This is a genomic window from Arthrobacter sp. ISL-65, from assembly GCF_018613795.1.
GTDB lineage: Bacteria > Actinomycetota > Actinomycetes > Actinomycetales > Micrococcaceae > Arthrobacter.
In genome coordinates this window covers 1-114,324 of record NZ_JAGGPN010000009.1, presented here as the reverse complement: position 1 = coordinate 114,324, position 114,324 = coordinate 1, and the positions used below count along the sequence as shown (strand labels likewise).

Annotated in this window: 103 protein-coding genes, 2 tRNA genes and 3 riboswitches (1 of these 108 only partly in view); of the genes, 38 read left to right on the top strand and 67 right to left on the bottom strand. The window is 66.4% G+C overall.

Annotated elements, in window-relative coordinates; translation table 11 throughout:
- The 5 genes from J7I85_RS04655 to J7I85_RS04635 form a co-directional block, all read right to left on the bottom strand.
- Positions 1-485: the start of an LOG family protein gene (locus J7I85_RS04655; RefSeq protein ID WP_214847250.1), read on the bottom strand. Its footprint begins 649 nt before the window's first position; only the first 485 of its 1,134 coding nucleotides appear in the window; the start codon lies at positions 483-485; the stop codon falls past the left edge of the window.
- Between the two features lie 171 nt (positions 486-656).
- A complete protein-coding gene (locus J7I85_RS04650) occupies positions 657-1,433 on the bottom strand; it encodes an SDR family NAD(P)-dependent oxidoreductase (protein WP_214847248.1) in 777 nt (258 codons plus the stop codon).
- A gap of 36 nt (positions 1,434-1,469) precedes the next feature.
- Positions 1,470-2,837, bottom strand: coding sequence for an MFS transporter (locus J7I85_RS04645; protein WP_214847245.1), 1,368 nt, complete (start codon positions 2,835-2,837; stop codon positions 1,470-1,472).
- Positions 2,838-3,140: 303 nt separating this feature from the next.
- Entirely contained in the window at positions 3,141-3,848 is a 708-nt protein-coding gene (locus J7I85_RS04640) for a FadR/GntR family transcriptional regulator (RefSeq protein WP_214847339.1), read from the bottom strand.
- An 83-nt stretch (positions 3,849-3,931) separates the two neighbouring features.
- A complete protein-coding gene (locus J7I85_RS04635) occupies positions 3,932-4,399 on the bottom strand; it encodes an SRPBCC family protein (RefSeq protein WP_214847243.1) in 468 nt (155 codons plus the stop codon).
- A 71-nt stretch (positions 4,400-4,470) separates the two neighbouring features.
- Here J7I85_RS04635 and J7I85_RS04630 point away from each other — a divergent pair, with 71 nt between their 5' ends.
- From J7I85_RS04630 to iolB, 3 genes are all read left to right on the top strand, one after another.
- A complete protein-coding gene (locus J7I85_RS04630) occupies positions 4,471-5,430 on the top strand; it encodes a gamma-glutamyl-gamma-aminobutyrate hydrolase family protein (RefSeq protein WP_308159389.1) in 960 nt (319 codons plus the stop codon).
- 128 nt (positions 5,431-5,558) lie between these two features.
- Positions 5,559-6,299 carry a GntR family transcriptional regulator gene (locus J7I85_RS04625; protein ID WP_214847239.1) on the top strand — a complete coding sequence of 247 codons (741 nt, stop codon included), beginning with the start codon at positions 5,559-5,561 and terminating at the stop codon, positions 6,297-6,299.
- Positions 6,300-6,420: 121 nt separating this feature from the next.
- The gene (gene iolB, locus J7I85_RS04620) at positions 6,421-7,323 is read left to right on the top strand and encodes a 5-deoxy-glucuronate isomerase (protein WP_214847232.1); all 903 of its coding nucleotides are present in this window, start codon (positions 6,421-6,423) and stop codon (positions 7,321-7,323) included.
- Positions 7,324-7,376: 53 nt separating this feature from the next.
- Here iolB and J7I85_RS04615 read toward each other — a convergent pair whose 3' ends face one another.
- Entirely contained in the window at positions 7,377-8,654 is a 1,278-nt protein-coding gene (locus tag J7I85_RS04615) for an MFS transporter (RefSeq protein ID WP_214847230.1), read from the bottom strand.
- Positions 8,655-8,827: 173 nt separating this feature from the next.
- Here J7I85_RS04615 and J7I85_RS04610 point away from each other — a divergent pair, with 173 nt between their 5' ends.
- Complete coding sequence (locus J7I85_RS04610; RefSeq protein ID WP_214847228.1) at positions 8,828-9,277, top strand: MarR family winged helix-turn-helix transcriptional regulator; 450 nt, start codon at positions 8,828-8,830, stop codon at positions 9,275-9,277.
- 209 nt (positions 9,278-9,486) lie between these two features.
- On the opposite strand, the gene J7I85_RS04605 is transcribed toward J7I85_RS04610, so the two are convergent.
- From J7I85_RS04605 to J7I85_RS04535, 15 genes are all read right to left on the bottom strand, one after another.
- Complete coding sequence (locus J7I85_RS04605) at positions 9,487-10,929, bottom strand: sugar porter family MFS transporter (protein ID WP_214847226.1); 1,443 nt, start codon at positions 10,927-10,929, stop codon at positions 9,487-9,489.
- Positions 10,926-11,801, bottom strand: a complete 876-nt coding sequence (locus J7I85_RS04600; RefSeq protein WP_214847224.1) for a sugar phosphate isomerase/epimerase — start codon at positions 11,799-11,801, stop codon at positions 10,926-10,928. The genes J7I85_RS04605 and J7I85_RS04600 overlap by 4 nt, the downstream gene beginning before the upstream one ends.
- Before the next feature lie 114 nt (positions 11,802-11,915).
- Positions 11,916-12,929: a Gfo/Idh/MocA family protein gene (locus J7I85_RS04595; RefSeq protein ID WP_214847222.1), complete on the bottom strand. Its 1,014-nt coding sequence runs from the start codon at positions 12,927-12,929 to the stop codon at positions 11,916-11,918.
- Between the two features lie 36 nt (positions 12,930-12,965).
- Entirely contained in the window at positions 12,966-13,877 is a 912-nt protein-coding gene (locus J7I85_RS04590) for a sugar phosphate isomerase/epimerase (RefSeq protein ID WP_214847220.1), read from the bottom strand.
- Between the two features lie 145 nt (positions 13,878-14,022).
- Positions 14,023-15,534: a CoA-acylating methylmalonate-semialdehyde dehydrogenase gene (locus tag J7I85_RS04585; protein ID WP_214847218.1), complete on the bottom strand. Its 1,512-nt coding sequence runs from the start codon at positions 15,532-15,534 to the stop codon at positions 14,023-14,025.
- 53 nt (positions 15,535-15,587) lie between these two features.
- Entirely contained in the window at positions 15,588-17,537 is a 1,950-nt protein-coding gene (gene iolD / locus J7I85_RS04580; RefSeq protein WP_214847216.1) for a 3D-(3,5/4)-trihydroxycyclohexane-1,2-dione acylhydrolase (decyclizing), read from the bottom strand.
- A 3-nt stretch (positions 17,538-17,540) separates the two neighbouring features.
- Complete coding sequence (locus J7I85_RS04575; RefSeq protein ID WP_308159388.1) at positions 17,541-18,479, bottom strand: deoxyribose-phosphate aldolase; 939 nt, start codon at positions 18,477-18,479, stop codon at positions 17,541-17,543.
- Positions 18,476-19,516 (bottom strand): 5-dehydro-2-deoxygluconokinase, encoded by a 1,041-nt coding sequence (gene iolC, locus J7I85_RS04570; RefSeq protein ID WP_214847213.1) that lies wholly within the window; start codon positions 19,514-19,516, stop codon positions 18,476-18,478. The genes J7I85_RS04575 and iolC overlap by 4 nt, the downstream gene beginning before the upstream one ends.
- Positions 19,517-19,739: 223 nt before the next feature.
- Entirely contained in the window at positions 19,740-20,144 is a 405-nt protein-coding gene (locus tag J7I85_RS04565; protein WP_214847211.1) for a tautomerase family protein, read from the bottom strand.
- Between the two features lie 220 nt (positions 20,145-20,364).
- Positions 20,365-20,838: an SRPBCC family protein gene (locus J7I85_RS04560; protein WP_214847209.1), complete on the bottom strand. Its 474-nt coding sequence runs from the start codon at positions 20,836-20,838 to the stop codon at positions 20,365-20,367.
- A gap of 174 nt (positions 20,839-21,012) precedes the next feature.
- Positions 21,013-21,915: a succinate--CoA ligase subunit alpha gene (gene sucD / locus J7I85_RS04555; RefSeq protein ID WP_190607620.1), complete on the bottom strand. Its 903-nt coding sequence runs from the start codon at positions 21,913-21,915 to the stop codon at positions 21,013-21,015.
- Between the two features lie 30 nt (positions 21,916-21,945).
- Complete coding sequence (gene sucC / locus J7I85_RS04550; protein WP_102973202.1) at positions 21,946-23,112, bottom strand: ADP-forming succinate--CoA ligase subunit beta; 1,167 nt, start codon at positions 23,110-23,112, stop codon at positions 21,946-21,948.
- Between the two features lie 223 nt (positions 23,113-23,335).
- Positions 23,336-24,061 (bottom strand): hypothetical protein, encoded by a 726-nt coding sequence (locus tag J7I85_RS04545; protein ID WP_374102433.1) that lies wholly within the window; start codon positions 24,059-24,061, stop codon positions 23,336-23,338.
- A gap of 2 nt (positions 24,062-24,063) precedes the next feature.
- On the bottom strand, positions 24,064-26,610 hold the full coding sequence (gene pcrA / locus J7I85_RS04540; RefSeq protein ID WP_374102436.1) for a DNA helicase PcrA: 2,547 nt from the start codon (positions 26,608-26,610) through the stop codon (positions 24,064-24,066).
- Between the two features lie 92 nt (positions 26,611-26,702).
- Positions 26,703-27,578: an inositol monophosphatase family protein gene (locus J7I85_RS04535; RefSeq protein ID WP_214847204.1), complete on the bottom strand. Its 876-nt coding sequence runs from the start codon at positions 27,576-27,578 to the stop codon at positions 26,703-26,705.
- Between the two features lie 43 nt (positions 27,579-27,621).
- On the opposite strand from J7I85_RS04535, the gene J7I85_RS04530 reads away from it, so the two are divergent.
- Positions 27,622-28,266 carry a hypothetical protein gene (locus tag J7I85_RS04530; protein ID WP_214847202.1) on the top strand — a complete coding sequence of 215 codons (645 nt, stop codon included), beginning with the start codon at positions 27,622-27,624 and terminating at the stop codon, positions 28,264-28,266.
- Between the two features lie 19 nt (positions 28,267-28,285).
- Here the strand turns inward: J7I85_RS04530 and J7I85_RS04525 are convergent, their stop codons facing one another.
- Positions 28,286-29,068: a DUF998 domain-containing protein gene (locus J7I85_RS04525; protein WP_214847200.1), complete on the bottom strand. Its 783-nt coding sequence runs from the start codon at positions 29,066-29,068 to the stop codon at positions 28,286-28,288.
- Positions 29,069-29,155: 87 nt separating this feature from the next.
- On the opposite strand from J7I85_RS04525, the gene J7I85_RS04520 reads away from it, so the two are divergent.
- The 3 genes from J7I85_RS04520 (at position 29,156) to J7I85_RS04510 (ending at position 30,176) form a co-directional block, all read left to right on the top strand.
- Positions 29,156-29,228 (top strand) — tRNA-Arg (locus J7I85_RS04520).
- Position 29,229: 1 nt separating this feature from the next.
- On the top strand, positions 29,230-29,769 hold the full coding sequence (locus J7I85_RS04515) for a DUF6314 family protein (RefSeq protein WP_251023930.1): 540 nt from the start codon (positions 29,230-29,232) through the stop codon (positions 29,767-29,769).
- Positions 29,766-30,176 (top strand): NUDIX domain-containing protein, encoded by a 411-nt coding sequence (locus J7I85_RS04510; protein ID WP_214847198.1) that lies wholly within the window; start codon positions 29,766-29,768, stop codon positions 30,174-30,176. Before J7I85_RS04515 ends, J7I85_RS04510 begins: the two co-directional genes overlap by 4 nt.
- A 5-nt stretch (positions 30,177-30,181) precedes the next feature.
- Here the strand turns inward: J7I85_RS04510 and J7I85_RS04505 are convergent, their stop codons facing one another.
- On the bottom strand, positions 30,182-32,095 hold the full coding sequence (locus J7I85_RS04505; protein WP_214847196.1) for an ABC transporter ATP-binding protein: 1,914 nt from the start codon (positions 32,093-32,095) through the stop codon (positions 30,182-30,184).
- Positions 32,092-33,759 carry an ABC-F family ATP-binding cassette domain-containing protein gene (locus J7I85_RS04500; protein ID WP_214847188.1) on the bottom strand — a complete coding sequence of 556 codons (1,668 nt, stop codon included), beginning with the start codon at positions 33,757-33,759 and terminating at the stop codon, positions 32,092-32,094. The genes J7I85_RS04505 and J7I85_RS04500 overlap by 4 nt, the downstream gene beginning before the upstream one ends.
- A 195-nt stretch (positions 33,760-33,954) precedes the next feature.
- Here J7I85_RS04500 and J7I85_RS04495 point away from each other — a divergent pair, with 195 nt between their 5' ends.
- From J7I85_RS04495 to J7I85_RS04465, 7 genes are all read left to right on the top strand, one after another.
- A complete protein-coding gene (locus tag J7I85_RS04495) occupies positions 33,955-34,692 on the top strand; it encodes a hypothetical protein (RefSeq protein ID WP_214847187.1) in 738 nt (245 codons plus the stop codon).
- On the top strand, positions 34,689-35,423 hold the full coding sequence (locus J7I85_RS04490) for a hypothetical protein (RefSeq protein WP_214847185.1): 735 nt from the start codon (positions 34,689-34,691) through the stop codon (positions 35,421-35,423). Before J7I85_RS04495 ends, J7I85_RS04490 begins: the two co-directional genes overlap by 4 nt.
- A gap of 35 nt (positions 35,424-35,458) precedes the next feature.
- A complete protein-coding gene (locus J7I85_RS04485) occupies positions 35,459-36,211 on the top strand; it encodes a hypothetical protein (protein WP_214847183.1) in 753 nt (250 codons plus the stop codon).
- Positions 36,208-36,945: a hypothetical protein gene (locus tag J7I85_RS04480; RefSeq protein WP_214847181.1), complete on the top strand. Its 738-nt coding sequence runs from the start codon at positions 36,208-36,210 to the stop codon at positions 36,943-36,945. The genes J7I85_RS04485 and J7I85_RS04480 overlap by 4 nt, the downstream gene beginning before the upstream one ends.
- 299 nt (positions 36,946-37,244) lie before the next feature.
- Positions 37,245-38,066: an amino acid ABC transporter substrate-binding protein gene (locus J7I85_RS04475; protein WP_214847179.1), complete on the top strand. Its 822-nt coding sequence runs from the start codon at positions 37,245-37,247 to the stop codon at positions 38,064-38,066.
- On the top strand, positions 38,067-38,732 hold the full coding sequence (locus tag J7I85_RS04470; RefSeq protein WP_190243027.1) for an amino acid ABC transporter permease: 666 nt from the start codon (positions 38,067-38,069) through the stop codon (positions 38,730-38,732).
- The gene (locus J7I85_RS04465) at positions 38,719-39,537 is read left to right on the top strand and encodes an amino acid ABC transporter ATP-binding protein (RefSeq protein WP_251023929.1); all 819 of its coding nucleotides are present in this window, start codon (positions 38,719-38,721) and stop codon (positions 39,535-39,537) included. Before J7I85_RS04470 ends, J7I85_RS04465 begins: the two co-directional genes overlap by 14 nt.
- Before the next feature lie 106 nt (positions 39,538-39,643).
- Here the strand turns inward: J7I85_RS04465 and J7I85_RS04460 are convergent, their stop codons facing one another.
- From J7I85_RS04460 to J7I85_RS04415, 10 genes are all read right to left on the bottom strand, one after another.
- Positions 39,644-42,706, bottom strand: a complete 3,063-nt coding sequence (locus tag J7I85_RS04460; RefSeq protein WP_214847177.1) for a glycoside hydrolase family 38 C-terminal domain-containing protein — start codon at positions 42,704-42,706, stop codon at positions 39,644-39,646.
- Between the two features lie 176 nt (positions 42,707-42,882).
- The gene (fdhD, locus tag J7I85_RS04455) at positions 42,883-43,755 is read right to left on the bottom strand and encodes a formate dehydrogenase accessory sulfurtransferase FdhD (RefSeq protein WP_214847175.1); all 873 of its coding nucleotides are present in this window, start codon (positions 43,753-43,755) and stop codon (positions 42,883-42,885) included.
- A gap of 46 nt (positions 43,756-43,801) precedes the next feature.
- On the bottom strand, positions 43,802-45,343 hold the full coding sequence (locus tag J7I85_RS04450) for a molybdopterin molybdotransferase MoeA (RefSeq protein ID WP_251023928.1): 1,542 nt from the start codon (positions 45,341-45,343) through the stop codon (positions 43,802-43,804).
- The gene (locus tag J7I85_RS04445; RefSeq protein ID WP_214847173.1) at positions 45,340-45,687 is read right to left on the bottom strand and encodes a DUF6457 domain-containing protein; all 348 of its coding nucleotides are present in this window, start codon (positions 45,685-45,687) and stop codon (positions 45,340-45,342) included. The genes J7I85_RS04450 and J7I85_RS04445 overlap by 4 nt, the downstream gene beginning before the upstream one ends.
- Before the next feature lie 36 nt (positions 45,688-45,723).
- Positions 45,724-46,317, bottom strand: coding sequence for a molybdenum cofactor guanylyltransferase (locus J7I85_RS04440; RefSeq protein WP_214847171.1), 594 nt, complete (start codon positions 46,315-46,317; stop codon positions 45,724-45,726).
- Positions 46,318-46,352: 35 nt separating this feature from the next.
- Positions 46,353-46,853 carry an HNH endonuclease gene (locus J7I85_RS04435; protein WP_003804664.1) on the bottom strand — a complete coding sequence of 167 codons (501 nt, stop codon included), beginning with the start codon at positions 46,851-46,853 and terminating at the stop codon, positions 46,353-46,355.
- 224 nt (positions 46,854-47,077) lie between these two features.
- On the bottom strand, positions 47,078-47,866 hold the full coding sequence (locus J7I85_RS04430) for an NlpC/P60 family protein (RefSeq protein WP_214847169.1): 789 nt from the start codon (positions 47,864-47,866) through the stop codon (positions 47,078-47,080).
- A gap of 99 nt (positions 47,867-47,965) precedes the next feature.
- On the bottom strand, positions 47,966-48,568 hold the full coding sequence (locus J7I85_RS04425; protein WP_251023927.1) for a C40 family peptidase: 603 nt from the start codon (positions 48,566-48,568) through the stop codon (positions 47,966-47,968).
- A gap of 160 nt (positions 48,569-48,728) precedes the next feature.
- Positions 48,729-48,913: riboswitch (cyclic di-AMP (ydaO/yuaA leader) on the bottom strand.
- A 122-nt stretch (positions 48,914-49,035) separates the two neighbouring features.
- Entirely contained in the window at positions 49,036-49,857 is an 822-nt protein-coding gene (locus J7I85_RS04420) for a M23 family metallopeptidase (RefSeq protein ID WP_214847325.1), read from the bottom strand.
- Positions 49,858-49,868: 11 nt separating this feature from the next.
- Positions 49,869-50,110: riboswitch (cyclic di-AMP (ydaO/yuaA leader) on the bottom strand.
- Between the two features lie 150 nt (positions 50,111-50,260).
- The gene (locus tag J7I85_RS04415) at positions 50,261-50,956 is read right to left on the bottom strand and encodes a metal-dependent transcriptional regulator (protein ID WP_214847167.1); all 696 of its coding nucleotides are present in this window, start codon (positions 50,954-50,956) and stop codon (positions 50,261-50,263) included.
- A gap of 347 nt (positions 50,957-51,303) precedes the next feature.
- Here J7I85_RS04415 and serC point away from each other — a divergent pair, with 347 nt between their 5' ends.
- Positions 51,304-52,434 (top strand): phosphoserine transaminase, encoded by a 1,131-nt coding sequence (gene serC, locus J7I85_RS04410; protein WP_214847165.1) that lies wholly within the window; start codon positions 51,304-51,306, stop codon positions 52,432-52,434.
- A gap of 142 nt (positions 52,435-52,576) precedes the next feature.
- On the opposite strand, the gene J7I85_RS04405 is transcribed toward serC, so the two are convergent.
- Positions 52,577-53,125, bottom strand: coding sequence for a DUF3027 domain-containing protein (locus J7I85_RS04405; protein WP_214847163.1), 549 nt, complete (start codon positions 53,123-53,125; stop codon positions 52,577-52,579).
- Between the two features lie 7 nt (positions 53,126-53,132).
- Positions 53,133-53,516, bottom strand: a complete 384-nt coding sequence (locus J7I85_RS04400) for a cold-shock protein (protein WP_214847161.1) — start codon at positions 53,514-53,516, stop codon at positions 53,133-53,135.
- Positions 53,517-53,699: 183 nt separating this feature from the next.
- On the opposite strand from J7I85_RS04400, the gene J7I85_RS04395 reads away from it, so the two are divergent.
- From J7I85_RS04395 to J7I85_RS04370, 6 genes are all read left to right on the top strand, one after another.
- Positions 53,700-53,933 carry a hypothetical protein gene (locus J7I85_RS04395; protein ID WP_214847159.1) on the top strand — a complete coding sequence of 78 codons (234 nt, stop codon included), beginning with the start codon at positions 53,700-53,702 and terminating at the stop codon, positions 53,931-53,933.
- Between the two features lie 10 nt (positions 53,934-53,943).
- Positions 53,944-56,436 carry a helicase-associated domain-containing protein gene (locus J7I85_RS04390; RefSeq protein WP_214847157.1) on the top strand — a complete coding sequence of 831 codons (2,493 nt, stop codon included), beginning with the start codon at positions 53,944-53,946 and terminating at the stop codon, positions 56,434-56,436.
- A 13-nt stretch (positions 56,437-56,449) separates the two neighbouring features.
- Positions 56,450-58,093 (top strand): DNA repair helicase XPB, encoded by a 1,644-nt coding sequence (locus tag J7I85_RS04385; protein ID WP_214847155.1) that lies wholly within the window; start codon positions 56,450-56,452, stop codon positions 58,091-58,093.
- Between the two features lie 60 nt (positions 58,094-58,153).
- Positions 58,154-58,867 carry a response regulator transcription factor gene (locus tag J7I85_RS04380; RefSeq protein WP_214847153.1) on the top strand — a complete coding sequence of 238 codons (714 nt, stop codon included), beginning with the start codon at positions 58,154-58,156 and terminating at the stop codon, positions 58,865-58,867.
- 74 nt (positions 58,868-58,941) lie between these two features.
- Entirely contained in the window at positions 58,942-60,429 is a 1,488-nt protein-coding gene (locus tag J7I85_RS04375; protein WP_251023936.1) for a HAMP domain-containing sensor histidine kinase, read from the top strand.
- Between the two features lie 127 nt (positions 60,430-60,556).
- Positions 60,557-60,844, top strand: coding sequence for a WXG100 family type VII secretion target (locus J7I85_RS04370; RefSeq protein ID WP_214847149.1), 288 nt, complete (start codon positions 60,557-60,559; stop codon positions 60,842-60,844).
- Between the two features lie 65 nt (positions 60,845-60,909).
- Here J7I85_RS04370 and J7I85_RS04365 read toward each other — a convergent pair whose 3' ends face one another.
- The 6 genes from J7I85_RS04365 to J7I85_RS04340 all read right to left on the bottom strand — a co-directional run bounded on the left by J7I85_RS04365 (position 60,910) and on the right by J7I85_RS04340 (position 66,671).
- Positions 60,910-61,950 (bottom strand): ribonuclease HI family protein, encoded by a 1,041-nt coding sequence (locus J7I85_RS04365; RefSeq protein ID WP_214847146.1) that lies wholly within the window; start codon positions 61,948-61,950, stop codon positions 60,910-60,912.
- A 105-nt stretch (positions 61,951-62,055) separates the two neighbouring features.
- A complete protein-coding gene (gene groL / locus J7I85_RS04360; protein ID WP_214847144.1) occupies positions 62,056-63,684 on the bottom strand; it encodes a chaperonin GroEL in 1,629 nt (542 codons plus the stop codon).
- A 300-nt stretch (positions 63,685-63,984) separates the two neighbouring features.
- Positions 63,985-65,259 (bottom strand): ABC transporter substrate-binding protein, encoded by a 1,275-nt coding sequence (locus J7I85_RS04355; protein WP_214847131.1) that lies wholly within the window; start codon positions 65,257-65,259, stop codon positions 63,985-63,987.
- Positions 65,259-65,462: a cold-shock protein gene (locus tag J7I85_RS04350; RefSeq protein ID WP_214847129.1), complete on the bottom strand. Its 204-nt coding sequence runs from the start codon at positions 65,460-65,462 to the stop codon at positions 65,259-65,261. Before J7I85_RS04350 ends, J7I85_RS04355 begins: the two co-directional genes overlap by 1 nt.
- A gap of 158 nt (positions 65,463-65,620) precedes the next feature.
- The gene (locus J7I85_RS04345; protein WP_214847127.1) at positions 65,621-66,259 is read right to left on the bottom strand and encodes a LytR C-terminal domain-containing protein; all 639 of its coding nucleotides are present in this window, start codon (positions 66,257-66,259) and stop codon (positions 65,621-65,623) included.
- Between the two features lie 49 nt (positions 66,260-66,308).
- Positions 66,309-66,671: a DUF3263 domain-containing protein gene (locus J7I85_RS04340; protein WP_374102432.1), complete on the bottom strand. Its 363-nt coding sequence runs from the start codon at positions 66,669-66,671 to the stop codon at positions 66,309-66,311.
- A gap of 140 nt (positions 66,672-66,811) precedes the next feature.
- Here J7I85_RS04340 and J7I85_RS04335 point away from each other — a divergent pair, with 140 nt between their 5' ends.
- Positions 66,812-67,606: a uracil-DNA glycosylase gene (locus tag J7I85_RS04335; protein WP_214847125.1), complete on the top strand. Its 795-nt coding sequence runs from the start codon at positions 66,812-66,814 to the stop codon at positions 67,604-67,606.
- 10 nt (positions 67,607-67,616) lie between these two features.
- Positions 67,617-68,456, top strand: coding sequence for a siderophore-interacting protein (locus J7I85_RS04330; protein ID WP_214847123.1), 840 nt, complete (start codon positions 67,617-67,619; stop codon positions 68,454-68,456).
- 7 nt (positions 68,457-68,463) lie between these two features.
- On the opposite strand, the gene J7I85_RS04325 is transcribed toward J7I85_RS04330, so the two are convergent.
- Together J7I85_RS04325 and J7I85_RS04320 are read right to left on the bottom strand one after the other, a co-directional pair.
- Positions 68,464-69,960, bottom strand: coding sequence for a threonine/serine exporter ThrE family protein (locus tag J7I85_RS04325; protein ID WP_214847121.1), 1,497 nt, complete (start codon positions 69,958-69,960; stop codon positions 68,464-68,466).
- A 37-nt stretch (positions 69,961-69,997) separates the two neighbouring features.
- A complete protein-coding gene (locus J7I85_RS04320; protein ID WP_214847120.1) occupies positions 69,998-71,071 on the bottom strand; it encodes a peptidoglycan bridge formation glycyltransferase FemA/FemB family protein in 1,074 nt (357 codons plus the stop codon).
- A gap of 120 nt (positions 71,072-71,191) precedes the next feature.
- Between J7I85_RS04320 and J7I85_RS04315 the strand changes: the two genes are divergently transcribed.
- Positions 71,192-71,764, top strand: coding sequence for a TspO/MBR family protein (locus tag J7I85_RS04315; RefSeq protein ID WP_214847118.1), 573 nt, complete (start codon positions 71,192-71,194; stop codon positions 71,762-71,764).
- Between the two features lie 15 nt (positions 71,765-71,779).
- Here J7I85_RS04315 and J7I85_RS04310 read toward each other — a convergent pair whose 3' ends face one another.
- The 6 genes from J7I85_RS04310 to J7I85_RS04285 form a co-directional block, all read right to left on the bottom strand.
- Entirely contained in the window at positions 71,780-73,192 is a 1,413-nt protein-coding gene (locus J7I85_RS04310; protein WP_214847116.1) for an L-serine ammonia-lyase, read from the bottom strand.
- A 291-nt stretch (positions 73,193-73,483) separates the two neighbouring features.
- Positions 73,484-74,809: a serine hydroxymethyltransferase gene (glyA, locus tag J7I85_RS04305; protein WP_308159387.1), complete on the bottom strand. Its 1,326-nt coding sequence runs from the start codon at positions 74,807-74,809 to the stop codon at positions 73,484-73,486.
- Entirely contained in the window at positions 74,806-75,189 is a 384-nt protein-coding gene (gene gcvH / locus J7I85_RS04300) for a glycine cleavage system protein GcvH (protein WP_214847113.1), read from the bottom strand. Before gcvH ends, glyA begins: the two co-directional genes overlap by 4 nt.
- 418 nt (positions 75,190-75,607) lie before the next feature.
- Entirely contained in the window at positions 75,608-76,756 is a 1,149-nt protein-coding gene (gcvT, locus tag J7I85_RS04295) for a glycine cleavage system aminomethyltransferase GcvT (protein ID WP_214847111.1), read from the bottom strand.
- A 12-nt stretch (positions 76,757-76,768) separates the two neighbouring features.
- A complete protein-coding gene (gene gcvP, locus J7I85_RS04290; RefSeq protein WP_374102431.1) occupies positions 76,769-79,627 on the bottom strand; it encodes an aminomethyl-transferring glycine dehydrogenase in 2,859 nt (952 codons plus the stop codon).
- Between the two features lie 189 nt (positions 79,628-79,816).
- Positions 79,817-79,915: riboswitch (glycine riboswitch) on the bottom strand.
- Between the two features lie 135 nt (positions 79,916-80,050).
- Positions 80,051-80,590, bottom strand: a complete 540-nt coding sequence (locus J7I85_RS04285; protein WP_214847107.1) for a TetR/AcrR family transcriptional regulator — start codon at positions 80,588-80,590, stop codon at positions 80,051-80,053.
- 68 nt (positions 80,591-80,658) lie between these two features.
- Between J7I85_RS04285 and J7I85_RS04280 the strand changes: the two genes are divergently transcribed.
- Positions 80,659-82,221 carry an MFS transporter gene (locus tag J7I85_RS04280; protein ID WP_214847105.1) on the top strand — a complete coding sequence of 521 codons (1,563 nt, stop codon included), beginning with the start codon at positions 80,659-80,661 and terminating at the stop codon, positions 82,219-82,221.
- A gap of 114 nt (positions 82,222-82,335) precedes the next feature.
- Here J7I85_RS04280 and J7I85_RS04275 read toward each other — a convergent pair whose 3' ends face one another.
- Positions 82,336-82,815 (bottom strand): Dps family protein, encoded by a 480-nt coding sequence (locus J7I85_RS04275; RefSeq protein ID WP_214847103.1) that lies wholly within the window; start codon positions 82,813-82,815, stop codon positions 82,336-82,338.
- 232 nt (positions 82,816-83,047) lie between these two features.
- Between J7I85_RS04275 and J7I85_RS04270 the strand changes: the two genes are divergently transcribed.
- From J7I85_RS04270 to J7I85_RS04260, 3 genes are read left to right on the top strand one after another with little or no spacing between them, the layout of a single operon-like run.
- Positions 83,048-84,172 (top strand): nitrilase-related carbon-nitrogen hydrolase, encoded by a 1,125-nt coding sequence (locus tag J7I85_RS04270; protein ID WP_251023926.1) that lies wholly within the window; start codon positions 83,048-83,050, stop codon positions 84,170-84,172.
- Positions 84,169-85,194: an agmatine/peptidylarginine deiminase gene (locus J7I85_RS04265; RefSeq protein ID WP_214847101.1), complete on the top strand. Its 1,026-nt coding sequence runs from the start codon at positions 84,169-84,171 to the stop codon at positions 85,192-85,194. Before J7I85_RS04270 ends, J7I85_RS04265 begins: the two co-directional genes overlap by 4 nt.
- A gap of 12 nt (positions 85,195-85,206) precedes the next feature.
- Positions 85,207-86,769 (top strand): APC family permease, encoded by a 1,563-nt coding sequence (locus J7I85_RS04260; protein ID WP_214847099.1) that lies wholly within the window; start codon positions 85,207-85,209, stop codon positions 86,767-86,769.
- Positions 86,770-86,908: 139 nt separating this feature from the next.
- Here J7I85_RS04260 and J7I85_RS04255 read toward each other — a convergent pair whose 3' ends face one another.
- The 3 genes from J7I85_RS04255 to J7I85_RS04245 all read right to left on the bottom strand — a co-directional run bounded on the left by J7I85_RS04255 (position 86,909) and on the right by J7I85_RS04245 (position 88,422).
- Complete coding sequence (locus tag J7I85_RS04255) at positions 86,909-87,457, bottom strand: hypothetical protein (RefSeq protein ID WP_214847090.1); 549 nt, start codon at positions 87,455-87,457, stop codon at positions 86,909-86,911.
- Between the two features lie 331 nt (positions 87,458-87,788).
- Positions 87,789-88,091 (bottom strand): DUF4193 domain-containing protein, encoded by a 303-nt coding sequence (locus J7I85_RS04250; RefSeq protein ID WP_102973153.1) that lies wholly within the window; start codon positions 88,089-88,091, stop codon positions 87,789-87,791.
- Positions 88,092-88,194: 103 nt separating this feature from the next.
- Positions 88,195-88,422: a hypothetical protein gene (locus J7I85_RS04245; protein WP_251023925.1), complete on the bottom strand. Its 228-nt coding sequence runs from the start codon at positions 88,420-88,422 to the stop codon at positions 88,195-88,197.
- Between the two features lie 167 nt (positions 88,423-88,589).
- Between J7I85_RS04245 and J7I85_RS04240 the strand changes: the two genes are divergently transcribed.
- Entirely contained in the window at positions 88,590-88,937 is a 348-nt protein-coding gene (locus J7I85_RS04240) for a hypothetical protein (protein ID WP_214847088.1), read from the top strand.
- A 338-nt stretch (positions 88,938-89,275) separates the two neighbouring features.
- On the opposite strand, the gene J7I85_RS04235 is transcribed toward J7I85_RS04240, so the two are convergent.
- From J7I85_RS04235 to J7I85_RS04215, 5 genes are all read right to left on the bottom strand, one after another.
- A complete protein-coding gene (locus J7I85_RS04235) occupies positions 89,276-90,538 on the bottom strand; it encodes an MFS transporter (protein WP_251023924.1) in 1,263 nt (420 codons plus the stop codon).
- Between the two features lie 320 nt (positions 90,539-90,858).
- Positions 90,859-92,352, bottom strand: coding sequence for an aldehyde dehydrogenase family protein (locus J7I85_RS04230; protein ID WP_214847081.1), 1,494 nt, complete (start codon positions 92,350-92,352; stop codon positions 90,859-90,861).
- A 2-nt stretch (positions 92,353-92,354) separates the two neighbouring features.
- Positions 92,355-93,248: a 4-hydroxy-tetrahydrodipicolinate synthase gene (dapA, locus tag J7I85_RS04225; protein ID WP_214847079.1), complete on the bottom strand. Its 894-nt coding sequence runs from the start codon at positions 93,246-93,248 to the stop codon at positions 92,355-92,357.
- 67 nt (positions 93,249-93,315) lie between these two features.
- Positions 93,316-94,701 carry an NAD(P)/FAD-dependent oxidoreductase gene (locus tag J7I85_RS04220; RefSeq protein ID WP_214847076.1) on the bottom strand — a complete coding sequence of 462 codons (1,386 nt, stop codon included), beginning with the start codon at positions 94,699-94,701 and terminating at the stop codon, positions 93,316-93,318.
- Between the two features lie 14 nt (positions 94,702-94,715).
- Positions 94,716-94,889: a hypothetical protein gene (locus tag J7I85_RS04215; protein ID WP_214847074.1), complete on the bottom strand. Its 174-nt coding sequence runs from the start codon at positions 94,887-94,889 to the stop codon at positions 94,716-94,718.
- 291 nt (positions 94,890-95,180) lie between these two features.
- Between J7I85_RS04215 and J7I85_RS04210 the strand changes: the two genes are divergently transcribed.
- Positions 95,181-96,365, top strand: coding sequence for an aminotransferase class V-fold PLP-dependent enzyme (locus tag J7I85_RS04210; protein WP_214847071.1), 1,185 nt, complete (start codon positions 95,181-95,183; stop codon positions 96,363-96,365).
- 42 nt (positions 96,366-96,407) lie between these two features.
- Here the strand turns inward: J7I85_RS04210 and egtD are convergent, their stop codons facing one another.
- From egtD to J7I85_RS04180, 6 genes are all read right to left on the bottom strand, one after another.
- Positions 96,408-97,394, bottom strand: a complete 987-nt coding sequence (egtD, locus tag J7I85_RS04205) for an L-histidine N(alpha)-methyltransferase (RefSeq protein ID WP_214847069.1) — start codon at positions 97,392-97,394, stop codon at positions 96,408-96,410.
- Positions 97,391-98,155, bottom strand: a complete 765-nt coding sequence (gene egtC, locus J7I85_RS04200) for an ergothioneine biosynthesis protein EgtC (protein WP_214847067.1) — start codon at positions 98,153-98,155, stop codon at positions 97,391-97,393. The genes egtD and egtC overlap by 4 nt, the downstream gene beginning before the upstream one ends.
- A 3-nt stretch (positions 98,156-98,158) precedes the next feature.
- A complete protein-coding gene (gene egtB, locus J7I85_RS04195) occupies positions 98,159-99,508 on the bottom strand; it encodes an ergothioneine biosynthesis protein EgtB (protein WP_214847065.1) in 1,350 nt (449 codons plus the stop codon).
- On the bottom strand, positions 99,498-100,790 hold the full coding sequence (locus J7I85_RS04190) for a glutamate-cysteine ligase family protein (RefSeq protein ID WP_214847062.1): 1,293 nt from the start codon (positions 100,788-100,790) through the stop codon (positions 99,498-99,500). Before J7I85_RS04190 ends, egtB begins: the two co-directional genes overlap by 11 nt.
- Positions 100,791-101,364: 574 nt before the next feature.
- Positions 101,365-101,438 (bottom strand) — tRNA-Thr (locus J7I85_RS04185).
- A 153-nt stretch (positions 101,439-101,591) separates the two neighbouring features.
- The gene (locus tag J7I85_RS04180; protein ID WP_214847060.1) at positions 101,592-102,482 is read right to left on the bottom strand and encodes a DsbA family protein; all 891 of its coding nucleotides are present in this window, start codon (positions 102,480-102,482) and stop codon (positions 101,592-101,594) included.
- Between the two features lie 178 nt (positions 102,483-102,660).
- On the opposite strand from J7I85_RS04180, the gene J7I85_RS04175 reads away from it, so the two are divergent.
- The 5 genes from J7I85_RS04175 to J7I85_RS04155 all read left to right on the top strand — a co-directional run bounded on the left by J7I85_RS04175 (position 102,661) and on the right by J7I85_RS04155 (position 109,165).
- Positions 102,661-104,187 (top strand): trehalose-6-phosphate synthase, encoded by a 1,527-nt coding sequence (locus tag J7I85_RS04175; protein ID WP_374102430.1) that lies wholly within the window; start codon positions 102,661-102,663, stop codon positions 104,185-104,187.
- On the top strand, positions 104,177-105,004 hold the full coding sequence (gene otsB, locus J7I85_RS04170; RefSeq protein WP_214847057.1) for a trehalose-phosphatase: 828 nt from the start codon (positions 104,177-104,179) through the stop codon (positions 105,002-105,004). Before J7I85_RS04175 ends, otsB begins: the two co-directional genes overlap by 11 nt.
- A gap of 230 nt (positions 105,005-105,234) precedes the next feature.
- The gene (locus J7I85_RS04165) at positions 105,235-106,317 is read left to right on the top strand and encodes an ABC transporter ATP-binding protein (RefSeq protein WP_214847045.1); all 1,083 of its coding nucleotides are present in this window, start codon (positions 105,235-105,237) and stop codon (positions 106,315-106,317) included.
- 157 nt (positions 106,318-106,474) lie between these two features.
- Entirely contained in the window at positions 106,475-107,893 is a 1,419-nt protein-coding gene (locus J7I85_RS04160; RefSeq protein WP_214847043.1) for a DUF4032 domain-containing protein, read from the top strand.
- A 9-nt stretch (positions 107,894-107,902) separates the two neighbouring features.
- A complete protein-coding gene (locus J7I85_RS04155) occupies positions 107,903-109,165 on the top strand; it encodes an amidohydrolase family protein (protein WP_214847041.1) in 1,263 nt (420 codons plus the stop codon).
- Positions 109,166-109,193: 28 nt separating this feature from the next.
- Here the strand turns inward: J7I85_RS04155 and J7I85_RS04150 are convergent, their stop codons facing one another.
- The gene (locus J7I85_RS04150; RefSeq protein ID WP_214847039.1) at positions 109,194-110,564 is read right to left on the bottom strand and encodes an FAD-binding oxidoreductase; all 1,371 of its coding nucleotides are present in this window, start codon (positions 110,562-110,564) and stop codon (positions 109,194-109,196) included.
- Positions 110,565-110,786: 222 nt separating this feature from the next.
- On the opposite strand from J7I85_RS04150, the gene J7I85_RS04145 reads away from it, so the two are divergent.
- Together J7I85_RS04145 and J7I85_RS04140 are read left to right on the top strand one after the other, a co-directional pair.
- Positions 110,787-112,538, top strand: coding sequence for a glycoside hydrolase family 13 protein (locus tag J7I85_RS04145; protein WP_214847029.1), 1,752 nt, complete (start codon positions 110,787-110,789; stop codon positions 112,536-112,538).
- Between the two features lie 3 nt (positions 112,539-112,541).
- Complete coding sequence (locus J7I85_RS04140; protein ID WP_214847028.1) at positions 112,542-113,555, top strand: LacI family DNA-binding transcriptional regulator; 1,014 nt, start codon at positions 112,542-112,544, stop codon at positions 113,553-113,555.
- 25 nt (positions 113,556-113,580) lie between these two features.
- Here the strand turns inward: J7I85_RS04140 and J7I85_RS04135 are convergent, their stop codons facing one another.
- Complete coding sequence (locus J7I85_RS04135) at positions 113,581-114,069, bottom strand: SRPBCC domain-containing protein (protein ID WP_214847026.1); 489 nt, start codon at positions 114,067-114,069, stop codon at positions 113,581-113,583.
- Between the last annotated feature and the right edge of the window lie 255 nt (positions 114,070-114,324).

The following is a 114,324-nucleotide window of genomic DNA, read 5'->3' as shown; positions in this document are numbered from 1 at the left end:
GAACGGCCCCCGCTGTTGAGGCTACGGACGAACTCCTCCAGGGCATCGCCGACGGCGTGATCGTGCAGGGCTGCCGCGAGGGTGGAATCGAGGCGGTTCCGCTGGCCCGGCCGCATGCTCCATTGGTAGACCAAAGCGTCAGGGGTTTTCTCGTACGGCTCATCGACGATGCCGGCGTACAGCTCCTGCGGGGTGTAGAGCCCCGCCCGGTACGGATTGAAAGGAACGCCGGTAAGCCGCGGAAAAATCAGTGCGCCCCGGCTGCGAAGTGTTGCCTCCACGCCCGGGTCGAAGGTGCAGCCCAGGAAAATCGCACCCTCGGCATCCATGCCTGCCAGGGCGGTGCCCCGTCCGCGGAGGTCAAGCGACTGAGCGTGCCAGCCGTGCATCGCCCGGGCCCCTGCACTCACCAGCCGGTCGAAGCTGGCGACGCTGTTCACCTCAAGGGTCCGCGGGCTGGGGTTCAGGCTGCCGGAGGGGTTCATGGTGCCCAGCCTAGTGCCGTGTTCAGCCGGGACGCCGGAGCCGAACGAACCCAACTGGGTAGCAGTTGTGGGCGTTGCCAGCGCTGGGAACGCCCTGAGCTGCTACCCAGTCGAATGTAGAAGTGCCCCGCCGGAATCCCGGCGGGGCACTTCGGATAATTCTGGAACGGGTCAGGAAACCTGCAGACCGCCATTGATGTCGTAAGTCGCGGCCGTGATGTAGCCCGAGTCCGCACCCAGCAGGAAGGAGATCAGCGCAGCCACTTCCTCGCGGGTACCCACGCGGCCCATCATGATGCCCTCGGACATCTGTGCCTTGCGCTCCTCGCTCAACGTGCCGCCCATGATGTCGGTGTCGATCGGGCCCGGGGCGATGGCGTTCACGGTCACACCGAACTCGCCGACCTCGCGGGCCAGGGCACGGGTGAAGCCGACAATGCCGGCCTTGGAGGCGCTGTAGGCAACCTTGGAGTAGGTCCCTCCGCCGCGCTGGGCGGAGATGGAGGAAATGCTCACGATGCGGCCGAGCTTGCGTTCGATCATTCCCTTGAGGACCCGCTGTGACACCACGAAGGTGCCGCGCATGTTGATGGCAAAGACCTTGTCCCACTCGGCAACCGTGGTTTCCATGAAGGGGGTCGGCGAGCTGATGCCCGCCAGGTTGGCAAGGGCCACGATCGGCGGCAACGACTCTTCGATCTCCGTGATAGCCCGGTCCACGGACGCCTCGTCGGAGACGTCGGCGCCGACGCCGATCGCCTTCACTGCACGGTTGGATCCGATCTCCGCGGCCGCGGCCTTCGCGTCCTCGGCATTGATGTCTAGGATCGCGATGGACCAGCCTTCGCTGGCCATGCGGTCAGCTGCTGCGCGGCCGATGCCGCGGGCAGAAGCCGCGCCGGTCAGCACAACGGTGCGTTCTGCGGGGAAAGGGGTGATTGAGCTCATTGCGGGTATTCCTTCGGGTGGTTCTCGGATGGGTCTTTAGCGGCTGGCCGGAAGGTCTGCGGCGGCCTTGACTGCCGGATCCAGCGCCGCATCGCCTTCGGGGCGCTTGCGGGCATAGAGGTAGGTGGCCACGGCCGTGACGCACAGGCAGAAGGCGAGGAAGAGCAGGCCGCTCTGGTTGTTGCCGGTGGCGTCCTTCAGGATGCCCACTGCGTAGGGGGCGACGAATCCGCCCAAGTTGCCCAGCGAGTTGACCATGGCCAGGCCGGAGGCGGCGGCTGCTCCGGTGAGCGCTGCGGACGGCATCGACAGGAACGGGGCAATGGCCCCGTAGATCCCCATGGCCGAGGCGGTCAGGGCAATGAGTGCCAGGACAGGGTTGACCGGAAGCAGGAAACCGGCGGCGAGCAAGCCCAAGCCGGCGAGGACCATGCTGACAGCGCTGTGCCAGGCACGCTTGCCGGTCTTGTCAGCGCGCTTGCTCCAGAAGTAGACGAAGACCGCGGCGATGGCGTACGGGATGAGGACGATGAATCCGACCTCGGCGGTGGAGAACTTGCCCAGGGCGGCGACGATGGTGGGCATCCAGAGGCCCAGGCCGTAGATGCCGCAGACCAGGCCGAAGTAGAGCGCCGAGTAGACGATGGTGCGCTTGTCCTTGAGACCGGCCAGGAAGTTGTGGCTGCTGCCCTTGGACTTGGCTGCCAGTTCGGCGTCCATGGTGGTGGCGAGCCATTCGCGCTCGTCGGCGTTGAGCCACTTGGCGTCCCGCGGGCGGTCCGTCATCAGGAAGGGGGTCAGCACGCCCAGCAGGATGGCGGGGATGCCTTCAATAATGTAGAGCCACTGCCAGCCTTGCAGGCCCATGACGCCGTCCATCTGGAGGAGCAGGCCGGACACCGGGGCACCCAGTGCGTTGGAGACGGGCTGGGCCAGGATGAAGATGCCCAGTACGGTGACCCGCTGTGCGGCCGGGAACCACAGCGTCAGGTAGAAGAGGATGGCGGGGAAGAAGCCGGCCTCGGCCGCGCCCAGCAGGAAGCGGATGACGTAGTACGTGGATTCGCCGTTCACCAGGGCCATGGCCGCTGCGAAGATGCCCCAGGTGATGAGGATGCGGGCCAGCCACTTGCGGGCGCCGAACTTGTACATGCCGGCGTTGCTGGGGATTTCGAGCACGGCGTAGCCGAGGAAGAAGATACCGGCGCCCAGACCGTAGGCTGCGGCGCTCAGGCCGATGTCCTCGCTCATGGTCAGCTTGGCGAAGCCGACGTTGTTCCGGTCCAGATACGCGATGAAGTAGAGCAGCACAATCAGGGGCATTACGCGGCGGCGGACCTTGCGGAGCGTGCGGTCTCCAAGCTCGCCAAGTCCGGAGGACTTTGTAGTGAATGAAGTCATCATCGACCTTCTGTCTGTCGGTTTCCGGTCCGGCGGCTTCGCCCGGGGAACCCGATGCTTTTTCTGATGGGGGTTCTGTCCGCTTCAGAGGGGAATGTCTGCACTCAATCTGATGTCAGACATCTGACGGAAGAACATGACCAAAAGCATAGGAGAGTGACGAGCATTACGTCAAGATGAAAGGGGTGGCCCCTGCAAAAAGGTTGGCCCAGAAAGACGTGGGGCCCGTAAGAAAGCAGGAGACGAGAAAAACCAGGGCCCAGGAACGCCCGCGCCTAGGAACATCAGCGCCTAGGGACACAGAGCCTAAGCGCGGTTGCCGTGAACGTAGCGCTCGTAGTCCTCGAAGGTCTGGTCCATGTGCTCGTCCATGGCCTTGCGGGCCAACTCGGAGTCGCCGGTGAGGATGCTCTCGAGCACGCGCTGATGGAAGGCGATGGCGTGGCGCTGGATCTCCTCAATGGCCGAGGTCTCGCGGCGGGCGCGGTAGAGTGACTGGCCCAGCTGGGCCAGGAGGGCCCGGACAAACGGGTTGCCGGAGGCCTTCAGGACGGTGTCGTGGAAGGCGATGTCCGCCGCCACGAACCCGTCAAGGTCTCCGGCCTGGTGAAACCGCTTCATGTCCGCGATGGACGCCCGCATCTCCTCGGCGTGCTCCGGAGTGTGGCGCCTGGCGGCGAGCGCGGCGGCGCCGGTCTCCACCATGCGTCGCACCTCGATCAGGCCGCGGGAAACCTGATCGTCCGCGTTCCCGTGCGACGCCGCCTTGATGATCGCGTCGAGGCCGGTCCAGCTGTCTGCAGGATTCACAAATGTTCCGCGGCCGGCTTTGACGTAAAGGATGTTCTGCGCCCGGAGTGCCTTCAGCGCCTCGCGGGCGGTCAGCCGGCTGACGTCGTAGGCCTTGGCAATGTCGGCTTCCGGCGGTAGCGCATCATGCGGCTTGAGCCTGCCGTCAAGAATGTCGTTCAGCAGACCATCAACCAGGTCGTCAACAAGTGTCCTGCGCCCCATCGACTGCCCTACTTTCGCCTTGCCTGTTGCTCCCAACACTACCGAAACCCGCGCAGTCCCAATAAAAAACGGCACGAAGTGCGTCAGCTCGCGGCTTGCGCGCCCGTAACGTATGCGTCCAGCCTGGCAAGCGTCCTGTCAATATTCGCCGGATGGCGGCCCAGATAACCGGCAAGCCGGAGCAGGAACTTGCCGCGGACATGGCGCGCATCCCACTGTTCTGTCACGAGCGTTCCGGACACGCCGCTGCTGTCCGTGGCCGGTTCCAGCAGGTAACGCCACACATGCCCGTAGAAGTGGCGCCAGCCGATCCGCCGGCCCTCCTCGAACTCAGTGACGGTGTTGAGGATCCGGTAATCAACCCTGATCTTCATTTCCATGCCGAATTTGGCCCCCGGTCCAAGGCGCAACGGACCCCGCGGCTGGGCACCCTTGACGGTGCCTGATCCGTCGATTTCGCTGTGCAGCGCGGGAGTGGCCAGGACCTCGAAGACCACGTCCGGCGCCGCGGCGATGAAACGGTCCCGGGACACCAGATAGCGGTTGTTCATTCGGCCAGCCTAACCGGCCGGATATGGGGCAGAATTTGAGGATGCAGAATTCAATGCGGAATTCAGGAACAGTGCAGACCCCAGACGCAGCGCAGAACCCTGACGCAGCGCCGGATGCAGACGCGGCACAGAGCGCGGCGCCGCGCGATGAGCGCCGGCCGCGGATCGGCATCCCGGTCCGGCTGAGCAGCTCGGCGGATCCGGACCCGCGGGTGGCAAAGGCCAACAACCTTTTCGGCTGTATCGTCAGCCTCATCCGCGATGTCGGCGGGGAGCCGGTGCTGCTCACCGCCGAGTCACTGGAGGGCGGACTAAGCGGCGCACCCAACAGTGGAACGGCCGACGGCGGAACTTCCGACGGCGATAAGGCGCCGAACGCGCCCGAGGCGCTTGACGGCGTCGTACTTCCCGGCGGCGGCGACGTTGACCCGCGCCTCTACGGCGAGGAGCCGGGGCCCGCGCTCTATGACGTCAATGCGGAGCAGGACCGGTTGGACATCGCGGTGGCGCGGCGCGCGCTCGATGCCGGCACGCCGGTTCTGGGAATCTGCCGCGGGCACCAGCTGCTCAATGTCCTCTACGGCGGAACGCTGGTCCAGGACATGACACCGGGTACCGTGCCGCACCGCCAGATCCCGGCAGCGGCCAACAGGCCATGGGTCTGGCACGAGGTGACGATCACCCCGGGATCCAAGGTGGCGAAGATGTACGCCGCCGCCGAAAATCCTGAGGCCGGCGGGACGGCCTCTGCCGACGCTGGTGCAGCCGCCGGTGACACAGCCGGTGAAACAGACGGGGACGCCGTACGCGCAATGGAGGTCAAGATCGCTTCCGGCCACCATCAGGCTGTCGACCGGGTGGCGCCGGGGCTGCTGGTGACCGCCGTGGCGGATGACGGCACGGTGGAGGCGCTGGAGGATCCCGAGCGGTGGGTCGCGTCGGTGCAGTGGCATCCGGAGGCCCTGGAACTGACCGAAGAGCAGAGGCTTGCCCCGTTCCGCGTGTTCGTGGAGGCCTGCCGCACTCCCTGACTGCCGGGCTCCTTGACTGCCGACGGCTCCCTGCTATGATCAAAATCGGAGTATGTCCTAACAAACGGACATGCACTGACATACAGGCTTCCTGGACGCGGGGACCTGCAGCACAAAGGGAGCACTCAATGGCGAACCAACTACGCCTCAGCATCGACCGCTCGTCGCCGGTGCCGCTGTACCACCAGGTTGTCCAGGGCATTGAAGCTGCCATCCATACCGGCCTGCTGGAACCCGGCAGCCGGTTGGAGAACGAGATCGATCTCGCCGCCCAGCTGAATCTCTCGCGGCCCACCATGCGCAAGGCGATGGACGAACTGGTCCGCTCGGGGCTGCTCGTCCGCAAGCGGGGTGTCGGCACGCAGGTGGTGTCCAGCCAGGTCCGCCGCCCGCTTGAGCTGTCCAGCCTGTACGACGACCTGACGAACAACGGCAGCAAGCCCACCACCGAAGTACTCACCTTTGCGCACATCGAGGCCGACCCCGCCACCCGGGAGGCCCTGCACCTCGCCGCCGGGGCCAAGGTCTATCACTTCACCCGGCTCCGGAAAGTGGGCGGCAAACCGCTGGCCCTCATGGAGAACTGGGTGCGCGACGACATTACGCACATCGATGAGGACCTGCTGAAGACGCAGGGCCTCTACGGCATCCTGCGCAGCGGCGGCGTCAACTTCCGGCTGGCCACGCAACGCATCGGCGCCATGGTGGCCAACGACTACCAGGCTCCCCTGCTGGAGACCGAACCGGGCTCAGCCCTGGTAACCATGGAACGCACCGCCGTCGACGACACGGGGCGGAACGTGGAGACCGGACACCACGTCTACCGCGGTGACTCCTACAGCTTCGAAATGACACTGGTTCAGCGCTAGGCCACTACAACCGCGGGCCAGTACATGGCGCCTGCAGCGTAGGGGCAGTCGTTGGCCTGCCCTGGCCCCGGGCCACCGCGCGCCGGACCTACCACGACACATCCGAAAGGGACACGAACTTATGGCCGACTGGGTATACCCCCTGGGCAGCGCAGCCGAAGGCTGCTGGGACATTTCGCTGGGTACGTCCGACTCGAAACTTGCCGTGGAAGGCTGGAAACACACGGGACTCAAGGTGGCCACGCTGGCGCCGGGCGCCGTCGTCGAACTTTCCCCTGCGGCGGAGGAACGGATTGTCATCCCGCTGAGCGGGGCGTTTACGGCGACAGTTGACGGGCTGGACTACCCCCTTGCCGGGCGGGCCAGCGTCTTCAGCGGCCCCACCGATGTGCTGTACTCCGGGACGGACAAGGCGGTGACGGTTACGTCGTCCGACGGCGGCCGGGTGGCCATCGCGACGGCGCCCGCCAAGGTCGAGTACCCGACGCGCCTGATCACCGCGGCGGAGACGCCGGTGGAACTGCGCGGGGCCGGAAACTGCTCCCGGCAGGTCCACAACTTCGGAACCCCCGCCGCACTGGAAGCCGACCGCTTCATCGTGTGCGAAGTCCTCACGCCGGCCGGCAACTGGTCCTCCTACCCTCCCCACAAGCATGACGAGGAGAAGGAGGGCGAGACCCGGCTCGAGGAGATCTACTACTTCGAAACGCGGGTGGCCGACGTCCCGGGTTCAAACGGCCCGGGCGAGAATGCGGACGCCATCGGCTACCAGCGGGTCTACGCCTCCGACCACCGGCCCATCGACGTCGCGGCCGAGGTCCGCACCGGCGACGTAGTGCTGGTCCCCTACGGCTGGCACGGTCCCGCCATGGCCGCACCCGGCTACGACATGTACTACCTCAACGTCATGGCCGGCCCCGGCCGCGTCCGCGACTGGCTCATCAGCGATGACCCGCACCACGGCTGGGTGCGCCAGACCTGGGACAGCCAGAACCTGGACCCCCGGCTGCCGTTCGGGGCATAACGCGGGGCTGCCGCGCCTTGCCTCCGCGGAGCGCAGGGGCGCGGAGCGCGGGGCTAACGGACGGAAACGTGTCCGACGTCGGCCGGTTCAGCCTGGACTGAACCGGCCGCTTCCGTCTCCACGCGAGTTTGGGACTCGACAGCTGCCTCCGATGTTTCGGCCGGAACGGGAACGCGCCGGGCGCTTGCCTTTGCCCGGGCGGCGGCGCCGGCCATCACCAGAAGGCCCAGCAGGGTAATCCCGGCCCCTGCCCAAATGGGCGAGGTGTAGCCCAGGCCGGCGGTGATGGTCACGCCGCCGAGCCAGGCGCCGAGGGCGTTGCCCACATTGAACGCGCCGATGTTGGCTCCGGACGCCAGCGTGGGCGCGTTGGCCGCGTACTTCATGACGCGCATCTGCAGGCCGGGCACCGTGGCGAACCCGAAACCACCCAGGAGCAGCAACGAGGCGATGGTGAGCACCTGGTTGCCCGCGCTCAGGGCGAAAACCACCAGCACGGCGACGAGGACCGAGAGTACGGCCAGCAGGGTGCGGTCGACGTCGCGGTCGGCCGCCCTGCCTCCGAGGGTGTTGCCGATAAACAGGCCGACGCCGAAGACAATCAGCAGCCATGGCACCGTGGAGGCGGCGAATCCGGAAACCTCGGTGAGGGTGAAGGCGATGTAGGTGAAGGCGCCGAACATTCCGCCATAGCCAAGGATGGTCACCAGGATCGACAGCCACACCTGGCCGGAGCGGAAGGCGCGCAGCTCACTGCGCAGTCCGCCGCTTGCGGCGTCACCGTTCCCGGCCTTGGGCACCAGGGTCAAAATGCCGGCCAGTGCCAGCACGCCGATGCCCGTGATCGCCCAAAAGGTGGAACGCCAGCCTGCCGCCTGCCCCAGCAGGGTCCCGAACGGAACTCCGAGGACATTGGCGGCCGTGAGCCCGGTGAACATGATGGCAATGGCGGCGGCCTTCTTGGTCGGTGCGACCATGCCGGCTGCCACCACCGCCCCGATGCCGAAGAAGGCGCCGTGTGCGAGGGCGGCGACCACCCGGCCCGCCATCATCGCCCAGTAGTCAGGGGCGATGGCGGACAGCAGGTTGCCGGCGACGAAAAGCACCAGCAGAACGGCCAGCACGGGCTTGCGCTGGAAGCGGGACACCGCGGCGGTGAGTCCCAGCGCTCCCACCACGACGGCGAGGGCATAGCCGGAGATGAACCAGCCGGCCGAGGCTTCGCTCACCTGGAAGTCCGCGGCCACTTCGGGGAGTAGGCCCATGATGACGAATTCGGTGAGTCCGATGCCGAACCCGCCGAGGGCTAGGGCTATCAGGCCAACAGGCATGGATGCGCTCCTTCGGAACTGTTCTGATTGGGGAGTGCGACGTAAGCTAATAGTTGCAGGCGCGCTATTTATTGCTACGCAAGCAATTGTTGCACAAGCAAATATGCCGCGCAAGCAACTATTTCACTGCCGTGCTCTTTCCGTAGAGCCGGAGAACCGAAGGAGGAGGGCCCATGGGCATCAAGGACGACGCCGTGGAGGTGCGTGCCCAGGGTTGGCGCACCCTGGCGGCCCTGCACGGGCTGATCGAGGCGGAGCTGGAACGGTCGTTGCAGGAGCAGGCGCAGCTTTCTGTCGTCGAATACACGGTGCTGGACGCGCTCAGCCGGCAGGATGGGTGGCACATGCGCATGCAGCAGTTGGCCCGGGCCACCGCCCTTAGTGCCAGCGCGACCACCCGCCTGGTGAATCGGCTAGAGGACCGCGGCCTGCTGACCCGCATTCTGTGCGCGGACGACCGCCGCGGCATCTACACCGAACTCACGGACAGCGGGAGCAAGCTGCTGGCAGAAGCACGGCCGGTCCACGACGCAACACTGGAGCGGACCCTGGCCGAAGCGCAGCAGATTCCGGAACTGGCACCGCTGGTAGACGCCCTCCCCCGCCTCCACGCCGGCGTCTAGGTTCGTCCGGAAGCCGACAGCGTGTAACCGCCCTCCGGAGCCGCCGGACGGAGCCGCCCCGGCAACTGGCCGGCCGTCGTCGAACGCCTCCCGCCGTCAAACGCCTGGGTGAAAAACTGCCTCCGGCGCTGGAGTTTTTGTACAGATANNTTATCTGTACAAAAACTCGGGAGCGGTTATGGTCCGGGACGGTTTTGGACCCGGACTGTTTAGTGGACCGGGGTGTTCGCTCCGACGGCGGTTTCAGCTGCGGCGGAGACGCCTGCCTGGTGCTTGAAGTAGTGTTCCACGTCCTCAAGGCTCTTGTCCTTGGTCTCGGGAATGTACTTCGCGGCAAAGAGAATCGCCCCGACGCCCAGGAGGGCGAACACGAAGAACGTGTTGGAGATGCCGACGGCGGCGAGCAGTTGGGGGAAGCCGAAGCCGATCATGAAGTTCACGGTCCAAAGCACGAAGGCCGACGCGCCCATGCCCAGGCCGCGCAGCTTCAACGGGAAGATCTCCGAGAGCATAAGCCAGGTGACCGGTGAAATGGCCCCCTGCTGGAATGCGAGGAACGTGACGGTCAGCGCCAGGATCACGTAGCCGCGACCGGTGCCCTCGGGCAGGATCAGCGAGAACAAGCCGATCAGCAGCAATGCCGAGGTGGTTCCGACCTGGCCGGTGATGAGCATTCGGCGGCGCCCCACCTTGCCGAGGAGCCAGATGCCCGCGAAGGTGGCCAGCACGGAGACGACACCGTTGGCGATGTTGGCGCTCAGTGCCGCTTCGCGGCCGAAGCCGGCATCCGCCAGGATCTGCGTGCCGTAGTACATGATGGAGTTCACGCCGGTGATCTGCTGGATCACAGCAAGGCCGACGCCGACGAAGAAGATCCGCCGCAGCCAGGGAACCTGCAGGTCCTTCCAGGAGCCCATCTTGGACTTGTAGTCCTCCACGGCCATGGCCTTGACCTCGTCGAACTCCGCCGTGGCCTCGGCCTTGGAGCGGATGCGCTGGAGCACGCCGAGCGCCTCGCCGAAGCTGCCCATGGAGGCTAGCCAGCGGGGGCTTTCGGGCATGAAGGCCATGCCGATCCACAGGGCGATGGCCGGCAGCGTGGCGATCACCAGCATCCAGCGCCAGATGCCCCCGGCCTCGCCGAAGGTGTTGCCGAGGTAGGCGTTGAAGATGAAGGCGAGCAGTTGCCCGGTGACGATCATGAGCTCGTTCTGCGTCACGATCCGCCCGCGCCGGGCCGACGGCGACACCTCCGCGAGGTACACCGGCACCGTCACGGACGCGCCGCCTACGGCCAGGCCCAGGATGAACCGGGCCGCCACCATGAACTCAGTGCTCGGAGCCAGGGTGCAGGAGAGCGTGCCGATCAGGAAGACGACGGCAAGGACCATGATCATCTTGCGGCGGCCGTTCCGGTCCGCCAGCCGCCCGCCGAAGAGGGCACCGAAGGCGGCGCCGAACAGCAGTGACGACGTCACCATGCCCTCGGCCAGCGGGGTCAGGCCCAGGTCCTCCTGCATGTAGGGCAGGGCACCGTTGATGACGCCTGTGTCGTAGCCGAAGAGCAGGCCGCCGAAGGTGGAAATGATGGTGACCGTGCGGAGCGCCCGCTGGTGTTTTAAGTCGGCCTTGCCAGAAGGCGCGGCTGTCATACGCTGACCTTCTGCACGTACTGCTTCATGGTGTCCAACTGGTAGCGGGAAACGTCCTGGGCATTGTCGTCTTCGGCGAAGACGCTGGACACCATCACGGTGTCATCGCGGTCCAAGAACCCGATTTCCTTCAGGCCGCCGAAGAACTCGTCCCAGTTCACGTCGCCGTCGCCGATCTTCAGGTGCTGGTGCACCCGGACGGCGTTGCCCGGCGGGTTGGTGATGTAGCGCAGTCCGTGCGAGGCGTGGTGGTCCATGGTGTCGGCAACGTGGACCAGGCGGAGTCTGTCCCCCGCCGCGCGCATGATGTCCAGCGGCGAGTTCTTCATGTGGAAGCTGTGGGACGCCACGTAGACCATGCCGACGTTCTTGGAGTTCAGGCCGCGGATGACGCGGATCGCGGCCAGGCCCTCCTCCACGAAGTCGTCCGGGTGCGGGTCGATGAGCAGGTCGATGCCTTCGCGCTCGATGATGGGGAGCAGTTCCTCCATGGAGCGGTAGAACGCACGCTCGGATTCCTCGGCCAGCTCCGGCCGGCCGCTGAACTCGGTGTTCATGGTGCTCACGCCCAGGTCCACGGCGATCTGGATGGCGCGCTTCCAGTAGCGCACTGCTGCTTCACGTGCGTCCTCGTCCGGGCCGGACCAGCGCAGCACAGGCAGGATGGACGCGATTTCAATTCCGGCGTCGGCGCACGCCTTCTTCAACTGGCCCACCAGTTCATCGTCGGCCTTCGGGTGGTTGTAGAAGGGGATGAAATCCGGGTGCGGCGTCATCTGCATGTACTTGTAGCCGAGGTCGGCCACCACCTTGGGAAACTCCAGCAGGCTGTGGCTGTGGTGGAAGGGGGTGGGATCAAGGGCGATTTTCACGAAGAGCACTCCATGGTGGAAAGAGTCGGGTAAACGAACGGGGTTTTTGTCCAGATAATGCAACCTTGAGGGCCTCCAAGGCGCATTATCTGGACAAAAACTTTAAGGGTGGGCCTAGCTGTACAGCGCAGGCTTGGCGTTCAGCTTCACGGCCACCTTCTCGCCGTTCTTTTGGGCTTCCACGCCAGCTTCGCAGCATGCGGCCGTGGCGTAGCCGTCCCAGGCGCTGGGTCCGCCGATTTCGCCGCGGAGTGCGGCGTCAACCCAGGCCTGGATTTCGACGTCGTACGCGGCGCCGAAGCGCTCTTCGAAGCCGGGCGTGACCTTGCCACCCCAGCGGCCGTTGCTGCGGAGGTACGGGCCGCTGTCGCCGCCGATGCTAACGATGCCGTCCTCGAAGGAGGCCTGGGTGGCAACTTCGTAGCCGAACTTGGCGTTCACGTAGATTTCGACGTCGGCCAGGACACCGGACTCGGTTTCGATCAGGACGTGCTGGGGGTCGTGCTGGCCGGCCGGGGCGTTCTTCGTGGCCTTGCCGAGGCGGACCTGGACGGACGTGATCTCTTCGCCCGTGAAGAAGCGGATGGCATCGAACTCGTGGACCACGGAGTCGTTGATGAGCATTTCGTTGGTGAAGCCCGCGGGCGTGGTGGGATTGCGGTGCTGGTGGTGCAGCATGAGCAGTTCGCCGAGTTCGCGGTCGCGGATGACCGAGCCGAGGGCTGCGTATTCGGCGTCGAAGCGGCGCATGAAGCCCACCTGGATGCGCTTGCGGCCCAGCTTCTCCTCGGCCTGGACGATCTTCCAGGACGACCCTGCATCCGGGGTGAGCGGCTTCTCGCACAGGATGGGGATGTCCTTGGCGATGGCCTTCAGCAGGATCTCCTCGTGCAGGAAGCCGGGCGTGGCGATGAGGACGGCGTTGACGTCGCCGTTGTTCAGCGCCTCCTCGGCGTCGGTCAGGGCAACGGCGCCGGGGATACCTTCGATGGCGGCCTGGGCGCGGGCAAGGTCGACGTCGACGACGGCGGCAACCTCAGCGCCGTGGATGCGCTTGCTGAGGCGCTGGATGTGGTCCGCGCCCATGCGGCCGGCGCCGATAACGGCGACGCGAAGGGTTTCAGTCATTGTTCTTTCCTTACGTTTGGGATGCCGGGGCGGAGGCTAGTTGACCGCGGTGCGGGAGCCGCAGGACAGCAGGTAGTTGCGGGTGCGCTTGGCGATGGGCATGGGAACGTCGAAGGCCACCGGGTACATGTCCTGCTCGACGATGCCGAAGATCGGCCGGTCCAGGGCCTCGACGGCCTCGATGACCGCGCGCAGGTCCGGCAGGCCGTTCGGCGGTTCCGTCATGACGCCGGCCAGGTTTGCCGCGGCCCAGGTCATGTTTTCCTCATTGACCTTCTTCAGAACGTCCGGGTTGATCTGCTTCAGGTGCAGGTAGCCGATCCGGTCCGGGTAGTTCTTGATGAGCTCCAGGCTGGAGGCGCCGCAGTATTCCGCGTGGCCGGTGTCCAGGCACAGGTTGAGGTACTGCGGGTCCGTCGCGCCCAGCAGCGTTTCGATGTCCTCCTGGGCTCCCACATGCGAGTCAGCGTGGGAGTGGAACTGCTGCTTGAGTCCGAAGTCCTCGAGCAGCGTCTTTCCGAGCCGGTTGTGGCCGGCGAACAGGTCGCTCCAGGCCTTGTCGCTGAGCGTGCCGCTCTCCACGGCCTCGCCGGTGACGTCGTCGCGCCACATGGCCGGGATGACCACGATGTGCTCGCCGCCCATGGCTGCGGTGAGTTCGGCGACCTTGCGGGCCGGCTCCCAGGCCGACTCCCACTGGTCCAGGCCGCGGTGGAACGCGGTGAAGACCGTTCCGGCGCAGACCTTCAGGTCGCGCTGCTTGAGCTCTTCTGCGAGCCGGACGGGGTCGTTGGGCAGGTAGCCGTAGGGGCCCAGCTCGATCCACTTGTAACCGGACTCGGCCACCTCGTCCAGGAAACGCTCCCACGGGGTCTGCTTGGGGTCATCCGCAAACCACACGCCCCAGGAGTCGGGCGCGGTGCCGATGATCAGCTTGTTCTCTGTCATGACTGCATTGTCTTTCTTGGTTGGCGCCCGGTGGTTGAGCTTGGGCCCACGACCGCCGGGTTCCCTAGCCGAGCTTGCGGGGCTAGGGGGCGGGTGGGGAGCGAAACCAGCCTGCGGGGTTTCGACAAGCTCAACCAGCGGAGGGTTAGTTGGAGGGGAAGTTGTAGGAGGCGCCGGAGGCGTGGGTGGGCTCGGGCCAGCGTGAGGTGACCACCTTGCCGCGGGTGTAGAAGGAGACGCCTTCGGGGCCGTAGATGTGCTTGTCGCCGAAGAGGGATGCCTTCCAGCCGCCGAAGGAGTGGTAGGCCACCGGGACCGGGAGGGGCACGTTGATGCCGATCATGCCGACGGTCACGGAGCGCTGGAACTTGCGGGCCGCGGCGCCGGAGGAGGTGAAGATCGCGGTGCCGTTGCCGTAGGGGTTGGAGTTGATCAGCTTGATGCCGTCTTCCAGGGTATCTACGCGGACGACGACGAGGACGGGTCCGAAGATCTCCTCGGTGTAGGCGGTCATCTCGGCCTTGACGTGGTCGATCACGGTGGGGCCCACCCAGAAGCCGCCTTCGTGGCCGGGGACGACGAGGTCGCGGCCATCGACCACCATCGCGGCGCCGGCTGCTTCGGCCTCGGTGACGATCTTCACGATCCGTTCCTTGGAGGCGGGGGTGATGACCGGGCCCATTTCGGCGCCGGGCACGGTGCCGTTGTTGACCTTGACGGCGGTGGCGCGTTCTTCGACCTTCTTGACCAGCAGGTCCGCGGCGTCGCCGACGGCGACGGCGACGGAGATGGCCATGCAGCGCTCACCGGCGGAGCCGAAGGCGGCGGCGGCGAGGTGGTCTGCGGCGTTGTCCAGGTCGGCGTCGGGCAGGATGATGGCGTGGTTCTTCGCGCCGCCGAGGGCCTGGACGCGCTTGCCGTGCTTGGTGGCCGTCTCGTGGACGTACTGGGCAATCGGGGTGGAGCCGACGAAGGAGATGCCGTCCACGTCCGGGTGGGTCAGGAGGCCGTCGACGGTTTCCTTGTCGCCGTGCAGGACCTGGAACACGCCGTCGGGCAGCCCGGCGTCCTTCCAGAGCCTGGCCAGCAGCATCGAGGCGGAGGGGTCGCGTTCGGAGGGCTTGAGGATGAAGGCGTTACCGGTGGCGATCGCCATCGGGGCCATCCACAGCGGCACCATGACGGGGAAGTTGAACGGGGTGATACCGGCGACGACGCCGAGCGGCTCGCGGAAGGAGAAGACGTCGATGCCGGTGGAGACCTGATCCGAGTAGTCGCCCTTGAGCAGCGACGGGATGCCGCAGGCGAACTCGATGACTTCCAGGCCGCGGCCGATCTCACCCTTGGCGTCGGAGATGACCTTGCCGTGCTCGGCGGTGATCAGCTCGGCGAGTTCGTTCACGTGCTCGGCAACGAGTTCACGGAACTTGAACAGCACGGCGGTGCGCTTGGCCAGGGAAATATCGCCCCAGGAATCGGCAGCCTTGCGGGCGGCGGCGACGGTGTTGTCCAGGTCGGCACGGTTGGCCAGGCGCAGCTCAGCGGACACCTGGCCGGTGGCCGGGTTGTAGACGGGCTGGGTGCGGGTACCTTCGCCGGCGGTTTCGGCGCCGTTGATGAAGTGGTTGATGGTGGTGGTGACGGTCGTCGTTGACATAGAGATGACTTCCTTGGTCTGTGGCTGGTCGTGAACTGCGGCTGTCGCTGGGGTCAGCCGAGCAGTTTGCGCTGGCGGTTCTTGTGGTCGGTGTAGGTCTGGTAGGCCTGCTGGGTGGAGTCGAGGTCGGACACCTGGGAGACGGGCACGTCCCACCAGGATTCGGAGCTCGGAGCGTCCAGCAGCGGGTCGGACTCGACGTGGATCACGATCGGGCCGCCGCGCTCCGGGGCGGCCTTGGCATCGAGGATGGCCTGCTCGAGTTCGGCGATGGCCTTCTCCCCCGGCTCGATCCGGATCACCTTCACGCCGAGGCTTTCGGCGTTCAGTGCCAGATCCACCGGGAGGGTCTCGCCCTCGTCGAAGCTGTGCTGTTCCTCGTCCAGAACGCGGTACTGGGTGCCGAAACGCTGCGAGCCGAGCGATTCGGACAGCGAGCCGATGGAGGCGTAGCCGTGGTTCTGGATCAGGACCACGATCAACTTGATCCGTTCGGCGACGGCGGTGACCAGTTCGGTGTGCATCATCAGGTAGGAGCCGTCCCCCACCATCACGACGACGTCGCGCTGGGCGCCGCCGTTCGCGGCCTCTGCAAGCGCTGCGCGCTTGACGCCGAGCCCGCCGGGGATCTCGTAGCCCATGCAGGAGTATGCGTATTCGACGTGGTAACCGAACGGGTCGCGGACCCGCCACATCTTGTGCAGGTCCCCCGGCAGCGAACCGGCGGCGCAGATGACCACGTCCGCCGCGTCCATGGCCCGGTTGGTGGCACCGATGATCTCGTTCTGCGCCGGCAGCGGGCTGAACCTCGTGTCGAAGGCTTCGTCCACGGTGGTGTTCCAGCGCTGCTTCTCGGCGGCGATCTGCTGCTCGAGGTCGGCGCCCACGCGGTAGCCGCCCAGGGCCCGGTTGAGCTTGACCAGCGCCTTGCGCGCATCGGCCACGATCGGCAGCGAGGTCCCGTGCTTGTACGCGTCGATCGGTGCGACGTTGATGTTGATGAACTTCAGGTCCGGGTGCTGGAACGCGGTCCGGGACGCGGTGGTGAAGTCCTCGTAGCGGGTGCCGATGCCGATGATCAGGTCCGCTTCGGCGGCCAGGGCGTTGGCCGCCGTCGTGCCCGTGGAGCCGATGGCGCCGAGGGAGTACTTGTGGTCCCAGGGCAGGACGCCGACGCCGGCCTGCGTGTTGCCCACCGGGATGCCGGTCAGTTCGGCGAACCTGGCCAGTTCCTCGTTGGCGTACGCGTAAAGGACGCCGCCGCCGGCGATGATCAGCGGCCGCTTCGCGCCCCGGATGGCTTCGGCGGCGCGGGCGATGTCGTCGTCGTCCGCTTCGGGGCGGCGGATCCGCCACTCACGCTCCGCGAGGAATTCTTCGGGAACGTCGAAGGCCTCGGCCTGGACGTCCTGGGGCAGCGAGATGGTCACCGCGCCGGTCTCGGCCGGGTCGGTGAGGACGCGCAGGCCGTGGTGGAACGCGGAGAACAGCTGCTCCGGGCGGGTGACCCGGTCGAAGAACTTGGACAGCGGGCGGAACGCGTCGTTCACCGTGAGGTCGTAGGCGTAGGGCTGTTCCAGCTGCTGCAGCACAGGGTCCGCAGCACGCGTCGCGAACGTGTCGGACGGCAGCAGCAGGACCGGCAGCCGGTTGGTGGTGGCCAGCGCAGCACCGGTCAGCAGGTTGGACGAGCCCGGGCCGATGGAGGTGCTGATCGCGAAGGTCTGCCGGCGGCGGGTGTGGCGGGCGTAGCCCACGGCCTGGTGGGACTGGGCCTGCTCGTTGCGGCCCTGGTAGTACGGCATGATCGTCGGATCGAGCTGCTGGTACTGCCTGAGGGCCTGGCCCACACCGGCCACGTTGCCGTGCCCGAAAATGCCGAACGTGCCCGGAATCAGGCGTCCGCGGAAATCGACCCCACCCACGGAATCAACGGTGTACTGCTTGGAAAGGTATTCGACCACGGCCTGCGCCACGGTCATCCGGCGGGTTCCAGTTCCCATCGTTTACTCCGATACTTCTTCTGTGGTGTGGTGAAGCAGTGATGCGGCCGCGGCGACAGCTCCGGCAACATCGCCGTCCTGCGGGTACAGCAGGGTCCGTCCAACGGTGAGTCCCTGCACGCCGGGGAGGGCGAGGGCGGCTCCCCAGGTGGCAAACACCTCGTCCTGGGTGCCTGCCGGGTCCCCGCCCAGCAGCACGGTGGGCATGGTGGTGGCGGCCATGACGCGTTCCATCTCGGCAACGACCGGCAGCTTCATCCAGGTGTAGGCGCTGGTGGACCCGAGGCCCTCCGCGATGGCGATGGACTTGATCACGGCATCCGGGCTCAGGTCGTTGCGGACCCGGCCGTTCTCCCGGACGGACAGGAAGGGCTCCACCATGGCGATCAGCTTGCGCTCGGCGAGCGAGTCAATCGCCTTCGCCGTGGCTTCGAGCAGCGCGACGGTGTCCGGGTCACCCAGGCAGATGCGGGTCAGCATCTTGCCGCCGTCTGCACCCAGTTCCTCCAGCGCCGCGGCCGTGTGGCCAGTGAAGCGGTCGTCGAATTCGTTGACCAGGCCGGCGAGGCCGCCGCGGTTCATCGAACCGAAGACGAGCTTGCCCTCCAGCGCCCCCAGGAGCAGCAGGTCATCCATGATGTCCGGGGAAGCCAGAATGCCGTCCACCGCCGGGTTGGCCAGCGCAATCTGCAGCCGGTCCAGGAGCTGGCGGCGGTCCGCCATGGCCAGCGGGTCGTTGCCGACGGAGAGGGCGCCGCGGGCCGGGTGGTCGGCGGCGACGATGAAGTTCTGCCGGCCGTGCTTCAGGCCGGGGTGGCGGCGGCGGGCCTTGGCGGCCCGGGCCACAGCGTCCGGGTCTTCGAGGCGGATGGTGCTCAGGTGCTCGTAGCGGCGGGGGTTGTCATCCACCGCCAGGGTCGCAGTGCCGGGGTTGAGGCTCACAGGGCCGCTCCTTCGGGGGTGAGTTGGCTGCCATCCCGACCGGGAACAGCAGCATCAGGAACAGCATCGGGAACGAGGCGTCCGCGCTCGGCGAGCAGGGAGGTGACCTCAGCCGGGGTAGGCATGGCATCCGCGCAGGACAGCCGGGAGGCAACAATGGCACCGGCAGCGTTCGCGTAGTCCAGGACCTGTGCCAGCGGCCAGCCGGAGAGCAATCCGTGCACAAACGCGCCGCCGAAGGAGTCGCCGGCACCCAGGCCGTTGACGGTCTCAACCGGAACCGGGGCGGAAACCACGCGCTCGGTGCGGGTCTTGGCCATCACGCCTTCCGGGCCGAGCTTCACTACGGCGATTTCCACGCCGGCGTCCAGCAGGCGGTCCGCCTGCTCATCCGGAGTGCCCGGGCCCACGGCCACGGAGCATTCCTGGTCGTTGCCGATCGCGACGGTGACCTGCGGCAGGATGCGGGCCACCTGCTCCCGGGCTTCCTCCTCGGAGGCCCAGAACATGGGGCGGTAGTCAAGGTCCAGGATGGTGTACTGGCCGTCCTTCAAGGCGGTGCGGGGCCGCGCCTCGTGGGCCCTGATGTGCGCCTCACGGCTCGGCTCCTGGCACAGGCCGGTCACGGTGGACCAGAAGATCTGCGCATCGCGGATGGCGTCCGTATCGATCTCGTCGGCCTTGATCTGCAGGTCCGGTGCCGTGGGGAACCGGCCGTAGAAGTACAGCGGGAAATCATGCGGCGGCTGGATGGCGCAGAACGTGGCCGGCGTCTGCAGCCCCTGGACCGGGCTGACGAAGGAATCGTCAACGCCGAACTTTGCCAGTTCGCGGTGCAGGTACGTACCGAAAGGGTCATCGCCGGTGCGGGTGATGACGCCGGTCCGGCGGCCATGGCGGGCAGCGGCAACAGCGACATTGGACGGCGAGCCGCCGAGGTACTTGCCGAAGGACGTAACATCCTCCAGCCCCACCCCGATGTCGTTCGGGTAGATATCAACGCTGATTCGCCCGATCGTGAGCAGTTCGTGGGTCACGGTAATCGTGGACCTTTCTTTTGGATCTCAACCTCTAAGCAGCCGAACGGCCAAGGCTCCGGCGTTCCGCGGCCCCGTGAGCGGGACCACAAGAACTACTGTGCCCTAGAATTTATGTCCTGTCAAAGGTTTGTACTGACATACTTACAACAAGCAGAACTGCATCAAAAAGCAGCAGCGCGGAGCTGCTGACGGGGACTGGCCGGGGCCAGTATTTCCGTCTCTATTTCTTAGGTACGGCAAGCTCTCCGGTGACGTACTGCGCGCGGCCAAACCCGAAGGACCAGTCCCCCGCCGCGTTCTCGACGTAGCCGATGAAAACGTCCTCGCCAGCGACCCCTAAGGCCCCCAGCTTGTCTGCCACTGCGGCAAACAGGCTCTGCTTTGCCTCTTGGCTACGCCCGCCCTGAGTGAAGATCTGGATCATAACGACGTCCCGTGTGCGTTCGAAGCCGAGGCCTGCGTCCTGCGCAACGATCTGGCCTGGGGCATGCTCCGTGACGATGTGGAAGTAGTCGCGTTCCGGGATGCCATACTCGGCCAGGATGGCATCATGGATACCCCGGCTGAGGCGGCTGAGTTCATCCTGGCTGCGCCCCGAGTTGACGTCGATTCGTACGAGCGGCATGGCTCTCCTTTGATAGTTTGTCCTGACATACTATCAAACTGTTGACATCGTGCAAGATGCTGCCCCGCGCCCCCAAGTAGGTAGCAGCAGATGGCCTTCTCAGCGCTGGGAACGCCATCTGCTGCTACCTACTTGGGTCTTTAAACCGCGGACGGCGGCCGGTGGCCTTCGAGGTAAAGGTCACCGGCCGCCGTCGGACGATTATCTTGTGGTGCGGGCCCTACTTGGCGAGCAGCTCCTCGAGCCGCTCGTAGCCGTCGGACACGCCGCTTTCCATGCCTGATTGGGCCATCCCGTCGCGGGCTTCCATGCTGGGATAGACGGAATGGGCCCGCAGCCGGCACCTGCCGCCGCCCAGGTCCTCGAAGCTCATGAATTCGATGCTGACGATGTCCGGGTAACCGCTGAATTCGAAGGTCTGGATGGCGAAGTCGTTTTCACGGACGGTATGGAAGATGCCGCTGAAGGCGTACGTCACCCCGTCCGGGCCGGTGTGGTTGTACAGGTAGGTGCCTCCGGAACGGAAGTCGTAGTGGTCGATATCGACGTTGGTGCCGCGCGGCCCCAGCCACTGCGTGATCAGCTCAGGCTCCTTGTGCGCGCGGAACACGTCCGCGACCGGAAAATCGAACTCCCGCTCAAAGTCGATGAACGGGACGCCGTCGGGGATGGTGAGTTTAAGTGCATTGCTCATGATCGGTCCTTGTCACTGCTGCAGTGCTTAGAGACCGCCAACATAGACCTCACTGCGGGGCAGAGGCAAGGGTCAGTCCGCCTGCCCTTAAACAAAGAAACGCGGGGTCACTCTGCGCCCAATCCGGGGGGGTGGATTGGGCTGGGAGTGACCCCGCGTTACCTGGGATGAAGCTTAGAGCGTTGCGAAGACTTCGCGCAGCAGCTTGGCGGTCTCGGACGGCGTCTTGCCGACCTTCACGCCTGCAGCCTCGAGGGCTTCCTTCTTGGCCTGGGCGGTACCGGCGGAACCGGAAACGATGGCGCCCGCGTGGCCCATGGTCTTGCCTTCCGGCGCGGTGAAGCCGGCCACGTAGCCGACGACCGGCTTGGTGACGTTGGCCTTGATAAAGTCGGCGGCACGCTCTTCGGCGTCGCCGCCGATTTCGCCGATCATCACGATGGCCTTGGTCTCCGGGTCAGCCTCGAACGCGGCCAGGGCGTCGATGTGGGTGGTGCCGATGACGGGGTCACCGCCGATGCCGATGGCCGTGGAGAAACCGAGGTCGCGCAGTTCGTACATCATCTGGTAAGTCAGCGTGCCGGACTTGGAGACCAGGCCGATGGGGCCCTTGCCGGTGATGTTCGCCGGGGTGATGCCCACGAGGGCCTCGCCCGGGGTGATGATGCCGGGGCAGTTCGGTCCGATGATGCGGGTGACCTGGTTGCCGTCGGCGTCGACCTTGGACTGTGCCAGTGCCCAGAACTCGGCGGAGTCCTGAACCGGGACGCCTTCGGTGATGACGACGACGAGGCCGATGCCGGCCTCGATGGCTTCAACAACGGCGTTCTTGGTGAATGCCGGCGGAACGAAGACGATGGAGACGTCGGCGCCGGTCTCTGCGATGGCTTCCTTGACGGTGCCGAAAACGTTGATCTCGTTTTCGCCGTGCAGGACGGTGGTGCCGGCCTTGCGGGCGTTGACGCCGCCCACGATGTTGGTGCCGGCCTTGAGCATGAGGGCGGTGTGCTTGGTGCCTTCGCCGCCCGTGATGCCCTGGACGATGACCTTGGAGTCCTTGTTCAGATAAATAGACATGTTTTCTTTCCTAGATCTCGACAGGCTCGATCAGCGGGCGTTGGCGAGCTCGGCGGCCTTGTCGGCGCCCTCGTCCATGGTGGCGGCGAGGGTAACCAGCGGGTGGTTGGCCTCTTCGAGGATGCGGCGGCCTTCTTCGACGTTGTTGCCGTCGAGGCGGACGACCAGCGGCTTGTTGGCGGAGTGGCCCAGCTCGGCCAGGGCGCCCACGATGCCCTTGGCGACAGCGTCACAGGCGGTGATGCCGCCGAAGACGTTGACGAATACGGACTTGACCTGCTCGTCGCCCAGGATGACGTCGAGGCCTGCGGCCATGACCTCGGCGGAGGCTCCGCCGCCGATGTCCAGGAAGTTGGCGGGCTTGACGTTGCCGTGGTTCTCGCCAGCGTAAGCGACGACGTCCAGGGTGGACATGACGAGGCCTGCACCGTTACCGATGATGCCGACTTCGCCGTCCAACTTGACGTAGTTCAGGTCCTGCGCCTTGGCCTTGGCCTCGAGCGGGTCGGCGGATTCCTTGTCCTCAAGCTGGGCGTGCTTGGGGTGGCGGAATTCGGCGTTCTCGTCGAGCGTGACCTTGCCGTCGAGGGCGACGATCTCGCCCGCGCCGGTCTTGACCAGCGGGTTGACCTCCACGAGGGTGGCGTCTTCCTTCTTGAAGACGTCCCAGAGCTTCAGAATGACGCCGGCGACTTTGCCGCGCAGTTCTTCAGCGAAGCCGGCAGCAGCGACGATCTCGTCGGCCTTGGCCTGGTCGATGCCCACGGCGGGGTCAATGGCTACCTTTGCCAGGGCCTCGGGCCGCTCAACGGCGAGCTGCTCGATCTCCATGCCGCCTTCCACCGAGCACATGGCCAGGTAGTTGCGGTTGGCCCGGTCCAGAAGGACGGAGAAGTAGTATTCCTCGGCGATGTCCGCACCCTGGGCGATCATCACCTTGTTGACGGTGTGGCCCTTGATGTCCATGCCCAGGATGTTAGTGGAGTGCTCAAGTGCCTCGTCGGCGGACTTGGCAACCTTGACGCCGCCGGCCTTGCCGCGGCCACCGACCTTAACCTGTGCCTTGACGACAGTTACGCCGCCGATCTTCTCGGCAGCTGCCTTTGCTTCTTCAGGAGTGTGCGCCACGATGCCGGCGAGCACGGGTACACCGTGCGCTTCGAACATATCGCGCGCCTGATATTCAAACAGGTCCACGGTTTAGTGTCCTTCTACGTCGAAGTAGTTTCTGTACAGCCGGACTGCACCCAAGGTGCGGACCGGGCTGCGGAATTCACGCGCCCTGCGGCAGGTCCGGAAACGAGCCACGCGGCGCAATGCTCCTTTGGGAACTCTAGTCCTTTGGAGGGACCGGCCCGTTCCAGACTACCTGTTCTGTGAGTAAGGACACTATTCTATGGACCGTAGAAAAACCCCGTGATTACGCGGTTTTTGGGGCGTTGGCGGGCGCCGTCTGGACGTTTTTGCCCTTCGCGGAGATGAGTTCGTAATGATCCCGGCTGATAAAGAAACCGACGCCGCCAGAGACGCTTCCGCAGGCCACCCCCGAGCGGTAGGCGGAGCACCGCAAACCGTTCCGTTCGAGGTTGCCGCCGTCGGGCAGGACGGGAAGCTTGGAGACGGGCCCGTTGGCCGTGCCCTTGGGCCCGTACTCGGCCTCCATCTGCGTGACGCCGGACCGGCATTCACCGTACCGGGCCCGGCTGGGCGTCAGGAGTGCCGCGCCGCCCAGATAGCCCAGTCCGGTCCCCGAGCAGTCGTCACCGACGTCCGGTGCTGCCGGCGCGGGATACACCGCGAGCTCGCAGTGCGCCACGGGCACGGTTGCCAGTTTTTGGTTGTCGGAATCGCTGAAGTTGTTGGTTTCGTACGGCAGGTCCAGGTGCGGCCCGCGGGCTGAGGTCAGCGCGCACACCACGTTCCGGTCCGCAGTGACGAACGCCAGCACGTCCTCCCCTGCCGCAAACCCCGCGGGGTCAGTGAGCGGAGCCTCTTTCAGCTGTTCGAGGGCCGGCAGCGGTGGCGGCGGGGTGTACTCCGGATCCGCGACGGTTACGGAACAGCCGGCCAGGGTAGTTGAAAACAGGGCCGCCGAGAACAGCAGCGCGAGGCCTGCAGCAACGCGATCCAGGCGCCGCACCGGCACGCTCAGGCGTCGATCTTGGTCAGCGGCGCGTACCGCAGAAGCAGCCGCTTCTCGCCGACGTCGAACTTCACCTTCGCCACGGTCTTGTCCCCGGCGCCTTCGACGGCGAGCACAGTGCCGTTGCCAAAGCTCGTGTGGTTGACCTTGTCCCCCACGCTGACCGCGATGACTTCCTTCTGCGGCTGCACGCGGTTTTTCGCGACGGCGGCCGGGACGTCGGCGTTGAAGCCGGCCGAGGAGTCGGCACGGGTGCCGCGGGCCGTTCCGGCGCCCCAGAAGGATCCGCCGTACCGGCTCGACCCGATGTCGGCGCCGCTCCCCCACCCGCCGGACTGCCGGCTGGTCCCCTCGCGCTTCCATTCGACGAGCTCGGAAGGGATTTCCTCCAGGAACTGGCTGGCCGGGTTGTACTGGCTTTGACCCCACATGCTGCGGACCTCGGAACGCGTGACGTAGAGGCGCTTCCGGGCACGCGTCAGCCCCACGTAGGCGAGCCGGCGTTCCTCCGCCAGTTCCTTCGGGTCAGTGGCGGAACGCTGGTGCGGGAAGAGCCCGTGCTCCATGCCGGTCAGGAACACCACGGGGAATTCGAGACCCTTGGCCGTGTGTAGCGTCATGAGCGTGACCACGCCCAGCCGCTTGGCTTCCGCCACGGCGCCGTCGATGTCCGCCCCCGGGGCGTCCGGGATCTGGTCGGCGTCGGCCACCAGCGACACCTGCTCCAGGAAGGCGCCCAGGGATCCTTCGGGATTGTCCCGCTCGTATTCACGGACGACGGCGACAAGCTCGGCGAGGTTCTCCACCCGGGACTCGTCCTGCGGATCGTTGCTGGAGCGCAGCGTGGCGAGGTAGCCGGTCTGTTCCAGCACGGCCTCGAGTGCGGCCGCGGCGCCAGAGCCTGCGGCGACCTCGGCGAGGTCGTCCAGGAGCTTCACGAAGCCAAGCACCGCGTTGACCGAGCGGGTGGCCATGCCCGGCGCCTGGTCGGCGCGGCGGGCGGCGGCGATGAAGGACGTGCGGTCCCGCTCGGCGAGGGCCGCGACGGCCCCCTCGGCCCGGTCCCCGATCCCGCGCTTGGGCTCGTTGAGGACGCGGCGGAGGTTGACGTCGTCGTCCGGGTTGACCAGGACCCGGAGGTAGGCCAGCGCGTCCTTGATTTCCTTGCGCTCGTAGAACCTGGTGCCGCCCACCACTTTGTACGGCAGGCCCACGCGCACCAGGACGTCCTCGATGGAACGGGACTGGGCGTTGGTGCGGTAGAAGATGGCGACGTCACCGGGGCGGAGGTTGTCCTCGTCCTGCAGCCGGTCGATCTCCTTGGCGATGAACTGGGCTTCGTCGTGCTCGTTCTCGCCCACGTAGCCGATGATCTTGTGGCCTTCGCCCTCCGCGGTCCAGAGCCGCTTCTCTGGGCGGTTGGGGTTGCGGGAGATGACGGAGTTGGCCGCGCTCAGGATGTTCTGGGTGGAGCGGTAGTTCTGTTCCAGCTTGATGGTGCGCGCGTTGGGGTAGTCCTTCTCGAACTCCACAATGTTCCGGATGTCTGCGCCGCGGAACGCGTAGATGGACTGGTCCGAGTCGCCGACGACGGTCAGTTCGGCCGCTCCCGCGCCCTCGCCGACGATTTCCCGGACCAGGGCGTACTGCGCGTGGTTGGTGTCCTGGTATTCGTCCACCAGGACGTGCCGGAACCGCCGCCGGTAGGAATCCGCCAGCGCCGGGAAGGCCCGGAACATGTAGACGGTCTCAGCGATGAGGTCGTCGAAGTCCATGGCGTTGGCCTGGCGCAGCCGCTGGGTGTAGCCCTTGAAGACGTCTGCCACGGCGCTCTCGAACGCGTCACTGTGGTTCGCGGCGGACGCGAAGGAGTCGGCGTCGATCAGTTCGTTCTTGAGCGCGGAGATCTTGTGCTGGATAGCCTTGGGCGCGAACTTTTTGGGGTCCAGGTCCAGGTTCTTGGCCACCAGCGTGATCAGCCGCAGGGAGTCGGCGGAGTCGTAGATGGAGAAGTTGGAGTTCAGGCCGACGTTGGCGGCCTCGCGCCGCAGGATCCGGACACAGGACGAGTGGAACGTGGAGATCCACATGGCCTTGGCCCTGTTGCCCACGAGGGCCTCGATGCGTTCACGCATTTCCGCGGCGGCCTTGTTGGTGAACGTGATGGCCAGGATCTCGCCGTGGTGGGCACGCTTGGTGGCAATCAGGTACGCGATCCGGTTACTGAGGACGCGGGTTTTTCCCGAGCCGGCTCCGGCCACGATCAGCAGTGCGCTGCCGGAGTGCTTGACCGCTTCCTCCTGCTGCGGATTCAGGCCCGCCAGCAGCGCCCCGGCGTCCGGGAGATGGTGCCGGGCGTGATCCTCTGCCGGGCCACCCTGCATGCCGCCTTGGCCACCTGCCCCCGGGCCAGCTGCGGGGCGGCCGGCGGATTCGCCCGGACCGCCGCCGAACGCGGGCGTCATCAGCCCCGTTTCGGGGCGCGACTTGGTGATGGCACCGGCGTGGGAACCAGCCTTGAACGGACCGTCAGCGTAGGGGTCAAACAACATATCCATGGTGACTACAAGTCTAGGCGGTGGGACTGACACTGGATTCCGCCCTGTGGATAACCCCGGCGGCGGAAATCCAGCCGGCCGGAAATCTAGTCGACAGAGCCTGACTCAAGCGCGGCGCGCAACTGGTGCACCGCCGTCGTTCCTCCCGCCATGAACCATTCCAGGCCGTTGACGTGAACGCTGCCGGCGACGCCGCCGGCGGCCGTCACGATCGCCTTTCCGGGCAGCCAGTCCCATTCGGGGCAGCTGTGCTGGAACCAGCAGCCAAGCTGCCCGTCAGCGACGCGCCCGAGGTCGCACGAGCCGGACCCGAGCATCCGCAGCGTCGCGGCCGACGTTGCGGCGGCGTGCCACGGCATGGCGCACATCGGGTCGGAGAGCCAGCGCGGGTGGATGTAGGTGGCGGCGCCGAGGTGGGAGAGGTCGGCGGCGTTGCGGTTGGTTCCGTCCTCCTTGAAGGTGGTGACGGGATCGCCGTTGAGGGTGGTGGCGCGCTGCCTGCCGCCGATCCAGAGTTTGTCCTCCTCGGGCTGGAAAATGGCTCCGAGCAGCACATCCGATTCGTCCTTGAGCGCGATGGCTGAGCACCAGTAGGTGGAGCCCTGCAGGAAGTTGTAGGTGCCGTCCACCGGGTCGATGACCCAGGTCCGCCCGCTGCTGCCGCGCACCGCGGCGCCTTCCTCGCCCAGGACGCCGTCGTCCGGGCGGCAGCGCTGAAGCTGCTCCAGCACATAGGCTTCGGCCGCGTGGTCCGCCGCTGTGACGACGTCGGAGATGGAGGTCTTGCGCTGGGCGTCGAGGCCGCCCTGCCGCATCAGCAGCGCCAGCTGCCCGGCCTCGCGGACCAGCTCGGCCGCCAGCTCATAGTCGTCGAGCTCGGGGCTCAGGTTGGTAGCGCTGTGTTTGCCCAGTTTGTGTCTGCCCAGTTCCGTCACGGTTCCCACCCTATCGGCGCCGGGCATGCCTGCACAGCAGAGGCGGAGGACGGCGGGCGATAATGGACGCATGGCCAAGACACCTGCACAGCGGATCAAGAAGCACGGCGCGAAGGCCGCAGTACCCCAGCACCACCTGCCGCCGGTGATCAATCCCGGCACGGACCGCTCTCCGGCGAAGGCCCAGAACAACGCCAACCTGATTGTGATCGCCGGCGTCGTGGCCAGCCTGTTCCTGTTCTGGTACGTTCACCTGCTCACGCTGAACCAGCTCACCCAGCTGTCCGGCGGGCTGGCCATGCCCGATTCCCTGAGCGGCGGCTTCGACACCGGCTACGCCGAGCAGCTGCGCCGTGCCCTGGACGCCGACGCCCGGGGCCAGCTCAACTACGTCCACAAGACGGCGGGCACCCTGTTTCCGCTGATCTTCGCCTTCACCTGGCTGCTTCTGATCGGCACCAACGTGGCCAAAAAGGCGCTGCGCTGGGCGCTCTGGGCGCTGCCGTTGCTGTTTGTGGTGGTACGGCTGTGGGGCAACGTCACCATTGATTCCATGGTCGCGGCGGTTAATCTCGACGCCGGCCAGGTCGCCTTGGCGTCGGGCCTCACCGTGGCCGGCTGGGTACTGTTCGTGGCCAGCCTTCTCGCCGGCGGCGCCGCCGTGTTCCTGGGGCGCCGGTCCTCGAAAAAAGACGCCGGGCCTCCGGCCGTCTAGCCGCCCCGCAGCAGGAAGCCTAGGCGCTCCGGGCGGCCCGGGCCCGGGCGAAGGCCCTGCGCACCTGCCGTTCCTGCCGGACACGCTGGGCGATGACCAGGCCGGCGGCCGCGAGGCCAATCGTGATGGGGTAGCCCATCAGCCGTTCCAGGGTTCCGGGCTCGGGAACGTCCAGGCCGGTGACGGCGGCCGTGAGGAGTGCGGCCGCGGACACTCCGCCGGCGGCCAGGATAAACCAGCCCAGCGGCGTTTGCCGGAGCCACAGGGCGCCCAGCAGCAGCAGCGCCAGGGAACCGGCGATGAAGTACATGACGGCGCCCGCGTAATGCCAGCCGGAGTCCAAGTCTTCAGGGACCAGCCCCACGACGACCGTGCCGGCGCCTGCGGTCCCGGTCAGGATCCGCGCCGCCACGGCTGAGTACCACGGCACTTCCCCGGAATGGCTGGCCGTGACCCGCACGCCGGCCCGGGCGGCCACCCGCAGCAGCGCCGAGCTCAGCAGCAGCGCGCCCAGCAGCATCCCCAGCCCCTGAACCACGAAGGAGACGTTCATCAGCAAGTGCAGCGGCGAACAGATGCTGCGGCCGCCGTAGAGCCCACAGGTGACGGCACCCAGGTCGCTGATGAGGCCGGTCCGCCGGCTGTAGGGGTCGGGCCCGGCCCAGGCCCCGATGACGGCGGCCTCCGCCATGAAATACTGGACGACGCTGAGCACCGCCCACGCCCCGATGTACTGCCGTGTGGAGGCGGTGTCCGGCAGGAACGTTGCGCGGGCGGTGGGGACTTCAGCTGCGGCGGCCATGCCAAGAGCGTAGTACGCGCGCTCACCTTGTATGCTTGTAAGCGTGCCCGAACGGGCCGGTCCAAAACCCGGCTGCGGCGGGCACCCGCCCTCGTAGCTCAGTGGATAGAGCACGGCTCTCCTAAAGCCGGTGTCGTTGGTTCGATTCCAATCGAGGGCACTTGAATCTGCAGCACCCGTCCGGGCTCCGCGACTATCTGCTGGGCACAACGCCGGCGGACCCTTCATCCTCCGACCTTCCGGCCGCAGGCCGGTGGTCCGTGGAGCGGACCATGCTGGACCGGGCCGCGGGCACCCGCGGAACCTTTACCGGCGTCGTGATCTTTTCCCCGGACGGCGACGGCGGGCTCCGCTTCCACGAGGAAGGGACCGTGGTCTGGCCTGCTGCCGACGCCGACACCTTCTCCGGCCCGGCCACCCGCGATTACCTGCTCAGGCCCGCGGACACCCCGGATGCCATGGACATGCTGTTTCCCGACGGCCGGCCGTTCCACCGGATGAGCTTCTCCCCGGAGGCTAGCCAGGACCGGCACTGGTGCGATCCGGACACCTACCGCGTCACCTACCTGGTCCACGGCGAGGACGAGTTCAGTTACGTCTGGGATGTCACTGGCCCCCGCAAGGACCTCCTGCTGGAGTCAGTGCTGCGGCGGCTGCCCGGAACGGTGGCGGCAGTGGACGGGCTAGGCTCGAAGCCGTGAATCCGCGCATCATCGTTTCCGCAGTATGTGTCTATGACGCCGCGGGCCGGCTCCTGACCGTCCGCAAGCGCGGCACGGACAAGTTCATGCATCCAGGCGGCAAGCCCGAGCCCGGCGAGACCGCGGTGCAGGCCGCCGCCCGGGAGCTGCAGGAGGAAGTCGGGATCATTGTCGATCCGCGGGAACTGACCCTCATGGGCGTGTGGCTGGCCGATGCCGCCAACGAGGCAGCCACGGAAATCGAAGCCACCGTCTTCACCGCGCCGGGCACCTGGGTGGCCCACCCCTCCGCTGAGATCGCCGAGATCCGGTGGCTGGACCTCGCGGCGGAATGGCCCCGTGACCTCGCACCGCTGCTCACAGACCACATACTGCCGGCGCTGGCGGAATCCGGCCCCGAGGCCTGAAAAGGTCAGTACTCCGGGACCGCTTCCTCCACCACGGCCGTGGCCTCGGCGAACTGGGTCCGGTACAGCTCTGCGTAGCGGCCGTCCGCGGCCAGCAGCTCGGTGTGGGTTCCGCGTTCCACAATCTGTCCGTCCTCCACCACCAGGATGGCGTCAGCAGCGCGGATCGTGGAGAGCCGGTGGGCAATGACGACGGCGGTGCGCCCCTCGAGCGCCGCACCCAGCGCCGCCTGCACGGCAGCTTCGTTCGTGGAGTCCAGCGCGGCGGTGGCTTCATCGAGGATGACCACCCGGGGCTGGGCGATCAGCAGCCGGGCGATGGTGAGCCGCTGGCGTTCCCCGCCGGAGAGCCGGTAGCCGCGCTCCCCCACCACAGTGTCCAGGCCATCGGGCAGGGACCTGATCATTTCCTCCAGCCGGGCGCGGCGCAGCACATCCCACATCTGCTCGTCGGTGGCCTCCGGGCGGGCCAGGCGCAGGTTGGAGGCGATGCTCTCATGGAACAGATGGCCGTCCTGCGTCACCATGCCGAGGGTCTGGCGCATCGAATCGAAGGTGAGGTCGCGGACGTCCACGCCGGTGCCGGGCGTCGTACCGCCGAAGCGGACGGCGCCCGAGTCGACGTCGTACAGGCGCGAAAGGAGTTGCGCGATGGTGGATTTCCCGGCTCCGGATGAGCCGACGAGGGCCACCGTCTGCCCAGGTTCCACCCGGAAGCTGATGCCGTGCAGCACGTCTTCGCCGCCGCGGGTGTCCAGGGTCCGCACGTCCTCCAAGGAGGCCAGCGAGACCTTGTCCGCCGAGGGGTAGGCGAAGCGGACATTGTCGAACTCCACCGAGAGCGGACCGCGCGGGGAGGCGACGGCGTCGGGCTTCTGCTGGATGAGCGGTTTGAGGTCCAGGATTTCGAAAACGCGCTCGAAGCTAACCAGGGCGCTCATGATTTCTACGCGGGCGTTCGAGAGCGCCGTGAGCGGCGCGTAGAGGCGGGTGAGCAGCAGTGCGAGCACAACGACGTCGCCCGCGGCCAACTGCCCTGCGAGCGCGAGCCAGCCGCCCAGGCCGTAGACCAGGGCGAGGGCCAGGGCCGAGACGAGGGTCAGCGCCGTGACGAAGGTGAACTGCAGCATGGCGGTGCGGACGCCGATGTCCCGGACCCGGCCGGCACGGAGTGCGAACTCGTGGGACTCCTCATCGGGGCGGCCGAAGAGCTTGACCAGGGTGGCGCCGGGCGCGGAGAAGCGCTCGGTCATCTGGGTGCCCATGGTGGCGTTGTGTTCTGCCGCCTCGCGCCGCAGGTCGGCCAGCCTGGAGCCCATCCGTCGGGCAGGGATCAGGAAGATCGGCAGCAGGACCATGGCGAGCACTGTCACGAGCCACGACTTGTTGAGCATGACCGCCAGGGTCAGCGCGAGGGCCACGGCATTGCTGACCACGCCGGAGAGCGTGCCTGCGAAGGCTGACTGCGCTCCGATGACATCGTTGTTCAGCCGGCTCACGAGGGCTCCCGTGCGGGTCCTGGTGAAGAAGGCAATCGGCATCTTCTGGACGTGGTCGAAGACTTTGGTCCGCAGATCCAGGATCACGCCTTCACCGATCGTGGACGACAACCAGCGTGTCAGCAGGCCTAGCCCGGCCTCCGCCACGGCCACGATGGCGATCAGGACGGCGAGCCCGATCACGGTTCCGGCATCCGCGTGGGCGATGATCTCGTCGACCACCTGCCCGGCGAGGACCGGGGTGGCCACCGCCAGGACGGCCATCACGATGGACAGCAGCACGAAGGCGATCAGCTTGCCGCGGTGGGGGCGGGCAAAGCTGAAGACCCTTTTCAGCGTCGCCTTCGAGAACGGTTTGGACCCGCTCGAGGCGCGGGTGATGTTGTAGAGGGAACTCCAGGCGACCCGGTCCATGCTCATGTGGTGCTGCCTTTCGTGGCATCGGCGTGCAGCTCGGTGACGACGCCGTTCTCGACGTTCCAGCGTGCGTCAAGACGGACGTTTTCCAGCAGCCGCCGGTCGTGGGTGACGAGCAGCAGGGCGCCGTCGTAGCTTTCCAGTGCTTCTTCAAGCTGCTCGATCGCCGGGAGGTCCAGGTGGTTGGTGGGCTCGTCCAGGACCAGCAGGTTCACGCCGCGGGCCTGCAGCAGGGCCAGGGCGGCGCGGGTCCGCTCCCCCGGCGACAGCGAGTCCACGGTGCGCGGGGTGTGGTCCGCCTTGAGGCCGAATTTGGCCAGCAGTGTGCGGACTTCGGCGGGTGTGTAGTCGGTCAGGACGGCTTCGACGGCGTCCGCCAGTTTCAAGTGACCGGCCAGCAGCCCGCGGGCCTGGTCGATCTCGCCGACAGCCACGGACACCCCGCGGGAAGCGTCGCCGGAGTCCGGTTCCTGGGTTCCCAGCAGCAGCCGGAGCAGCGTCGACTTTCCCGCGCCGTTGGGCCCGGTGATGCCTATCCGCTCACCGGCGTTGAGCTGCAGGTTGACCGGCCCCAGGGTGAAGCTGCCCTGCCGGGCGACGGCGTCGCGCAGCGTGGCCACCACAGAGCTGGAGCGGGGCGCCTGGCCGATGCTGAACTGCAGCTGCCACTCCTTGCGCGGTTCTTCCACCACGTCCAGGCGGGCGATGCGCGATTCCATCTGCCGGACCTTCTGCGCCTGCTTCTCCGACGATTCGGAGCTGGCAGCCCGGCGGATCTTGTCGTTGTCCGGGTTTTTCTTCATCGCGTTCCGGACGCCCTGGGAGCTCCACTCACGCTGGGTCCTCGCCCGGGACACCAGGTCCGCCTTGGTCGTGGCAAATTCCTCGAACCGTTCCCGGGCGTGCCGACGGGCCACGGCGCGTTCCTCCAGGAAGGCCTCATAGCCGCCGTCGTACACGGCCACCGAGTTCTGGGCGAGGTCCAGCTCCACGATGGAGGTCACGCAGCGTGCCAGGAACTCGCGGTCGTGGGAGACCAGCACCGCGCCGCCGCGAAGCCCCTGCACGAAGGCTTCCAGCTTGGCCAGGCCGTCCAGGTCAAGATCGTTGGTGGGCTCGTCCAGGAGCACGACGTCGAAGCGGCTCAGCAGCAGGGCGGCGAGCGCCACGCGCGCAGCCTGGCCACCGGACAGCCCGGTCATTTCGGCGCCGGGGCCGACGTCCAGGCCCAGGTCCGCCAGGACGGGGGCTATCCGTTCGTCCAAGTCCGCGGCGCCGGAGGCCATCCACCGGTCAAAGGCCATCGAGTAGGCATCGTCCGCTCCGGGCGCTCCCGAGCCGAGGGCCTCGGCCGTGGATTCCATTTCGGCGGTGGCTTTGGCGCAGCCGGTGCGGCGGGCGATGTAGGCGGCGACGGTTTCGCCTGCGAGCCGTTCATGTTCCTGCGGCAGCCAGCCCACAAAGGCGTCGGCCGGTGCGAGGCTCACTGTGCCATCCTGCGCCTGGTCCACGCCGGCAAGGAGCCGCAGCAGTGTGGACTTGCCTGCGCCATTGGCGCCGACCACGCCAATAACGTCCCCGGGAGCCACTGTGAGGGACAGCCCGGAGAAGAGGGTGCGGTGATTATGACCGCCCGAAAGGTCCTTCGCAACTAGGGTTGCAGTCATCAATCCATCCTCTCACCGCTGCCCGTTTTCACCCGAACAATCAGGCGGGCATGAAAGAACCCGCTGGTCCGGACTTGGGGGGTGTACGGACCAGCGGGTTCGACCACCTAGCATAGTTGAAGCGGCGCGCTACGTAAAATCCAAGCCGGCGGGCCGCCACTTCGCACCACCCCGCCCGTCAGCAGAGAGCGTTCCATGCCCCTACCCGCCAAGGTCTTCCAGCGCTGGCTGCACGGCGTCGCGCCGGATGCCAGCGTTGCTGATGTGGCCAGGGCGTCAGGGGTCAAGCGCACCACTCTGGCCCAGCAGTTGGTCCGCGGCAAGGTGGCCGAGATAACCGTGGTGGGGATCAGCCGGGCCTTCAATATTAATCCGGTGGCAGCGCTGGGCTCCTTTGAGCCTTACCGGGATTTGGGAAAACCGCCGATCCCGCCCACGCTGCAGGAACTGGTCAGCCAGATCGCCACCGCGGACCTCCTGCACGCCATCATCGCCCGCACCGAGCTAGACGCCGGCACAGGAAAAGGCACAGGGCCGCCCGGACTCAGCCCGCCGCCGCATGCCACCTCAGTGAAAAACTGGGTGGACGCAATCGACGACGGCGAACTCCGCCACCGCGTCTCCGCCGCTACCGGCGTCGCCCCTCAGAACTACTCCGCTCAACTGACCGCCAACCGGCTGGCCCCGGAACTGGCCGTCGCCACCTCCCGGGCTGCCGGCGTCGGACTGACCGGCGGACTGGTGGCAACGGGGCTGGTGACCGAAGCCGAAGCCGGCTGGCCGCCCGGTGCCCGGCAAGCTGCCCTGGATAGCATGACCTACGGCGACCTGGCCGTTCTGGCCGGCGAACGCCTCCAGGCGCTCGGCAAGACCTTGCGGCGGCAAGAACACGACCAACTACAAACCGAAACGATCTGGGAGAACCTCGGATGATTGAAATCCTGCAGTGGACCACCCTGATCGCGTCCGGCGCGGCCACGCTGAGCAGAATCCCGAACCTGGTCCGCCGGAAGAACAGGTCCATCTTCTACGCTCTGGCGCTACTGACACTGGCCACCCTGCTCAGCATCAACGGTCCCTATCTGGCGATCGATGCCCTGCTCGGCAGTGCCAACGTGGCCAACCTGCTGCTGCGCTTCATCATCTTCGGGGCCATCTTCTTCCTTGCCCTTCGGATTGCTGCCGGGTTCGGGGACAACCGCGGAATCCAGCTGATACGGGGCCGCACCGGCATGCTTGCCCTGGGACTGATTTCTGCCGTGCTGGTGGTCTGCTTTGTCCTGATGGACACGTCGGGATCGTCGGCGGGGCTCGTAGACGTGGCGGCCAAGAATCAGCAGAACGCCCTCCTCGTGGAGTACTACGGCGCCGCCGGGCGTGCCTACCCGGCGTATGTGTGTCTCGCGATCCTGCCGGGGATGCTGCGGGCCATCCGGAGCCCGCTGCCCGCGCTGCTCAGGATGAGCGCGGCGCTTCTGGCCGTGGGCAGCATCGCGATCCCCCTTTCGTTGTTGTTCCCCGTCGTCCCGCCGGGGCTGGGGTTCCTGCGCTTCGTCGTCAACTACACAGCCATCCTGTGCTTCGTCGTCGGCCTGGCACTCATCTGGGTGGCCAGCGGCCGGGCCGGCCGGAAGCACCGGCCGCTGTCCGCCGAACGCCGTTAGTATCGTTCCAATCATTCGTCAGCAGAGAGCGTTTCATGCCCCTCCCCGCCAAAGCATTCCAGCGCTGGCTAAATGGCGTGGCACCGGACACCAGCACGGCCGATATCTGCAGGGTCTCCGGCGTCAAGCGCACCACCCTCGCCCAGCAGCTGGTGCGGGGAAAGGTTGCCGAGACTACTGTCGTGAGCATCAGCCGGGCCTACAACATCAATCCGGTCGCCGCACTGGCCACCTTTGACACGTACAGCGACCTCGCCAGTTCCTCCCTCCCTCCTTCCGACAAGGAACTGGTAAGCCAAATCGCCACCGTCGACCTGCTGCGGGCCGTCATTGTCCGCACCGCACCCAAGGGCTCCACCGGCACAGGCTGCACGGGTACGGGTACGGGCCAGCCGGAACTCAGCCCGCCGCCGCATGCCACCTCGGTGAAGAACTGGGTGGACGCAATCGACGACGGCGAACTCCGGCACCGCGTCTCCGCCGCCACCGGCGTCGCCCCGCAGAACTACTCCGCTCAACTGACCGCCAACCGGCTCGCCCCGGAACTTGCCCTCGCCACCTCCCGGGCTGCCGGCGTCGGACTGGCCGGCGGACTGGTGGCTACGGGGCTGGTGACCGAAGCGGAAGCCGGCTGGCCGCCGGGCGCACGGCAGGCGGCCCTGGACCGGCTTAGCGACGGCGACCTGGCCGCCCTGTCCGGCGAACGCCTCCAAGCGCTGGGCAAGACCCTGCGAAGGCAGGAGCAGGACCAGGAACAGACTGAAAGAATCTGGGAGAACCTGGTATGAGCGAGGTTCTCCCGTGGATAACACTGGTTGTGTGCGCCGGTGCCGCCCTGGCCCGGATTCCGAGCGCACTGCGCGGACTGAACCCAACCGTGTTCTTCATCTTCCTGCTGGCGACGGCCGCCGCGGTACTGAGCATCGAACAGTTCTACATGGCCATCGACGGAGCCATCGGCGGAATCAACATTGCTCACGTCCTGCTGCGCCTGATTGTTTTCGCCACGATCTACCTCATCGCAGTCCGCGTCACGAAGGGGTTTGGCGCCCCTGACGCCCACCGCATGATCGCCGGGCGTCCGGGGCTGGCCATGCGCGCGATTTTCTCAGCTGCCCTCGTGACGGTCTTCCTTATGATGGAACCGGCCGCCTCGTCAGTGCGTTTCAGGGATGCCAGCGCCATCAGCGCCCGGAATGAGGCCCTGCTGCCGTACTACTGGGCGGCCGCGCGGGGCTACCTGGCATACGTCTCCCTGGCACTGCTGCCTGCCTTGCTCCGCAGCGTCAAGGAAAGCCTGCCCCCGCTCGTCAGGACCGGGGCGGCCCTGATGGCGGCCGGAGCGGTGGCCACTGTGGCCGGTCTCTGCCTTGAATTTGCGCCTCCCCAGTTCCTCGTCATCGCGCCGGCGGTGAACAACGGGGCGGTGGTTTTCTACATATCCGGCCTTATTCTGGTCTGGCTGGCACGCGTCAAGGTTGCCAGGCCCGGGAGTCACGGAACGTCATCTACCCAAAGGTAGCTGACCGGTATTCACAAAATCATTAGACCGTGAGAGAATCATGAATGTGTGAAAGCAGTTGCTGCCTGGCTCACAAGCCGTGGCGCCTGCCGGATCGCACATTGGGGGGATGAGTGGTGGCGGCCGTTGGGGACCGCCCCCACTCAGCCTTTTTAAGGGCCCGCCTTTCAGAACCCGCAGCCCCCGTATGATGGCGAAATAAAAGGTCTTTGCCAATGCGTTGCAGGCAGTGGCATCGACGGAAGCCGGACCCGGCCGCCGCGATGCCTACCGCCGCAGCCTGAAGAAGGGTACCCGCCATGAACCGTGTCCATTCCCGCCGCTCCGCTCTTGCGGCCACCCTTGCCGGACTGACACTGGCTCTGACCGCCTGCGGCGGCGGAGGTTCCCAGACTCCGGCTGCCAGCAGCTCGGACACGTCACTCAGCGATGTGAAATCCAAGGGCGAGATCGTCGTCGCCACCGAGGGCACCTACAAGCCCTTCAGCTTCCATGCGAAGGGAGCCGGCGACCTGACCGGCTACGACGTCGAGATCGCCCGCGCCGTGGCTGACAAGCTCGGAGTGAAGGCCACCTTCCAGGAGACCCAGTTCGACGGGATATTCGCCGGCCTCGACGCCAAGCGGTTCGACACCATCGCCAACCAGATTTCCATCAACGCGGAACGCAAGGCCAAGTACGACTTCTCCAAGCCGTACACCGTCTCCACGGGCGTGATCGTGACGAAGGCGGACAACAGCAGCATTACCAGCTTTGAGAGCCTCAAGGGCAAGACCGCAGCCCAGTCGCTCACCAGCAACTTCTACAAGTTGGCCGTAGACGCGGGCGCCAATGTGCAGTCCGTGGAGGGCTGGGCCCAAGGCGTGACGCTGGTCCGGCAGGGACGCGTGGACGCCATCGTCAATGACAAGCTCACCTATCTCGACTACGCGAAGACCACTCCGGATGCCGGGCTGAAGATCGCCGCCGAAACCACTGAGAAGTCCGAAAGCGCCTTCGTGTTCCGCAAGGGCTCTACGGAGCTCACAGCCGCGGTGGACAAGGCGCTGGACGATCTCCGCGCTGACGGGACGCTGGCCAAGATCTCGGACAAGTACTTCGGCACGGACGTCACCAAGTAGATGCCGTTGAACTGGGATCTCATCTGGAGCTCCTTCGGCCCTATTGTCACGGGCGCAGTCACCGGCACCATCCCGCTGACGCTCGCTTCATTCGCCATCGGCCTCGCGCTGGCGCTGCTGGTGGCGCTGATGCGGCTAAGCCGGAACGCCGTGGTGTCCGGTCTGGCGCGGTTCTACGTTTCGGTGATCCGCGGAACCCCGCTTCTGGTGCAGCTTTTTGTGATCTTCTACGGCCTGCCGAGCCTGGGCGTGAAGCTCGATCCATGGCCCAGCGCCATCATCGCCTTTTCACTGAACATCGGCGGCTATGCCGCCGAGGTCATCAGGGCTGCCATCCTGTCGGTGCCCAAGGGCCAGTGGGAAGCCGGCCACACCATCGGCATGTCCCGGGCCCAGTCGCTGCGCCGCATCATCCTGCCGCAGGCCGCGAGGGTGTCCGTCCCGCCGCTGTCCAACACCTTCATTTCGCTGGTGAAGGACACGTCGCTGGCCTCACTCATCCTGGTCACGGAGCTGTTCCGCAACGCCCAGCAGATCGCGGCCTTCAGCCAGGAGTTCATGGTGCTGTATCTCGAGGCTGCCCTGGTCTACTGGATCATTTGCCTGGCGCTCTCCTCCGGGCAGTCCGTGCTTGAAAGGAGACTGGACCGCTATGTCGCCCACTGACGGAGCAGCACACGCCGCACCCCAGGCCGCTGCATCTCAGGGCAGGCCGGTGCTGTCGGTCCGCAACCTCGCGAAGGCGTTTGGCAGCAACGTGGTGCTGCGGGACATCGACCTCGACGTCCGCCGCGGCAACGTCGTGGCCCTGATCGGGCCGTCAGGTTCGGGCAAGACCACCGTGCTGCGATCGCTGAACGGACTGGAAACGCCCGACGCCGGGACAGTCACCGTTGCGGGTCCCGGAACCGAGCTCGCGCTGGATTTCTCCGCCAAGGTCTCCAAGAAAGAGATTTCGGACCTGCGGGACCGCAGCGCCATGGTGTTCCAGCACTACAACCTGTTCCCGCACATGACCGTCCTGCAGAACGTCATCGAAGGACCGGTCCAGGTCCAGAAGCGCAAGCGGGCCGAGGCGGTGGCCGAGGCCGAAAAGCTCCTAGCCAGGGTGGGGCTGGCGGACAAGCGCGACGCTTACCCGTTCGAGCTCTCCGGCGGCCAGCAGCAGCGCGTGGGCATAGTGCGTGCCCTGGCCCTGAAACCCCAGCTGCTGCTGTTCGATGAGCCCACGTCGGCTTTGGACCCGGAACTCGTGGGTGACGTCCTGGGCGTCATCCAGGAACTTGCCGACGAGGGGTGGACCATGGTCATCGTCACCCACGAGCTTGCCTTCGCCCGGCAGGTGGCAGACGAGGTCATCTTCATGGACGGCGGCGTGGTGGTGGAGCGCGGACCGGCGGCCGAGGTTCTACGTGCCCCTCGGCAGGAGCGAACCCGGCAGTTCGTCCGGCGGCTGCTGCACGAGTTCTGAGCTGCAGGAATGCTGAGCTGCACGATTTCTAGGCACCGGTAATGCCGGCAGCGCCCGCCCTATGGCTCGGGCGCTGCCGGCAACCCAGCTCAGCGAGCAAAACAGGTCAGCGGGCAAACCTCAGGGTCACCAGCTGGAACGGCCGCAGCGTGAGTTCGGCCGAGTCCGCCCCGGCCACCACACCCGTCGCGTCGACCGGCCGCTCGAGCAGGTCCACGGCCTGGATTCCTGTGGCCGGGAAGTTGGCGGTCAGGCGTCCGGCCGAGCGCTGGCCCAGTGATTCGTACAGCCGGACGATGACGTCCCCCGAGCCGTCTTCGGCCAGCTTCACGGCTTCGACCACCAGTGCCGCGTTGTCCACCGTAACCAGCGCCTCGGCCGGGTGCGCGCCCAGCACCGTCCTCGGCGCGAGGTTGGCGCGGTAGCCCTCCTCCACGGCCTCGGCGATTCCCGCTGCCGGCCGGACCCAGACGTCCAGCACGTGCCTGCCGCGGTCGGCCTGGGGGTCGGGGAACTTGGCCGCGCGCAGCAGCGAGAGCCGGACGGTAGTGGTGGTCCCGCCGTCGTCCCGGACAGACCGGGCGACATCGTGCCCGTACGTGGAGGCGTTGGCGATGGCCACGCCGTACCCAGGTTCTGAAACGTGGATCCAGCGGTGGGCACAGATCTCGAACTTCGCCGCCTCCCAGGATGTGTTCACGTGGGTGGGGCGGAAAACATGGCCGAATTGCGTCTCCGCGGCGGAACGGTCCGCCCTCAAGTCCAGCGGGAATCCCAACTTGAGCAGTTTCTCCCGCTCCTGCCAATCGACTTCAGTGGAGATGCCCAGGGACGGGCTGCCCGCCGCCAGCGTGATGCGCTGGGTGATGCGGGAGGAGCCGGTGAGCCGTTCCACCACGACGACGGCGTCCCCGCCGTTCCGCTCCAGCCTCACCTCCGCGGCGTCGGTAAGGCTGGTGACGTTCCGCCGGTAGAACTCATCGATGTCCCAGGCGTCCCATTCGTTGGGGGTGTCCCGGTGCAGTTCCAGGTGGTTTCCGAACTGGCCGGGGGCGACGGCCTCGCGGCCGGTCCCGTGGTCCCGCAGCGACGTCAGGAGCCCGTTGTCATCCAGTACGGCACGGATAACGCCGTTGTCCAGGACAAAGCCGCCGTCCAGCGGCGTGGCCTGAACCTCATCCACGGTTGGCACTGCCTCCCGGCCCGGCACTGCATCGTGGGCTGGCTCAGACACAGCGGCCGCGAGCGCCGGGACTCCCAGGCGGGCATGCGGGCTGGCGTTGAGCAGGAACTCCTGCGTGCCTTCGCCCAGGAGGGCCGCGGCCGCCTCGCTGATGATGGCTTCCAGCCCCTTGGCGACGGCTGCGTAGTTGCGTTCGGCGTCCTGGTGCACCCAGGCGATGGCGCTGCCGGGCAGGATGTCGTGGAACTGCTGCAGCAGGACCAGTTGCCACAGCCGCTTCAGCTCGGCCGCGGGGTACGTGTACTCCCCGCCGGAGCGGACGGCGGCAGTGGCGCACCACAGCTCCGCCTCGCGGAGGAGGTGCTCGGACCGGCGATTGCCCTGCTTGGTCCTGGCTTGGCTGGTGTAGGTGCCGCGGTGCAGCTCCAGGTACATCTCCCCCACCCAGACCGGCAGCGCTTTGTACTCTGCCTCGGCCTGCTTAAAGAAGCTGTGCGGCGTTCCGATCCGGACTTTCGGCGAGCCTTCCAGGTCGGCCGCGCGGTGCGCGGCAGCGACCATCTCCCGCGTCGGTCCCCCACCGCCGTCGCCATAGCCGAAGGGGACGAGCGAGATGGTGCCGTGTCCGTGGTCCCGGTAGTTGCGCTCGGCGTGCGCCAGATCCCGGCCGCTGAGTTCGGAGTTGTACGTGTCCACCGGCGGGAAGTGCGTGAAGACGCGCGTGCCGTCAATGCCTTCCCAGTTGAAGGTGTGGTGCGGCATCCGGTTGATCTGGTTCCAGGAGATCTTCTGGGTCAGGAACCAGCGGCTGCCCGCGGCCTTGACGATCTGCGGCAGGGCTGCGGAGTACCCGAAGGAGTCCGGAAGCCAGGCTTCCATGCACTCGACGTCGAATTCCTTGAGGAAGAAGCTCTTGCCTTCGACGAACTGCCGGGCCATGGCCTCACCGCCAGGCATATTGGTGTCGGACTCCACCCACATGCCGCCCACGGGAATGAACTGGCCGGACTTCACCTTTTCCCTGATGCGGGCGAAGAGCTCCGGGTAGTATTCCTTGATCCAGGCGAGCTGCTGCGCGGAGGAGCAGGAGAACACGAAGTCCGGGTCCTCGTCCATGAGGGCAACCACGTTGGAAAAGGTCCGGGCGCACTTGCGCATGGTTTCCCGGACAGGCCACAGCCAGGCCGAATCGATGTGCGCATGCCCGGTGGCCAGCAAGTGGTGGGCCGAGGCGTAGGCAGGCCTGGCCAGCACCTCCGCCAGCGCTGCACGCCCGGCGGACGCTGTGCCGGCGACGTCGTCCGGGTCCATGATGTCCATCATGCGTTCCAGGGCACGGAGGATCTCGTGCCGCCGCGGCAGTTCGGTGGGCAGCTCATGCATGAGGCCACTGAGTGTCAGCACGTCCTGCTGGAGCTCCCACACTGCTCGGTTCAGCTCCGCGATGGCGATGCTGCCCAGGCGGTACTGCGGTTGGTTGCCCGCGGTAGCCTTGTCCCCGTACGGAGTCGGCGCGAAGCTCCAGCCCTGGGCAACATCAGGATTGGCTGCTGCCTCCACATAGAAGTCCACAGCGAGCCCGCTGCCCAGCAGCTTCAGCGGGATGTGCTGGTTGCGGGGCGAGATAGCCTTCATGACACTGCCGTCCGGGCGCCACGCGATCCCCTCGCACTGGAAGCCGGGGATCTCCGTGGTGAACCCGAGGTCCACGACAATCTCCACCTCGGTATCCGGCGCGGTTCCCCAGGCGTCCGGCACCTCTCCCTGAAGCCGCAGCCACTTTGTGCTCCACGGGCGCCCCCAGGCGGCACCGTGTTCCTGTGGCACGAAGTCCTGGCGCAGGGCCTCCAGAACCGGGACGGGTTCATCCGGAACGTCCCAGCTGGTCAGCTCCAGGGGCACGCTGCGCCCATAAATGGCAGGGGTGATCCGTTCGCGGAGAAAGCGGTCCAGACGGACTTCCGTGATCCGGCGGTCGTCGTGCAATGTGTACCTCTTTAGTACGTGAAAGCTGAAGCGGGCTGTGCTGGCTTTCGTGCGGGCATGGGCGTCGCGGTCAGCTTGGGGTCCGGGCAGTCCAGCTGCCTTATGAGCGGATCAACGGTTCCATTCGATGGATAAAATTTACTGCGTGGGCGTCCGGCCGCCAAGGGGCCACGCGCCTACTGCGGCACCGGCGACGGCGTGGAGATGCGGCCGGCACCTGCGTAGACGTTCAGGCTGGTTCCCCGGCTGAACCCTGCAAGCGTGACGCCGGTGGACTCGGCCAGCTCCACGGCAAGGCTGGACGGAGCGCTGACCGCGGCGAGCACCGGGATGCCGGCCAATGCAGCCTTCTGGACCAGCTCAAAAGAGGCCCGCCCCGACACCTGGAGCACGGTGTTCGTGAGCGGTAGCCGCCGTTCGCGCAGGGCCCAGCCAACCACCTTGTCCACCGCGTTGTGCCTGCCCACATCCTCCCGGAGGCACAGCAGCTCTGCACCGCCCTCGTCGTCAACCCTGAACAGTCCGGCAGCGTGCACTCCCCCGGTCACTTCGAAGACGGCCTGCGCCTCCCGCAGCCGGTCCGGCAGGGAGGCAAGCGTTTCGACCGGAACGGTGAGCCGGTCGGCGGCGGGGTTGAAGTGCGAGGACTTGGTGACCGATTCAATGGAGTCCGTGCCGCAGATCCCGCACGAGCTGGACGTGTAGACGTGCCGCCCGGTGTCCGGCAGTGGCACATCTGGCCGCAGCTGGGCTTCGACCACGTTAAATGTCTGGATCCCGTTTTCGTCTTCACCGGCACAGAACCTGAGCGAGATCAGCTGATCGGCGTCCCAGATGACGCCCTCGGAGACGAGGAAACCTGCCACCAGGTCGAAGTCGTCGCCGGGCGTCCGCATGGTGACCGAGTATGAAAGGTTGCCCAGCCGGATCTCGAGCGGTTCCTCCACGGCGAGCACGTCCTCGCGGTGCCGGACCGGGAACTCCAATGCCGCGGCCGAGCCGTCCAGGACGTAGCGGTACACCTTGCGTCGTTGCGTTACACGGCCCATGCGAGACTCCGCGCTGAGTGGCTGTTCATGCCTCCATCATTGCACCTCAGTCGAGCAGGGCACTCCAGTCCACCGGCCCGTTCTGGGCTCCCTGCTTGGCGGACGCCCGGGACGCGGACTTCCGTGCCGGGCTCTTGGGTTTGGGTTCGGCGGTCTTGGGCTCCGGGATGGCGGGACCCCAGGGCAGCGCGAAAGCCGGCACCATCTCGCCCAGCTGCACCCCGTGCGGCGGCACCACCAGGACGCCGTCGGCCGACGCCAGTCCGCGCATCATGCCCGGGCCGGTGTGCTGCGCGGGCGAGGCCATGCCGTAGAGGAGGCGGAAGGGCATCAGCCGCGTGCGGCCGGGTTCGGGCTCGAGCATGGTGCCGGAGGGGACTTCCCGGACCGGCGGCAGCTGGCCATGCCCGAGGGCAGCCAGGAGCGGCGCGCCCACCGTGGACAATGCCATCATGGCCGCCAGCGGGTTGCCCGGCAGCCCCAGCACGAAGCGCCCGTCCGGGAGTTCTGCGAGGACGGCGGGGTGTCCGGGCCGCATTGCCACGCCGTCAATGATCAGCCGTCCGCCCAGTTCAGCCACGGCACGCCTGAAGTGATCGGTCCCGGAACGGCCGGTGCCCCCGGTGGTGATGACGACGTCGGCCGGCAGGTTCCGGGCCTCGGGGAGGCCTGAATCCTCGAGGCCCTCCAGCCATTCCGCGTAGCTGTCCCCGATGCGGACCTGTTCACGGCACAGGCCGCCCAGCATCTCCACGACCGAGGCCAGCTGTGGCCCGAACGTGTCACGCACCCGCCCGGGCTCGGGCAGTCCCTGCTCCACCACCTCGGAGCCTGTCAGCACCAGCTTCACCACCGGCTTGCCGAGAACCTCCACCTCGTCATACCCGGCCAGGGCGGCGAGGGCCACATGGGCGGGATTCAGCACGGCGCCGGCCTTGACCAGCACGTCCCCGGCAGTTGCTTCCTCTGCGGCCTTCCGGATGTGCTGGCCGTTCCTCGGTTCGCCGGGTCGGGCGGCGCCTCCCAGCGTCAGGACAGGCAGGCCGTCGTCGTCCGTGGACATCACACCGCTCTCGGTGCGCAGCACCGCCTTGGCGCCCGGGGGAATCAGTCCGCCCGTCACAATCACACTCGCCTCGTGCGGTGCGAGACGCTGCCCCGGCTCGGCCAGGATCCATGGACCTGTACCGTTAACGGCCCAGCCGTCCATCGCCGACGACGCATAGTGCGGCATGTCCTGGCGGGCGGTGATGTCCTCGGCCAGAGTCCGGCCCACGGCGTCACGCAAGGGCACAGGTGCCGCGGGTATCGGGGCAGCACAGTCGAAGGCGGCCTGGCGGGCCTCCGCCCAGGTGTGCGCCAGGTGCTTCGCCGGCGCGTCCGGCTCCCCCGGCGCGTCCGGCTCCCCCGCGGCGGGTTCGACCGCGGCGGGTTCGGCGTCGGCACCGGGTTCGGCGTCGGACGCAGGCTCGGCTTCGGAGGCGGAAGCAGGCTCGGCTTGGGAGGCGGCAGCGGTGGCGTCGTCGGCAGCGGTTGCGTCCCCGGAGGGGTATGGGCCGGTAGAGCGGTGCTCGGGCGCGGCTGTCATTCCCCCGGGGTCCCGGTGGGCGCCGAAGTTCCGGCGGTACCTGCGGCCGCGGTACCCGCAGCAGCCTGCGCCTCATCGGCGGCGTAGGCCTTGGCAACGGCACGGGCCACGTCCATCGCGCCCTGCATGGCGTGGACGTCCGGAGCCTGGCCCGAAGCACATCCCAAGCCGGCGGCGACCCCTGCTATGAAGGTGGTCAGGGGTGCCGCGGGACGCACCACGGAGTGCGCGGCAACTCCCGCGACGGCCAACACCTCGTTGATGTCCACGTCCACATCCTCGAGCTCGAAGGCCCGCAGCAGCAGACGGCACCACTCCTCAAGCGTCTCGTCCTGGCTTTTCATGCCTGCCTCCAAATTCACGGCGGTCCGGAATGCGGGTCATTGCTCCCGGACAGCTACTCCCAACGCGGCCGCATCGTCCCAGGTGTCCACGTCGTCGGTGGAGCCTGCAGGGACAACCACAGCCTGCACATCAAGACTAGCAAGGAGGGCGAACACTGACCCGTGCACCAGGGCGTTGCGTGCGGCGGCAGCCTGCACGGCGCGTTCTAGCGCAGGTGTGCCATAAAAACCCGCCAGCGGCTGCAGCCGCCCTTCGGCCGATGCGGCCATGACACCGTCAGCACCCGCGCCGGGGAGAGCGTCCAGGAGGGCGCGTACAGCATCGCCCACCCGCGGCATGTCGCAGGCGAGAACCAGGACCATGTCCGCGGGGTCTGCACTCCGCAGCGCGGCCACACCCGCGGCGATTGCCGCCGCAGGACCCGCAAAAGGCGGGTCCTCACGGGAGGTGAGAACTTCACCGGGAAGGCCAGCCGCCTCAGGTCCCACTACCACAGTGTGCCGGGCACCCGCGGCAGCCGCGAGGGAGCGCTCAAGGAGGGTGGCGCCGTCGTACATCAGGGCAGACTTGGGTGAGCCGCCCAGTCGCGATGAGCGGCCGCCGGCCAGGATTATTGCGTCAAAGTCCACCCACCCAGCGTAAGCCTGGAAGGCCCAGGCGAGAGTCAGGCTGCTCTTTCCGGAAGCAGGAACGGATCCCACGCCGGTGTGGGCTTCTCCAGCTCCTTGATCTGCCACATGGTGCCCACCGGTGGCGCCGGATCGAACCGGAGCTTCCAGCCCATTTCGCTGGGCGTGTGGTCACCCTTGACGTTGTTGCAGCGAAGGCAGGCTGCGACGAGGTTCTCCCAGGAGTCCGCACCGCCCCGCGATTTCGGCTGGACGTGGTCTATGGTGTGGGCTGCCTTGCCGCAGTAGGCGCACCGGTGGCCGTCGCGGCGAAGCACACCGCGCCTGCTCACCGCGGTGATCATGTTGTACCGGGGGCGGATGTAGCGGTTAAGGAGAATCACGGACGGACGGCCCATGATGTCCTGCGGCCCGACGACAGGATCGTCGCCTTCGGCCACCACGCTTGCCTTTCCGGTGAGCACAAGGACCAGCGCCCGGCGGAATGTCACAACCGCCAGCGGTTCATATCCAGCATTCAGAACGAGAGTGCGCATGCACATACCTCTTCACGGCCGCACCCGGCAGAGGCGCGAGGGCCGGCTGCCCTCTGCATGTCCGGGCTATGGATCGACACCATAAGAGTAAACACTCACTAGGCAGATGAGCGAATCGAACACAAGCATCGCCGTGGCGTGTCACCAAAAATTCATGCGGGCGCGAGGCAAAAAAGGACCCCCGCCATACTGGCGGGGGTCCTTCCGTAACGCTAGGGGATGTCTTAGCCGCCGACGCGGATGAAGACCGGGCCGGAGCCGACGTTCACGCTGAACAGTGCGGTGGTTCCGCCGTTCCAGCCGCCGTGGACGGCCTGGCCGTTGCCGACGTACACAGCGATGTGGGCCAGGCCCATGCCGCCGTTCTGGTAGTAGGCGAGGTCGCCCGGCCGAGCCTCAGCAGCGCTGACAGTGCGGCCGAGGGACAGGTAGCCTGCCGGCCAGCCGTGGTAGTGGATGCCCACAGCTGCGAGTGCGTTGGTGGCCAGGGCGGTGCAGTCCTGGGAGACGCCCAGCTGCGCATAGGCGGCAGCAGCGATTGCAGCGCCCTTGCCGCTGGCGGCAGTGGTCTTCGGCGCTGCCGGGGCAGCGGTTTCGACGGCGGCCGTGGCCTGGACTGCGGGTGCGGCTTCAGCAACGGGAGCAGCCTCAACGGCGGGGGCAGCTTCCTGAACCTTGACGACAGGCTTGGGGGCCTCGACGACGGGAGCCGGGGCGGTGGAGACAGCAGGCTTCTCGTAGGAGATCGCGATGCTGGACGCAGCGGAGATGGTGGCCGGTGCAGCGGACTGGACTTCCAGGGTGGAAGCTGCGGCGGATTCGCGCTGAACGTTGGTCTCAGCAGCGTTGGCGGCGATGCCGCTGGTCAGGACAAGACCGGAAGCAGCAGCGATAACTGCGGCCTGGCGGCCCATGCCACCGGCGTTGTCGCCGACGGCCTTGGCAATGACGGCCAGCGAGTTGGTCTTGGTGACCTCGGCGCGGTGGCGTGCAATGGTCGCACGTGTAGTCATTAATTTCTCTCTTTCGTGTTCCACGAACCGCGGTAGCAGGCGTGGGTTATCGACGCGCCGGCATCTTGGGGGTAAGCCGGCCCGTCTCGAATCGGATTTTTAGCGAAGGGTGAAGAAGGAGGACGTGCCCGTGGCGGACACCGCGTGCAGGAGCGTTCCGTCCGAGGGGTTCAGCGCGCTGATCATCATGCCGTTACCGACGTAGATGCCCACATGGGCGCCGCCGTTCTGCATGACCAGGTCGCCGGGAACAGGCGTCGAGGTGGGCTTCATGGCGTTCCACGCGTTGACGCGGGGAATGCTGATGCCTGCCTGAGCGTAAACCCACTGGGTGAAGCCGGAGCAGTCCCAGCCGCTGGGGGTGGTGCCGCCCCAGACGTACGGGTTGCCGATGCCGGTGTACGCGATCGCGGCCAGCCCGGACGCTGCGGCGGAGGCCGCACCATCGGTGGACTTGGCGGTGACGGCCTGGGCCGCACCAGCGCTCTCGTCACTGATCTGGCCTGCGTCGCCCGCCTGGCCCTCATCGCTCGACTGCGGAGCAATGGTTTCGGCGACCGGGGCTGCCACCGTGGTGACGGCAGGACGCTCGAAGGTGACAGTGGCGGTTGGCGCGGCGGTCACAGCGAGCTGCGCGGCCTGGGATCCGGTCTCCGAGGAGGCGGAAACACCAATGTTGGCGTCGGCTGCGTTGGCAGGCATGCCAACGCTCAGGATGAGACCTGAAGCAGCTGCAATAACAGCTGCCTGGCGACCTACTGTGCCGGCATTGGCGCTAACCGCCTTGGACACGGAGTCCAATGGGTTCATACGAACCGTTTGCGCGCGGTGGCGCGCGGCATTGTGGCGTGAAGACACGAAGGTAGCCTCTCCCAATGCCTGCGAGGTGAGCTGTCGGATTCGGATGGGAGTGCACCCGGCCGCTCCGCTTCCTGGGAAGCTTTGCGACTTAACCCCAAGGCCTTCTTGCGAAGACCAAAATTGGTTCCCCCGCCCCTGCCAGACGATGTAATGCGAACGGACCTTGAGCGGTGGCAGAGCTAGGCAATCCACTCAAGAGCGTCAACTTCGGAAAAGTTGACGCGGTTTAGACGGTACAGCAGTTCGGAGCTAATGTCACATTCAGGTCACGGCATGTCACGGGAACGAGAGTACTCACTCGATTTGGCTCAGAGCCAGCCGGTGGGATCAACGACATCCCCGTTGACCATCACCTCGAAGTGGAGGTGGCAGCCGGTGGACGCGCCGGTGGTCCCGCTGAGGGCGATAGCTTCACCGCGGGTGACCTTCTGGCCAACCTCGACGCTGGAGGACGACAGGTGGTTGTACGTGGTCTCCAAGCCGTTGCCGTGGTCGATGACCACGCGGTTGCCTCCCCCGTACGGATGCCAGCCCGAGAAGGTGACCTTGCCGCTGGCCGCAGCAAGCACTTGCGTGCCGCACTGGGCGGCGAAGTCCTGGCCGCGGTGGAACTCGCCGGCGCCGCCGGTGATCGGGCTGACCCGGTAACCGAACGGAGAGGACTTGACCAGCGTGGTCAGCGGCCCGCCCAGGGTGCCCACCGAAGCCGCACGCTTGATACTGCCGGCCGACTGGGCACTCAGGAGCTGCTTGAGCTTTCCGTCCGGGTCACCGGTGGTGGAGACGGACGTGCGGCTGAAGTCGATCTTTGCTGCCGCTTCCGCCGAGACCTTCGGCTGGGCCGGTGAGGCGGCGGACGCGGACGCCCCTCCCTGCTGCTCTCCGGCAGCCAGGACGGGGCTGGTCGCGGGGACAGTAACGGTCAGCAGCAGGCCGGTGGCGGCAAGGGCCACTCCAGCCTTTTGCCCGACACCACTGGCCGAGGCGAAGTCCGTAACCTGCCGGAACGGACCCCGACGGCGGCGGGCTTCACGCTGGGCGTCCCGGGGACGGTCAGCGGCAATGGCCTCCGCGAGGCGCGGCTCAGGAGCGGGACCGGTCGCGCGGCGGCGGCCCCGGGCATTCTGCATGGACAAGTACTGCTTCCTCTCTGGATAGCCTGCGAAGTTAGCTGTCGGATTCGGGTCAGAGAGTTCGGACCCGGCCCGTCATAACAAGCCATTCCGGCACAGGGGTATCCCGGGAGGATTCCTTCTGCGGAAGAGACTTGCTGCTGCGGACTTCACCCCAAGGCTGTAAAAACAGCCGATTGTGGTTCCCCCGCCCCTGCCAGTAGGTGACTCGTGCTACTGATCTGCTGGCAAGGTTCGGCTCCAGATCAGGTAACGCTTGTGCATCGGCGTTGCCGTTTAACTATAGGCGATTAAGGAGCACAGTAATAATTCCGTTATATTCACTGTGCAAAGGTGGTAGGTCATCCTGCCTGCAGATGTCAGACAGGACGCGGCATCCGGCCCGCGGGCGCCTTCGGAGCTAGTCCACGCGCACGAACACGTGCGCAGCGACTTCCGGCGGCAGCTCAAGGGCGCCCTCAAACCCCGGCACGCGGACAGAAATGTACTCCCCCACACGTTCGAGCGAGACGGCGGCGCCCGGCCGGATCCCGCCCTCATCGAGCTGGAGGAGCAGTTCCGGCTCCACCTGGATGGGTTCCGCGAGGCGGCTGACGGTGACCTTGGATTCCGGGCCGTAGCTGGTCATGGCGTCCAGCAGGTTCACCACCCCGTCCGAGAACGGGCGGGCGGGCTGCCCGCCGAGTGCGGCCAGGCCGGGAATCGGATTGCCATAAGGGGACTCGGTGGGGTAGTCGAGCAGTTCGTAGATCCTGCGCTCCACCCGTTCACTCATGACGTGTTCCCACCGGCAGGCCTCGTCATGGACGTAGGCCCAGTCCAGGCCGATCACGTCCGCGAGGAGGCGCTCGGCGAGGCGGTGCTTGCGCATGACCTCGGTGGCGCGCTTGCGGCCCACCTCGGTCAGCTCAAGGTGGCGGTCGCCGGAGACGACGACGAGGCCGTCCCGCTCCATCCTGCCGATGGTCTGCGAAACGGTGGGCCCTGAGTGGCGGAGACGTTCGGCGATGCGTGCCCGAAGCGCCACGATGTTCTCTTCCTCCAGCTCCAGAATGGTGCGAAGGTACATCTCCGTGGTGTCGATCAGATCCGTCATTCAGCTCAGCTCCTCGAGCACAGTAATTGCGTCCGTCCCACCGTACCGCGGGCCCGCCGCACCGGGATCCGGCAAGCTGCAGCGGCGGTCGCATGTTCGACGGCGGCGCAGCACCGGCTGTCTGCCCGTACGTCCAGTGCAAGCTTAGCCTATTTTGAATTAGTCCGAATAATCCGCACGGCGGGCGGCGGGCCCCGTCTCAGTGACTGGACTATGACGGGGGCGTGTTCCCGCGGTATCCGTGCTTCGGGCAGAATAAGGAGGGTCTTCGTGGCGGTCATGGTTGCCTGCCGGCCACCGCCCCGACCCAGCCGAACCGCACTTCCATGCCGAAAATTGGAGCCATTGTGAGCGACACGAGCATCACTATTCCCGCAAACCTCCTGCCCAAGGACGGACGGTTCGGCGCCGGTCCCTCCAAGGTCAGGCCGGAGCAGATTGAGGCGCTCTCCGCGGCCGCCACGACACTCCTGGGCACGTCCCACCGCCAGGCCCCCGTGAAGAACCTCGTGGGATCCGTCCGCGAAGGCCTGAGCACCTTCTTCCGTGCCCCCGACGGCTACGAGGTTGTCCTCGGCGTCGGCGGTTCCACCGCATTCTGGGACGTCGCCAGCTTCGGCCTCGTGGAACAGAAGGCACAGCACCTGTCCTTCGGCGAGTTCGGGTCCAAGTTCGCCGCGGCCACGAACAAGGCGCCGTTCCTTGCGGAGTCCTCCATCATCAAGTCCGAGCCCGGCACCTGCCCCGTCGCCAAGGCCGAGGCCGGCGTTGACGTGTACGCCTGGCCGCAGAACGAGACCTCAACGGGTGTTGCTGCGCCCGTCCAGCGGGTAAACGGCGCCGACGAGGGCGCGCTGGTGCTGGTGGACGCAACCTCGGCTGCCGGAGGCCTCGACGTCGACGTGGCCCAGACGGATGTCTACTACTTCGCACCGCAGAAGAACTTCGCCTCCGACGGCGGGCTGTGGCTGGGCCTCTTCTCCCCGGCTGCGCTGGAGCGGGCTGAGCGCGTCAAGGCCAGCGGGCGCTGGATTCCGGACTTCCTGGACCTGAAGACCGCCATCGACAACTCGAAGCTCAACCAGACGTACAACACCCCGTCGCTGTCCACGCTCGTCACGCTGGATGCCCAGGTGCAGTGGCTGAACGCCAACGGCGGCCTGGACTTCGCCGCCGGACGCACGGCCGACTCGGCCGGACGCATCTACAAGTGGGCGGAAGCCTCCGAATTCGCCACGCCGTTCGTTGCCAATGCGGCCGAGCGTTCCAACGTCATCGCCACCATCGACTTCGATGACTCGATCGATGCCGCCGCCATTGCCAAGGTGCTCCGCGCCAACGGGATCGTGGACACCGAGCCCTACCGGAAGCTGGGACGCAACCAGCTGCGCATCGCCACCTTCGTGGCCATCGAGCCTTCCGATGTCTCCGCCCTGCTGGAGTGCATCGACTACGTGGTGGGCGAGCTGAAGAAGTAGCCAGCCAGCTTGGAGTATTTGTACAGATAATCGCGGTTCGTGGGCCTTTTGGCCGCATTATCTGTACAAAAACTCATTCAAGGGTCAGCGTTCGACGGCGTCGTCCGGGCTTGCGTCCGGCCGGCGCCGTCCGTCGTTGTGGTTAGTCGCGTTCTTGAGCGTCGGGCTCTGTTTGGACGCTGGGCTCTGTTTCGGCGCCGGGCTCTGCTTCAGCGTGGGGCCCTGCTTCAGCGTCAGCCCCTGTTGCGGCGTCGGGCTCTGTTTCGGAACCAGCGGAGGCCTCGGCCGGAGCTTCCTGCTCCTGGGCGTCCTCAGGGCGTACGCGCTCGGCCCACGGCACCCACTCCGGGGCGAGGATGGAGTCTTCGGACGGGAGCAGGCCAAGCTCGTTGACCGTGATCACCTTGGAGCGGGAGTTGCGGGTCAGGACGGCATACCACTGCCAGCCGAGGTATCCCGGCAGCCTCGATTCGAAAAGGTGCGTCACCACGCGGTCGCCCTCGGTCCGGGCGGCCAGGTGGTCCCCTATTTCGGATGCCTGCGCGATGCCTTCGATGGCGGTCCGGGCCGCGTCTACGGCAGCGGCCAGCACGGCGTCAGGCTTCCCCGTTCGCCACACCGGGACACCGGTGCGGCGCTTGGGTGCCTTGGGTTCCACCTTGGATTCGGCCTGTTCAGGTTCCGGGTTCATCGGAGGCCTAGGCGTCCAGCTCGTCGGCAACCTTACGCAGGGCAGCGGCAATGGCCTTGCCCTTGTTGCTGTCCGGGTACTTTCCGGACGACAGCGTGCCGGACAGGTTGTCCAGGACCGTCACCAGGTCTTGCACCAGCGGGGCAAGATCCCTCGCGCTGGGGCGCTTGGCCTTTGCGATGGACGGCGTTTTTTCGAGGACGCGGAGGCCGAGGGCCTGGGCGCCCTTGCGTCCGTCTGCGACGCCGAACTCAACCCGGGTGCCGGCCTTCAGTTCCGTAACTCCGGCGGGCAGCGCCGACTTGGGAAGGAACACTTCCTGTCCGTCCTCGCCCGCGAGGAATCCGAAACCTTTGTCCTTGTCGTACCACTTGACCTTGCCGGTAGGCACCTAATCAACCTTCTTCGTTCTGACGTTCTGGGACATGGCCGGCCGTCACCGCATCCGCACTGATGTGCGGGTTCAGGGTATGACTGCCTGGTCCATGTTGGTCTGTTCCTTCAAGGTTATCCTGACTGGCAGGCTAATCCCGCTTTGAGGCGCGGCCGCGGCACTGCTGTTAGCGTTACGTCCATGACATCCGCGCGTATCCGGCGGCCACTGATGGCCGCCGCAGTGCTCCTTGCAGTTTTGTCCCTCGCAGCGGTCGGGGCGGTCATAGCCCTGGCCGCTGCCGGCCAGGCGGCGCCGCAGTGGATCACGTCAACGGCACTCTATGGCCTTCCGGCGTCCTTCCTGTTGATGCTCGTGCTGGTGGTCGACGGCGTTGCCGCCCGCCGCCGGGCAGGAAACCCCGCCGAGCGGTAACGTTGGACTGATGTCCCTCATTCGAGCGCTCAGCAAGGAACTGGAGGCACGCAGCGACGAGTCGCTGCGGGCTTTGTTCGCTGCGCGGCCGGACCTGATCTCCCCCGGCGTTCCCGACTTCCCCGCCCTGGCCGCCCGCGCCAGCGCCCGGGTGAGCGTGCAGCGGGCCCTGGAACGCCTGAACCGTCCGCAAATGCAGGTCCTGGAGACCCTGCACCTGTGCACCAACACGGACACCGGTCACAGCGCATCGGCCGCGGTGCTGAAGAAGGCCATCGCAGGCTCAACTGTGGCGGCCATCGAGCAGCTCCTGCAGTCGCTGCATGATCTCGCCCTAGTGCAGCGGGCGGAGCCGCCGCACGGGGCGGGCGCCGGCGCCCAGAGGCAGCGTTTCTATCTTCCGGTGAGCAGCCTGAAGGACGTCGTCGGGATCTATCCGGCCGGGCTGGGGCGCAGCTACACCGAGCTGGTCAGGCTGCAGCCGGCCTTCGCCCAGCGCGTTGTCCAACTTGTAGCGGAGCTGCACCGCGGCGGCGCCGCCGTGCAGGCGGCCACCACTCCGATGGACGCAGCGCTGGCGCTGCAGCACTGGACCTCTTCCCCCGAGGGACTGCAAGCGCTCCTCGCCGGCGCCCCGGAAAGGACCACGGCGCTGCTGGCCCGGTTCAGCAACTGGGCGATGGGTGCCGTACCCCAGGCCCAGCGGAAGGCCTCCGTCACCACTGAAGGTCACGACGTCGGGCCCGTCGACTGGCTGCTGGCCCGGGGCCTGCTGGTGCCGCTGGACGCCGCACATGTGGAACTGCCGCACAGCGTGGGCGTTTCCCTGCGCGGCGGCGCCATCATCGACAACTTCTCCCTGATTCCCCCTGCCCCGATGCTTGGCGTCACCACTGCCGCACTCCGCCGCAATGCCGCGCTCGGGGCCATCGCCGAGACCCTGCGCCTCACCGGTGAACTGCTGCATACGGTCAGGGACCAGCCCCTGGCCACCCTGCGGAGCGGCGGCGTGGGCATCCGCGAGATGCGCAGGCTCGCCGAGACTCTCCGCGTGGACCATCACACCACCGCGGTGCTGCTGGAGCTCTGCGCCCTTGCGGGCCTGATCCGGCTGGACGTGGACAGCTCGTGCTGGGTGCAGCCGCCCCAGCTGGAATGGCTCGGGCTGCCGCGGCAGGAACAGTGGCTGTGGCTCGTCAACGCCTGGCTGGCCAGCGAGCGCGCCCCGTCACTCGTGGGGCAGCCCATGAATGGCCAGCCCGCTGGGCCCGCCAACCATCGGCCCGCCCCGGCGGCCACCGTCAACGCCCTATCCGCCGAGGCCCAGCGGTCCGACGCGCCCGTCGTCCGCAAGAGGATCCTGGAGATACTGCGGGAGCTGACGCTCGAGGCGGAGATGCCGGACGGGGCGGCGCCCGTGCTCAATGCGGAGGCAGTGCTGCAGCGTGCCGAGTGGTCGCAGCCCCGCATGGCGCGGCGGTTCAGTTCCTTGATCAGCGGCGTCCTTGCCGAGGCGGAGCTGCTAGGGCTGATCGGGTCCGGCGCGCTCAGCCAGCTGGGTGCCGCCATCGCCGCGGACGCGCCTGACGACGCCATGAACCTCCTCGGCGAACACCTCCCTGCAGCCCTCAACCATGTGCTCCTGCAGGCCGACCTGACCGCGGTCGCGCCCGGCTACCTGGCCCCCGACCTGGCCGAGCAGCTCCAGCGGATGGCCGACGCCGAAGGGCAGGGCCCGGCCACGACGTACCGGTTCTCCGCGGAGACCATCCGGCGCGCCCTGGACTCGGGCCAGGACGCTGCAGCCATCCTCGATTTTCTCCGCCGGTACTCCGCCACCGCCGTGCCGCAGCCGCTGCAGTACCTCGTGGAGGACACAGCCGCCAGGCACGGCAAGCTGCGGGTCGGAGCGGCCGCCAGCTTCATCCAGAGCGATGACGAAGCCGCGCTCAGTGAGCTCTGCCGGGAGGCTGCGGCTTCGTCCCTGGGCCTGGTCCGGATCGCCCCCACCGTCCTGGTCTCCATGGCCTCACCCCGGCAGACGGCCCTCGTGCTGCGCGGGCTGGGACTGTCACCTGCCGTCGAAGAGGCCGGCTCCGCCGTCGTCCGCCTTAACCGGACCGCGCCCCTTCCAGGCAGCGGGCGCCCCGTCTACAGCGCGCCGCGAACGGCCCTTCCCGACGCCGACGTCACCGCCCAGCTCGCCGTGCTTCGCAGCCATGCTGCGGCCGGCTCCGGCGCCAACGGTTCCCATCCGGCTGCCGCCGGCGGCGAGGAGGCAACCCAGCTGGGCCTGGAGACCCTGCACAAAGCCATCCGGCTCCGGCAAAAAGTGGTGATGAACGTCGTTGACAGCCTGGGGAATGCGAGACTGGAAACGGTTGTTCCGGTCTCCGTGGCGGGCGGACGCGTCCGCGTCTTCGACCCCGCGAAGGACACGGAACGGGTGCTCTCCATCCACCGGATCATCGATATCGAGGCAGCAGAGGAAATGCAGCAGTGAAGGTTCTACCTGCGTGAATGACGGCCCCCTGATTGTCCAGAGCGACAAAACCATCCTCCTCGAAGTGGACCACGAGCAGGCGACGGCGGCCCGGCACGCCATCGCGGCCTTCGCCGAACTGGAGCGCGCACCCGAGCACATGCACAGCTACCGGCTCACGCCGCTGGGGCTTTGGAACGCCCGGGCCGCAGGGCTCGACGCCGAAAAGGTGCTGGATACGCTGCTCACCTATTCCCGGTTCCCCGTGCCGCACTCGCTGCTGATCGACATCGAAGAAACCATGTCCCGGTACGGCCGGTTGCGGCTGGAGAAGGACCCCCAGCACGGGCTGGTCATGCGCACCAGCGACTACCCGGTGCTCGAGGAGGTCAGCAGGGCCAAGAAGATCCAGCCGCTGCTGGGCCCGCGCATCGACGCCGAGACAGTGGTGGTCCATTCCTCCCAGCGCGGCCAGCTGAAGCAGCTGCTGCTGAAGATCGGCTGGCCCGCGGAGGACCTCGCGGGCTATGTCGACGGGACGCCGCACCCCATCATGCTCGACGAGTCGGACTGGAAGCTGCGGCCGTACCAGCGGCTGGCCACCGAGAACTTCTGGGCCGGCGGCAGCGGCGTCGTCGTGCTTCCCTGCGGCGCCGGAAAGACGCTTGTGGGCGCCGCGGCGATGGCCACGAGCTCCACCACAACGCTGATCCTCGTCACCAACACGGTCTCGGCGCGGCAGTGGAAGGACGAACTGCTCAGGCGGACCTCGCTGACCGAGGACGAGATCGGCGAGTATTCGGGAGCCGTCAAGGAAGTCCGCCCGGTGACCATCGCAACGTACCAGGTCCTCACCACCAAGCGCGGCGGCCTGTACCCGCACCTTGAGCTCGTAGACGGCCACGACTGGGGCCTGATCATCTATGACGAGGTCCACCTGCTGCCCGCGCCGATCTTCCGGATGACGGCGGACCTGCAGGCGCGGCGACGGCTCGGCCTGACGGCGACGCTGGTGCGTGAAGACGGCCGGGAGGGGGAGGTTTTCAGCCTCATCGGCCCCAAGCGCTACGACGCGCCATGGAAGGACATCGAGGCCCAGGGCTACATCGCCCCTGCGGACTGCGTGGAGGTACGCGTGGATCTTCCCAAGGATGAGCGCGTGGCGTATGCCATGGCCGAGGATGCGGACAAGTACCGGCTGTGCGCCACATCCGAGACGAAGACCCTCGTGGCCGAACAGCTGGTGGCGCACCACCGCGGCGAGCAGGTCCTGGTGATCGGGCAGTACATCGACCAGCTCGACGAGCTCGGCGAGCGGCTGGATGCCCCGGTCATCAAGGGCGAAACCTCGGTCAAGGCCCGCCAGAAGCTCTTTGACGCCTTCCGCGCCGGGGAAGTCCAGACCCTTGTGGTGTCCAAGGTGGCCAATTTTTCCATCGACCTGCCCGAGGCCTCGGTGGCCATCCAGGTCTCCGGCTCCTTCGGTTCGCGCCAGGAGGAGGCCCAGCGGCTCGGGCGTCTGCTGCGGCCCAAGCAGGACGGGCGCGCGGCACGGTTCTACTCCCTCGTTGCCCGCGACACCCTGGACCAGGATTTCGCTGCCAAGCGCCAGCGTTTCCTGGCCGAGCAGGGCTACGCCTACCGCATCATGGACGCCAAGGACGTCGAATCCTGCTGACCCAAGCAACACACAACATTCATCCAGAAAACTCCCAGATTCTGGGAGCATCATGGGAGTATGAAAAAGAACAGCGCCGAAGCGAAGCTCCTCGTGGTTGATGACGAACCGAACATCCGCGAGCTGCTCTCCACGTCATTGCGCTTTGCCGGCTTTGAAGTGGTGTCCGCGGGGAACGGGCGGGAGGCGCTGGCTGCCGTTGAGGCGCACGCACCCGACCTCGCGGTGCTGGACGTCATGCTTCCGGACATGGACGGCTTCACCGTCACCCGCCGGCTGCGTGCGGCAGGCAAGCATTTCCCTGTCCTCTTCCTGACTGCAAAGGACGACACCGAGGACAAGGTCACCGGGCTGACGGTAGGCGGGGACGACTACGTCACCAAGCCCTTCAGCCTTGATGAGGTGGTGGCCCGCATCCGTGCCGTGCTCCGCAGGACGCAGCCGCTGCTGGAGGATGACGAGGCCGTCATCCGGGTGGACGACCTGGAGCTCGACGACGACGCCCACGAGGTGCGCCGCGGCGGCAAGGTGATCGAGCTGTCCCCCACCGAGTTCAAGCTGCTGCGGTACCTGATGCTCAATCCGAACCGGGTCTTGTCCAAGGCACAGATCCTGGACCACGTCTGGGAATACGACTTCAACGGTGACGCCTCCATCGTCGAGTCCTACATCTCCTACCTGCGGCGCAAGGTGGACATCGATCCCGACGCTCCGGCCCTCATCCAGACCAAGCGCGGCGTCGGCTACGTGCTGCGGACAGCAGAAAAGCGCTGACCTTGCTCGAGCGATGGAAGGCCGCGCTGGAGCGCTGGAAGTCCGCCAACCTCCGGTCCCAGCTCGTGGCCATCATGATGGCCCTCTTGCTGGTGGCCCTGGCCGTGACCGGGACGGGCGCGCTGACGCTGCTGCGCGGCTACCTTGAGGGCCAGGTGGACGACAAACTGCGGGCCGCCGTCGACGCCGCCGGGAGGCAGCGCTCCATCTCCCCCATTGCCAACCCGGTAGTGCCTTCGGATTACACGGTGACCCTCTACTATCCGGGAGCCGGACCAACGCCCATCGACGACAAGGATGACCGCCCCGACATCGCGTCCGTCTCCGTCAACGAGGCCCGTGAGAGTGATGTCCGGCCCTATCAGGTTCGGGGCACCGACGGTAAGAACTGGCGCGTGGTGGCTGTTCCCGTTGTTGTTGGCAGCGAACAGCAGCGCGCAGTGGTGGTCATCGGGCTGCCGCTGTCCCCGGTGGATGAGGTACTGCGCCACGCCACCCTGGTGGTGGTGGGTGTTGGGCTGCTGACGCTCATCCTTGCCTTCTTCATCGCCAACTGGACTGTGACCAGGTCCTTCCGCCCGCTTGCCAGGGTGGAGAAGACCGCCGCCGCCATTGCGGCCGGCGACCTGTCGCGCCGCGTCGATGTGGAGAACCCGTCCACGGAAGTGGGCCGCCTGGGCAGATCGCTGAACGCCATGCTCGCGCACATCGAGGCGGCCTTCGCAGCCCGGATGGCCTCCGAAGACCGGATGCGCCGGTTTGCCGCGGATGCCTCCCACGAGCTGCGCACCCCGCTGGTGACGATCCGGGGTTACTCAGAGCTCTACCGGCACGGCGCGCTGCAGTCCCCGGAGGATGTGGCCAGCGCCATGGGCCGGATCGAGAGTGAGGCCAAACGGATGGGCTCCATGGTGGAGGACCTGCTGCTGCTGGCACGGCTCGACGAGCAGCGGCCGCTGCAGCGCAAGCCCATCGACCTGCAGCTCCTCGCCCACGACGCCGTGGTGGACACCCAGGCCAGCGAACGGAGGCGCACCATCACCCTGACCGGCCTGCACAACGGCAGCGCCGAACCGGCGCCGGTGCTCGGCGACGAGGCGAAGCTGCGCCAGGTTATCGGCAACCTGGTGGGCAATGCGCTGCGCTACACGCCCGGAGGAACACCCATCGAACTCGCCGTCGGCGTCCGGCGGGCCGACAACGGTTCCGCCCAGTCTGTCCTGGAGGTCCGGGACCACGGCCCCGGAATCTCCGACACGGAGGCGCCCAAGGTCTTTGAGCGCTTCTACCGGGCCGACACGTCACGCACCCGGGAGACGGGCGGCAGCGGGCTGGGCCTTGCCATCGTGGCCGCCATTGTCGGCTCGCACGGTGGCTCCGTCCGGGTGGAAGGTACGGACGGCGGCGGCGCAACACTCGTGGTCAGCCTTCCCTTCCGGGAGGACTCCCCAGACGCGGACAGCATCGAAGCGGACAGCATCGGGACGTTCTCGGACAGCGTTGCGGGAGATAGCAATGCCAGCGGGGACCGGGCTGCCGACGGGAACCGGTTATCCACATAGCGGAACCCGCTGTGGCACCGCCTGCCGGCGGGTTAATAGGCTCGACGTAGCGGACCGGAATGGCCGGTCCGCCAGCCATTGCGACTGTCCCGCCGGGGCAGTCCCTCAAGTTGTCGAGAGGCCCGTCATGAGCATCATTTCCGTCGATACCGAGCTACTGCAGGTGAAATCAGCCAACGTCAAGGCGACCGTTGACCGGATCAGCGCCGACGTCCAGGCCATGAAGCATGGGCTGGATGAACTGCAGGCCACGTGGCGCGGTGCGGCTGCCACCAACTTCCAGGCGCTCGTTGCCGAGTGGACGCTGACGCAGGGCAAGGTCGAGGCCTCCCTCGCCTCCATCAACCTGGCCTTGTCGTCGGCTGCCGACACCTATGCGCAGGCGGAACAGGGCAACGCGCATCGCTTCAGCTGACGCCGGCGCCCGGTCACCGGCAGCCGAGCCCAGGCTTCGGAGGCAGCTCAGGCTTCGGCGGCAGCTCAGGCTTCAGGCGTGCCCTGGTGGAACCGCAGGCGCCATTGTTCGCCGTCGAGGACCCACAGGGAACTCCGCAGGGCTGAGCCGGCGCGGGAGTAGCTGCGGTACGTCAGCAGGACCGTGTCCGCGCCGATCCGGTCGGCGCTGAGCACGTCCAGATCGACAGGACCGGCCGGGCTTTCCTCGAGGGACATCATCATGGCGTCGCGGGTCCAGAGGCGTCCGGCTGTCCCGATTTCCGTGAAGTCAGGGTGCAGGAGCTGGCCCGTCCGCCCGATGTCGCTGCGGACATCCGGGCGGAGGAGCTCGCGTTCCAGGGCTTCGACCGTTTCTTCGGGCGTGGCGCCTTCCGGTGCTTCCGCAAACACATCGGCGCCCAGTTCGCTGAAGAGATCAGGCTCTTCGGAGCCGAAGAGAGCCGGGGTTTCGGACTCGGGGCGAACCCTGGTGCCGGCTTCTGCGCGGGCGGGAGTGCCGGCCTCTGCGCGGCGGGCCGGTGTTTCGGATTCAAACAGCGAAGGGATACCGCCCTCGCCCCGGCCCTCCTTGACGGCCCGCCGGCCCGCTGCCGGTTCGGCGTCGGGGAACCCTGGACCCGAGCGGGCGGCAACGCCCTGCTGGTAGGCGATTGCCACGGCCCTGGCGCGCTCGTCGGCGGCTTCGTTCAGCTCGTGCCCCGCGTGGCCCTTGACCCATTCGAACCTGTACTTCCGCCCGGCGAGCTCCCGGTCGATGTCCTTGAGGATGTCCACGTTCAGCACGGGTTTGCCATCCGCCTTGCGCCACCCTTTGCGCTTCCATCCCGGCATCCACTTCGTCACGGAGTTGATCACGTACTGGCTGTCGCAAAGTATGTGCAGGTCCTCGTCCGGGAGGTGTGCCGTGGAGCGGAAGAGGTCCAGGACGGCCATCAGCTCACCCTGGTTGTTGGTGCCGTGCGGCCAGCCGCCGGCCCGCCAGCAGTCGTCGTTCACGTACCAGGCCCACCCCGCGGGACCCGGGTTTCCCAATGCCGAACCGTCGGCTGCTGCAGTAATCGTCACCGAACCATCCTGCCAGACTGCACGGACAAAAATGCGCAGACAAAAAAGTGCGGCCCCCTCGTTGGAGGGGGCCGCACTCGTGAGCCAGCTGGGAGCAGCGGGAGGCTAGAAGCCGCCCATGCCGCCCATCTCGTCGCCGCCGCCCATGGCGGGAGCGTTCTTCTCCGGCTTGTCGGCTACGACGGCCTCGGTCGTGAGGAACAGACCGGCAATGGAAGCAGCGTTCTGCAGGGCAGAGCGGGTTACCTTGACGGGGTCGTTGATGCCGGCAGCCAGCAGATCGACGTACTCGCCGGTCGCAGCGTTCAGGCCGTGGCCTGCGGGCAGGCCGCGGACCTTGTCGACGACAACGCCAGGCTCGAGGCCTGCGTTGAAGGCGATCTGCTTCAGCGGAGCGTCGATGGCAACGCGGACGATGTTCGCGCCGGTTGCTTCGTCGCCGGTCAGGTTGAGGTTGGCGAATGCCTTGAGACCTGCCTGAATCAGTGCAACGCCACCACCGGCGACGATGCCCTCTTCAACAGCAGCCTTGGCGTTGCGGACAGCGTCCTCAATGCGGTGCTTGCGCTCCTTGAGCTCAACCTCCGTGGCGGCACCGGCCTTGATGACTGCAACGCCGCCGGCCAGCTTGGCCAGGCGTTCCTGCAGCTTCTCGCGGTCGTAGTCCGAATCGGAGTTCTCGATCTCGGCACGGATCTGGGAAACGCGGCCAGCGATCTGGTCGGCGTCGCCGGCACCTTCAACGATGGTGGTCTCATCCTTGGTGACAACAACCTTGCGGGCGCGTCCCAGCAGTTCGAGACCGGCGGTCTCCAGCTTCAGGCCGACTTCCTCGGCGATGACCTGGCCACCGGTGAGGATGGCGATGTCGGCCAGCTGGGCCTTGCGGCGGTCGCCGAAGCCCGGAGCCTTGACGGCAACAGACTTGAAGGTGCCGCGGATCTTGTTGACGATGAGGGTGGCCAGGGCCTCGCCCTCGATGTCCTCGGCAATGATCAGCAGCGGCTTGCTGGACTGCATGACCTTTTCCAGGACAGCAACCAGTTCCTTGACGTTGGAGATCTTGGAGTTGACGATCAGGATGTACGGGTCTTCGAGGACCGTTTCCTGGCGCTCGGTGTCCGTGACGAAGTAAGCGGAGATGTAGCCCTTGTCGAAGCGCATGCCTTCGGTGAGCTCCAGCTCGAGGCCGAAGGTGTTGGACTCCTCGACCGTGATGACGCCTTCCTTGCCCACCTTGTCCAGGGCTTCGGCGATCAGGGCGCCGATTTCGTCGTCACCGGCGGAGATGGAAGCCGTGGCTGCGATCTCTTCCTTGGTTTCGATTTCCTTGGCGGAGTTCAGCAGTTCGGCGGTGACGGCTTCAACGGCCTTCTCGATGCCGCGCTTGAGGGACAGCGGGTCAGCGCCGGCCGCGACGTTGCGCAGGCCTTCCTTGACCAGTGCCTGGGCCAGAACGGTGGCCGTGGTGGTGCCGTCGCCTGCGACGTCATCCGTCTTCTTGGCAACTTCCTTGACCAGCTCGGCGCCGATCTTCTCGTAGGGATCGTCCAGCTCGATCTCCTTGGCGATGGATACACCATCGTTGGTGATCGTGGGGGCGCCCCACTTCTTTTCGAGGACGACGTTGCGTCCACGCGGGCCGAGGGTGACCTTGACGGCGTCGGCGAGGATATTCAGGCCCCGCTCAAGACCGCGGCGTGCCTCTTCATCAAATGCAATGATCTTGGCCATAACGGCAGTAGTCCTTTCGGGACAGTCGTTAAGAATGAACCTCGTTGCGGTGCCCGCGACGGACGATCGTTCCTGACAGCCTCTGTACGCCGGCAGTCCCGATCTCACCCCAACCAGGTGTTTCTTTCGCTCCATGCACGGCCACTGACCTCGCTGGCGGCCTAAACCGGGCGACGAGTTAGCAGTCGATACGCAGGAGTGCTAATCAATAATTAGCACTCCCCCGGGGAGAGTGCAAGCAGATATACTTGTTAATCCCGCGAACGGGTGGAGTATTCGCTGCCAGCGATCAGCCAGCGGTCAGCCGGCAGACCTGCCGGCGGCCTCGCTTCCCGTGAGCTTGGCTTTGTTGTCAGCTCCGTAGGTGAACACCATGTACTTGGCGGCCGTGATGTCTCCGTTCGCATCGAAGCGGACGGGCCCAGACTCGCCGTCGTAGTCAATGGACTTCCCGTCCCGCATGGCGGCGAGGCAGTCCTTGTATGTCGAGCAGCCGGCCGGCTGGCCGGACGGCGAGGCGGACACCCGGCTGCCGGAAGTGCCGCCGGAGACGGAGATGAGCGTGCCGGCGATGGAGGCACCGGCGTCGTCCGCCGCCGCAGCGGCGGCCAGGGCCGCGAGATTCACGGCATCATACGTCTCGGCCGCGAACGTCGTGTCCTTGAGGCCCGCATCGATGGCCACGAGTTCAGCCTGGAAGTGCGCCGAGGGGAAGACTCCGGGCACGAGGGCGCGCGCTCCCTCCAGCGATTTTGATCCGAGGGCGGACCCGTACTGCCTGAAGGCGGCGTCGCCCAGGATGAGTTTGTTGCCCGGCAGTCCGGCGTTGGTGAGCTCGGCGATGGCGCCCTGCGCACCATCCCGGGCCAGAACGACGACGGCGTCCGGCGCCGCGTCGCGGGCGGCGGCAGCAGACTTCTGTGCCTCGCCCGCCTTGAAGCCGGAGACGGTGACCGGGTCCAGCCCGCCGGCCTTGGCGGAGGCGGACACTGCTGCAGACACAGCCTGGCCGTAGGTGCCGTCCTCATAGACCACCGCGAGGCTTTTTGCTCCGGCATCCTTGGCGAGTTTCACCATGACGGGAGCCTGTGCGATGTCAGGCGCCGCCGTGCGGAAGTAGTAGCCACCGCTCTTGTAGCTGCTGAGTTCCGGGGCCGTGTTGGCGGGAGAGATGAGCGTGGTCCTGGCTTTGGACAGCACGTCAATGGCGGCGGGCGCCCTGCTGGAATCGGTGGGACCAATCACGACGTCCGCCCTGGCATCGACGAGTTCCCGGGCCTGCGCAGCGGTGTCGCCCCCGGTGGTTACGGGCAGCAGCTCCACGGGCCGGCCCTTGTGCCCGCCCGCCGCGTTGATCTCCTGGACGGCGAGCTTGGCGGCGGCCAGTTGGGCGGCGTTCAAGAAGGACTGCGGTCCGGTGTTGTCGAGGATCAGCCCGATCGGCAGGGTCCCGTCGCCGCTGGCTTCAACCGTAGCCGTCCGGGCGTTGTCCCCGGACCCGGAGCAGGCACCCAGCGTCAGCACGACGGCGGCGCCCCAGGCGGCAGAAACCCTGAGACCTAAGCGGCGTGCCACTAGACGGGCCGGACCTGTTCTGCCTGCGGACCTTTTTCGCCTTCGCCCACTTCCAGTTCCACGCGCTGGCCCTCATCCAGCGCCCGGAACCCGTCTGTCTGGATGGCCGACCAGTGCACGAAAACGTCGTCGCCTGAATCGTCAACGGTGATGAAGCCGTAGCCCTTTTCCGCGTTGAACCACTTCACGGTGCCCAATGCCATGATCCCCACACTTTCAGGTTGCTTCCGTAAGGCCCACGTCGATGTGTGCCGTGAATTACGCCTTGAAGCCTGCCATCACTCTATCGAGTCAGGCCCGTGGAGGCGCAGGCCAGCGGCCCGGAGCGGAGGCAATAGTTATTCAGGCGTAACCGGGATGGCTACTGGTAGCCGGGGCCCAGCACCACGGCAACGGGCGTGGGGAAGTCCGCACTCTCCACCAGCGTGGGGATGTTCAGCAACTCGCTGAGCGCCTCGGCGTTGGCACGGTGGGCAGCGTCCGAGTAGAAGATCACCGACTGCTGCTGGGGGGCGCCCTGCCAGTTGGCCACCTCACCGAGCACCCAGCCATCGGACTTAACCGTGGCACCTACCCGTCCGGCCAGTCCGGAGGTCAGCGTTCCGTTGAAAATGGCGACCGGCTGCGACTTGTCCACCGCTGCAGGGGCAATGGTTTCCGAGGTGGCGGGCTCCAGCGCGGAGGGCGAAGCCGGTTCGGAGGCGGACGCCGAGGCCGAGGGGGTGGCGCTGGGCGCCGCACTTGCAGAGGGCGTCGCCGTGGGGCTGGCCGACGCCGTTGAAGTGTCGGCCGCTGCGGCGGGCGGCGGCGTGATGCCGGGCTGGAGCCCCAGCTGCGGCAGCAGGAGGAAAGCAACCAGGCCGACGGCGAGCGCCGCGATTCCCACGGAAAGGATCGGCCACAACTTCGGGCGCGACGGCGCGGAGACCGCGCGGTGTACGCCCTGCCGGGAGGAGACCTCAGGCACCCTGTCGAATTCGTCCCGAGCAAAATTAGTCATGGTGAAGAGGCGTCCTTGTTGGTTTTCGCCGGCAGTCCGGCACTAGCAGTTACGCGTCAGATCCAAGGCGGCGTGCAGTGCGGGCCCGCTGACGTGACGTACGTAGTCTACGCAATCTCTTCACGAGCATGGGGTCGTGGGCCAGCGCGTGCTCTGTATCAATCAGTGCGTTGAGGATCTGGTAGTAGTGCGTCGCGGACAGGTCAAAGAGCTCCCGGATGACCTGTTCCTTGGCGCCGGCGTACTTCCACCACTGCCGTTCCAGGGCGAGGATCTGCTGCTCCCGCCCGCTCAGTGGCGAGTCCTTGAGCTTGAAGTCGTCCAGCAGCGAGCCGCTCCGCAGCCCGCGCTCCAGCGCTGAATCCTGCCCTGAATCCGGCTCCGCGAGATGGTCCTGCAACGGCTCGGCCACTGCGCTCTCCTTAGCTGAATCCGGTCAAAGTACCTCCCCTATGTTACGGAGGAATAACAGCCTTGTCATTTGCGGCGCGGCGGCACCGGCGGCTCGTTTCACGGACAGGGGCAGCGGGCTTCGGACAGCAGTGCGGGAGAATGGACACCGTGACGGAACCTGAACCGCTCTTCGACCTCGAACCTGCAGCAGCGGGCGGCCCGGACTTTGCGGACCTTGCCAGGCTCCCGTTCGGCGAGCTGATGGCACCCGACTGGGCCGACGCCCTGGCGGGAGTGGAGGCCGAGTTGAGGTCCGTGCTGACTTTCCTCGCGGCCGAGAAGGCGGCCGGGCAGCAGGTGCTGCCGTCGGCGTCGAACGTCCTCCGGGCGTTCCGGCAACCGCTGAACGGGGTGCGGGTCCTGATCGTGGGCCAGGATCCCTACCCCACCCCCGGACACGCTGTGGGGCTCGCGTTTTCCGTGGACGCCGGCACCCGGCCCATCCCGCGCAGCCTGGCCAACATCTACAAGGAGCTTGCAGCGGATCTAAGCTTGCCGCCGCGGGTCCACGGTGACCTCGGCGCCTGGGCGGACCAGGGCGTACTGCTGCTGAACCGGGTGCTCAGCGTGCGTGAGGGCGCTGCCGGGTCCCACCGCGGCAAGGGATGGGAAACGATCACGACGGCGGCAGTGACCGCCGTCGTCGGACGCCGGACAGCGGAGGGAACCACCGCGCCGCTCGTGGCCGTGCTTTGGGGCAAGGACGCCGAGAGCGTCCGCCCTCTCTTGGGCAGCACCCCCGTGGTGGCCAGCGCCCACCCCAGCCCGCTGTCCGCCTCGCGCGGGTTCTTCGGCTCGCGGCCGTTCAGCCGCGCCAACGCCCTCCTGACGGAGCAGGGCGGCTGGCCTGTGGACTGGGAACTCCCGGCCGTCCCGCCAAGGAGCTTAGGCTAGGCTTACCTGCATGACTTCCCTTCCGGCCACCACCAGCGCCACGAAAAAATCCCGCCCGCAGGTCACCCTGACTGTCCTAAGGCGGGAGCAGCTTTCCGCGCACATGGTGCGGATCGTCGCCGGCGGCCCGGGGTTCGCTGATTACGTGAACAACGACTTCGTGGACCGGTACGTCAAGATCGTCTTTCCGCAGCCCGGGGTGGACTACCCCCAGCCCCTGGACCTCTGGGCCGTCCGGGAAACGATGCCCCGGGAGCTGTGGCCGCACACCCGGACCTACACGGTCCGCTGGGTGGATGTGGCAGCCGGCGAACTGGCCATTGATTTCGTCGTCCACGGTGACGAAGGCCTGGCCGGCCCCTGGGCTGACGCGGCCGAACCGGGCGACAGCCTCATCTTCACGGGCCCCGGAGGCGGCTACAACCCCGATCCGGCGGCGGACTGGTACCTGCTGGCGGCTGACGAGGCCGCACTGCCGGCCGTGGCCGCAGTCATCGAGTCCCTGCCGGCGCATGCCAGGGGCCTGGCCTTTCTCGAAGTCGGTTCGGACGCGGACGTCCAGGAGATTGCCTCCCCGGCCGGGCTTGAGCTGGTCTGGCTGCAGCGCGGCGGCGTTCCCGCCGGCGAGGGTGACCGGCTGGTGGAGGCCGTGCGCAACGCCGCCTGGCCCGACGGCCGGGTGAACGTTTTTGCGCACGGCGAGCGCGGCTACATGAAGGGCCTGCGGGAGGTGCTGTTCCGCGAGCGCGGCCTGGACCGCAGCCAGGTCTCACTGTCCGGCTACTGGGCCAGGGGACGGGTCGAGGACGACTTCCAGGCCGAGAAGAAGCTCCCGATCGGAAAGATCTAGCCGGCCCCTAGCGGCGGCGGGACCGCCGCCGCTCGTTGCTGGCGAGGCTGCGGGTGAGCGGCCGGGCCAGCGTGTCGCCAAGCACAATGCCGCCGGCCACGCCGAAGACGATCGCCCCGGCGCTGAGCATCCCGCCGGCCCCGAGCAGTATCTCGGATTCCTCGATGGTCAGGACATACATCGACCGGAAAATGGTGAGGCCGGGCAGGAGAATCAGGCCGGCAGGCACGGCGACCACCAGCTGCGGGGCGCCCATCTTCAGCGCCACCACGCGGGCCAGCAGGCCGATCACGACGGCGGCCAGCGCCGGCGAGAACCGCGGGCCAATGCCGAGCGCCTCGCCGCCGATGAGGGCCAGGTGCCCCACCACGCCCACTGCCGCCGTCGGAAGCAGCAGCTTCCAGTCCGTCTGTTCCGTAATGCCGATCGCCACGACCGCGACGGCAACCAGGATCACCTGCGCCCACAGCGGGTACGCGGGCGGGAAGGTTTCCGTGACGCTGATCGGCTCCATGCCGATCCTGTCCCCCACCACGAACGCGACGGCGATCCCGGCCACCACCGCGCCAAACGTCAGCAGGGTGGACAGGAACCTCCCGGCCGCCGTCACTGGGAAGCCGTTGATGGCATCCTGGACCGAGGACACGAGCCGCCCGGTGGGAAGCAGCAGCAGGATGCCGCCCACCACCACAATGGCGGGCGCCAGCCGGATCCCCACCGGACTGCCGAACCTCCACATCAGCAGCGCGATGACCGTCACCACAAAGGAACAGGCCGCCGTGATGAAGAAGTCAGGCGTCCGCCAACGGCCCAGCTTCCTGGCCACCAGGCTGATGAGCAGGTTGGAGGCGAACGCGACGGCCGAGGCGCCGGGACCGCCGCCTATGACGGCGACAAACACGGCTGCGAACACCGCGAACGCCACCGTCACCATCCAGCGCGGGAACGGCTTGGGGCGCCGGACGATCTCGTCGAGCCGGCGGACGGCCTCGTCCCTGCCGACGCCTCCGGCCACGATATCGGTGACCAGCTGGTGGACCTGGGCAAGCCCCGCATAATTGTTCGTCCAGGAACGGACCACCCGCAGGAGGGTGATGGGCGTCTGGTCCTTGGCTGCGTAATTGATGCCCACGGACTGGTTGGTGATATCCACCTCGATGTTTTTCAGCCCCAGCGCAGCCGTCACGGCAATGATGCTTGTTTCGACCTCGAGGGCGCCGGCACCGTACCGGAACATGGACTCGGCAAGATGCAGCGCAAAGTCCATCGTCTTGCGCGCGGACTCATCGATCCCGCTTACCTGGATCATGGGATTGGCGTAGGGGCTCCCGGCGAGCCGGTCCACGATGCTCAGTGGCGCCGTCGGCGGACTTTCCCCCTGCACCAGTCGGCGCAGCATGCGCTTGGCCGCCGCGTTCTGGTGCAGCTGCGAGGCGGTGAGCGGCTCCGTCTTGGGCAGCCCGTCCGTGGGCGGCCGGTTGGCGCCGCGGGGTTGTTTGGTCATCAGGGCTCCCCTCTGTTCGTTGGCTCAGCTCAATAGCTCAGTAGAACTGCTGCCCGGTACGGCGGGTGTACAGCTGCCGGGCCACCCGTTCACCCGCTGCCATCCATGCCTTGTACTTCAGCGGGCTGATGACCTGGTCGTAGCAGCCAACAAAATCCGTGACCGTCTTGCTGAAGCTCGTCTTGAACAGCCCCAGCCCGTGGAAGGGATTCGACGTGTCCTTGAGCTTGTCGCTCGGCGGCGTTCCGCAGAAGTCGTATTCGGTGCAGCCCAGCTCCTTGAGCTGGTTGATCGCGGTCCACTGCACCAGGTGCGAATCGCCGTACTGGTTACGCTTCTGCAGGGACCCGCCGTCCTTGTACGTGCCCTTGCGGCCGTAGTTGATCACGAAGGCGCCCACCGAGGGAACCCCGTTTTCGTACACAAACATGAGCCTGCCCTGGCCGCGCTTGATGAAGTTCGTCCAGAACTGGCGGTAGTAGTCGTATTCGCGGACGCGGACCTGCGACTTCGCCTGGACCGTGTCGGTCATCAGGCCGTACATGGCCTTGAAGTTTTCCTCGCTGGGCTGCACGTTGTGCACCTCGACGCCCTCGCGGATGGCGCGGCGGACGGCGTTCCGTCCCCGCGAGTGGAGGTTGCGGAGCAGTTGGTTCTCCTCGGGGGAAATATCCAGCAGGGCCGTGGAGTCGTTGGGCTGCAGATTGTGCGTCTTGACCAGCCCCGCCCCCTCGATGACCCCGCGGGCGGCGTCGCTGAGGACGATGTCCGGCTCGATCTTGATGGCGAAGACGCCCAGCCGTGCGCGCTTGACCAACTCTGCGTTTGCCGCGGCAATGCCGGGGATGTCCTCGACGCCGGCCACGTCCGGTCCCTTGATGAGGTACCAGAGCTTGCCGAGCAGCGGGAAGCTCTTTTCCAGCACCAGGTTGTAGCTCGTGTAGTCGGCTGTTTCGTAAACGAGGTGCAGGGTCTTCCAGCCGAAGTGCTGCTTGACCTCGGCGAAGGCTTCCGACTGCAGCAGGTTTCCGCCGTTCGGATTCGCGGTGACGTGGGAGTCCCAGTTTGCGACCTCTTCGGAGGTGGCAAAGCGGGCAGTGAATTCTCGCAAGTGTGCCGTATCCAATCTTCGCTTACGTTTCGTGCAGGTGCCGGAGAAGCAGCCTCAAGTCTATCCGTCCGGCCTGATGACTGCCTTGACTCTGGCTGCGGCCTTGGCAACTGTAATGAAATGAGAAGCAGGGACCGCATGCCGGTCGCGGGATCCGGGAGAGACGCCAACACCAGCGGTGACGGGGCGCAGCCCGAGCCACAGCGCACCGCCGTCGAACTTGCCGCACTCCTGGGTTTCCTGGCGGCCAGCGCCCTGGTGGCCTGGCTGGGTTCGCAGGCAACCATCAGCAACGTCACCGGCTGGTACGCGACGGCGGACAAGGCGCCGTGGTCCCCGCCCAACTGGGTGTTCGGGCCGGTCTGGACGGTACTGTACGCGGCTATGGCAGTGGCGGCCTGGCTCGTGTGGCGGAGCCGCAGCCCGGAGCGCGGGGCGGCGCTCACCGTCTACGGCGTGCAGCTTGCTCTGAACCTGGCGTGGACGCCCGCGTTCTTCGGGATGTACCCGATGTGGGGTTCGGCCGCGCTCTGGCTGGCCCTGGGCATCATCATTGCGCTGGCACTGGCTGTCGCAGCCACCGTGCTCCTGTTTGGGCCGATCCGCCGCGCCGCTGGCCTGCTCATGCTGCCCTACCTCTCGTGGGTCGTCTTCGCGTCGAGCCTGAACCTCTGGGCGGCCGCCAACAACTGAGCCGCCGGCCGGGGGTCAGCACTCGACGACGTTGACCGCCAGCCCACCCATCGCGGTTTCCTTGTACTTCGAGCTCATGTCCTTGCCGGTCTCGCGCATGGTAATGATGACCTCGTCGAGCGAGACCCGGTGCGAGCCGTCGCCCCAGAGGGCCATCTTGGCCGCGTTGATGGCCTTCGCGGCGGCGATCGCGTTGCGTTCGATGCACGGCACCTGAACCAGGCCGCCGATCGGATCGCACGTGAGCCCAAGGTTGTGTTCCATGGCGATTTCGGCGGCGTTCTCCACCTGCGCGGGCGTGCCGCCCATGACTTCCGCGAGCCCGGCGGCGGCCATCGACGACGCCGATCCCACCTCGCCCTGACAGCCCACCTCGGCGCCGGAGATGGACGCCTGTTCCTTATACAGCACTCCGATGGCACCGGCGGTCAGCAGGAACTTCACCACCACGTCGTCGCGGTCTTCCTGGGTCGCCTGGTCCATGCCCGGAGCGAAATGCAGGGCGTAGTAAAGCACGGCAGGGATGATGCCGGCGGCGCCGTTCGTCGGCGCGGTGACCACGCGCCCGCCGGAGGCGTTCTCCTCGTTGACGGCCAGGGCGATCAGGTTCACCCATTCCTGCCAGTATTTGGGGTCCCGGTAGCCTGGATCGTGGTCCCGGCTTTCCTTCAGGAGCCGCTCGTGCCAGTCGGGGGCACGACGGCGGACCTTCAGTCCGCCGGGCAGCAGCCCCTCGCGTTTGAGGCTGGTTTCCACGCAGCTCTCCATCACGGAGTAGATGTGCAGCAAACCTTCGCGGATCTCCTCCTCGGACCGGGAGGCGCGCTCGTTGACGAACATGATGTCGCCGATGGACAGCCCCTTGGACTGGCAGCGGCCCAGCAGTTCCGCGGCGGTGCGGAATGGCAGCGGCAGCTCCTTCTTGGACTCGGCGAGCTCCTTCAGGGCCGCATCCTCCTCGCCCTCGCGGACGATGAACCCGCCGCCGACGGAGAAGAACGTTGCCCTGTGCAGGATTTCGCCCTCGGCGTCCGAGACGGTGAAGGTCATGCCGTTGGTGTGCCGCGGCAGGATCGTTAGTGGCCGCAGAACCATGTCTTTGACCCCGTACGGCAACGGAACGGCCCCGGCCAGCCGCAGTGTCCCGGACTCGGCGATAGCCGCCAGCCGGTCCTCGACCTCATCGGGAAGGATCAGCTCAGGGTGGTACCCCTCCAGGCCCAGCAGGATCGCCGTCATGGTGCCGTGCCCGTGCCCGGTTGCGGCGAGCGAGCCGTACAGGTCCACCCGCAGCGACGCCACGCCCTCCAGCTTCCCGGAGGATTTGAGCTCCCCGGCAAAGACGGCAGCGGCACGCATCGGCCCCACGGTGTGCGAACTCGAGGGCCCGATCCCGATGGAAAAGAGATCAAAGACTCCAACGGCCATAATCAATCCTAACTAGACATGAGGTCAGTGGCGGAGGAAGCCGGCCATCCTCTGCATGCTCGGTCGCGAAGACGCCCGCTGCGCGGACGTGACGCTCCCGAGGGGCCCACGCCGTCCGGGTTCCCTGGCCGAGCTTGCGAGGCTAGGGGGACGGCGGGGAGCATGCTGCCGGATGCCCGGCCCCCTCCGAGGGGCCGACAAGCCGCGGTTTTCGAAAGCGTGCGTCAAAGCGACGAAGGAGCAGCACGCGTGAAAACTGGGGCTTGTCGGCCCCGGAGCCAGCCGGAGGAATCAGCTGAGCGGGGCGACTGACGGGTAGAGCGGGTGCGCGGCGGCTAGTGCCTCCACGCGGTTGCGGAGGCCTGACAGGTCCGCGCCGGCGTCGGCTGTCAGGGCCTCGGCGATGATGTCCGCCACCTCGGCGAACGCTGCTTCGCCGAAGCCGCGGGTGGCCAGCGCCGGGGTACCGATGCGCAGCCCTGAGGTGACCATCGGCGGACGCGGGTCGAACGGCACGGCGTTGCGGTTCACGGTGATGTCGATCGCGGCGAGGCGGTCCTCGGCCTGCTGCCCGTCGAGCTCGCAGTTGCGCAGGTCCACCAGCACCAGGTGCACGTCGGTGCCGCCGGACACCACGGAGATGCCCTTGGCCGTGACGTCGGGCTGGACCAGGCGCTCGGCCAGGATCCGCGCGCCGGCGAGCACGCGCTCCTGGCGTTCCTTGAACTCCTCGGACGCGGCGATCTTGAAGGCCACGGCCTTGCCCGCGATCACGTGCTCCAGCGGGCCGCCCTGCTGGCCTGGGAACACCGCCGAGTTGATCTTCTTGGCGACGTCGGCGTCGTTGCTCAGGATGATGCCGCCACGCGGACCGGCGAGGGTCTTATGCGTCGTCGACGTCGTGACGTGCGCGTGCGGGACCGGGGACGGGTGCAGGCCGGCGGCAACCAGCCCGGCGAAGTGCGCCATGTCCACCATCAGGTAGGCGCCCACGGAATCGGCGATCCGGCGGAACTCGGCGAAGTCGAGCTGCCGGGCGTACGCGGACCAGCCGGCCACGATCAGCTGCGGCTTGTGCTCCTGGGCCAGGCGCTCCACCTCGGCCATGTCGATCCGGTGGTCCTCCTCGCGGACCTGGTACGGGATCACGTTGTAGAGGCGGCCGGAGAAGTTGATCCGCATGCCGTGGGTCAGGTGCCCGCCGTGGGCCAGGTTCAGACCCATGATGGTGTCGCCCGGCTTGATCAGGGCGTGCATCACCGAGGCGTTCGCCTGGGCGCCGGAGTGCGGCTGGACGTTCGCGAACTCTGCACCGAACAGGGCCTTGACCCGGTCGATCGCGAGCTGTTCGATCACGTCCACGTGCTCGCAGCCGCCGTAGTAGCGCTTGCCCGGGTAACCCTCGGCGTACTTGTTGGTCAGTACCGAACCCTGCGCCTGCATCACGGCCGCGGCGGTGTGGTTCTCCGACGCGATCATCTCCAGGCCGCCGCGCTGGCGGCTGAGCTCGTCGTCGATCTTTGCCGCGATCTCCGGGTCGAGGTCCGCGAGGTCCGCGTTCAGGCTCGGGGACACTACCTGCTCGAACGCCGCTGTTGCGGCCTGAGCGGCGCTCACAGCTCGCCGCCGTTCTTGGAAGCGTACTCTTCGGCCGACAGCAGCGGGCCCTCGGAGTCTGCGGCCACCTTGAACAGCCAGCCGGCGCCGTACGGATCGCTGTTGATCAGGGCCGGGTCCTCGACGACGGTCGGGTTGATCTCCGTGACCTCTCCCGTCACCGGGGAGTACAGGTCGGAGACCGACTTGGTGGACTCCACCTCGCCGCAGGTCTCCCCTGCAGTCACGGCCGAGCCGACCTCGGGCAGGTCCACGTAAACAATGTCGCCGAGCGCGTCAGTGGCCACGGCGGAGATGCCAATGGACACCACATTGCCGTCCTCGCGGGAGACCCACTCGTGTTCGTCGGAGTACTGCAGTTCAGAGGCAACTTTTGCCATTGTGTTCCTTAATCTCGTTACTTCTGTGGTCGGGTTGGGAGGCGGGTGACCGGGGGTCCTGGCTACTTCTGGGCCTCGAGGGTTCGGCAAGCTCAACCCCCAATGATCGAGCTTGCTGTGCCTCTATGGTCGAGCCTGTCGACTTCCAGGCGTAAGCCGGGTTTCGACAGGCTCAACCAGCGGTTCGCGGCCCCTCCCCCAGCACCTTTGGCTTTCGAGGGCGCTCGTCCGGCGGTTGTTCTGTCCTGATTGGCACCGAAGGTGAGCTGCCCTCGAGGGGCTGGCTGGCCGCGGTTTTCGAAAGCGTGCGTCAAAGCGACGAAGGAGCAGCACGCGTGAAAACTGGGGCCAGCCGGCCCCGGACCCGGGGCGGGTCCGACGGGCCGGTTTCGACAGGCTCAACCAGCGGTTCGCCGGGCTACTTGGAGCGCTTGTAGAAAGGCAGTGCGACGACTTCGAACGGCTCCGCCTTGCCGCGCAGGTCAACGTCCAGCGCGGTGTCGGGTTCGGCGTAGGCGACGTCGACGTAGGCCATGGCGATCGGGTAGCCGAGGGTCGGGCTGGGCTGGCCGGAGGTGACTTCGCCGACGACGTCGCCGTCCTTGAGGACCGGGTAGTGCCCGCGGCCGGCGCGGCGGCCGAGGCCCTTGAGGCCCACGAGCTTGCGGCCCGTGGTGGAGCCGGCTCCGGCTTCCTTCTTGGCTGCCAGCGCGCCCTTGCCCACGAAGTCGCCTTCCTTGGACAGCGCGACGACGGGGCCCAGGCCGGCGGCGAACGGGTCACCGTCGAGCGAGAGCTCGTTGCCGTACAGCGGCATGCCGGCCTCGAGGCGGAGCGAATCGCGGGAGGCAAGGCCGGACGGCGTCAGCTCCCCCTCGTCCGCGATGGCGACGATGGACTGCCAGAGGGCGGCGGCGTCGTCGTTCTCCACGAAAATCTCGAAGCCGTCCTCACCGGTGTACCCGGTGCGGGCCAGCAGCAGGTTCTGGCTGGTCCCGCCCACCAGGAAGGAAACCTCGACGGCGGCGTAGTACTTCAGCCCGGTCACCAGCTCGTGCTGGGCTGCCGGGACCAGGCGCAGGAGGATCTCCTCGGCCTTGGGACCCTGCACTGCGATCAGCGACGTCTCGGCGGATGCGTCTTCGACGGCGACGTCGAAGTTCGCTGCCCGCTGCACCAGGGCCTCGGCCACCACCTTGGCGTTGCCGGCGTTCGGGACCACCAGGAACCGGTCGGTGCCAGTCCCCTCGGAGGGGCGGCGGTACACGATGAGGTCGTCGATGATGCCGCCGTCCTCGTTGCAGATCAGGGAGTATTTGGCCTTGCCGACGGCCATGGCGGAGATCTTGCCAGCCAGTGCGTAGTCGAGGAACGCGGATGAGTCCGGGCCGGTGACCCAGACTTCGCCCATGTGGGAGAGGTCGAAGATGCCGGCCGAGTGGCGGACGGCGTGGTGCTCGGCCAGCTCGGAGCCGTACTTGAGCGGCATCTGCCAGCCGCCGAAGTCGGTGAACGAGGCGCCCAGCTTCTTGTGCTCCTCGTAAAGGGCAGTGTAGTTCTCAGTCATTGAGCGGAATCCTCAGTTCTCGAAAGCTTCGATGGGAGGGCAGGAGCAGACCAGGTTCCGGTCGCCGGCGGCACCGTCGATGCGGCCGACCGGCGGGAAATACTTGTCCTGCTTGAGCGTGTGAACGGGGAAGACGGCCTGCTCGCGCGGGTAGGAGCGGTCCCAGTCGGAGCTGATAGCAGCGGCCGCGGTGTGCGGTGCGTTGCGCAGCGGGCTGTTCTCCACGGTGAAGTCGCCGTTGGCCACCTGGTCGATTTCGGCCCGGATGGCGATCATGGCCTTGATGAACCGGTCGATCTCGCCCAGGTCCTCGGACTCGGTGGGCTCCACCATCAGGGTTCCGGCCACCGGGAACGCCAGGGTGGGCGCGTGGAAGCCATAGTCGATCAGGCGCTTGGCCACGTCCTCGGCGGTGACGCCGGTCTTGGCCGTGAGTTCGCGCAGGTCAAGGATGCACTCGTGTGCCACCAGGCCGCCTTCGCCCGTGTAGAGCACGGGGAAGAAGTCGTTGAGGCTGGCTGCAACATAGTTCGCGGCGAGCAGCGCGGACTTGGTGGCCTCTGTCAGGCCGCTGGCGCCCATGAGCTTCACGTACGCCCAGGAGATGGGAAGCACACCGGCAGAGCCGAAGCGCGAGGCGGAGATCGGAACGTCCTTGCCTTCGGTCCAGGTGGCCGCATCGCCCGGCATGAACGGTGCCAGGTGCGCCTTCGCCGCAACAGGGCCGACGCCGGGTCCGCCGCCGCCGTGCGGGATGCAGAAGGTCTTGTGCAGGTTCAGGTGGGACACGTCGCCGCCGAACTTGCCCGGCTGCGCGAGCCCGACGAGGGCGTTGAGGTTGGCGCCGTCGATGTAGACCTGGCCGCCGGCCGCGTGGATGGCGTCGCAGACCTCACGGACGTCGGCGTCGTATACGCCGTGCGTGGACGGGTAGGTGATCATGATGCAGGACAGGGCGTCCTTGTTGGCCTCGATCTTGGCGTACAGGTCGGTGTGGTCGATGGTGCCGTCGGCAGCGGTGGCCACCACCACTACCTTCATGCCGGCCAGCACGGCCGAGGCCGCGTTGGTGCCGTGTGCCGACGCCGGGATCAGGCAGATGTTGCGCTGGTCGTCGCCGCGGGACAGGTGGTAGCCGCGGATGGCCAGCAGCCCGGCGAGCTCGCCCTGCGAGCCGGCGTTGGGCTGGATGGACACCTGGTCGTAGCCGGTGATCTCGGCGAGGTCGGCTTCCAAACCATCGATCAGTTCGCGCCAGCCTTCGGTCTGGGAATCCGGGGCGAACGGGTGGATCGAGGCGAACTCCGGCCAGGAAATGGCTTCCATCTCCGCCGTGGCGTTCAGCTTCATGGTGCACGAACCCAGCGGGATCATGGTGCGGTCCAGCGCCAGGTCACGGTCGGATAGCTTGCGGATGTAGCGCAGCAGCTGGGTCTCGGAGCGGTGCGTGTTGAACACCGGGTGCTGCAGGAATGCGGAGGAACGCTCGACGGCGGCGTCCAGGGCGAAACTGCCCGTGGACCCCACTGACTTCGCACCAAAGACAGCAAGAACGTCAGCGACGATGGCCGGCGTCGTGGTTTCATCAGTGGAGATGCCGACGGAGTCGGCGTCGATGCTGCGGAGGTTGATGCCCTTCTCTTCGGCGGCGGCGATGATGCCGGCGGCCTTGCCCGGGACGGAAACCGTCACGGTGTCGAAGAAGCTGGTGTGCAGGACGTCCAGCCCGGCGGCCTTAAGCGAGGCGGCCAGGGTCTTGGCGTGGCCGTGGGCAGTTTCGGCGATCGCCTTCAGGCCTTCCGGTCCGTGGTAGACCGCGTAAAAGGAGGACACGATGGCCAGCAGTGCCTGGGCGGTGCAGATGTTGGACGTGGCCTTCTCGCGGCGGATGTGCTGCTCGCGGGTCTGCAGCGCGAGGCGGTAGGCGGGAGTGCCGGCGTTGTCCTTGGAGACACCCACGAGGCGGCCAGGAAGGGAGCGTTCCAGGCCCTTCTGCACGGCCATGTACGCGGCGTGCGGTCCGCCGTAGAACAGCGGGACACCCAGGCGCTGGGCGGAGCCGACGGCGATGTCCGCGCCCTGCTCACCCGGAGGGGTGATGAGTGTCAGCGCCAGCAGGTCAGCGGCCACCGTGACCAGGGCGCCGCGTTCCTTGGCGGCGGCGATGACCTCGGTGTGGTCGAAGACGCGGCCGGAGACGCCGGGCTGCTGGAGCACGACGCCGTTGATGTCGCCGTCGGGAAGTCCCTTGGACAGGTCAGCAACCTCAACCTCGAAGCCAAGCGCCTCGGCGCGGCCCTTGACGATGGCAATGGTCTGCGGCAGGGAGTCCGCATCCAGGACGGTCTTGCCGTCCTTGGCGTCTTTGTTCTTGTTGGCCCTGCGCATCAGCAGCACAGCCTCAGCCACCGCCGTCGCTTCATCCAGCAGGGACGCGTTGGCGATCGGCAGGCCAACCAGGTCCTGGACCATGGTCTGGAAATTCAGCAGGGCCTCCAGCCGGCCCTGCGAGATCTCCGGCTGGTACGGGGTGTACGCGGTGTACCAGGCGGGGGCTTCAAGGATGTTGCGGCGGATCACCGGCGGCGTGACGGTGTCGTAGTAACCCTGGCCGATCATCTGCACGGCGGTCTTGTTCTTGGCCGCGAGCTCCCGGAGCTCAGCGAGGGCTTCGACTTCACTCAGGGCCGGGGAGAGCTCCAGCGGGGAGTCCTGCCGGATGTCTTTCGGCACTGCCGTGTCAACCAGTGCATCGACAGTCTCGTAGCCGACGGCCTTGAGCATGGCTTCGACGTCGGCCTGCCGGCGGGCACCAATATGCCGGTCGACGAACGTGGCGGAGGCTGAATGTACGGTCAAAAGGAACTCCATAACTAAGGCGGCGCAGGGTACGCCACAGTGATTCGGGTTCCTCCCCGCTCTGTATTGGACCTGAGAGTTTCCGCGTTGCTGCGCCTACGCACAACTCCGCTTGCACCGTCGGTGAGCACAGCATGCCCTGAACCGTCCGCGCGGAGGCGGAACATTCAATGCGGGCAGCCTGCTGCTTTCCAGAGTTGCCTTGCCGCGGCGGTACATGGGCCTGAGAGATTCCTGGGGAGGTTTTGCTCCTACGGCGCCTGCTTGTACCTACTTGCAGGACTCTCCCGCCGCAGATCAAAGGCATATTTAATTGAGCGGTGACAGCTGTCACAGAGGCTATTGTCCTACGCCGGGATCGCGTCTGCAAACTGTGGCTGCGCCGGCTACCCCCGGCGGCGGGCAGCCCGGCGCACACCTACCCCCGCAGCCGGCCTACCCCCGCAGCCTGTCAAGGGCCGCAAGGAGGCTCTCGACGTCGGCCGCGGTCTCGGACGGCGTAGCCGCCGGGCCGATCGACAGCATGGCGTTGAAGTAGAGCCCGTCACCCATGTACAGGACGGCCTTGGCGAGGCCCGGTCCGACATCGCGGGCGATCTCGTCGAGCCACCGCTGCTGGATGTGGGCGAACCGGCGCCGGGTCTCCTCGTGCGCCACCTCGGCCAGCCTCGTCGCAGCCACGATTGCGCGGTCCAGCGGGGTGTCCGCCCAGACGGACGATTTGATGAAGTAAGCGGCAGCACCCTCGGGAGCCCCGGCCATGGCTTGGGCGTCCGCCTCCGCGAACTCGTCGAGGCGGTCCAGCAGGACACTTATGAGCGCTTCCTTGTTTGGGAAGTGGTACAGGAGCCCGCCCTTGGACACACCGGCGCGGGCAGCCACGGCGTCAAGGGTGGCGGCACGCTCCCCCACCTCGATCAGCAGGGATTCAAACGCATCGAGCACTGCGCCGCGGGCGACCGGTTTTCTGGGCATGGCTTCCATCATGCCCCGTTCCAAACAAAAGATTCATAACTGTACCGTCTGGACGGTATAGTTATGTCATGACCACGAACTCAGCCCTTCACCCGGAGCGCACTTCTGCCAACCAGGCTTCCAGCGCCGGCGGCGCGGGCGACTGGTTAGCCCTGGCCCTGCTCATGTTCCCGGTCCTCCTGGTGGCCGTGGACAACACCGCGCTGACGTTCGCTCTTCCCGCGATCGCCCGCAGCCTGGACCCCTCGGGCGTGCAGCTGCTCTGGATAGTCGATGCGTACGCCTTGGTCCTGGCCGGACTCCTGGTGGCCATGGGCAGCCTCGGCGACAGGATCGGACGCCGCCGGCTGCTTCTGGTCGGCATTTCGGGTTTTGCGGCGGTCTCCGCGGCGTCGGCTTTCGCCCCGAGCGCCGAATGGCTGATTGCCGGCCGCGCGGCCATGGGATTCTTCGGCGCCATGCTCATGCCGTCCACGCTGTCCCTGATCCGCAACATCTTCCGGGAGCCCGGCAGGCGGAGGCTGGCGGTGGCGATCTGGGCCGCAGGCTTCTCCGGCGGCGCCGCGCTGGGGCCGATCTTTGGCGGCTGGCTGGTGGAGCACTTCTGGTGGGGCGCCATCCTCCTGGTGGCAGTGCCAATCATGCTGCCGCCCCTCGTCTTCGGCCGCTTCCTCATTCCGGAATCCAAGGACCCCAGCCCGGGTCGGGTGGACGGGCCCAGCATTGCACTGTCGATGCTGACCATGGTGCCGGTGGTCTACGGCATCAAGGAACTGGCCACCCACGGCCCCGGCCTGCAGTCCCTCGGAATCCTGGCCTTTGGCCTCGCCATGGGCCTCGTGTTCGTCCGCCGGCAGCAGGCCCTTGCATCCCCGCTGCTGGACTTGTCGCTGTTCAGGAACCGCGTGTTCAGCACGGCGATCACGGCTAATGTCCTGGCGCTGTTCTCCTACAACGGCTTCATCCTGTTTTTGGCCCAGCACCTGCAGCTGCTTGAAGGAATGTCGCCGTCGGAATCCGGCACGGCAATGCTGCCCGCCCTGACCGCCATGGTGATGGCGGGACTGCTGGTGGTTCCGCTGGTCCGGAAGGTGCGGCCAGGATTTGTGGTTGCCGCGGGACTGGCGCTGAGCGCCGCCGGTTACGCCCTCGTGGCGTTCGGGGATCACGACGCCGGTCCCGCCGCGCTGCTGGCCGCCCTCCTCATTCTGGCGCTGGGTGTGGGCTCTGCCGAGACCATCTCGAACGACCTGATTCTGGGAGCGGTGCCCGCGGAAAAGTCCGGAGCGGCCGCGGCCATCTCGGAGACGGGCTACGAAGTGGGCTCACTCCTCGGGACAGCCGTCCTGGGGTCAATCCTGACCGCGTCATACCAGCAGCACCTCGCCCTGCCCGAGGCTGTTGCCGAGACGGTCCCGGCGGCGTCTGCGGATCAGGCCAGGGAAACGCTGGCCGGCGCCGTGGAGCTGGCGGGGTCACTGCCGGCCCCGGTGGCCGAGGGGCTCACGGCGGCCGCCCGGGCAGCGTTTGATTCGGGTGTCCACATCACCGCGGCGATTGCGCTGGTACTGATGGCGGGAGCCTCGGTGCTCGCCGCCGTCGTACTTCGCCGCGTCCCGCGGGCAAAGTAGCCGGGACGCAGTAACCGGCTGCCGCACGCGCGGCAGCCGCCCACAGAAACGGGCAGCCCCGGAGAAATTCCAGGGCTGCCCGTTGGCGAGCGGCAGGGGCATCCCGCCGGCCGGTTACTTACTGTCAGGCTTCGTGGCGCTGGCCGACGCCTTCATGTTCTCGGCGCCCACCATCCACGCGAACTGCTCAAGCTTTTCAATGAAGGTGTGCAGCAGATCTGCGGTGGTGGGGTCTTCCTCATCCACCTCGTCGTGGACCTTGCGCATAGTGCCGACGGCCGCTTCAAGGGCTGCCACAATGCGGTCGATCGCATCCTTGGTGCTGATGAGTCCTTCCGGGAACTGGGGAAGGTTGGTGGACTTCGCCACGGTTACGCTGCGCCCGTCCGGCAGGGCATGCAGGGCACGCATGCGCTCGGCGATGTCGTCGGCAAAGGCCCGGGCGGCGTCGACGATCTCGTCGAGCTGGAGGTGCAGATCCCTGAAGTTGGCCCCAACGATGTTCCAGTGCGCCTGCTTGCCCTGCACGTGCAGTTCGATCAGGTCCGCCAGAACGGCCTGCATGTTGTTGGTCAGTGTCGGTGAAGCCTTCATGAATCCTCCTCGATTGGTCCAGTGGTTTCGACGCTACCGCAGGTGCTCCGGCGCCGGGAGCACCGGAAAGCGAATTTCACGATCAGCTTACTTACTACTTTGCGGGCCCCTGCCTGAGCGGGGTCATAAATGATCCGCATTCAATATGCCCTTGCCACGCCCCCGCCACACGTGCATACTAAATGAACGTCATTCATTTAGTGACGGTCGTCTCACTGGAGAAATCATCATCATGATTGAAATAACCTGCCTCAACGCGCCTGCTTCGCTCGCACGGACAGCGCCGTCCGGACGCCCTGCCTTGAGGGTGGGCGTCGTCCAGCACCGCTGGCACAGCAGCACCGCCGCACTTCGCGCGGAACTCAACGACGGCATCGACAGGGCCGCCCGGCTGGGCGCCACCGTGGTGTTCCTGCCCGAGCTCACCCTTTCCCGCTATCCCGCAGACCAGGTTCCGGAGAATGAGCTTGCGCGGCAGGGCCAGGACCGGCCGCGCCCGTCCGACGCAGCCGAGGACCTGCTGACCGGCCCCACCTTCCGCTTCGCTGCCGAGGCCGCCCGCCGCAACGGCATCACCGTCCATGCCTCGCTTTACCAGCGCGCCGGCAACCCGGACGGCTCGGATGACGGCCTGGGCCTGAACACCTCCATCCTCGTGTCCCCGTCCGGGGAGCTCCTGGCCCGCACCCACAAGCTCCACATCCCGGTGACCGCCGGATACTACGAGGACAAGTTCTTCCGCCAGGGTCCCTCCGCGGAGGACGCCTACCAGGTCCACGCCCCAGCTGAACTCGGCGGCGCCCGGCTGGGCATGCCCACCTGCTGGGACGAGTGGTTCCCCGAACTGGCCCGCATGTACTCCCTGGGCGGTGCAGAACTGCTGGTGTACCCGACGGCGATCGGTTCCGAGCCGCTGTTCCCGGACTTTGACACCCAGCCGCTTTGGCAGCAGGTCATTGTGGGCAACGGCATCGCCAACGGCCTGTTCATGGTGGTGCCGAACCGCTGGGGCCAGGAGGGCAGCCTGGACTTCTACGGTTCCTCCTTCATCTCGGACCCCTACGGCCGCATCCTGGTCCAGGCCCCGCGCGACGAGTCGGCCGTCCTCGTGGCCGACCTTGACCTGGACCAGCGCAAGGACTGGCTGACGCTGTTTCCGTTCCTGACCACCCGCCGCCCGGACACGTATGCCCGGCTCACCGAGCCGGTCCGCCCAGAGGAGCCGTTCGGGAGCCATCCGCTGGTCGAGCTTGGGGCCACGACCGCCGGGTTCCCTGGCCGAGCTAGCGAGGTTAGGGAGCGGTTGGGGAGCGAGACCGGGGTTTCGGCAGGCTCAACCAGCGGGGTGGGCGCATGAGCACGTGGCGCATGCCGGCCGAGACGGCGCGCCAGGAGCGGCTCTGGATGGCCTTCCCCACGGGCGGCTACACCCTCGGGGACACCGCGGAGGCGGCGCACGCCGCCCGCTCCGTCTGGGCCGCCGTCGCGAACGCCGCTGTCGAGTTTGAACCGGTCACCATGGTGGTGGACCCGTCCGACGTCGGTACCGCCGCCCGCTACCTGTCGCCTGCCGTCGAGGTACTGACGGCGGAACTCAACGACGCCTGGATGCGCGACATCGGCCCCACGTTTGTCCTGGACGGAAACGGCGCCCTGGGCGCCGTGGACTGGGTCTTCAACGGCTGGGGTGCCCAGGACTGGGCGCAGTGGGACAAGGACTCGCTGGTTGCCGCCGAGGTGGCCGGCCGCTCGAGCGCCCGGCACCTCGTGTCCGAGCTGGTCAACGAGGGCGGCGGAATCCAGGTGGACGGCGAGGGCACGGTGCTGGTCACCGAAACGGTGCAGCTGGATCCGGGCCGCAATCCCGGACTCAGCAGGGCCGACGTCGAAGCCGAGCTGGCCAGGACCATTGGTGCCACACACGTGATCTGGCTGCCGCGCGGGCTCACCCGTGACTCCCAGCGGTTCGGAACGCGCGGGCACGTCGACATCGTGGCCGCCATCCCGTCCCCGGGCACCCTGCTGGTCCATGCCCAGCAGAACCCCGCTCACCCGGACTACGAGGTGAGCCGCGAAATCATCAGCTTCCTGTCCTCCACCAGGGACGCTGCCGGCCGGGAATGGTCCATCATCGAAGTCCCGGCGCCCGTTGCCCTGACGGATCCGGAGGGCTTCGTGGACTACAGCTACATCAACCATGTGGTGGTCAACGGCGGAGTCATCGCCTGCACGTTCTCCGACCCCAACGACGAGAAGGCACTCCGCATCCTCGCGGATGCATATCCCGGACGCAAGGTTGTGGGCATCGATGCCCGCGAACTCTTCGCCCGCGGCGGGGGCATCCACTGCATCACCCAGCAGCAGCCCGCTGCCATCTAGAAAGGGCCAGTCATGAGCCAAACCACGCGTGAGAGCATCCAGCCCGGCGGGAATTCCCAGGCCGGCGAAGCAACGCACGGCATCACCGGGAAGGGCCTGAAGGGCGGTCAGTTGGGCCTCCTGGCCGTCGTCGTCCTGGGTATTTCCTCGGTGGCTCCGGCCTACAGCCTCACCAGTTCACTGGGACCCGCAGTCGGGACGGTGGGCGTGCAGCTGCCGGCGATCTTTATCGTCGCGTTCATCCCGATGATCCTTGTTGCGTTCGCCTACCGCGAGCTCAACGCCGACTCCCCGGACAGCGGCACCACGTTCACCTGGACGACAAAGGCGTTCGGCCCGTTCGTCGGCTGGATGGGCGGCTGGGGCCTGCTCGCCGCCAACATCATTGTTTTGTCCAACCTGGCAGGCGTCGCGGTGGACTTCTTCTACCTCTTCCTGGCCCAGGTGTTCAATAACCCCGAACTCGCGGACCTGACCTCCAACACGGCACTCAATATTGCCACCTGCCTCACGTTCGTGGCTCTCGCCGTCTGGGTCAGCTACCGCGGGTTGCACGCCACCAAGCTCGTGCAGTACAGCCTGGTCGGTTTCCAGGTCCTGGTCCTGGGCGTCTTCATCATCATGGCGCTCACGCACGCAGCATCCGGTGACGCCGGTTCCTCCCTCGCGTTCAGTTGGGACTGGTTCAACCCCGCCAAGATCGAGAGCTTCGAGCAGTTCACCGCCGGCATGTCACTCGCCGTTTTCGTCTACTGGGGCTGGGACGTGTGCCTGACCGTGAATGAGGAAACCAAGGGCGGCAAGGGCACCGCGGGCAAGGCAGGAACCACGACGGCGATCGCCGTCCTGGCCCTCTACCTCGCCGTCATCGTGGCCACCATGATGGTGGCAGGCACCGGCGCCGACGGCATTGGCCTGAACAACCCGGACAACCAGTCGAATGTCTTCGCCGCGCTGGCCTCGCCGGTCATGGGTCCGCTGGCCATCCTGATGTCGCTCGCAGTGCTCGCCGGCACCGCCTCGTCCCTGCAGTCCACCATGGCCTCCCCGGCACGTAGCCTGCTGGCAATGGGTCACTACGGCGCCCTGCCGTCACGTTTCGCGTCGGTCAGCAAGCGTTTTGGGTCCCCCGGCTTCGCCACGGTGATCGCGGGCGGGATCTCCGGCGGCTTCTACGCCGTCATGAAGGTGGTCAGCGAAAACGTCCTCAACGACACCATCCTGGCGCTGGGCCTGATGATCTGCTTCTACTACGGCCTCACGGCCTTCGCCTGCACGTGGTACTTCCGGCACAGCCTGTTCTCCAGCGTCCGCAACTTCTTCATGCGGCTGCTGTTCCCCATGCTGGGCGGACTGGTCCTCACCGTCGTCTTCATCCAGACGGCCGCGGACAGCTGGGCCCCGGAGTTCGGCAGCGGTTCGGAGATCTTCGGGGTGGGGCTCGTGTTCGTGCTCGGCGTGGGGATCCTGGCCCTCGGGATCGTCTTCATGCTGGTGATGGCTCGGCTGCGGCCCGGCTACTTCCGCGGCGACACCATCCGCCAGGACACCCCCGCCCTGGTGGTGCCCGAATAGCAATCCGTTCACCCATGCAACAGCAGCGATGCCCCGCCTCCCGGTCAGGGAGGCGGGGCATCGCTGCTCTACTGGACGTACCACCGGTTCAGGGACCCCCTTGTCCCCTTAGCCGGGCTGCTCCCCTACGGCAGACATCTCACCAGTAGTGGGCGACGTCGACGACGAGCCGTGAGCCGGAGCCGGGACCGTCCAGCGTGTACACCTTGAACGGCAGCCGGGCACGGACGCCCAGGCCAAGGGTGGTGTAGCCCTCGAAGCTGCCGGCCCACGCCACCTGCCGGAACGTGTGGTACCCGGACACGTTGGTCACCTCGGACCGGTTGGCCGGGATGAAGGTGGCCTTGCCGGTGGCATTGTCATATGCCGGCGAGTTGATGGTGAGCTGCAGGAATGCGTTGCCACGGAGCTTGAGCGGCTGGCCAGAGCCTTCCTGGGCCACCTTTGATACGTAGCGGACGTTGTAGCCTTTGGCTTTGCCCTTGAGATCGATCACGAGGCGGTCGAAGCAGTAATGCTGCCCGGTGCGGACATTGGTGACGGCTGCGGTGCTCATGGTCTGGTTTGCCTTCGCCAGCGAGCCCCACACCTGCCCGCAGTAGGAGGCTGCCGAGGCGGAACCCGGAGCCAGCAGGCCCAGTCCAACAGCCATGAAGATGACTGTGAGCCAGGCGGGGATTTTTCTCATTTGGCCACCCCTTTCGGGTGAGTGATTGGATACCTCCAGAATAGGAGTGCCAAAAGCCCTAAACGAGGGATGTAGCCGGTTCGGGGCGCAACCGTTAGTCTCGCAAAATACGGGTCACAGGACTGTGATGCCCGGCCTCCTTTTAGGGGCATCGAGAGGCGTTCGTTGCCCTTCCTCCACGCTTCCGTTACCGCGCATAACGGCGTTGGAGGGGAAAAAGCGAGGCGCCGGCCTCCCCATTGGGAGCCGGCGCCTCGCGTGGCTTTGCTCTGAACGCTGCCTGGCTATGAAGGCTGCCTTGCCGCAAAGCAGGACATGCGCGGAGGGCTATTTAGCCTTCGCAGTCGTGGCAGTACTTCAGGCCGTTCTTTTCCTTGGCTACCTGGGACCGGTGACGGACCAGGAAGCAGGAGCCGCAGGTGAACTCGTCGGACTGCTCGGGAACGACGATGACCGTCAGTTCCTCGTTGGAAAGATCGGCGCCCGGAAGGTCGATGCCCTCGGCGGTGTCGTTCTCGTCGAGATCGATGACGGCGGTCTGGGCACCACCGCCGCGGGACGCCTGGAGGGCTTCCAGAGACTCGGAGGGAGTCTCTTCTTCTGTCTTGCGTGGGGCGTCGTAATCGGTAGCCATAGCCTTGTTCACTTTCGTTGCTGCACAGCGCCATTCAGGCACCTCAGTGAAGCAGTTTAGGTCATAAAGCGGCAACGTCAAGAATAGTGTGGCCAACGCTACATTAATTGGTCTTTTCCGCCTGTTCCGCGGCCTTGCCGGCGGCATTTGGGTGGGTTCCGGGCGCGTGGTCTGCCGCGACGGCAACCCCGCTGAGCGGAGGCAGCCAGGCCCAGCGCGTCACCTCCTGAAGGGCATCGTTGGCCTGCTCGGCAGTGGCAGGAACCGGCGGGAAGAGCAGGGCTTCCGCGAGCGCCGCACGCATCCGGGTGAGCATCTCTGACATGGTCATGGCGCCAAGCTATGCGGCCTGTGTTGTGGGCACGTTTCCGCGCAGTCTCCTGGCTGTTAAGTCTCCGGGCAGATAAGCCCCACAGCGGAGCGGACTGGCGGGGCGCCGTCGTCGGTCTTAGCCTTGAGCTGTTCCCGGATCTGACCACCAGCAGGCGGAGGCACCACATGGCGACGAAACTGAACCGCAAAGCACTGGAGCATGCACGCAGCCTAGTAAAGAAGGGGAAGGTGGAGCGGGATGTCCGTGATGACTGGAGTGAACATTCCCCCTCAGCGGACGACGAGAACTCCTTTATTGACAAGCACGGCTTCGACGAGTTCTCGAATTGGCACCTCGGCATTGATAACGAGAAATCCGAGGGCACCAAGGGCAGCGTGAGCTTTCCTTTTGGGGATCTCAAGAAAGTCCACCGCTGCGCCATTATTTCGCTGGAGAGCCGGGCGGCACAGCACGACCACGACGACATCCGCAAGGCCGCAAAGGATCTGCTCGAGGAGATTGACGCGGACTAGCCCCGTCACCGCTGGATTACTTGGCCGCCACTAGCCGGTCTTCAGCGCCCGGCGAAGTTTCCAGCGGTGCCTGCACGAAGGAACCCCTCCCTTCCGGCGTTGCGCCGGAAGGGAGGGGTTTGCAGCCCTGCGGCTCAGCAGGTCAGGGCTTCGCTGGCGCGCGCCTCGCGTCCCAAACAGACGTTGCCGGTGACTGCGAAGTCGTATTCGTCCTGCGAGTGGACCAGGCGGCGGGCACTTCGCCATGCGGCTGCTATTCAACCTGCATTTCCCCTTCGTGTGTAATGCCCGACTGTTGCGGCGCGAGCCGATATGACCCGCAGTGGGCAACGCCGTCGTTAGTGTGCGTACCCGGCGGCGGCTTCGGTGAGCGTTTTACCCTTGGTCTCCGGAGCCAGCCACTGTGATAGCGCGGCACCGGCGAGTGCCACGCCGGCGGCAATCAGCATGGTCGGGCCGGACCCGAGGGACTCCATAGACATCGGGAAGAGGAAGATGCCGATGCCTGCCCCGACCCGGCTGACGGCGGCCGCGAAACCTGTTCCAATCCCTCGGATCTCCGTCGGGAGGACCTCGCCCGGGTAGACGTTCGTCAATGTGTTGTACCCCGCGTTGAAGAACGAGAAGACCAGGAACAGGACGAGCACGACGGGTGCCGGCGCTCCGGCCCACAGTCCGATGATTCCGAGGACGACGGCGCACAGCCACTGCGGCGGGACGGTCAGAGTGCGGCGGCCGGCCTTTTCGATCAGCAAGAACGTGATCACGACGCCGGCCAGTGCGACGGCGGAGAGCCCGACTCCGCCGGCGAGTCCCCCGGCGAGGCCGTACTGTTCCAGGACGCTGTCTGCGAAGGTGGCGATTGCGAAGTACGGCGTCACCGCGCAGAACCAGAATCCGGAGATGAAGAGCGTGGAGCGCCAGTACTCCTTGGAGAACAGCATCCCGAAGCTGCCCTTGCGGACGTCCTCGTGCTGGACGTCGTCAAGCGCGTCGTCCGGCATGTACTTGTAGGCGAGGGCGCGCGCTTCGTCCTTGCGGCCCACGCTCCACAGCCACCGTGGTGACTCCGGCATGCCGAGCCGGCCCAGGAACAGGGCCACCGCGATGAACGTGCTGGTCCCCAGGATGAAGTGCCAGCTGAGATCCGTGTACTCGTTCAACAGATGGCCGATCAGGAACGCGATCATGAAGCCGCCATACCAGGCGATACCCATTGCAGCCATGAGCCGACCCCGCAGGTGCGTTGGCGAGAACTCAGCCATCAGGGGCCAGCCGACCGCGTACTCGGCGCCGATCGCGATGCCCATCAGCAACCGCACCACAATGAGCAACGTCGGCGAGTCTACGAAAAACTGCATTCCCGACGCGATAGCGAACAGGCCGATGTCGAACATGAAAATTGGCTTACGGCCCCACTTGTCGGAGGCCCAGCCACCGATCGGTGAGCCGATCAGAATGCCGATCAGAGCAGACGCGGCGATCAGGCCCTGCCAAAACGCAGTGAGCTGCAGGTCCTCGGCCATCCTCCCCGACACCGGTCCGATGATGCCCAGGACGTAGCCGTCCAAGACCATGCCGCCGATCAGGACTGTGACCATTCTGATCAGGAAGCGTCGTTTGCTCGCCGCTGAGTCTGTACTCCGATGGGCGGTTGGGTTCTTCCTGGATGACATGGTCACTCCTGGCAGGTTGGGCTGGACGAGGCGGCTTTTGCCGTGTTCGCGACATTGAGAAGCTGGCATTCGCGCAATTTTGACCTCCCGGTCAATGAGGGGGCACTGCGTGCGTAAGGCTGGGTGGCGGTGGGGGAAGTGGCTCCGGGGTCCGCCCTGTCTGAGGGCGGACTACCCGCGCCACCGGCCCTGACCATGAGGTCCGGGCAGGTTCAGCAGGACTGACTTAAGGACCGGGGCTAGCCTCAGCCGCGGTTGTACATGACGTGCTTGGTGCGGGAGAAGTCCTCCAGAGCGTAGACGGAGAGGTCCCGGCCGTAACCGGAGCCCTTGAAGCCGCCCCAGGGCATTTCGTTGGCAATGACCAGGTGCGAGTTGACCCAGACAGTGCCGAAATCGAGCCGGCGGGGAGCGGAAAGCGAGCGCGCGGAGTTCGTGGTCCACACCGAGGCGGCCAGCCCGTAGACGGTTTCGTTCGCCCGGGTGATGGCCTCCTCATCGGTGCTGAAGGTCTCCACCGACACGACCGGGCCGAAGATCTCGTTACTCGCAATCGCGGCACCGGCAGGCACATCCGTGACGACGGTGGGTTCGATGAAGTAGCCCGGCCCCTCCAAGGCGTTGCCGCCGACGGCGATCGTCAGCCCGTCTTTGCGGATGTCCTCCAGTGCGGCCAGGACCCTCTCATAGTGGGCCTTTGAGATCATGGAACCGATTTCGACGTCGTCACCTGCACCGGGGGCGCCGACAGAGATCTCGCTCACTTCGCGTATCAGCAGCTCAGTGAACTTCTCTGCGACCGACTCATGGACCAGCACACGGCACGCCGCGCCGCATTCCTGCCCGCCGTTCCAGAACCCGGCCTCGCGTACGCCCTTGGCGGCGGCCTCCAGGTCGGCGTCGTCGAAGACGACGACGGGTGCCTTGCCTCCCAGTTCCAGGTGCACGCGCTTGACGGTGGCGGCCGCGCTTTCGGCAACCTTCTGGCCGCTGCCAACGCTTCCGGTGATGGCGACGAGGTCAACGTCCGGGTGCTCCGAAATCCGGTTACCCACCACTCGGCCGGAGCCGGTGACGATGTTCAGGACGCCGGCAGGAACCTCGGAGGCGATGAGTTCGGCCAGCTTGAGCGTGGTCAGCGGAGTCTGCTCAGACGGCTTCAGCACCAAGGTGTTGCCGGCGGCCAGGATCGGGGCAATTTTCCAGGCGGCCATCAGCAGCGGGTAGTTCCACGGGGTGATCACGCCAACCACGCCAACAGGCTCACGGAAGACCACCGAGGTGTGGTTCTCTGCGTAGTCGTCAGCGCCGAGCGTGGTGAAGGCACGGGCAGCGCCCGCTGAGAACCGGAAGGTGTCGACTGCACTCGAGATGTCGTCCTCGGCCACGGCCGCGGGCTTGCCGGTGTTGACAGCTTCGAGGGTCTCGAGCAGCTCGCGGTTGTCCTCAATGATGTCCGCGATGCGAAGCAGGACCGAGGAACGGTCCTTGGGGGTCTTCGCCGCCCAGCCTGCCTTCGCTGCGACGGCAGCCGCGACGGCGGCGTCGACGTCCTCAACGGAACCGGAGGGGACCTGCATGATGGTCTCCTCGGTGGCCGGATTCACCACATCGGCGGTTGCATCCGAAACCGGGGCGACGAATTTCCCGCCGATGAACTGGCCGAAAGGCGGGAGGGACGGCGTGGGTGCCTCTCCCGTTCGGCGGACGGTGAACACTGCTGTTTCTGTCGTGGTCATTGCTATCCCACTTTCTGCTTGAGGGAGGAGAGTGCCTGCTCAATGCGTGCGAGGTCCTCGGCGGTGAGGTCGGCAGTGGGGCGCCGGGGCGAGCCGGCCGGAAGCCCCTGCAGGGTAAGGCCGGCCTTGACGGCCGGGATGAACGGCACGGAGAGGAGGGCGTCGATGACCGGGTACAGCTGCTTCCACAGTTCGAGGGCGCCGCTGAGGTCGCCCTCCGCGATGAGGCGGCTGACGGCGACGATTTCGGCGGGGACGACGTTGGCCGTTCCGGCCATCACGCCCGCTGCGCCCTCAGCCAGTGCGCTATAGAGGTAAACGTCCCAGCCGATGAAGGTGCCGATGACATCCGAGTGGTGGTGGATCAGCTGCAGCGCCTGTTCCCAGTTCGCGCTGGAGTCCTTGATGTACTTGATGTTGTCCACTTCTTCAGCCAGCGCACGGACCGTGGCCGGGTCCAAGTTGACGCCGGTGACGGCCGGGATGTTGTAGAGCATCACCGGAATGCTGACGGACCGGGCCACGTCCTTGATGTACGTGACCGTCTCTTCCAGGGACAGCGGCTCGTAGTACGGCGTGATGAGCATGAGCACGTCCGCACCGGCCTTTTCGGCCGCCTGCGACAGCCGGATGGCCTCGATGGTGGAGGTGGCGCCGGTGTTGGCGATGACGGGCACGCGGCCGTTCGCCTGTTCGATGACGGTGTTGATGAGGAGCAGCCGCTCCTCGGAGGACAGGGCGCCGACCTCACCGGTTGATCCGGCGGCGACGACGCCGTCGACTCCGGCGTCGATGGAGCGGTCAACGATGAGCCGCAGGGTGGCGACGTCGAGGGCGCCGTCGTGTTTGAAGGGGGTGGACAGTGCGGTCAGAACACCGTGGAGGTCGTTGGACATAACTAATTCCTCTTCTTCAGTATTTACGGGTGTGGGGAACGATGGGTGGTTTAGGCGACGATCGTTTTTACGCGACGATGGAGAGGCCCGAGTGGGGCGGGGCCTGGCGGTGAGTGGCCAGCAGGCTTGCGGCCTCCTGCGCTGCCGAGAACCCGGTGGTGATGGAGCTTTCGGTGTAGAGGGTTCCGAGGTAGTCGCCCGCCAGGAATACGCGGTCGGTCCCGCGCATGAGCGTGGACTGGAGCTTGGCCCGGCCGGGGAAGCAGTAGGGGGAAGCTACCTTCCAGCGGTCGGTCTTGGCCTCGACGACGCTGTCGGCGAACCCGTGGCCGAGGACCTGGTCGAGATCGGTGAGGTGGGTCTTGATGACTTCCTCGTCGCTCTTCTCCAGCAGGGCCTTCCCGAGGCTGGCCGGTGAGAAAGTCATGAAGCTGCCGCCGGGTTTGCGTACGGACTCGGTGCCGCGGACGATGCTCGCCTGGTTCAGTGCGATCGCGAACGAGCGCTTCGGCGCCGCGATGGCATAGATGTCGTCCCAGGGCCGAGCCGAGGTCTCGTTGGTCAGGAAGGCCGTGCTGACGTGGGGGCCGTACTTGATCTGGCCGAGCGCGCCGCGCAGGTCCTCCGGAAGGTCCACGCCGATCCTGTGCGTCACGTCAGCGGTGGTCGCGAGGACGACGGTGCGGGCCTCAACTTCGTGGTCGACGCCGCCCTGGCTGTAGCGGACGACGACGGAATCCTTCTTGTGCACTACCTCCTGCACGGAGGCGCCGAGCTGGATGCGGTCGCCCAGCGAGGCTGCGACCGATTCGGTCAGGGTGGACGGGCCACCGACGATGCCCTGGCTGAGGCCCTGGCCGATACCCAGCACCAGGCTGAAGTATCCGATGCCGGCGCCGGCGGAGATCTCGTTCATGTTACCGGCCGAGCGGGTGACAGTGGTCTTAAAGAGTGCAGCAGCATCCTCAGAAAGGTTTCCGATGAAGTCCTGGAACGAGCCGCCGTTCTCGAAGTCGTAGATGCGCTGCTGCCGCATTGCACCGGACTCCCCCGCGCGCTTCCGGACAACGCCCGTGTACGTGGCGACGCCGCTAACAACCTTCATGCCGGCCCGCAACGTGTCGATTCGGGACGAAAGGGACATCGGGATGCGGAACGGGTACGTGGCGATGTGCCCCTTGCGGATGAACTTTCCGTTCATCGACAAGGCCTGGAGCGAGCCCGGAATGTTGACAGAAGTCACGCCGACCTCGTTGAGCAAGGCATCGGTGGAGGATCCTGGGCCGGCGAAGACGTGGCCGCCCCAGTTCAGCCAGTAGGCACCCCGGCGCTCCGAGCGGATCCGCCCGCCGACGCGGTTCTCCGACTCCAGCACCACTGTGTCCCAGTGCCGCAGCCGCCATGCTGCTGACAGGCCAGCGAGTCCAGCGCCGACGATGACTGCATCTTTCATGATTTTGAACTTTCTTACTCGGGGAATCCAGGGTGCCGGGCTGTCAGCCCGGGCATCCGGTGGTGGAGCGGAACGTATGTGGAGGCGAGCGCCTGAACGCTTCCTTCTTTGGCAGCGCAGGGGGTTGGCCGGTTGTTGTAGCCGTAGGTGGCAAGTGCGTCTTTGGAGCGGGGTGTGCCCCTAGTCACAAATTAAAGATACATCATTGTATGATTAATGCAATAGCTTTTCGCGTACCTGCAGAAGTGCTACCGAGAACCAGACGGGCCACCACCCAGGCATGTAAGGCTGCCTCACCACAACGGCGCCGGCCAGCCACCTCACAAGGTGACCGGCCGACGTCGTCCTTTCCTATCTCTCCCGAATTTTTGTACAGATAATGGGCTCTAAACCGCCCGGAAGTCGCGATACGTGGACAAAAACTCCGCCGAACGCCCGAACCCCACTACATGGACCCCGTTTAGGGCAGGATGTGACTCATGTCGATAGATGTACGCGCGGTGCGCCAGCAGACCCGCGGAGTCCTGAACGTGGCCCATCTGAACAACGCGGGAAGCGCGCTCGTCCCCCGCCCCGTTGCGGAGACCGTGGTGGGGCATTTGCGCCGGGAGGAGGATATCGGCGGTTATGAAGCGGCGGAGGAGGCGGCTGGCCGGCTGCAAAATGTGTATTCCTCCGTGGCGCGGCTGATCGGGGCAGGGCCGAACGAGATCGCCCTGGCTGAGAGCGGCAGCCGCGCGTGGGCTGTTGCGATGCACAGCTTTCCCTTTGTCTCCGGCTCACGGCTGCTGATAGGCCGCACGGAGTATGCAGGCAACGTCTTCGCGTTGCGGCAACTTGCGCGTCGAAATGACCTGCAAATTGTGGTTCTCGACGACGATCCTTACGGGCAGGTCGATGTGGAACATCTGCAGAGCGAGCTCGAGCGCGGAAATGTGGCCATGGTCGCTTTGACGCATGTGCCCATGGCGGACGGCTTGGTCAACCCGGCCGCGGAGGTGGGTAGGCGCTGCCGTGCTGCCGGGGTGTTGTTTGTGCTCGACGCGTGCCAGTCTGTGGGCCAGATGCCGCTGGACGTGGAGTCTCTGGGCTGTGATGTACTGGCTGGAACAGGGCGGAAGTTCCTCCGGGGCCCGCGCGGCACTGCGTTCCTGTATGTGCGTGCCTCCGTTCTGGGGCGGTTTGACCCGCTCATCCTGGACGGGCTGTCCGCCGTTTCCTCCGGTGCCGAAGGTTTTGAAGTTCGCGGCGATGCACGGCGCTTTGAGAGCTGGGAGGCCAGCATCGCCGGAAGGCTGGGCCTCGGCAGGGCCGTCGATTATGCCCTGGCCCTAGGTCTGGACGCTGTGCAGGAGCGCGTGAGCTCGCTTGCGGAGAAACTGCGGAAGGAGTTGGCGACGGTTCCCGCGGTTTCTGTCCACGACCAAGGCATCACCCGGTGCGGCATCGTGACGTTCTCCGTGAAGGGAAGCGAGGCGGGGAACATCAGGGCCCGGTTGGCGGACCACCGGATTAATGTCTCGGTGGCTCCGCGGCCTTCAGGAGAGGTCCAATCCATCCTCACCGGGAGCTCACACGTGGCGGAAATGGTGGTGCGCGCCTCAGTGCACTACTACAACACTGAGGACGAGATACTGCGGCTGGTGGGCCTCCTCCCGCGGTGATCGGGCCCGCTCCGCCTGATGGTGTGCGTGCAGCGGGACAGCCTAGACGGCTTCCGCGAGCGTCATGGCGAAGCGGTTCTGCCTGTCAGTCCATTGCCCTGCGATGGAGAAACCGGCCGCTTCGAGCTCGGCGGCCACTCCCTCGAGCCGGAACTTCGCGGAAATCTCGGTGCGAAGTTCCTCGCCTTCGTCGAACCTGACGTCCAGGCCCACACCCGGCAGGCGCACCAGCATCGGTTTCGTCGCCCGCAGCCGCATTTCGATCCACTCTTCCTCGGGCATCCACACAGCGACATGGTCAAACGCCATTACCTCAAAATCGGCACCCAGCTGGGCATTGAGGACGCGGAGCACGTTCCGATTGAATTCGGCGGTGACCCCCTCGGCGTCGGCGTATGCCGGAACAAGGATGTGCGGTGACTTCACCAGATCCGTACCAAGAAGAAGCGAACCACCGTCTCCGCCGAGCAGCTCGCGGATCCCCGCGAGAAAGCGTGCCCTGGCCGCCGGCTCGAAATTGCCGATGGTGCCGCCGAGAAACGCCACCATGCGGCGTCCGTTTTGAGGGAGCAGGTGCAGCTGGGTTTCGAAGTCCGCTGCCACTGCCTCCAGTTGAAGGTCGGGGAAGGCGGGAGCCAGCTCGTTGCGTGCCTCCAGCAGTGCGCTGTCGCTAACGTCCACCGCAACGTAGCGGCGAAGAGGTCCCACCGTCCGTAGGGCATCCAACAGCAGCGGGGTTTTCCTGGACGATCCGGACCCGAGTTCGATCAACGTTTCTGCCGGGCTCGCGGCCGCCATCTCAGCGGAGAAGAGCTCCAGCACTTCACGTTCGGCTCGCGTCGGATAGTACTCCGGCAGGTCCGTAATGCGCTCGAATAATGCGCTGCCAACTTTGTCATAGAACCACTTGGGCGGCAGCGTTTTGGGTGACGAGCTGAGCCCGGCGCGCACATCGGCGCGCAGACTTCGCTCCAGATGGTCCGGGGGCAGGTGGTGAACGATGTCGCTACGGTCGGCAGAGAGGCTCATGTGGCTGCGTGCTCCTTCGTGAGAGTGGGAATGGGACGTACTTCGACGTGGCCCGGGGCCGCGGTCAGGAGGGAATTGTCCGGGACCTCCTGCCAGCCTGGGCCCTCATCGGATGGCTCGCTGGCGACGACCACGCCCCCGGGGCCGGTCCGCCAAAAGAGGCTGTCACCGGCGGCTGTAGCCGCGATGGCAGTGCCGTCGGTGAGTAGAAAGTTGAATCTGCCATCAGCGACTGAGGAGACAACGTTGACCACCTGGATCAGCGCCTCGCCGGCGGCCACCCCCGCGGCAAGTCGCTCCTGCACGAGGGCCCAGAGCAACGCTGAATCGACCTGTGCCTCCAGGGCCAGCAGGCGTGAGGGCGGGAGTGAAGCGGCCAGTCCTTCCAGCGCATGCGGCCAATCCTCCACACGGCCGTTGTGACTAAAGAGCCAGCGTCCGGACGCATACGGCGCAGCCGCTGACTCGTCCGGGGGCATCCCCGGCGTTGCTGACCTCACCGCGGCCAGAACCGCCGGGCTGGAGGTGACCCGGGCGACGTCGGCAAAGGACCTGTCCGCCCAGATCGGGACCGCACGGCGGTAGCGGGCGGGCACGGGATCGCCCGGGGCGTACCATCCGACGCCAAAACCGTCGGCGTTTATCGTCCCGTACCGCTGGCGGCGCGGCGCCCACGACTGCGCCAAAAGCCCGTGGTCGGGGACGATCAGCAGCTCGGCCAGCGGCATCGGCGTCCCGATGTAGGCGAGATGGCGGCACATGGGCTAGAAATCCTCCACCGGTGACGCGTCGCGCGCCGTGCGGAATCCGGTAAAGATCTGCCTGCGGACCGGGTAGTCCCAGTTCCGGAACGTGCCCCTGCAGGCGGCAGGATCCGCCGCCCAGGACCCACCCCGCAGCACCTTGTAGTCGGACCCGAAGAACACCTCGCTGTACTCCGGATAAGGGAACGCGGTGAATCCTGGATACGGGCGGAAGTCACTGGAAACCCATTCCCAGACGTCGCCAATGAGCTGTCGTACTCCCAGCGGCGAGGCTCCCGCGGGAAAGGAACCGGCCGGGGCCGGGCGGAGCGCTGCCCCGCCAAGGTTGGCGTGATGGGGTTCGGGATCTTCGTCTCCCCAGGGGTAGCGCCGGGATCGCCCTGATCGGGGATCGTAACGCGCGGCTTTTTCCCATTCTGCTTCGGTCGGGAGCCGGCGCCCGGCCCAGCGTGCGTACGCATCCGCTTCGAACCAGCTCACGTGCTGCACCGGCTCATCGTCCGGAACGCGTTCCACGACGCCGAATCTGGTCCTGCACCACGCATCGCCGTCGGGTTCCCAGTACTTGGGAGCCACTAAACCGGCTTCAACGCAATGCTTCCAGCCTTCCTCGCTCCACCAGCGGGGGTTCCGGTAGCCACCGTCCTCCATAAAGTGCCGGTAAGCGCCGTTGGTCACCGGAACGGTATCAATCCAGTAGCCTGGCACCTCCACGGTATGTGCCGGGCGTTCATTATCCAGCGCCCATGGTTCCACCGACGTCCCCATGGTGAACTGCCCTGAAGGGACCAGCACCTCCTTAGCCAAAGCACGCAGGTCCGGGGGCCGGATGCCGGCGTCCAAGGGCTGGCCGTGGAGGACAGGCGCGCCGGCCCGGAGCTGGTGCGTGGCAAGCATCGTTTCGTCATGCTGCTGTTCGTGCTGGATGATCATTCCGAACGCGAAGCCCCGATGCACAAGCGGTGCGCCCTCCAAGGGCGTCCGCTCCAGAATGTCGAGGGCCTTGTCACGGACCTGGGCGATGTATCTGCGTGACTCCTCCGGTGAGAGCAACGGCAGCGAAATCCGGCTGCTGCGGGAATGCTGGAACGCGTCGTACATCTGGTCGATATCGCACCGCAGCGGTTCCATTTTGCCCACATCGCGTACCAGCCAGAGTTCCTCCTGGCTGCCAACATGCGCCAGGTCCCACACCAGCGGTGACATAAGCGGCGAGTGCTGCCTTAGAAGATCTTCGTCGTCGCAGTTGGTCAGCGCATGGGTGCGGTTCCGGGCACGTTCCAGCCCTTCGGCGATGAAGGTCCTGAGAGTTTCGGGGTCGGCAGGGGCCCCGGGAAGGTCACTGCGCATCAGCGTAAGCCTCCGTCGGCTCTGGTTCGGCAAACCAACTGCCGGTTCTTCGCCACAGATCCAGCCGCTCCTGGGCTGGGCACCGGCCCCTCGCCGTATTGCGTTCGATGAAGTCCTCGGCCCGGCTCCGGGTGGTGACGTCCGCCCCTAACCGAGGCAGCGCGTTTAGCGCCGCCTCGGCGCAAAACTGGGCGGCCAAGGCGAGAACAGAATTCGTCAACCCCTCGCGGGCGGCAGTTCTCATCGGGTCGGGCAGCGAAGCAAGGGGCGCGCAGGCGTCTGCGACGAGGTCGGAAGCGTGTTCGTCGTCCATGAGCGCAGTGACTATCGCCGTGACGGGCTCCCAGTCATGGCCCGCCTGTGTATCGATCACCCGGAGTTCCATGAATCCGCGTGGACGGACAGGCGGGAAAAGAGTTGTGAGGTGGTATTTCAGATCGCTCAGTGTTGCAGGCCTAGGCCCGCTCCCGCGCAACCAGTCCCGCATCGTCAGCCCCTGCGGCGGATCCCAGCGGTGCCCCTGTGAAGGGATGCAGAGGACCAGCGCGTCGAGCGCGTAGCGCGCCCACGCCCACCGGGGGTCCTCCGAACAGGGGACCGCGGCGGTCCGGCTCGGGTCAATGCCCAGCCAGGTGCGCTGACGGTTGCTGTGCCATCCGTTGGGGATGCCATGAAGGAAGGGCGAGTTGGCAAACATGGCGATGAGGACCGGCAGGAGATTGTGCAATCGTGCCCAGCGTTGCGCCGCGCCGGTGGATGCGGGACTGTCGAATCCGGCTTCCAATGAAATCTGAAGTGAAGCGGTGGAGCACATCATGGTTCGTCCGGCGGGACCGAAGCCGTCGAAGTGCCGCTCCATGGAGGCGTACCGGGGATGCTCCAATGACCGCACAGCCGGGCGTCCAGCATCCAAAGCGAGCGGACCGAAGAACAGTCCGGCGTTCCAAAGTCGGGTCTCAACGGCTGCGAGGTCTTTCCGTGTCGCGGCGAGGAGAGCGGGAAGACCGGGTGCGCAGGCGGAGCTCACCTCCAACTGGCCGCCAGGTTCGAAAGTGATCACTCCCCCGCCGGGCAGCGCCCCCGCCGAGGCCTCCATGGCCTGACGTACACGTGCAACCGTCACCGGGGTCCGTGGATGAACGACGTCGTGGACCAGCCGTTCGACCTCCACCCCGGCAGCACCCGGCGGTCCGGTCTTAAAGCACACAGAGGCCACATACACTTCGGCGTCGGACTCGGAAAGGGGGCGGATGTCTCGCCCGGCCTGCAAAGCGGAGGTCACGTATCACTCCTTCGACCGCGGTGTCTTCTGGCGGCAAGCTAAGCAGCCCTCTTTCAGCCTTGTCAACGGTTTATGCGGGCGCGCAAAAGTGCTACGGAAGACCAGACGGGATGACCCACCAGCGCATGTTGGCTGATCTCACCAAAACGACGCCGGCCGGCCACCTCACAAGGTGACCGGCCGACGTCGGACTTTACTTAGCCCTCTCCCAAGTTTTAGTACAGATAATGGGCTCTAAACCGCCCGGAAGTTGTGATACGTGGACACAAACTCCGCCCGAGGTAAGGCCGGACGGTACCTGCACCGATCCGGCTTATTCTCTGGCGGGTTCGCCGGCTGGTGAGAGGCGGGGCTCGGCGCCTGGGGAGTCGAGTGTGGCTCGAGTAGAGAAACCGCCGTCCTGCAGGCGAATCGAACTGTCGATACATTGAAGGCACTCCCTAAACGAGTGTTGCTTCGACCAACAGAATCCGGGCTGCCCTATATGAAACGTGTGCGCCCCGGGGGGCGCAACCCATCAGGTCGCCGGGGCGTGAGAGCGGGGACTAAACGTGCAGAACAAAGCCAAGATAAGAGCCCCCTGTCGGATTCGAACCGACGACCCCCGCTTTACAAGAGCGGTGCTCTGGCCAACTGAGCTAAGGAGGCGCGCCCGTCAGGGCAAGCGCCGCGATGGCGCTAGATAAGGTTAGCCCAAGGACTGCCCACCCGTAAAAACGACGGCCGGCAAACTAAAGGTTAAACGAACAGTGGCCCGGCGCCCGGAAAATCCGGAGGCGGGCCACTGCCCATGAAGAACGTCTAGGCCTTGGCCTTAATGGCCGCCTCGACGAAGGCAGGGAATTCGGTCTGGGCGCTGTCGCCCTTGCCCCACTGCTTGCCGTCCACGAGGACAGTCGGCGTACCGGTCACGCCAATGGCTGCGGCTTCCTGGGTGGTGTACTTGACCCAGGGACGGTACGTCTTGTTCTCGACGCAGGAGTCGATGCTCTTGGCGCCGGCGTCCGTGGCCAACTTCTTCAGTTCGTCGTCGGAGAGCCCGGCGCTGCCTTCGGCCGGCTGGTTGGCGAACAGCGTGTCCACGAATGCCGAGTACTTCTCCGGGGATTCGTTCACCACGCAGGCAGCGGCGTTGGCTGCACGGGAGGAGTAGTTGGTGGTGGAGCGGCTGTCAAGGAAGCCCAGGGCCCGGTACTCCACGGTGATCTTGCCTTCGTCGCGGAGCTTCGTCAGGGTCTCGTTGTACGTCACCTCGAAGTTCTTGCAGACGGGGCAGATGAAGTCGATGTAGAGGACCACCTTCACCGGCTTGCCGGCCTCGGCTTCCGCACCGGGCGCCGTGACAGTTGCAGGCGCTGAGGCCGCCGGCGACGGGATGTCTGCAACGTTCACGTTTGCGGCGCTGGACTTGGCAACTTCCGTGCCCTTGAGCAGCGTGATCCCGCCGTGGACGTTTCCGTTGGCAGGGGTGGGCCCCTGGTCCGCCACCGAGGCATTGTTCTTGAGGCTGGTGGTCACCACAAGCGCGACGACGGCAAGGATGGCTACGACGGCGACGACGATGCCCCAGCCAATGAGCAGTTTGTTCCGCTTGTCCTTCTTAAGCTGCGCTTCCCGGATTTCGCGGGCTTTCTCGCGGGCCTCGGCCGTGCGTTCTGCTTTGGACTGGCGGGATTCGTTTGCGGGGCTCATTAGTTCCTCGTGTCGTACGGACAGGTGCGGACCACCCGGGGGCAACTCCCCCAGTTTAGGGGAGAACCCGGAGCTTGCGCTTTCAAGTATTTCCTTCACCTGGCCAACGGACGAATGGCCCGGAAGATTCCGGCCCGATAGGGTTGATGAGAGTCACAAGCAACCTCAGGGAGCCCCAATGCACGGAGCTGTAAGCGAGAAATCCGACACAAAAACGGAAAGCGCGGCCGTGCCCGGCAGCAGCTCGGACGCCACCAAGGACGGTCCGAAGGATGCCACCAAGTACGACTTCATGGTGGTCTCCAACCGTCTGCCGGTGGACCGCTGCGCGCCCGGCGAGCCCGGCGATGACGGCTCCGGCTGGCGGCGCTCCCCCGGCGGCCTGGTCACCGCTCTTGCTCCCATGATGACCAGGACGGACGGCGCCTGGGTGGGATGGCACGGCGCCGCGGACGAAACAGTCGAGCCGTTCAGCCACGGCGGCATGGACCTTGTGCCGGTCCAGCTCAGCGGCGCTGACGTTGAGCTGTATTACGAAGGCTTCTCCAACGCCACACTGTGGCCCCTCTACCACGACGTCATCGCCCCGCCCGAGTTTCACAGAACCTGGTGGGACGCCTACCGCACGGTGAACAAGAGGTTCGCCGACGCCGTCGTCCGTACTGCCGATCACGGCGCAACCGTGTGGGTGCAGGACTACCAGCTCCAGCTGGTGCCGCGGATGCTGCGCCAGGCACGCCCAGATCTGAAGATCGGGTTCTTCAACCACATCCCCTTCCCGCCGCCGGAGATCTTTGCCCAGCTCCCCTGGCGCCAAGCCATCATCGACGGGTTGCTGGGAGCGGACCTGGTGGGCTTCCAGCGCCCCAGCGACGCCGGTAACTTCATGCGTTCCGCCCGGCGCTTCCTCGGCGCCAGCGTCAAACAGCAGCAGGTCCACGTCAAGGACACCGTCGGCGACCTCACCCACATCGCCCGCGCCCAGGCCTTCCCCATTTCCATCGACGTCCAGCACATCAGTGAACTGGCGCAGAAGCCCGAAATTATTGAACGCGCCCGCCAGATCCGGCAGGATCTCGGCAACCCCAAAACCATCCTGCTGGGCGTGGACCGGCTGGACTACACGAAGGGCATAGGCCACCGCCTCAAGGCTTACGAAGAGCTCTTGAACGAGGGCAAGCTCAGGGTGGGCGACGCGACCCTGATCCAGGTTGCCAGCCCCAGCCGCGAGCGCGTGGAGCAGTACCGGCTCCTGCGTGAAGAGGTTGAAGGCACTGTGGGCCACATCAACGGCACGTACGACACGATCGAAAACACGGCGGTGCGCTACCTGCACCACAGCTATCCGGTGGAGGAAATGGTCGCGCTCTACCTGGCGGCCGACGTCATGCTGGTCACCGCACTGCGCGACGGCATGAACCTGGTGGCCAAGGAGTACGTCACGGCCCGCACCAACAACGACGGCGCTCTGGTGCTCAGCGAATTCGCCGGCGCCGCGGACCAGCTCAAGCAGGCGCTGTTGATGAACCCGCACGACATCGACGGCCTCAAGGATGCCGTGATGCGAGCGGTCAAAATGTCCCCCAGGGAATCAGCCCGCCGCATGCGTGCCATGCGCAAGCAGATCCTGGACCATGACGTCGACCACTGGTCGGCTGACTTCCTGAACGCCCTCAACGAGAAAGTGATCCGCGATGACTCCTGAGGCAGAGCACACCGGAGAGGCCGGCCGCACCCGGCTGACGCTGTCCCCCGAACTGCTGGAGGCCGTACACCGCATCGCCGGCACGGAGCACCTGCTGGTGGCCATGGACTTCGACGGCACCATCTCCCCCATCGTGGACCACGCCGGGGACGCGCGCCCGCTCCCCCGCTCGGCTGCCGCCTTCGCCGAGCTGAGCTCTTTACCGCGTACGTCGACGGCACTCATCTCCGGGAGGGCGCTGGACAGTCTGCGCGCGGTCGCCTCCCCGCCGGAGGAGACCCTGCTGATCGGCAGCCACGGCGCCGAGGCGTGGCTAGGTCCGGGCTCTGCACCGCTGACCCTCGACCCCGCGCAGCTGTCGCTCCTCGACGAGGTCAGGGGGGTCGTGACGGAGATCGTGGCGCTTGCCCCCGGCACAGTCCTGGAAGAAAAGCCTGCCGGCGTTGTGCTGCATACGCGCCTGGCGGCGGACGACGTTGCAGAGGATGCCGTCGCGGCTGCCCGCGCCGCACTCCAGGACCGCCCGGGCGTCTACCTCAAGAACGGAAAACGGGTCCTTGAGACATCCGTGGTGCACGCGTCCAAGGGCGAGGGCGTCGACTTCCTGCGCCAGGCCACCGGCGCCACCGGCGTGCTTTTCGCGGGCGATGACACCACCGACGAGGACGCCCTGGCCCGCCTCGGGGAGCACGACGTCGGCGTGAAGGTGGGCCTCGACTTCACCCAGGCACAGTTCCGGGTGGAGGCGCCGGTGCACATCGCAGAACTCCTCGAGGCGCTGCTGCGCGAACGCCGGCAGGCCGTCACCCCCGGATAGGCCGCGGAAGCCCCTGTGAGGCATCTCATCTGTGACGTCCGTAACATTTTGTCCGATTCGCGATAAATCTGACATACTCTTCTTGTGATGTGGCGCACAGGAACCGTGCGGCGTCACTAGATGCTCCTCGGCCTCGGCCGGGGAGTCATCATGTAGGGCACAACTGAATTACATGAACCATTCACTACGGATCGTCCGGCACGTACCTGCCGGTGAAGGGATTGATAACTGTGGCAACAGTTACTTTTGACAACGCTACTCGTCTGTACCCGGGCACAGATAAGCCCGCTGTTGACAAGCTCAACATCGAAATCGCCGACGGCGAATTCCTGGTCCTCGTTGGACCCTCCGGTTGCGGTAAGTCCACCTCCCTGCGCATGCTCGCAGGCCTCGAGGACGTCAACGCCGGCCGGATCCTCATTGGCGACCGCGACGTCACCGACGTTCCGCCGAAGGACCGCGACATCGCGATGGTTTTCCAGAACTACGCCCTGTACCCGCACATGACCGTTGCGGACAACATGGGCTTCGCCCTCAAGATCGCCGGCGTCAGCAAGGAAGAGCGCGCCGAGCGGGTCCGCGAAGCCGCAAAGCTCCTGGACCTTGAGCAGTACCTGGACCGCAAGCCGAAGGCACTCTCCGGCGGTCAGCGCCAGCGTGTTGCAATGGGCCGCGCAATCGTGCGTAACCCGCAGGTCTTCCTCATGGACGAGCCGCTCTCCAACCTGGACGCCAAGCTCCGCGTGCAGACCCGTACCCAGATTGCTTCCCTCACCCGCCGCCTGGGCGTCACCACCGTTTACGTGACCCACGACCAGGTTGAGGCCATGACCATGGGCGACCGCGTTGCGGTGCTCAAGGACGGTCTCCTCATGCAGGTGGACACCCCGCGCAACCTGTACGACCGCCCCAAGAACGTCTTCGTTGCAGGCTTCATTGGCTCCCCCGCCATGAACCTCCTCGAACTTCCCGTGGTCGACGGCGGCGTCCAGTTCGGCGGCACCGTTTACCCGGTACCGCGCAACATCCTCGAAGAGGCACACGGTGCCACTGTCACCCTGGGCAGCCGCCCCGAAGACCTCGAGACCGCACCCCAGGGCGAAGGCATCCAGGTTGAGGTCGACGTCGTCGAAGAACTCGGCGCCGACGCTTACGTCTACGGCCACACCACGCTGGACGGGAAAAGCCACGACATCGTGGCCCGCGTCGACGGCCGCCGCCCCCCGATGAAGGGCGAGTCCCTCTGGGTCCGTCCGCAGTCCGGCCACGTGCACCTGTTCGACACCAAGACCGGCGAGCGCCTGGGCGACTAGCAGTCCAGTCCCGGTGGTTGAGCTTGTCGAAACCACCGGAGCGACTGTCCCAGCCAAAACCCGACGGCGGTCCTCCCCTAAACCGGGAGGGCCGCCGTCGGGCTTTAACCGCTGTCCCTTTTTAGGCACCCCCTGCAAAATACGGAAGAATTGAGCCATGACCGAGGAACACAACGCGCAGTGGCACGATGAACCCACCGACTACGGGCAGATCGGCAAACTGCCGCGGTTCGAAGCGGCCAGCGCGAACGACGACAAGGCAGCCTCGGTCGCAAGCAACCTGAACATCACGGCCGCTGCCGCCGACCCGGAACTCCTCGACCTGCCCTGGCACATAGCGCTCGAAGACTGGCCGGCGGAAAACCTGGCCGCGCTCCCCCGCGGTATCTCCCGGCACATTGTGCGCTTTGCGCACCTCGGCGGCTCCGTCATCGCCATCAAGGAAACGTCCGAGCACGTGGCCCGCCACGAGTACCACATGCTCCGCAAGCTCGCCCGGCTGGATGTGCCCTGCGTGGAGCCCGTCGCTGTCATCACCGGCCGCACCACCCCCGACGGCCGTCCCCTGAACCCGGTCCTCGTGACCCGCCACCTGAAGTTCTCCATGCCGTACCGCGCGCTCTTCTCGCAGATGCTGCGCAAGGACACGCTCACCCGGCTCATCGACGCCCAGGCGCTGCTGATGGTCCGCCTGCACCTCATCGGCTTCTACTGGGGCGACGTCTCGCTCTCCAACACCCTCTTCCGCCGGGACGCCGGCGCCTTCGCCGCCTACCTGGTGGACGCCGAAACCGGCGAACTGTACCCGGACCTCTCCACCGGCCAGCGCGAGTACGACCTGGAGATCGCCCGCGTCAACATCGCCGGCGAACTCATGGACCTCCTCGACGGAGGGCTGATCGAGGAGAAGGTGGACCCCGTGGCCACCAGCGAACTCATCATGGAAAGCTACCGGCGCCTGTGGACGGAGCTGACCGCCAAGGAATCCTTCGAACTGGGCGAGCGCTGGCGCGTCGGCGCCCGCATCCGCCGGCTCAACGAGCTCGGCTTCGACGTCGAAGAGTACGCCATCAAGACCACCCAGAACGGCTCCACCATCCAGCTGCAGCCCAAGGTCGTCGACGCCGGCCACCACATGCGGCGTCTGCTGCGCCTGACCGGCCTCGACGCCCAGGAGAACCAGGCCCGCCGCCTGCTCAACGACATGGACACCTTCCGGGCCGACAACAACCCGGAGATGGACGAGGAATACAGCGCGCACCTCTGGGTCAGCCAGATCTTCGAGCCGATCGTCCGTTCCATCCCCCGCGACCTCTCCGGAAAGCTCGAACCCGCCGAAGCCGTGCACGAGGTGCTGGAGCACCGCTGGTACATGTCCGAAAAGCAGGAACGGCACATCCCGCTGGCCGAGGCCGTCCAGTCCTACATCGACTCGATCCTGCGCCACCGCCGCGACGAGGCCGCCATCATGCTGAACCCGGACACGGAGCTGCTGAAGATCCTTGCCGTGGAGACCGAGGAGTCGCGGTACGGGGCCGATGAGACCGAGGACGAGTATCCCGACGTCGACGACTGAGGCGCTGCGTTGACTACCCTAATCCGTGCCGTCCGGCCGTGGGGACAGTCGCTGAGCGATGTCCTCATTACGGACGGCAAGATTGCGGTCATCGAACCGCATGACCCGGCGAGACCGGCGGCAGCCTCCGCCACAGGTGCGGGGCCTGCGGGCTCCGCAACAGACGCCCAGGCGTCGACCGTCGTCGAAGGCCGCGGCAGGCTGCTGGTGCCGTCCTTCTCCGACGTCCACGTCCATCTGGACTCCACCCGCATCGGGCTGCCGTTCCGCGAGCACACGGGCGGGCCGGGCGTGTGGACCATGATGATGAACGACCGGCTGAACTGGCGCAACGCCGAAGTCCCGCTGCAGGAACGCATCAACAATACCCTCGGCCGAATGATCGCTCGGGGCACCACCCGGGTCCGGTCCTACGCCCAGGTCGATGTGGACTGCCGCTTGGAGCGTTTCGACGCCGTCGCGGCGGCTAAGGATCAGTTCAGGGACCGGGCCGACGTCGAGATCATCGCCTTCCCGCAGGCCGGCCTTCTGCGGGAGGAGGGCACCATCCCGCTGATGGAAGAGGCGCTGAAGGCGGGCTCAAACGTCATGGGCGGCATCGATCCGTGCGGTCTGGACCGCGACCCCGCCCGGCACCTCGACGTCGTTTTCGGGCTGGCTGAGAAGTACCAGGTACCCATCGACATCCACCTGCACGAGCCCGGCGAACTGGGTGTCTTCAGCACCGACCTGGTGCTTGAACGCACCCGCGCCCTGGGCATGCAGGGCAAGGTGACCATGTCCCACGCCTACCAACTGGGCAGCGTCTCCGAGGCCACCACGCGCCGGCTGATCGAAGAGTTCGCCGAACTGGACGTCTCCATGGCATCGGTGGCACCGGCAGCAGCCGGCCAGCTCCCCCTCCCGATGCTTGCCGAGGCCGGCGTCCGGGTGGGCCTTGGCGAGGACGGCCAGCGTGACTACTGGTCCCCGTATGGAAACACGGACATGCTGGACCGCACCTGGCAGCTGGCCTTCACGCACGGCTTCCGCAGGGACGAACTGATCGGGCACTGCCTTGCCATCGCCACGGTCGGCGGCGCCAGCGTCCTGGAGCCGTCAGCGACACGGCTCAATGGCACGGCGCACCGCCCCGGCCTTGAGGCGGGCGATCCTGCCGAGCTGCTGCTGCTCGACGGCGAGACGGTGGCCTCCGCGGTCATGGACCGGGGCACCGACCGCACCGTGATCCACCGCGGCAGGGTTGTCGCCGAAGGCCTGGAGCTGGTCTAGGTCTGCGGGGGGCTTTAGCCGCCCTCCGTTAGATAGCCTTGCCCGGGTTCAGGATACCGGCGGGATCGAAGAGGTTCTTGACCCGGCGCTGCAGCTCGCGGAGCGGCTCCGGCTGCTCGAGGCCCAGCCAGCGCAGCTTGTACTGCCCCACACCGTGCTCGCCCGTGATGGTCCCGCCCATCTCCAGGGCTGCAACGATGGACGCGTCGAGTGCCTTATTCAGGCGAAGCATGGCGCCGGCGTCCACCTCATCGTTCACACGGTCAATCCAGAATGTCGGATGCAGGTTGCCGTCTCCGGCGTGGGCCACCACCTTGAGACTGACCCCGTGCACCTCGGCCAGGGCCTCGAGTGCCGCCACGTAGTCCACCAGCCTGGACCGCGGCACGGCAATGTCCTCGCCCACGCGGTACTCGTCATCCACTTCGACGCCCCTGCTGTTGCGCCGCAATTCCACCAGCTGTTCCGCCTCCGCACTGGCCTCGGTGGTGACCACGGCACCGCCGCCCGCCAGCACTTCACGCACGACGTCGGCCTCCGCCGCCGCCCCGAAGCCGTCCGTCTGGACCAGGAGCAGCGAGGCTCCCCGCGACGCGAGGTCCGAGCCGTGCAGCTCGTCCAGCTGGGCCAGCGATCCGCCGTCGAGCAGTTCCATAATGGCCGGCTGCACGCGGGCCCTGCCGACGGCGAGCACACCGGCCGCCGCCTGCCGGAAGTCAGGGTAGAACGCGGCGATGGTGTGCACCTTGCGGGGCAGGTACTTCAGCCGGACCGTCGCGCCGACCACGATTCCCAGCGTGCCCTCCGACCCCACGAACAGTCCGGTCAGGTCGTAGCCGGCCACGCCTTTGAAGGTCTGGTGCCCGGTATGCAGGAGCGAGCCGTCCGCGAGAACCACGTCAAGGGCCAGCACGGAATCACGGGTCACGCCGTACTTGGCGCACCGCAGCCCGCCGGCGTTGGTGGCCACGTTGCCGCCGACGGTGGAGATCCTGAAGCTAGCGGGGTCCGGAGCGAACATGAGCCCGTGCGCCGCGGCGGCGTCGTTCAGGTCGGCGTTGATAACGCCGGGTTCGACGACGGCGGTCTCGTCGTCCGCGTTGACCTCCAGAATGCGGTTCATCCGTTCCAGGCCAAGGACAACGCAACCCTCGCTGGCGTGGGCGCCTCCCGAGACTCCAGTCCCGGCGCCGCGGGGCACCAGCGGCACGTTCCGGGCAGCACAGGCTCTGACCGTCGCCTGGACGTCATCGACGGACTCCGCCAGAACCACGGCGGCCGGCAGCCTGTAGTCCACCACGGGGGCCTGGTCCACCGCATAAACAGCGAGTGCGGCGTCGTCCCGGAGTACCTTCCGCGGCCCCAGGATTGATGTCAGTTCGTCGGCGATGCTGCCCATGGGTCTCCCGTTCAGTCACTTTGCTTCAGTCTAGATGTCACCTGGGCCACACACCTGCCCCTTTGGCTCAGTCGCAGGAGGAACTACAGCGACCGATTCTGGAAGCGTTTCCAATCCCGTCTCTTGGCGTGACCACATTGCTGCACTCCATGACCTCAATTGTCAATCGCTTGAACTGTGTAAGCGCTTTCATTTATGCTTGGCCACCCATAGGATGGCGCAATGTCTGTTGACTCGTTTCTGCACTCGGCGTCACCGCTGGCTGGCGCCCTGACGCCCATCCACGCCCCCGACAACGCGCACGGCTGGTGGCGATCAGCTGTCATTTACCAGGTGTACCCGCGCTCCTTCCGGGACATGAACGGCGATGGAATCGGTGACCTCGCGGGGATCACTGCCGAGATGCCGCAGCTTGCCGAGCTCAACGTGGACGCTGTCTGGCTTTCGCCCTTCTACCGCTCACCGCAGCGCGATGCCGGGTACGACGTCAGCGACTACTGCGACGTCGATCCAATCTTCGGCACGCTCGGGGACTTCGACGGCATGGTGGCTGAGGCGAACCGCTTGGGCTTGCGCGTCATCGTGGACTTGGTCCCTAACCACTGCTCCGACCAGCACAACGATTTCCAGACGGCGCTGGCTGCCGGCCCGGACAGCCCTGAACGGGACATGTTCATCTTCCGCGACGGCCAGGGTGCCGAGGGTAATGAGCCACCCAACAACTGGGAGTCGCACTTCGGTGGCTCGGCCTGGACCCGTATCACCGAACCTGACGGCGCCCCGGGCCAGTGGTACCTGCACCTCTTCGATTCATCGCAGCCGGACTTCAACTGGGACAACCAGGCCGTGCATGACGAGTTCGAACGCATCCTGCGCTTCTGGCTGGACCGGGGCGTCTCCGGCTTCCGCGTTGACGTGGCCCATGCCCTGGTCAAGGCCCCGGGCCTTCCCGCCTGGAGCGGGCGCGCGGACGGCAGCAGCTCCGACAATTTCCCCGGACACGAGGCACCGATGTTCGGCCAGCCGGCCCTGCACGACATCTACCGTGCATGGCGCGGGATTCTTGAGGAGTACGGTCCCGACCGCATTCTCTGCGCGGAAGCCAACGTGGACCCCCTGCCGCGGCTGGCCCACTGGGTCCGGCCCGACGAAATGCACCAGGCCTTCAACTTTCCCTACCTCCATGCGGGGCTGGACCTCCATCGCCTGCGCCACATCGTCACTGAGTCCTTGACGTCCCTGGATGCCGTGGGTGCCCCCAGCACCTGGGTGCTGTCCAACCACGACGTCGTCCGGCACGCCACCCGCTTCGGGTACGACTGGTCCGGGCCGCGGGACGGCGACGGCATCGGCCCTCGCGACCCCCAGCCGGACGAGGAGCTGGGCAGGACCCGGGCCGCGGCGGCGTCCCTATTCATGCTGGGGCTCCCCGGCGGCGCCTACCTGTACCAGGGCGAAGAGCTTGGACTGCCTGACGGCATCGATATCCCGGACCACCAGCGGCAGGACCCGACCTTTGCGCGCACCGGCGGCGCCCGGCTGGGACGCGACGGATGCCGGGTCCCGCTGCCGTGGAAGGCTTCCGAGCTGCACAGCGGCTTCGGCGACGGCGACGCGCCCTGGCTCCCGCAGCCGGAGAGCTTCGCCAAACTGGCGCGGGACGCCCAAGCCGGGGACCCGTCGTCGCACTTGAACCTGTACCGCCGCATGCTGACTGTCCGCCGAGAACTGGACCTTGGGCGCGGTTCCCTCGCCTGGGCGGAGGAATGGTGCACCGGGTCGTCCCTGGCATTCCTCAACGGGGACGTTCTGGTGGTCATGAACTTGGGTCCTGATCCTCTGGAACTGCCCGCCGGCGAGGTTGTGCTCCGCAGTTCGTCGGGCTCGGCCCCTGGCGACGAGGACCAGCGGTTTGGCCTGGGCTCGGGGGAAACCGTGTGGCTGCGGATTTCTGCAGGGGCAACGGCGAGCTGAGACATGGCTGGCATCAAGGACGTTGCGGAACGGGCCGGGCTTTCCATAGCCACCGTTTCACGTGCCTTGAGCGGCAGGGGCCATGTGTCGCCGGCGAGCCGCGAGCGTGCCCAGGCCGCCGCGGCCGAGCTCGCCTTCGTGCCCTCCTACCAGGCATCCAGCCTCGCCTCCGGCCGTACCCGCAACATCGGCCTCGTGGTCCCCACGGTCCGCCGCTGGTACTTCGCCGCAGTGGTGGAGGGCGTATCAGCAGCTCTCCTCGACGCCGGCTATGACCTGACGCTCTACAACATCACGGAGGGGGCGGTCCGGCGCCGGAGCATTCTCCAGGACTTCCTGCTACGGAAACGCGTGGATGCGGTCATCGCGGTAGCACTGGCGCTGACGGAGGACGAGATCGGCCAGATGCTGGCCATCCAGCGGCCGCTCGTGGGCATCGGCGGACCCTTGCCCGGAGCCTCCACCATCCGCATAGACGACCATGGCCTGGCGGAGTCGGCAGTCAACCACCTGATCCGTCTCGGCCACAGCCGGATCGCGCACATCACGGGCGACTCGGTGTACGAGCAGGACTTCAAGATCCCGCGCACGCGGCGTGCAGGCTATGAGAAGGCGATGACGACTGCAGGACTACCCGTGCGGCCGTCATGGGTGGTCACGGCGGACTTCACCATCGAGGGTGCCTACGCCGTGGCACGGGACCTGCTGGGTGGAACTTCGGAACGGCCAACCGCAGTCTTTGCAGCCTCAGACGAAATGGCGATCGGAGCCATCCTGGCGGCCAGGGACTTTGGACTCAGGGTACCTGAGGACTTGTCCGTCATCGGCCTGGACGGGCATGAACTGGGCGAACTGTTCGGCCTGACCACGATCGATCAGGATCCGGGCGGCCAGGGAGCCTTGGCTGTGCGCCTGCTGCTGGACGGGTTCGACGGCGGAACGGACCGGCCCGTTGTGAACGACGAATACCCGACGCGGCTAGTGGTTCGGCGGAGCACCGCGGTACCCCCGTCCTGAGACGCTATTCCTAGAACCGGCCGGCTTACTCTGAAGCGCCGCCCATGAACCTCACGTACCGTTGAAGAACTTCCGGCCAGTCCTTCGCCCAGGCGGCACGGGTGCCGGCCGGATCCTCGGCACCTTCCCAGCCGTCATGGACGACGCGCAGTTCGGTGCCTTCCTCCACGCCCCGGAACACAACACGAAGCTCAGTGGACCACAAAGCGGTGCTGCCCGGGTACCACGACGCGTGGAAGGACAGCGGAGGCTGCCAGTCGTCAATGGTGCCCCAGATGGTGCTCCGGCCGTCATCGGCGGTCTCCAGGATCAGGTTCTCCTCGAACTCCACGTGCGAGCCCGGCCCATACACACTGTTCGACTCCATGGGCCACCAGAGATGCGTGTGGTCTGTAAACCCCATGAAAGCGCGGGACACAGGCCCGGGGACAACAGCGGTGCAGATGACGGGGTCCGGGCTAACTGCGGGCTCAGGCGCTTCGTTGCCTGCGGCGTGGCTGAAGAGATTTTCCATGGCTACCAACTCTACCGGCTCCCCAACCCGACGCTTCCTCACATCCCGTCGCCCCAACCCCGACGCTTCCTCACATCCCGCCGCCTCAACCCGGACGCTTCCTCACATCCCGCCGCCTCAACCCGGACGCTTCCTCACCGTTGGCGGGAGACTGCGGAAGCGTTGGGGGAAAAGCTGCAGGAGGTGAGGGAGGGTCGGTGAAAAGGCTACGGGATGTGAGGGAGGGTTTTGGTGGCCCGGGATTGGCAGGCCTGT

Coding starts and splice junctions, on each gene's coding strand:
- J7I85_RS04145 (WP_214847029.1), top strand. CDS start 110,787: ATGTCTGTTGACTCGTTTCTGCACTCGGCGTCACCGCTGGCTGGCGCC.
- J7I85_RS04175 (WP_374102430.1), top strand. CDS start 102,661: ATGCACGGAGCTGTAAGCGAGAAATCCGACACAAAAACGGAAAGCGCG.
- J7I85_RS04405 (WP_214847163.1), bottom strand. CDS start 53,125: ATGAACCCGGAACCTGAACAGGCCGAATCCAAGGTGGAACCCAAGGCA.
- J7I85_RS04275 (WP_214847103.1), bottom strand. CDS start 82,815: ATGAAGGCTTCACCGACACTGACCAACAACATGCAGGCCGTTCTGGCG.
- J7I85_RS04615 (WP_214847230.1), bottom strand. CDS start 8,654: ATGCCTGTTGGCCTGATAGCCCTAGCCCTCGGCGGGTTCGGCATCGGA.
- fdhD (WP_214847175.1), bottom strand. CDS start 43,755: ATGGGCCGTGTAACGCAACGACGCAAGGTGTACCGCTACGTCCTGGAC.
- J7I85_RS04220 (WP_214847076.1), bottom strand. CDS start 94,701: ATGAAAGATGCAGTCATCGTCGGCGCTGGACTCGCTGGCCTGTCAGCA.
- J7I85_RS04260 (WP_214847099.1), top strand. CDS start 85,207: ATGAGCCAAACCACGCGTGAGAGCATCCAGCCCGGCGGGAATTCCCAG.
- J7I85_RS04245 (WP_251023925.1), bottom strand. CDS start 88,422: ATGACCATGTCAGAGATGCTCACCCGGATGCGTGCGGCGCTCGCGGAA.
- J7I85_RS04180 (WP_214847060.1), bottom strand. CDS start 102,482: ATGAGCCCCGCAAACGAATCCCGCCAGTCCAAAGCAGAACGCACGGCC.
- J7I85_RS04605 (WP_214847226.1), bottom strand. CDS start 10,929: ATGACAGCCGCGCCTTCTGGCAAGGCCGACTTAAAACACCAGCGGGCG.
- J7I85_RS04530 (WP_214847202.1), top strand. CDS start 27,622: ATGGCCAAGACACCTGCACAGCGGATCAAGAAGCACGGCGCGAAGGCC.
- sucD (WP_190607620.1), bottom strand. CDS start 21,915: ATGTCTATTTATCTGAACAAGGACTCCAAGGTCATCGTCCAGGGCATC.
- J7I85_RS04480 (WP_214847181.1), top strand. CDS start 36,208: ATGAGCGAGGTTCTCCCGTGGATAACACTGGTTGTGTGCGCCGGTGCC.
- J7I85_RS04475 (WP_214847179.1), top strand. CDS start 37,245: ATGAACCGTGTCCATTCCCGCCGCTCCGCTCTTGCGGCCACCCTTGCC.
- J7I85_RS04255 (WP_214847090.1), bottom strand. CDS start 87,457: ATGAGAAAAATCCCCGCCTGGCTCACAGTCATCTTCATGGCTGTTGGA.
- J7I85_RS04585 (WP_214847218.1), bottom strand. CDS start 15,534: ATGTCAACGACGACCGTCACCACCACCATCAACCACTTCATCAACGGC.
- otsB (WP_214847057.1), top strand. CDS start 104,177: ATGACTCCTGAGGCAGAGCACACCGGAGAGGCCGGCCGCACCCGGCTG.
- J7I85_RS04505 (WP_214847196.1), bottom strand. CDS start 32,095: ATGAGCATGGACCGGGTCGCCTGGAGTTCCCTCTACAACATCACCCGC.
- J7I85_RS04450 (WP_251023928.1), bottom strand. CDS start 45,343: ATGACAGCCGCGCCCGAGCACCGCTCTACCGGCCCATACCCCTCCGGG.
- J7I85_RS04315 (WP_214847118.1), top strand. CDS start 71,192: ATGAGAAGCAGGGACCGCATGCCGGTCGCGGGATCCGGGAGAGACGCC.
- gcvH (WP_214847113.1), bottom strand. CDS start 75,189: ATGGCAAAAGTTGCCTCTGAACTGCAGTACTCCGACGAACACGAGTGG.
- J7I85_RS04420 (WP_214847325.1), bottom strand. CDS start 49,857: ATGCAGAATGCCCGGGGCCGCCGCCGCGCGACCGGTCCCGCTCCTGAG.
- iolD (WP_214847216.1), bottom strand. CDS start 17,537: ATGGGAACTGGAACCCGCCGGATGACCGTGGCGCAGGCCGTGGTCGAA.
- J7I85_RS04280 (WP_214847105.1), top strand. CDS start 80,659: ATGACCACGAACTCAGCCCTTCACCCGGAGCGCACTTCTGCCAACCAG.
- J7I85_RS04140 (WP_214847028.1), top strand. CDS start 112,542: ATGGCTGGCATCAAGGACGTTGCGGAACGGGCCGGGCTTTCCATAGCC.
- egtB (WP_214847065.1), bottom strand. CDS start 99,508: ATGCGCAGTGACCTTCCCGGGGCCCCTGCCGACCCCGAAACTCTCAGG.
- J7I85_RS04395 (WP_214847159.1), top strand. CDS start 53,700: ATGACATCCGCGCGTATCCGGCGGCCACTGATGGCCGCCGCAGTGCTC.
- J7I85_RS04535 (WP_214847204.1), bottom strand. CDS start 27,578: ATGCCCGGCGCCGATAGGGTGGGAACCGTGACGGAACTGGGCAGACAC.
- J7I85_RS04595 (WP_214847222.1), bottom strand. CDS start 12,929: ATGACTGAAACCCTTCGCGTCGCCGTTATCGGCGCCGGCCGCATGGGC.
- J7I85_RS04645 (WP_214847245.1), bottom strand. CDS start 2,837: ATGATGACTTCATTCACTACAAAGTCCTCCGGACTTGGCGAGCTTGGA.
- pcrA (WP_374102436.1), bottom strand. CDS start 26,610: ATGTTGTTTGACCCCTACGCTGACGGTCCGTTCAAGGCTGGTTCCCAC.
- J7I85_RS04415 (WP_214847167.1), bottom strand. CDS start 50,956: ATGACGGATCTGATCGACACCACGGAGATGTACCTTCGCACCATTCTG.
- J7I85_RS04160 (WP_214847043.1), top strand. CDS start 106,475: ATGACCGAGGAACACAACGCGCAGTGGCACGATGAACCCACCGACTAC.
- J7I85_RS04525 (WP_214847200.1), bottom strand. CDS start 29,068: ATGGCCGCCGCAGCTGAAGTCCCCACCGCCCGCGCAACGTTCCTGCCG.
- gcvP (WP_374102431.1), bottom strand. CDS start 79,627: ATGGAGTTCCTTTTGACCGTACATTCAGCCTCCGCCACGTTCGTCGAC.
- J7I85_RS04425 (WP_251023927.1), bottom strand. CDS start 48,568: ATGCCTGCCAACGCAGCCGACGCCAACATTGGTGTTTCCGCCTCCTCG.
- J7I85_RS04390 (WP_214847157.1), top strand. CDS start 53,944: ATGTCCCTCATTCGAGCGCTCAGCAAGGAACTGGAGGCACGCAGCGAC.
- J7I85_RS04565 (WP_214847211.1), bottom strand. CDS start 20,144: ATGCCGCTCGTACGAATCGACGTCAACTCGGGGCGCAGCCAGGATGAA.
- J7I85_RS04325 (WP_214847121.1), bottom strand. CDS start 69,960: ATGACCAAACAACCCCGCGGCGCCAACCGGCCGCCCACGGACGGGCTG.
- J7I85_RS04250 (WP_102973153.1), bottom strand. CDS start 88,091: ATGGCTACCGATTACGACGCCCCACGCAAGACAGAAGAAGAGACTCCC.
- gcvT (WP_214847111.1), bottom strand. CDS start 76,756: ATGACTGAGAACTACACTGCCCTTTACGAGGAGCACAAGAAGCTGGGC.
- J7I85_RS04610 (WP_214847228.1), top strand. CDS start 8,828: ATGGGCATCAAGGACGACGCCGTGGAGGTGCGTGCCCAGGGTTGGCGC.
- J7I85_RS04435 (WP_003804664.1), bottom strand. CDS start 46,853: ATGCGCACTCTCGTTCTGAATGCTGGATATGAACCGCTGGCGGTTGTG.
- J7I85_RS04265 (WP_214847101.1), top strand. CDS start 84,169: ATGAGCACGTGGCGCATGCCGGCCGAGACGGCGCGCCAGGAGCGGCTC.
- J7I85_RS04500 (WP_214847188.1), bottom strand. CDS start 33,759: ATGACTGCAACCCTAGTTGCGAAGGACCTTTCGGGCGGTCATAATCAC.
- groL (WP_214847144.1), bottom strand. CDS start 63,684: ATGGCCAAGATCATTGCATTTGATGAAGAGGCACGCCGCGGTCTTGAG.
- J7I85_RS04465 (WP_251023929.1), top strand. CDS start 38,719: ATGTCGCCCACTGACGGAGCAGCACACGCCGCACCCCAGGCCGCTGCA.
- J7I85_RS04350 (WP_214847129.1), bottom strand. CDS start 65,462: ATGGCATTGGGCACCGTGAAGTGGTTCAACGCGGAAAAGGGCTACGGC.
- egtC (WP_214847067.1), bottom strand. CDS start 98,155: ATGTGCCGCCATCTCGCCTACATCGGGACGCCGATGCCGCTGGCCGAG.
- iolB (WP_214847232.1), top strand. CDS start 6,421: ATGGCCGACTGGGTATACCCCCTGGGCAGCGCAGCCGAAGGCTGCTGG.
- J7I85_RS04235 (WP_251023924.1), bottom strand. CDS start 90,538: ATGGTCACAGTCCTGATCGGCGGCATGGTCTTGGACGGCTACGTCCTG.
- J7I85_RS04625 (WP_214847239.1), top strand. CDS start 5,559: ATGGCGAACCAACTACGCCTCAGCATCGACCGCTCGTCGCCGGTGCCG.
- J7I85_RS04230 (WP_214847081.1), bottom strand. CDS start 92,352: ATGACCACGACAGAAACAGCAGTGTTCACCGTCCGCCGAACGGGAGAG.
- J7I85_RS04240 (WP_214847088.1), top strand. CDS start 88,590: ATGGCGACGAAACTGAACCGCAAAGCACTGGAGCATGCACGCAGCCTA.
- J7I85_RS04640 (WP_214847339.1), bottom strand. CDS start 3,848: ATGGGGCGCAGGACACTTGTTGACGACCTGGTTGATGGTCTGCTGAAC.
- J7I85_RS04380 (WP_214847153.1), top strand. CDS start 58,154: ATGAAAAAGAACAGCGCCGAAGCGAAGCTCCTCGTGGTTGATGACGAA.
- J7I85_RS04560 (WP_214847209.1), bottom strand. CDS start 20,838: ATGAGCAATGCACTTAAACTCACCATCCCCGACGGCGTCCCGTTCATC.
- J7I85_RS04330 (WP_214847123.1), top strand. CDS start 67,617: ATGACTTCCCTTCCGGCCACCACCAGCGCCACGAAAAAATCCCGCCCG.
- J7I85_RS04285 (WP_214847107.1), bottom strand. CDS start 80,590: ATGCCCAGAAAACCGGTCGCCCGCGGCGCAGTGCTCGATGCGTTTGAA.
- J7I85_RS04345 (WP_214847127.1), bottom strand. CDS start 66,259: ATGACTAATTTTGCTCGGGACGAATTCGACAGGGTGCCTGAGGTCTCC.
- J7I85_RS04590 (WP_214847220.1), bottom strand. CDS start 13,877: ATGACAGAGAACAAGCTGATCATCGGCACCGCGCCCGACTCCTGGGGC.
- J7I85_RS04370 (WP_214847149.1), top strand. CDS start 60,557: ATGAGCATCATTTCCGTCGATACCGAGCTACTGCAGGTGAAATCAGCC.
- J7I85_RS04335 (WP_214847125.1), top strand. CDS start 66,812: ATGGACACCGTGACGGAACCTGAACCGCTCTTCGACCTCGAACCTGCA.
- J7I85_RS04490 (WP_214847185.1), top strand. CDS start 34,689: ATGATTGAAATCCTGCAGTGGACCACCCTGATCGCGTCCGGCGCGGCC.
- J7I85_RS04485 (WP_214847183.1), top strand. CDS start 35,459: ATGCCCCTCCCCGCCAAAGCATTCCAGCGCTGGCTAAATGGCGTGGCA.
- J7I85_RS04495 (WP_214847187.1), top strand. CDS start 33,955: ATGCCCCTACCCGCCAAGGTCTTCCAGCGCTGGCTGCACGGCGTCGCG.
- J7I85_RS04470 (WP_190243027.1), top strand. CDS start 38,067: ATGCCGTTGAACTGGGATCTCATCTGGAGCTCCTTCGGCCCTATTGTC.
- J7I85_RS04635 (WP_214847243.1), bottom strand. CDS start 4,399: ATGAACAACCGCTATCTGGTGTCCCGGGACCGTTTCATCGCCGCGGCG.
- J7I85_RS04445 (WP_214847173.1), bottom strand. CDS start 45,687: ATGAAAAGCCAGGACGAGACGCTTGAGGAGTGGTGCCGTCTGCTGCTG.
- J7I85_RS04150 (WP_214847039.1), bottom strand. CDS start 110,564: ATGGGCAGCATCGCCGACGAACTGACATCAATCCTGGGGCCGCGGAAG.
- J7I85_RS04650 (WP_214847248.1), bottom strand. CDS start 1,433: ATGAGCTCAATCACCCCTTTCCCCGCAGAACGCACCGTTGTGCTGACC.
- J7I85_RS04270 (WP_251023926.1), top strand. CDS start 83,048: ATGATTGAAATAACCTGCCTCAACGCGCCTGCTTCGCTCGCACGGACA.
- J7I85_RS04210 (WP_214847071.1), top strand. CDS start 95,181: ATGTCGATAGATGTACGCGCGGTGCGCCAGCAGACCCGCGGAGTCCTG.
- J7I85_RS04310 (WP_214847116.1), bottom strand. CDS start 73,192: ATGGCCGTTGGAGTCTTTGATCTCTTTTCCATCGGGATCGGGCCCTCG.
- J7I85_RS04430 (WP_214847169.1), bottom strand. CDS start 47,866: ATGACTACACGTGCGACCATTGCACGCCACCGCGCCGAGGTCACCAAG.
- J7I85_RS04135 (WP_214847026.1), bottom strand. CDS start 114,069: ATGGAAAATCTCTTCAGCCACGCCGCAGGCAACGAAGCGCCTGAGCCC.
- egtD (WP_214847069.1), bottom strand. CDS start 97,394: ATGAGCCTCTCTGCCGACCGTAGCGACATCGTTCACCACCTGCCCCCG.
- dapA (WP_214847079.1), bottom strand. CDS start 93,248: ATGTCCAACGACCTCCACGGTGTTCTGACCGCACTGTCCACCCCCTTC.
- J7I85_RS04375 (WP_251023936.1), top strand. CDS start 58,942: ATGATGGCCCTCTTGCTGGTGGCCCTGGCCGTGACCGGGACGGGCGCG.